The 109844-nt window shown below is 64.8% G+C and carries 118 protein-coding genes (1 of these 118 running past the window's edge); 54 read left to right on the plus strand and 64 right to left on the minus strand.

Going from position 1 to position 109844, the window contains the following annotated elements:
* Nucleotides 1-140: 140 nt before the first annotated feature.
* Together QSV46_RS29565 and QSV46_RS29570 are read right to left on the minus strand one after the other, a co-directional pair.
* On the minus strand, nt 141-449 hold the full coding sequence (locus QSV46_RS29565) for a hypothetical protein (protein WP_314959974.1): 309 nt from the start codon (nt 447-449) through the stop codon (nt 141-143).
* Nucleotides 450-708: 259 nt separating this feature from the next.
* Nucleotides 709-870, minus strand: a complete 162-nt coding sequence (locus QSV46_RS29570; RefSeq protein ID WP_314960307.1) for a hypothetical protein — start codon at nt 868-870, stop codon at nt 709-711.
* On the opposite strand from QSV46_RS29570, the gene QSV46_RS29575 reads away from it, so the two are divergent.
* Genes QSV46_RS29575 through QSV46_RS29590 form a run of 4 tightly spaced genes read left to right on the plus strand, consistent with a single transcriptional unit; the run spans nt 824 to nt 3721 of the window.
* The gene (locus QSV46_RS29575) at nt 824-1144 is read left to right on the plus strand and encodes a c-type cytochrome (protein ID WP_314960292.1); all 321 of its coding nucleotides are present in this window, start codon (nt 824-826) and stop codon (nt 1142-1144) included. The two genes, QSV46_RS29570 and QSV46_RS29575, sit on opposite strands and share 47 nt — an antisense overlap.
* Entirely contained in the window at nt 1145-1540 is a 396-nt protein-coding gene (locus tag QSV46_RS29580) for a VOC family protein (RefSeq protein ID WP_314959977.1), read from the plus strand.
* 34 nt (nt 1541-1574) lie between these two features.
* Entirely contained in the window at nt 1575-2123 is a 549-nt protein-coding gene (locus tag QSV46_RS29585; RefSeq protein ID WP_314959979.1) for a gluconate 2-dehydrogenase subunit 3 family protein, read from the plus strand.
* Nucleotides 2124-2152: 29 nt separating this feature from the next.
* Nucleotides 2153-3721, plus strand: coding sequence for a GMC family oxidoreductase (locus QSV46_RS29590; RefSeq protein WP_314959981.1), 1569 nt, complete (start codon nt 2153-2155; stop codon nt 3719-3721).
* Nucleotides 3722-3942: 221 nt separating this feature from the next.
* Here QSV46_RS29590 and QSV46_RS29595 read toward each other — a convergent pair whose 3' ends face one another.
* Entirely contained in the window at nt 3943-4260 is a 318-nt protein-coding gene (locus tag QSV46_RS29595; RefSeq protein WP_314959985.1) for a ribbon-helix-helix domain-containing protein, read from the minus strand.
* A 238-nt stretch (nt 4261-4498) separates the two neighbouring features.
* On the opposite strand from QSV46_RS29595, the gene mutL reads away from it, so the two are divergent.
* Nucleotides 4499-6301 (plus strand): DNA mismatch repair endonuclease MutL, encoded by a 1803-nt coding sequence (gene mutL / locus QSV46_RS29600; protein ID WP_314959986.1) that lies wholly within the window; start codon nt 4499-4501, stop codon nt 6299-6301.
* A gap of 127 nt (nt 6302-6428) precedes the next feature.
* On the opposite strand, the gene rsmD is transcribed toward mutL, so the two are convergent.
* The gene (gene rsmD / locus QSV46_RS29605) at nt 6429-6983 is read right to left on the minus strand and encodes a 16S rRNA (guanine(966)-N(2))-methyltransferase RsmD (RefSeq protein ID WP_314959988.1); all 555 of its coding nucleotides are present in this window, start codon (nt 6981-6983) and stop codon (nt 6429-6431) included.
* Complete coding sequence (locus QSV46_RS29610) at nt 6984-9134, minus strand: pseudouridine synthase (protein WP_314959991.1); 2151 nt, start codon at nt 9132-9134, stop codon at nt 6984-6986.
* Nucleotides 9135-9252: 118 nt separating this feature from the next.
* Here QSV46_RS29610 and QSV46_RS29615 point away from each other — a divergent pair, with 118 nt between their 5' ends.
* Nucleotides 9253-9711, plus strand: coding sequence for a nucleoside deaminase (locus QSV46_RS29615; RefSeq protein ID WP_314959994.1), 459 nt, complete (start codon nt 9253-9255; stop codon nt 9709-9711).
* On the opposite strand, the gene QSV46_RS29620 is transcribed toward QSV46_RS29615, so the two are convergent.
* Entirely contained in the window at nt 9708-10613 is a 906-nt protein-coding gene (locus QSV46_RS29620; protein ID WP_314959996.1) for an alpha/beta hydrolase, read from the minus strand. The two genes, QSV46_RS29615 and QSV46_RS29620, sit on opposite strands and share 4 nt — an antisense overlap.
* Before the next feature lie 167 nt (nt 10614-10780).
* On the minus strand, nt 10781-12064 hold the full coding sequence (purD, locus tag QSV46_RS29625; RefSeq protein WP_314959998.1) for a phosphoribosylamine--glycine ligase: 1284 nt from the start codon (nt 12062-12064) through the stop codon (nt 10781-10783).
* Between the two features lie 235 nt (nt 12065-12299).
* Between purD and QSV46_RS29630 the strand changes: the two genes are divergently transcribed.
* The gene (locus tag QSV46_RS29630; protein ID WP_314960000.1) at nt 12300-12881 is read left to right on the plus strand and encodes a hypothetical protein; all 582 of its coding nucleotides are present in this window, start codon (nt 12300-12302) and stop codon (nt 12879-12881) included.
* A gap of 153 nt (nt 12882-13034) precedes the next feature.
* Nucleotides 13035-13973 carry a hypothetical protein gene (locus QSV46_RS29635; RefSeq protein WP_314960002.1) on the plus strand — a complete coding sequence of 313 codons (939 nt, stop codon included), beginning with the start codon at nt 13035-13037 and terminating at the stop codon, nt 13971-13973.
* A 141-nt stretch (nt 13974-14114) separates the two neighbouring features.
* Here QSV46_RS29635 and QSV46_RS29640 read toward each other — a convergent pair whose 3' ends face one another.
* Nucleotides 14115-14414: a transcriptional regulator gene (locus tag QSV46_RS29640; protein ID WP_314960005.1), complete on the minus strand. Its 300-nt coding sequence runs from the start codon at nt 14412-14414 to the stop codon at nt 14115-14117.
* Nucleotides 14415-14738: 324 nt separating this feature from the next.
* On the opposite strand from QSV46_RS29640, the gene xseA reads away from it, so the two are divergent.
* Entirely contained in the window at nt 14739-16358 is a 1620-nt protein-coding gene (xseA, locus tag QSV46_RS29645; RefSeq protein WP_314960294.1) for an exodeoxyribonuclease VII large subunit, read from the plus strand.
* A gap of 195 nt (nt 16359-16553) precedes the next feature.
* Here the strand turns inward: xseA and QSV46_RS29650 are convergent, their stop codons facing one another.
* Both QSV46_RS29650 and QSV46_RS29655 read right to left on the minus strand, forming a co-directional pair.
* The gene (locus QSV46_RS29650; protein WP_314960008.1) at nt 16554-16727 is read right to left on the minus strand and encodes a hypothetical protein; all 174 of its coding nucleotides are present in this window, start codon (nt 16725-16727) and stop codon (nt 16554-16556) included.
* 178 nt (nt 16728-16905) lie between these two features.
* Entirely contained in the window at nt 16906-17727 is an 822-nt protein-coding gene (locus QSV46_RS29655; protein WP_314960011.1) for a dienelactone hydrolase family protein, read from the minus strand.
* 176 nt (nt 17728-17903) lie between these two features.
* Between QSV46_RS29655 and QSV46_RS29660 the strand changes: the two genes are divergently transcribed.
* The gene (locus tag QSV46_RS29660; protein ID WP_314960012.1) at nt 17904-18128 is read left to right on the plus strand and encodes a DUF2093 domain-containing protein; all 225 of its coding nucleotides are present in this window, start codon (nt 17904-17906) and stop codon (nt 18126-18128) included.
* 19 nt (nt 18129-18147) lie between these two features.
* Here QSV46_RS29660 and QSV46_RS29665 read toward each other — a convergent pair whose 3' ends face one another.
* Complete coding sequence (locus QSV46_RS29665; RefSeq protein WP_314960013.1) at nt 18148-18450, minus strand: hypothetical protein; 303 nt, start codon at nt 18448-18450, stop codon at nt 18148-18150.
* A gap of 529 nt (nt 18451-18979) precedes the next feature.
* Between QSV46_RS29665 and QSV46_RS29670 the strand changes: the two genes are divergently transcribed.
* Nucleotides 18980-19177 carry a hypothetical protein gene (locus QSV46_RS29670; RefSeq protein ID WP_314960015.1) on the plus strand — a complete coding sequence of 66 codons (198 nt, stop codon included), beginning with the start codon at nt 18980-18982 and terminating at the stop codon, nt 19175-19177.
* A 230-nt stretch (nt 19178-19407) separates the two neighbouring features.
* Here the strand turns inward: QSV46_RS29670 and QSV46_RS29675 are convergent, their stop codons facing one another.
* The 7 genes from QSV46_RS29675 to QSV46_RS29705 all read right to left on the minus strand — a co-directional run bounded on the left by QSV46_RS29675 (nt 19408) and on the right by QSV46_RS29705 (nt 25595).
* The gene (locus tag QSV46_RS29675; protein WP_314960019.1) at nt 19408-19743 is read right to left on the minus strand and encodes a GYD domain-containing protein; all 336 of its coding nucleotides are present in this window, start codon (nt 19741-19743) and stop codon (nt 19408-19410) included.
* 323 nt (nt 19744-20066) lie between these two features.
* Nucleotides 20067-21083, minus strand: a complete 1017-nt coding sequence (gene lpxK / locus QSV46_RS29680; RefSeq protein ID WP_314960022.1) for a tetraacyldisaccharide 4'-kinase — start codon at nt 21081-21083, stop codon at nt 20067-20069.
* Complete coding sequence (locus QSV46_RS29685) at nt 21076-22422, minus strand: 3-deoxy-D-manno-octulosonic acid transferase (RefSeq protein ID WP_314960024.1); 1347 nt, start codon at nt 22420-22422, stop codon at nt 21076-21078. Before QSV46_RS29685 ends, lpxK begins: the two co-directional genes overlap by 8 nt.
* Complete coding sequence (locus QSV46_RS29690) at nt 22385-23098, minus strand: lysophospholipid acyltransferase family protein (protein WP_314960027.1); 714 nt, start codon at nt 23096-23098, stop codon at nt 22385-22387. The genes QSV46_RS29685 and QSV46_RS29690 overlap by 38 nt, the downstream gene beginning before the upstream one ends.
* Nucleotides 23095-23340, minus strand: coding sequence for a DUF4170 domain-containing protein (locus QSV46_RS29695; protein WP_314960028.1), 246 nt, complete (start codon nt 23338-23340; stop codon nt 23095-23097). The genes QSV46_RS29690 and QSV46_RS29695 overlap by 4 nt, the downstream gene beginning before the upstream one ends.
* Before the next feature lie 61 nt (nt 23341-23401).
* Nucleotides 23402-24217: a 3'(2'),5'-bisphosphate nucleotidase CysQ gene (locus QSV46_RS29700; RefSeq protein WP_314960031.1), complete on the minus strand. Its 816-nt coding sequence runs from the start codon at nt 24215-24217 to the stop codon at nt 23402-23404.
* Nucleotides 24204-25595: a TldD/PmbA family protein gene (locus QSV46_RS29705; RefSeq protein ID WP_314960033.1), complete on the minus strand. Its 1392-nt coding sequence runs from the start codon at nt 25593-25595 to the stop codon at nt 24204-24206. The genes QSV46_RS29700 and QSV46_RS29705 overlap by 14 nt, the downstream gene beginning before the upstream one ends.
* A gap of 276 nt (nt 25596-25871) precedes the next feature.
* Here QSV46_RS29705 and QSV46_RS29710 point away from each other — a divergent pair, with 276 nt between their 5' ends.
* Nucleotides 25872-26390, plus strand: a complete 519-nt coding sequence (locus tag QSV46_RS29710; RefSeq protein WP_314960036.1) for a DUF6101 family protein — start codon at nt 25872-25874, stop codon at nt 26388-26390.
* A gap of 8 nt (nt 26391-26398) precedes the next feature.
* Here the strand turns inward: QSV46_RS29710 and ubiA are convergent, their stop codons facing one another.
* Together ubiA and QSV46_RS29720 are read right to left on the minus strand one after the other, a co-directional pair.
* Nucleotides 26399-27331, minus strand: a complete 933-nt coding sequence (ubiA, locus tag QSV46_RS29715; protein WP_314960040.1) for a 4-hydroxybenzoate octaprenyltransferase — start codon at nt 27329-27331, stop codon at nt 26399-26401.
* On the minus strand, nt 27328-27987 hold the full coding sequence (locus QSV46_RS29720) for a hypothetical protein (protein ID WP_314960296.1): 660 nt from the start codon (nt 27985-27987) through the stop codon (nt 27328-27330). Before QSV46_RS29720 ends, ubiA begins: the two co-directional genes overlap by 4 nt.
* Before the next feature lie 211 nt (nt 27988-28198).
* Here QSV46_RS29720 and QSV46_RS29725 point away from each other — a divergent pair, with 211 nt between their 5' ends.
* From QSV46_RS29725 to QSV46_RS29750, 6 genes are all read left to right on the plus strand, one after another.
* Nucleotides 28199-28954: a 16S rRNA (uracil(1498)-N(3))-methyltransferase gene (locus tag QSV46_RS29725; protein WP_314960042.1), complete on the plus strand. Its 756-nt coding sequence runs from the start codon at nt 28199-28201 to the stop codon at nt 28952-28954.
* A 241-nt stretch (nt 28955-29195) separates the two neighbouring features.
* Entirely contained in the window at nt 29196-30347 is a 1152-nt protein-coding gene (locus tag QSV46_RS29730) for an ATP phosphoribosyltransferase regulatory subunit (RefSeq protein ID WP_314960044.1), read from the plus strand.
* Nucleotides 30348-30350: 3 nt separating this feature from the next.
* Complete coding sequence (hisG, locus tag QSV46_RS29735; RefSeq protein WP_314960046.1) at nt 30351-31328, plus strand: ATP phosphoribosyltransferase; 978 nt, start codon at nt 30351-30353, stop codon at nt 31326-31328.
* 87 nt (nt 31329-31415) lie between these two features.
* The gene (locus tag QSV46_RS29740; RefSeq protein ID WP_314960049.1) at nt 31416-32462 is read left to right on the plus strand and encodes a glycosyltransferase family 2 protein; all 1047 of its coding nucleotides are present in this window, start codon (nt 31416-31418) and stop codon (nt 32460-32462) included.
* On the plus strand, nt 32459-33304 hold the full coding sequence (locus QSV46_RS29745) for a ChbG/HpnK family deacetylase (RefSeq protein ID WP_314960052.1): 846 nt from the start codon (nt 32459-32461) through the stop codon (nt 33302-33304). Before QSV46_RS29740 ends, QSV46_RS29745 begins: the two co-directional genes overlap by 4 nt.
* 123 nt (nt 33305-33427) lie before the next feature.
* The gene (locus tag QSV46_RS29750; RefSeq protein ID WP_314960055.1) at nt 33428-34249 is read left to right on the plus strand and encodes a DUF2076 domain-containing protein; all 822 of its coding nucleotides are present in this window, start codon (nt 33428-33430) and stop codon (nt 34247-34249) included.
* A 75-nt stretch (nt 34250-34324) separates the two neighbouring features.
* On the opposite strand, the gene QSV46_RS29755 is transcribed toward QSV46_RS29750, so the two are convergent.
* A complete protein-coding gene (locus tag QSV46_RS29755) occupies nt 34325-34807 on the minus strand; it encodes a MaoC family dehydratase (RefSeq protein ID WP_314960297.1) in 483 nt (160 codons plus the stop codon).
* Entirely contained in the window at nt 34807-35253 is a 447-nt protein-coding gene (locus QSV46_RS29760) for a MaoC family dehydratase (protein ID WP_314960056.1), read from the minus strand. Before QSV46_RS29760 ends, QSV46_RS29755 begins: the two co-directional genes overlap by 1 nt.
* Before the next feature lie 157 nt (nt 35254-35410).
* Here QSV46_RS29760 and QSV46_RS29765 point away from each other — a divergent pair, with 157 nt between their 5' ends.
* Complete coding sequence (locus QSV46_RS29765) at nt 35411-35710, plus strand: DUF4282 domain-containing protein (RefSeq protein WP_314960059.1); 300 nt, start codon at nt 35411-35413, stop codon at nt 35708-35710.
* A 93-nt stretch (nt 35711-35803) separates the two neighbouring features.
* Here QSV46_RS29765 and ychF read toward each other — a convergent pair whose 3' ends face one another.
* The 4 genes from ychF to QSV46_RS29785 form a co-directional block, all read right to left on the minus strand.
* Nucleotides 35804-36901, minus strand: a complete 1098-nt coding sequence (ychF, locus tag QSV46_RS29770) for a redox-regulated ATPase YchF (RefSeq protein WP_314960060.1) — start codon at nt 36899-36901, stop codon at nt 35804-35806.
* A gap of 5 nt (nt 36902-36906) precedes the next feature.
* Nucleotides 36907-37512 carry an aminoacyl-tRNA hydrolase gene (pth, locus tag QSV46_RS29775; protein ID WP_314960062.1) on the minus strand — a complete coding sequence of 202 codons (606 nt, stop codon included), beginning with the start codon at nt 37510-37512 and terminating at the stop codon, nt 36907-36909.
* A gap of 60 nt (nt 37513-37572) precedes the next feature.
* A complete protein-coding gene (locus QSV46_RS29780; protein WP_314960063.1) occupies nt 37573-38304 on the minus strand; it encodes a 50S ribosomal protein L25/general stress protein Ctc in 732 nt (243 codons plus the stop codon).
* Between the two features lie 257 nt (nt 38305-38561).
* On the minus strand, nt 38562-38813 hold the full coding sequence (locus QSV46_RS29785) for an accessory factor UbiK family protein (RefSeq protein ID WP_247439557.1): 252 nt from the start codon (nt 38811-38813) through the stop codon (nt 38562-38564).
* A 155-nt stretch (nt 38814-38968) separates the two neighbouring features.
* Here QSV46_RS29785 and QSV46_RS29790 point away from each other — a divergent pair, with 155 nt between their 5' ends.
* From QSV46_RS29790 to QSV46_RS29825, 8 genes are all read left to right on the plus strand, one after another.
* On the plus strand, nt 38969-39700 hold the full coding sequence (locus QSV46_RS29790; protein ID WP_314960065.1) for a dienelactone hydrolase family protein: 732 nt from the start codon (nt 38969-38971) through the stop codon (nt 39698-39700).
* 13 nt (nt 39701-39713) lie between these two features.
* Nucleotides 39714-40559 carry a prolipoprotein diacylglyceryl transferase gene (lgt, locus tag QSV46_RS29795; RefSeq protein ID WP_314960067.1) on the plus strand — a complete coding sequence of 282 codons (846 nt, stop codon included), beginning with the start codon at nt 39714-39716 and terminating at the stop codon, nt 40557-40559.
* A gap of 21 nt (nt 40560-40580) precedes the next feature.
* Nucleotides 40581-41699: a class I SAM-dependent methyltransferase gene (locus QSV46_RS29800; protein WP_314960069.1), complete on the plus strand. Its 1119-nt coding sequence runs from the start codon at nt 40581-40583 to the stop codon at nt 41697-41699.
* Nucleotides 41696-42463: a peptidoglycan editing factor PgeF gene (gene pgeF / locus QSV46_RS29805; protein WP_314960072.1), complete on the plus strand. Its 768-nt coding sequence runs from the start codon at nt 41696-41698 to the stop codon at nt 42461-42463. The genes QSV46_RS29800 and pgeF overlap by 4 nt, the downstream gene beginning before the upstream one ends.
* Nucleotides 42464-42648: 185 nt before the next feature.
* A complete protein-coding gene (locus tag QSV46_RS29810) occupies nt 42649-43263 on the plus strand; it encodes a hypothetical protein (RefSeq protein ID WP_314960074.1) in 615 nt (204 codons plus the stop codon).
* A 194-nt stretch (nt 43264-43457) separates the two neighbouring features.
* The gene (locus QSV46_RS29815; RefSeq protein ID WP_314960076.1) at nt 43458-44411 is read left to right on the plus strand and encodes a ribose-phosphate pyrophosphokinase; all 954 of its coding nucleotides are present in this window, start codon (nt 43458-43460) and stop codon (nt 44409-44411) included.
* 205 nt (nt 44412-44616) lie between these two features.
* Nucleotides 44617-45645 (plus strand): putative zinc-binding metallopeptidase, encoded by a 1029-nt coding sequence (locus tag QSV46_RS29820; protein ID WP_314960078.1) that lies wholly within the window; start codon nt 44617-44619, stop codon nt 45643-45645.
* The gene (locus QSV46_RS29825; RefSeq protein WP_314960081.1) at nt 45642-46676 is read left to right on the plus strand and encodes an ATP-grasp domain-containing protein; all 1035 of its coding nucleotides are present in this window, start codon (nt 45642-45644) and stop codon (nt 46674-46676) included. The genes QSV46_RS29820 and QSV46_RS29825 overlap by 4 nt, the downstream gene beginning before the upstream one ends.
* A 4-nt stretch (nt 46677-46680) precedes the next feature.
* On the opposite strand, the gene QSV46_RS29830 is transcribed toward QSV46_RS29825, so the two are convergent.
* The 9 genes from QSV46_RS29830 to QSV46_RS29870 all read right to left on the minus strand — a co-directional run bounded on the left by QSV46_RS29830 (nt 46681) and on the right by QSV46_RS29870 (nt 54852).
* Nucleotides 46681-46836, minus strand: a complete 156-nt coding sequence (locus tag QSV46_RS29830) for a hypothetical protein (RefSeq protein WP_314960084.1) — start codon at nt 46834-46836, stop codon at nt 46681-46683.
* 84 nt (nt 46837-46920) lie between these two features.
* On the minus strand, nt 46921-47502 hold the full coding sequence (locus QSV46_RS29835; RefSeq protein WP_314960087.1) for a flavin reductase family protein: 582 nt from the start codon (nt 47500-47502) through the stop codon (nt 46921-46923).
* A gap of 32 nt (nt 47503-47534) precedes the next feature.
* The gene (locus QSV46_RS29840) at nt 47535-48374 is read right to left on the minus strand and encodes an ATP-binding cassette domain-containing protein (protein WP_314960089.1); all 840 of its coding nucleotides are present in this window, start codon (nt 48372-48374) and stop codon (nt 47535-47537) included.
* Between the two features lie 20 nt (nt 48375-48394).
* Complete coding sequence (gene ssuC, locus QSV46_RS29845) at nt 48395-49201, minus strand: aliphatic sulfonate ABC transporter permease SsuC (RefSeq protein ID WP_314960091.1); 807 nt, start codon at nt 49199-49201, stop codon at nt 48395-48397.
* Entirely contained in the window at nt 49198-50376 is a 1179-nt protein-coding gene (ssuD, locus tag QSV46_RS29850) for an FMNH2-dependent alkanesulfonate monooxygenase (RefSeq protein WP_314960093.1), read from the minus strand. The genes ssuC and ssuD overlap by 4 nt, the downstream gene beginning before the upstream one ends.
* Nucleotides 50373-51326, minus strand: coding sequence for a sulfonate ABC transporter substrate-binding protein (locus tag QSV46_RS29855; protein WP_314960094.1), 954 nt, complete (start codon nt 51324-51326; stop codon nt 50373-50375). The genes ssuD and QSV46_RS29855 overlap by 4 nt, the downstream gene beginning before the upstream one ends.
* A 38-nt stretch (nt 51327-51364) precedes the next feature.
* The gene (locus QSV46_RS29860; RefSeq protein ID WP_314960096.1) at nt 51365-52315 is read right to left on the minus strand and encodes a sulfonate ABC transporter substrate-binding protein; all 951 of its coding nucleotides are present in this window, start codon (nt 52313-52315) and stop codon (nt 51365-51367) included.
* A gap of 372 nt (nt 52316-52687) precedes the next feature.
* Entirely contained in the window at nt 52688-53854 is a 1167-nt protein-coding gene (locus tag QSV46_RS29865; RefSeq protein WP_314960099.1) for a cytochrome P450, read from the minus strand.
* Nucleotides 53855-53973: 119 nt separating this feature from the next.
* The gene (locus tag QSV46_RS29870) at nt 53974-54852 is read right to left on the minus strand and encodes a L,D-transpeptidase (RefSeq protein ID WP_314960299.1); all 879 of its coding nucleotides are present in this window, start codon (nt 54850-54852) and stop codon (nt 53974-53976) included.
* A 457-nt stretch (nt 54853-55309) separates the two neighbouring features.
* Between QSV46_RS29870 and QSV46_RS29875 the strand changes: the two genes are divergently transcribed.
* Together QSV46_RS29875 and QSV46_RS29880 are read left to right on the plus strand one after the other, a co-directional pair.
* The gene (locus tag QSV46_RS29875; RefSeq protein WP_314960102.1) at nt 55310-55822 is read left to right on the plus strand and encodes a DUF992 domain-containing protein; all 513 of its coding nucleotides are present in this window, start codon (nt 55310-55312) and stop codon (nt 55820-55822) included.
* A gap of 87 nt (nt 55823-55909) precedes the next feature.
* A complete protein-coding gene (locus QSV46_RS29880; protein ID WP_314960104.1) occupies nt 55910-56341 on the plus strand; it encodes a response regulator transcription factor in 432 nt (143 codons plus the stop codon).
* A gap of 16 nt (nt 56342-56357) precedes the next feature.
* Here the strand turns inward: QSV46_RS29880 and QSV46_RS29885 are convergent, their stop codons facing one another.
* The 4 genes from QSV46_RS29885 to QSV46_RS29900 all read right to left on the minus strand — a co-directional run bounded on the left by QSV46_RS29885 (nt 56358) and on the right by QSV46_RS29900 (nt 59447).
* Nucleotides 56358-57344 carry an ABC transporter substrate-binding protein gene (locus QSV46_RS29885; RefSeq protein WP_314960106.1) on the minus strand — a complete coding sequence of 329 codons (987 nt, stop codon included), beginning with the start codon at nt 57342-57344 and terminating at the stop codon, nt 56358-56360.
* A 157-nt stretch (nt 57345-57501) separates the two neighbouring features.
* Entirely contained in the window at nt 57502-58296 is a 795-nt protein-coding gene (locus QSV46_RS29890; RefSeq protein ID WP_314960108.1) for a helix-turn-helix transcriptional regulator, read from the minus strand.
* Nucleotides 58297-58402: 106 nt separating this feature from the next.
* Nucleotides 58403-58762, minus strand: coding sequence for a DUF2200 domain-containing protein (locus QSV46_RS29895; RefSeq protein ID WP_314960111.1), 360 nt, complete (start codon nt 58760-58762; stop codon nt 58403-58405).
* Between the two features lie 133 nt (nt 58763-58895).
* Nucleotides 58896-59447 (minus strand): nuclear transport factor 2 family protein, encoded by a 552-nt coding sequence (locus QSV46_RS29900; protein ID WP_314960114.1) that lies wholly within the window; start codon nt 59445-59447, stop codon nt 58896-58898.
* 77 nt (nt 59448-59524) lie between these two features.
* On the opposite strand from QSV46_RS29900, the gene QSV46_RS29905 reads away from it, so the two are divergent.
* Nucleotides 59525-60481 carry a LysR family transcriptional regulator gene (locus QSV46_RS29905; RefSeq protein WP_314960115.1) on the plus strand — a complete coding sequence of 319 codons (957 nt, stop codon included), beginning with the start codon at nt 59525-59527 and terminating at the stop codon, nt 60479-60481.
* A gap of 112 nt (nt 60482-60593) precedes the next feature.
* Here QSV46_RS29905 and QSV46_RS29910 read toward each other — a convergent pair whose 3' ends face one another.
* Together QSV46_RS29910 and QSV46_RS29915 are read right to left on the minus strand one after the other, a co-directional pair.
* Nucleotides 60594-61085: a septal ring lytic transglycosylase RlpA family protein gene (locus tag QSV46_RS29910; protein WP_314960116.1), complete on the minus strand. Its 492-nt coding sequence runs from the start codon at nt 61083-61085 to the stop codon at nt 60594-60596.
* A gap of 222 nt (nt 61086-61307) precedes the next feature.
* The gene (locus QSV46_RS29915; RefSeq protein ID WP_314960117.1) at nt 61308-62513 is read right to left on the minus strand and encodes an LLM class flavin-dependent oxidoreductase; all 1206 of its coding nucleotides are present in this window, start codon (nt 62511-62513) and stop codon (nt 61308-61310) included.
* Between the two features lie 171 nt (nt 62514-62684).
* Here QSV46_RS29915 and QSV46_RS29920 point away from each other — a divergent pair, with 171 nt between their 5' ends.
* Nucleotides 62685-63800: an ATP-dependent RecD-like DNA helicase gene (locus QSV46_RS29920; RefSeq protein WP_314960118.1), complete on the plus strand. Its 1116-nt coding sequence runs from the start codon at nt 62685-62687 to the stop codon at nt 63798-63800.
* Between the two features lie 211 nt (nt 63801-64011).
* Here QSV46_RS29920 and QSV46_RS29925 read toward each other — a convergent pair whose 3' ends face one another.
* A complete protein-coding gene (locus QSV46_RS29925) occupies nt 64012-65697 on the minus strand; it encodes a caspase family protein (RefSeq protein WP_314960121.1) in 1686 nt (561 codons plus the stop codon).
* 246 nt (nt 65698-65943) lie between these two features.
* Between QSV46_RS29925 and msrA the strand changes: the two genes are divergently transcribed.
* The 4 genes from msrA (at nt 65944) to QSV46_RS29945 (ending at nt 67877) form a co-directional block, all read left to right on the plus strand.
* Nucleotides 65944-66654: a peptide-methionine (S)-S-oxide reductase MsrA gene (gene msrA / locus QSV46_RS29930; protein WP_314960123.1), complete on the plus strand. Its 711-nt coding sequence runs from the start codon at nt 65944-65946 to the stop codon at nt 66652-66654.
* 24 nt (nt 66655-66678) lie between these two features.
* On the plus strand, nt 66679-67098 hold the full coding sequence (msrB, locus tag QSV46_RS29935) for a peptide-methionine (R)-S-oxide reductase MsrB (protein WP_314960125.1): 420 nt from the start codon (nt 66679-66681) through the stop codon (nt 67096-67098).
* Nucleotides 67099-67203: 105 nt separating this feature from the next.
* Nucleotides 67204-67368, plus strand: coding sequence for a DUF3309 family protein (locus QSV46_RS29940; RefSeq protein WP_314960128.1), 165 nt, complete (start codon nt 67204-67206; stop codon nt 67366-67368).
* 212 nt (nt 67369-67580) lie between these two features.
* Nucleotides 67581-67877: a hypothetical protein gene (locus QSV46_RS29945; protein WP_314960130.1), complete on the plus strand. Its 297-nt coding sequence runs from the start codon at nt 67581-67583 to the stop codon at nt 67875-67877.
* A 93-nt stretch (nt 67878-67970) separates the two neighbouring features.
* Here QSV46_RS29945 and QSV46_RS29950 read toward each other — a convergent pair whose 3' ends face one another.
* Together QSV46_RS29950 and QSV46_RS29955 are read right to left on the minus strand one after the other, a co-directional pair.
* Nucleotides 67971-68516: a DUF4112 domain-containing protein gene (locus QSV46_RS29950; RefSeq protein WP_314960132.1), complete on the minus strand. Its 546-nt coding sequence runs from the start codon at nt 68514-68516 to the stop codon at nt 67971-67973.
* A gap of 60 nt (nt 68517-68576) precedes the next feature.
* Complete coding sequence (locus QSV46_RS29955) at nt 68577-69008, minus strand: DUF5413 family protein (protein ID WP_314960135.1); 432 nt, start codon at nt 69006-69008, stop codon at nt 68577-68579.
* 143 nt (nt 69009-69151) lie between these two features.
* Here QSV46_RS29955 and QSV46_RS29960 point away from each other — a divergent pair, with 143 nt between their 5' ends.
* The 3 genes from QSV46_RS29960 to QSV46_RS29970 all read left to right on the plus strand — a co-directional run bounded on the left by QSV46_RS29960 (nt 69152) and on the right by QSV46_RS29970 (nt 70203).
* Nucleotides 69152-69394: a hypothetical protein gene (locus QSV46_RS29960; protein ID WP_271567900.1), complete on the plus strand. Its 243-nt coding sequence runs from the start codon at nt 69152-69154 to the stop codon at nt 69392-69394.
* Nucleotides 69395-69446: 52 nt separating this feature from the next.
* Nucleotides 69447-69677, plus strand: a complete 231-nt coding sequence (locus tag QSV46_RS29965; protein WP_314960139.1) for a hypothetical protein — start codon at nt 69447-69449, stop codon at nt 69675-69677.
* Nucleotides 69678-69933: 256 nt separating this feature from the next.
* Nucleotides 69934-70203, plus strand: coding sequence for a hypothetical protein (locus QSV46_RS29970; RefSeq protein WP_314960141.1), 270 nt, complete (start codon nt 69934-69936; stop codon nt 70201-70203).
* A gap of 125 nt (nt 70204-70328) precedes the next feature.
* On the opposite strand, the gene QSV46_RS29975 is transcribed toward QSV46_RS29970, so the two are convergent.
* Nucleotides 70329-71930, minus strand: a complete 1602-nt coding sequence (locus QSV46_RS29975; protein WP_314960143.1) for a hypothetical protein — start codon at nt 71928-71930, stop codon at nt 70329-70331.
* A gap of 37 nt (nt 71931-71967) precedes the next feature.
* Entirely contained in the window at nt 71968-73260 is a 1293-nt protein-coding gene (locus QSV46_RS29980; protein ID WP_314960144.1) for an adenylosuccinate synthase, read from the minus strand.
* Nucleotides 73261-73683: 423 nt separating this feature from the next.
* On the opposite strand from QSV46_RS29980, the gene QSV46_RS29985 reads away from it, so the two are divergent.
* Complete coding sequence (locus QSV46_RS29985) at nt 73684-74616, plus strand: DMT family transporter (RefSeq protein WP_314960145.1); 933 nt, start codon at nt 73684-73686, stop codon at nt 74614-74616.
* Here QSV46_RS29985 and QSV46_RS29990 read toward each other — a convergent pair.
* Nucleotides 74613-75002, minus strand: a complete 390-nt coding sequence (locus tag QSV46_RS29990; RefSeq protein WP_409997221.1) for a DUF1330 domain-containing protein — start codon at nt 75000-75002, stop codon at nt 74613-74615. The genes QSV46_RS29985 and QSV46_RS29990 overlap by 4 nt on opposite strands.
* Nucleotides 75003-75107: 105 nt before the next feature.
* Here QSV46_RS29990 and QSV46_RS29995 point away from each other — a divergent pair, with 105 nt between their 5' ends.
* The gene (locus QSV46_RS29995) at nt 75108-76043 is read left to right on the plus strand and encodes a DMT family transporter (RefSeq protein WP_314960148.1); all 936 of its coding nucleotides are present in this window, start codon (nt 75108-75110) and stop codon (nt 76041-76043) included.
* Nucleotides 76044-76273: 230 nt separating this feature from the next.
* Entirely contained in the window at nt 76274-77251 is a 978-nt protein-coding gene (locus QSV46_RS30000) for a tripartite tricarboxylate transporter substrate binding protein (protein ID WP_314960150.1), read from the plus strand.
* Between the two features lie 120 nt (nt 77252-77371).
* Here QSV46_RS30000 and QSV46_RS30005 read toward each other — a convergent pair whose 3' ends face one another.
* Nucleotides 77372-79057: a methyl-accepting chemotaxis protein gene (locus tag QSV46_RS30005; RefSeq protein ID WP_314960152.1), complete on the minus strand. Its 1686-nt coding sequence runs from the start codon at nt 79055-79057 to the stop codon at nt 77372-77374.
* 250 nt (nt 79058-79307) lie between these two features.
* Here QSV46_RS30005 and QSV46_RS30010 point away from each other — a divergent pair, with 250 nt between their 5' ends.
* The 5 genes from QSV46_RS30010 (at nt 79308) to QSV46_RS30030 (ending at nt 85593) form a co-directional block, all read left to right on the plus strand.
* Nucleotides 79308-80351: a C-terminal binding protein gene (locus QSV46_RS30010; RefSeq protein ID WP_314960154.1), complete on the plus strand. Its 1044-nt coding sequence runs from the start codon at nt 79308-79310 to the stop codon at nt 80349-80351.
* A gap of 98 nt (nt 80352-80449) precedes the next feature.
* On the plus strand, nt 80450-81793 hold the full coding sequence (locus tag QSV46_RS30015) for an ABC transporter substrate-binding protein (protein ID WP_314960156.1): 1344 nt from the start codon (nt 80450-80452) through the stop codon (nt 81791-81793).
* 133 nt (nt 81794-81926) lie between these two features.
* Nucleotides 81927-82883, plus strand: coding sequence for a sugar ABC transporter permease (locus QSV46_RS30020; protein ID WP_314960159.1), 957 nt, complete (start codon nt 81927-81929; stop codon nt 82881-82883).
* A complete protein-coding gene (locus QSV46_RS30025) occupies nt 82876-83772 on the plus strand; it encodes a carbohydrate ABC transporter permease (protein ID WP_409997220.1) in 897 nt (298 codons plus the stop codon). The genes QSV46_RS30020 and QSV46_RS30025 overlap by 8 nt, the downstream gene beginning before the upstream one ends.
* A 465-nt stretch (nt 83773-84237) precedes the next feature.
* Nucleotides 84238-85593 (plus strand): esterase-like activity of phytase family protein, encoded by a 1356-nt coding sequence (locus QSV46_RS30030; protein WP_314960161.1) that lies wholly within the window; start codon nt 84238-84240, stop codon nt 85591-85593.
* A gap of 132 nt (nt 85594-85725) precedes the next feature.
* Here QSV46_RS30030 and QSV46_RS30035 read toward each other — a convergent pair whose 3' ends face one another.
* The 6 genes from QSV46_RS30035 to QSV46_RS30060 form a co-directional block, all read right to left on the minus strand.
* On the minus strand, nt 85726-86556 hold the full coding sequence (locus QSV46_RS30035; protein WP_314960163.1) for an energy transducer TonB: 831 nt from the start codon (nt 86554-86556) through the stop codon (nt 85726-85728).
* Nucleotides 86556-87002: a TonB system transport protein ExbD gene (gene exbD / locus QSV46_RS30040; protein WP_314960165.1), complete on the minus strand. Its 447-nt coding sequence runs from the start codon at nt 87000-87002 to the stop codon at nt 86556-86558. Before exbD ends, QSV46_RS30035 begins: the two co-directional genes overlap by 1 nt.
* Before the next feature lie 3 nt (nt 87003-87005).
* On the minus strand, nt 87006-87782 hold the full coding sequence (gene exbB / locus QSV46_RS30045; RefSeq protein WP_314960166.1) for a tonB-system energizer ExbB: 777 nt from the start codon (nt 87780-87782) through the stop codon (nt 87006-87008).
* Between the two features lie 27 nt (nt 87783-87809).
* The gene (gene hutX / locus QSV46_RS30050; RefSeq protein WP_314960168.1) at nt 87810-88325 is read right to left on the minus strand and encodes a heme utilization cystosolic carrier protein HutX; all 516 of its coding nucleotides are present in this window, start codon (nt 88323-88325) and stop codon (nt 87810-87812) included.
* A gap of 29 nt (nt 88326-88354) precedes the next feature.
* Nucleotides 88355-88687, minus strand: a complete 333-nt coding sequence (locus tag QSV46_RS30055; protein WP_314960170.1) for an antibiotic biosynthesis monooxygenase — start codon at nt 88685-88687, stop codon at nt 88355-88357.
* Between the two features lie 136 nt (nt 88688-88823).
* Entirely contained in the window at nt 88824-91217 is a 2394-nt protein-coding gene (locus tag QSV46_RS30060; RefSeq protein WP_314960171.1) for a TonB-dependent hemoglobin/transferrin/lactoferrin family receptor, read from the minus strand.
* 246 nt (nt 91218-91463) lie between these two features.
* Here QSV46_RS30060 and QSV46_RS30065 point away from each other — a divergent pair, with 246 nt between their 5' ends.
* From QSV46_RS30065 to QSV46_RS30080, 4 genes are read left to right on the plus strand one after another with little or no spacing between them, the layout of a single operon-like run.
* A complete protein-coding gene (locus QSV46_RS30065) occupies nt 91464-91670 on the plus strand; it encodes a hemin uptake protein HemP (protein WP_314960303.1) in 207 nt (68 codons plus the stop codon).
* Nucleotides 91671-91676: 6 nt separating this feature from the next.
* Nucleotides 91677-92630: a hemin ABC transporter substrate-binding protein gene (locus QSV46_RS30070; protein WP_314960173.1), complete on the plus strand. Its 954-nt coding sequence runs from the start codon at nt 91677-91679 to the stop codon at nt 92628-92630.
* A complete protein-coding gene (locus tag QSV46_RS30075; protein ID WP_314960175.1) occupies nt 92627-93721 on the plus strand; it encodes an iron ABC transporter permease in 1095 nt (364 codons plus the stop codon). Before QSV46_RS30070 ends, QSV46_RS30075 begins: the two co-directional genes overlap by 4 nt.
* A complete protein-coding gene (locus QSV46_RS30080; RefSeq protein WP_314960176.1) occupies nt 93718-94527 on the plus strand; it encodes a heme ABC transporter ATP-binding protein in 810 nt (269 codons plus the stop codon). The genes QSV46_RS30075 and QSV46_RS30080 overlap by 4 nt, the downstream gene beginning before the upstream one ends.
* Here QSV46_RS30080 and QSV46_RS30085 read toward each other — a convergent pair.
* The 6 genes from QSV46_RS30085 to QSV46_RS30110 all read right to left on the minus strand — a co-directional run bounded on the left by QSV46_RS30085 (nt 94524) and on the right by QSV46_RS30110 (nt 100588).
* Nucleotides 94524-96200 (minus strand): mucoidy inhibitor MuiA family protein, encoded by a 1677-nt coding sequence (locus QSV46_RS30085; RefSeq protein WP_314960178.1) that lies wholly within the window; start codon nt 96198-96200, stop codon nt 94524-94526. The two genes, QSV46_RS30080 and QSV46_RS30085, sit on opposite strands and share 4 nt — an antisense overlap.
* 500 nt (nt 96201-96700) lie before the next feature.
* Complete coding sequence (locus tag QSV46_RS30090; protein ID WP_314960179.1) at nt 96701-97228, minus strand: Tautomerase enzyme; 528 nt, start codon at nt 97226-97228, stop codon at nt 96701-96703.
* A 131-nt stretch (nt 97229-97359) separates the two neighbouring features.
* Nucleotides 97360-98433, minus strand: coding sequence for a GlxA family transcriptional regulator (locus tag QSV46_RS30095; protein WP_314960181.1), 1074 nt, complete (start codon nt 98431-98433; stop codon nt 97360-97362).
* A gap of 63 nt (nt 98434-98496) precedes the next feature.
* A complete protein-coding gene (locus tag QSV46_RS30100; protein ID WP_314960183.1) occupies nt 98497-99132 on the minus strand; it encodes a GNAT family N-acetyltransferase in 636 nt (211 codons plus the stop codon).
* A 23-nt stretch (nt 99133-99155) separates the two neighbouring features.
* Complete coding sequence (locus tag QSV46_RS30105) at nt 99156-99806, minus strand: 3-oxoacid CoA-transferase subunit B (protein ID WP_314960186.1); 651 nt, start codon at nt 99804-99806, stop codon at nt 99156-99158.
* A 74-nt stretch (nt 99807-99880) separates the two neighbouring features.
* Nucleotides 99881-100588: a CoA transferase subunit A gene (locus tag QSV46_RS30110; RefSeq protein WP_314960188.1), complete on the minus strand. Its 708-nt coding sequence runs from the start codon at nt 100586-100588 to the stop codon at nt 99881-99883.
* A gap of 288 nt (nt 100589-100876) precedes the next feature.
* Between QSV46_RS30110 and QSV46_RS30115 the strand changes: the two genes are divergently transcribed.
* The 4 genes from QSV46_RS30115 to QSV46_RS30130 all read left to right on the plus strand — a co-directional run bounded on the left by QSV46_RS30115 (nt 100877) and on the right by QSV46_RS30130 (nt 106229).
* Nucleotides 100877-102805, plus strand: a complete 1929-nt coding sequence (locus tag QSV46_RS30115; protein ID WP_314960305.1) for an AsmA family protein — start codon at nt 100877-100879, stop codon at nt 102803-102805.
* A 240-nt stretch (nt 102806-103045) separates the two neighbouring features.
* Entirely contained in the window at nt 103046-104431 is a 1386-nt protein-coding gene (locus tag QSV46_RS30120; RefSeq protein WP_314960190.1) for an ABC transporter substrate-binding protein, read from the plus strand.
* 77 nt (nt 104432-104508) lie between these two features.
* Nucleotides 104509-105381 carry a sugar ABC transporter permease gene (locus QSV46_RS30125; RefSeq protein WP_314960192.1) on the plus strand — a complete coding sequence of 291 codons (873 nt, stop codon included), beginning with the start codon at nt 104509-104511 and terminating at the stop codon, nt 105379-105381.
* Nucleotides 105378-106229 carry a carbohydrate ABC transporter permease gene (locus QSV46_RS30130; RefSeq protein WP_018453833.1) on the plus strand — a complete coding sequence of 284 codons (852 nt, stop codon included), beginning with the start codon at nt 105378-105380 and terminating at the stop codon, nt 106227-106229. The genes QSV46_RS30125 and QSV46_RS30130 overlap by 4 nt, the downstream gene beginning before the upstream one ends.
* Before the next feature lie 101 nt (nt 106230-106330).
* Here the strand turns inward: QSV46_RS30130 and QSV46_RS30135 are convergent, their stop codons facing one another.
* The 4 genes from QSV46_RS30135 to QSV46_RS30150 all read right to left on the minus strand — a co-directional run.
* Entirely contained in the window at nt 106331-107143 is an 813-nt protein-coding gene (locus QSV46_RS30135; protein ID WP_314960197.1) for an ABC transporter permease, read from the minus strand.
* A gap of 5 nt (nt 107144-107148) precedes the next feature.
* Nucleotides 107149-108063, minus strand: a complete 915-nt coding sequence (locus QSV46_RS30140; protein WP_314960199.1) for an ABC transporter permease — start codon at nt 108061-108063, stop codon at nt 107149-107151.
* Nucleotides 108060-109232 carry an ABC transporter ATP-binding protein gene (locus tag QSV46_RS30145; protein ID WP_314960201.1) on the minus strand — a complete coding sequence of 391 codons (1173 nt, stop codon included), beginning with the start codon at nt 109230-109232 and terminating at the stop codon, nt 108060-108062. The genes QSV46_RS30140 and QSV46_RS30145 overlap by 4 nt, the downstream gene beginning before the upstream one ends.
* Before the next feature lie 75 nt (nt 109233-109307).
* Nucleotides 109308-109844: the 3' end of a glycerol-3-phosphate dehydrogenase gene (locus QSV46_RS30150; protein ID WP_314960203.1), read on the minus strand. 924 nt of this gene lie beyond the right edge of the window; the window shows 537 of its 1461 coding nt (coding positions 925-1461); the start codon falls outside the window, past its right edge; its stop codon occupies nt 109308-109310.

A 109844-nucleotide genomic window follows, 5' to 3' on the forward strand; every position in this document is an offset into this window, starting at 1 on the left:
GACGCTTTCACACCCGAGGAATGCGCCAACTATCTCAAAAATTCAGGCTATCGAACTTAATGCCATCACGCTTTAGCAAGCCGAGCGAAAAAAACTCCGGCCGCAGGGCGACCGGAGCGTTGCCATTTCACACGGCGAGACTAGTAACGCTTGGATGGGGCTGCGCCGCCCGTCGTGGGATCGTCGGCCGTTCCCTTCTGCACAGCGCTGCCCGTGGTGCCGACCGCGCCCCTGGTGCCTTTGGTCGATTTCATGCCGGTCTTCTCGCCCGTTGCGCCCGATTGAGCACTCATGTCCTCATCGCCGCTGCCCATCGTGCCGCCTTGCATGGGTTTGCCCTGCACCGTGCCACGCGTCTTGGCGTCGGGCGGTGCACCTTGCGCGAGTACGGGCGCGGCCACCAGAGCCGAGAGGGCGCATGCGATCATCGAGGTCTTCACCAACTTCATCCATTTCTCCTGGATTTTTTCGCGATGAATGGCCCGGCGGCTCCTGCGCCGCTCGCCTGCACCGGGCCATGTCATCGCGTAGAGAGTTCGAGCGGCGCGGTCGTCATGCAATCCGGATGGTGTGTTGATCGTTTAGGGATTTCGCGGCGGTTTCGCGAAATTGCGCTCCGCATATAAGGCAGCGCGGAACAACACACTCCACGCGCATCTTCGTTCTCAGCGAAACAGCCCGCTACTACCAATGCGTCTTCGACGCCGCCTAGAGTTTGCGCACACGAACGTTGATGTGGATGGGCGGGTTCTTGGCGATGCGCGCGATCGTGCCGGGATTGTGCACCGCGATGGTGTTGATGGCGCGGGTTGCCGACGCGCAAATGCCCTTGCCGTCGGCAAAGCCGCCGGACGGCGCAACGCTGTTCAAGCAGCAATGCGCCCTATGCCACACGACGAGTTCGTCGGAACCGATGCGGCAGGGGCCGCCGCTGGTGAGGATCGTTGGCCGGACTGCCGGCAAGATCGAAGGCTTTCACTATTCGGACGGCCTCGCGAAAGCTGATTTCACCTGGGACGAGACGAGGCTCGACGCGTGGCTGACCAATCCGCAAGCCGTCATTCCCGGCGTGGTCATGGCCTATCGGCAGGGAAAGCCGGAGACGCGCGCCGCCATCATCACCTACCTCAAGGAGCTGAACTGAATGGCCAAGCCCGTCCATTCCATGATCCGCGTGCTGGATGAGGCTCGCTCGCTCGACTTCTACAGGCGCGCCTTCGGCCTCGAAGTCGCCGACCATCTGAAGTTCGCCGACTTCGCCCTGATCTATCTGCGTCACCCGTCCTCACTTTTCGAGGTGGAGCTGACGGTGAATTTCGATCGCAAGGAGCCGTACGCGCTCGGCGACGGCTACGGCCATCTCGCCGTGGTGGTCGAGGATCTCGATACCGAGCATGCCCGCTTCGCGCGCGAGAAGCTCGCACCGGGACCGCTGCGCGACTTCAAGCACGACGGCCAAACGCTGGCGCGATTCTTCTTCGTCAGCGATCCCGATGGCTACAAGATCGAGGTGATCCAGCGGGGCGGACGTTTTAACTAAAATCAAAATTGCAAAAATCAAACGGAGGAATGCCATGAGAGAAGTCGATCGTCGAAGCAAGCACAGCCGCCGCGTCTTTCTCAAGGGCGCGGCCACCGCCGTGCCGGTCGCGGCCGTTGCGGCCAGCGTCGCTGCCAGCATCGAGGGCGCCTGGGCCGATGAGGCCAGCACGCTGTCGCCCGCGACGATGAAGACGCTGCTGAAGGTCGCGCGCGACATCTATCCCCACGACGTCCTCGGCGACAGCTACTACATCACCGCGATCAAGCCGTGGGATGGCAAGGCCGCCAAGGATCCCGCCGTCAAATCGCTGATCAGCGAGGGCATCACGCGGCTCGATCAGAATGCGCGGGATCGCCACAAGCTGGTTTATGCCGAAGTGCCCTGGGAAGCCGACCGCGTCGTGCTGCTGAAGGAAATCGAGCAGAGCGACTTCTTCCAGAAGGTGCGCGGCGACCTCATCGTCTCGCTCTACAACCAGAAAGAGGTCTGGCCGCGGTTCGGCTACGAGGGCTCCTCCGCCGAGCATGGAGGCTACATCAACCGCGGCTTCGCCGACATCGACTGGCTGCCGAAGGCTTAAGGGCCACCCAACGGTTCAGGAGAACGCATATGGCAAAATTCGATCTGAACGATTCCAGCGTTGTGGTGATCGTCGGCTCCGGCGCCGGCGGCGGCACGCTGGGCAACGAGCTCGCGCAGAAAGGCGTCAAGGTGGTCATCCTCGAAGCAGGTCCCCGCATCGAGAACCACGACTTCGTCAACGACGAGTGGGAGAGTTTTTCCCAGCTCGCCTGGACCGATGCGCGCACCACGTCGGGGACATGGCGCGTCGCCAAGGATTTTTCCGGCCTTCCCGCCTGGATCGTCAAGGCGGTCGGCGGCTCGACGACCCATTGGGCTGGCGCGTCACTGCGCTTCGACCAGCATGAGTTCAGGATCAAAAGCACCTACGGCAACATTCCGGGTGCCAACCTGCTGGACTGGCCGGTGACACTCGCCGAGATCGAGCCGTGGTACGCCAAGGCCGAGAACAAGATGGGTGTGACCCGCACCAACGGCATTCCCGGGCTTCCCGGCAACAATAATTTCAAGGTGCTCGAGGCCGGCGCGAAGAAGCTCGGCTACAAGACCGTGCACACCGGCAACATGGCGATCAACAGCCAGCCGCGCGACGGACGCGGCGCCTGCCAGCAGATCGGCTTCTGCTTCCAGGGCTGCAAATCCGGCGCGAAATGGTCGACGCTCTACACCGAGATCCCGAAGGGCGAGGCGACCGGCAATCTCGAAGTGCGGCCGAGCAGCATGGCGGTCAAGATCGAGCACGACGCCGGCGGCAAGGTCACCGGCGTCGTCTACGCCGACGAGAGCGGCGCGATGCAGCGCCAGAAGGCCCGCATCGTCGCGGTCGCCGGCAATTCGATCGAAAGCCCGCGGCTGCTGCTCAACAGCGCCTCGAGCATGTTCCCCGACGGTCTTGCGAATTCGTCGGGCCAGGTCGGCCGTAATTACATGCGCCACATGACCGGCAGCGTCTATGCCGTGTTCGAGAAGTCGGTGCACATGTATCGCGGCACCACGATGGCCGGCATCATTCGCGACGAAGCCGCCAACAACCCCAAGCGCGGCTTCGTCGGCGGCTACGAAATGGAGACGCTGTCGATCGGACTGCCGTTCATGGCGGCCTTTCTCAATCCCGGCGCCTGGGGCCGTCCGTTCACCGCGGCACTCGACGGCTATCCCAGGATGGCCGGCATGTGGCTGGTCGGCGAGGACATGCCGCAGGAGACCAACCGCATCACGCTCGACCCTGTCGTGAAAGACAAGTTCGGCCAGCCGGTCGCGAGCGTGCATTTCGACGATCATCCCAACGACCTCGCGATGCGCGCCCACGCCTACAAGCAGGGCGCCGCGGTCTACGACGCCGTCGGCGCCACCGTGACCTATCCGACGCCGCCCTATCCGAGCACGCACAATCTCGGCACCAACCGGATGAGCGAGAAGCCGCGGGACGGCGTGGTCAACAAGTTCGGCCAGAGCCACGACGTCAAGAACCTGTTCGTCTCCGACGGCAGCCAGTTCACCAGCGGCGCGGCCTGCAATCCGACCCTGACCATCGTCGCGCTCGCGATCCGCCAGGCGGACTACATGGCGGGGGCGATGCAGAAGAAGGAGATTTGATCTTACGTTGCTACGCGCTCGCCAGGACCACGTTGAAGGAAGGAGTGCGTATCCACGCTCAAGGTGTCGTCCCGGCGAACGCCGGGACCCATAACCACAGGGAGCAGTTTAACGAAGGCCAGTCGTTCGGTACTCGGATCACCTACGCTCGATAGATTCCGCGGTATGGGTCCCGGCGTTCGCCGGGACGACAATGCGGATGCAGGCTCGCCTCTACCCCCTTATTCGGCCGCGTCGAGAATGGGTGCAACCGTCGCCTTGAACTCCTGCACCGGCGCCACGCTCTTGGAGCGGTAGATCAGGCAGGAGCAGCGCAGCAGCGAGGCGAAATTGTTGACCTCGCCGTGATGGTCGAGCACCTCGCTGTAGAGCGTGGTCAGGAACTTGCCGACGCTCATGTTCTCCTTGGCCGCGATCTCCTCCAGCGTGTCCCAGAACGCCATCTCCAGCCGGATCGAGGTGCAGTGCCCGCCGATCCGCAACGAGCGGGTCTGGGATTCGTAGTCGCGTTGGGGCTGGTGCGCGAAGAGATGGCACATGGCGTCCTCCCGTCCTGTTGCCATTTTTTCACGATGCTACACCGCGCCCCGGCACCCCACAATCAGGACGGTGGCCAGAAGTCACGTCATCGGGCTCGCGCGATTTTCTCGAACGTCCAATGTCTTCAATGTGATAGGCATCCCTCTTCCCCAGCCGACCACGTTCCTGTTGCCCAACGCATGCTTTTGACGCAACACGGCCTAGAATAGCGCCGTCAGCGAATCCCGATCCGAGCCCATGCCCGTCCGCCAACTGCCAGAGCAAGTCGTCAACCGCATCGCCGCCGGTGAGGTGGTCGAGCGTCCGGCGAGCGTGGTCAAGGAACTCGTCGAGAATGCGATCGATGCGGGTGCCAGCCGGATCGACGTCTTCACCGATGGCGGCGGACGGCGGCGGATCGGCATCACCGACGACGGCGGCGGCATGACCGCAAAGGACCTCGCGCTCGCGGTCGAGCGCCATGCCACGTCCAAGCTCGACGACGAGGATCTGCTCCAGATCCGCACGCTCGGATTCCGCGGCGAGGCGCTGCCCTCGATCGGCTCCGTCGCGCGGCTGTCGATCACGACGCGGCATGCGAGCGAACCGCATGCCTGGGCGCTGTCAGTCGAGGGCGGCGAGAAGTCCGGGATCATGCCGGCGGCGCTGGCCCACGGCACGCGCGTTGAGGTCGGCGATCTCTTTTACGCGACCCCGGCGCGGCTGAAGTTTTTGAAGACCGACCGGACCGAGGCGGAGGCGATTCGCGAGGTGGTGCGGCGGCTCGCGATGGCGCGGCCCGACGTCGCGTTCACGCTCGCCGGCGAGGAGCGCGCGCCGGTGACCTGGGCTGCCGCGCTGCCCGGGACCGCAGGCCGGCTGACGCGGCTTGGGGATATCCTGGGCGCAGAGTTTCGCAGCCACGCCATCGAGGTCCATGCCGAACGCGAGGGCGTCGTCGTCGCCGGCTATGCCGCGGCACCCGCGCTGACCAAGGCCAATGCGCTCGGACAATATCTCTTCGTCAACGGCCGCCCGGTGCGCGACAAGCTGATCCTCGGCGCCGTGCGCGGGGCTTATGCCGACTATCTGCCGCGCGACCGTCACCCGGTGCTGGCGCTGTTCGTCACGCTCGATCCGCGCGAGGTCGATGCCAACGTCCATCCGGCCAAGACCGAGGTGCGCTTCCGCAACGCCGGCCTCGTCCGCGCTCTGATCGTGCACGGCTTGAAGGAGGCCCTCGCGCGCGAGGGCCGGCGCACCGCCGCCAACAGCGGCGAGAGCGCATTGTCCTCGTTCCGGCCGGCCTTCGCGCCGCGGCCGGCGAGCTGGGACTGGCGGGCTTCGCCATCCGCCCCGATGGCTTCCTTCGAAGGCTCGGCCGCGCCCGCCTTCGCCGAGCGCGCGCAGGCCGCGTTCGAGGTCGGCGCGCCAAGCGCGGACGTGCGGTTCGAGACGCAGCCCGTGGCCGACCTCGTCGATCGTCCGCTCGGAGCGGCGCGCACCCAGATCCACGAGACCTACATCGTCTCGCAGACCCGCGACGGCCTCATCATCGTCGACCAGCATGCCGCGCATGAGCGCATCGTCTATGAGCGGCTGAAGGCCTCGCTCGCCGAGAACGGCGTGCAGCGGCAGATCCTGCTGATCCCCGAGATCGTCGAGATGGACGAGGCCACGGTGGAACGCCTGCTGGAGCGCAGCGAGGAGCTGGCCTCCTTCGGCCTTGCCATCGAATCCTTCGGCCCCGGTGCGGTCGCGGTGCGCGAGACGCCCTCGCTGCTCGGCAAGACCAACGCAGGCGGTCTGCTGCGCGATCTTTCCGAGCATATGGCCGAATGGGACGAGGCGCTTCCTCTCGAGCGCCGCCTGATGCACGTCGCCGCGACCATGGCCTGCCACGGCTCGGTGCGCGCCGGCCGCAGGCTGCGGCCCGAGGAGATGAACGCGCTGCTCCGCGAGATGGAGGACACCCCGAACTCCGGCCAGTGCAATCACGGCCGGCCGACCTATGTCGAGCTGAAGCTGAGCGATGTGGAGAAGCTGTTCGGAAGACGGTGAACTTCGTAGGGTGGGCAAAGCGAAGCGTGCCCACCATCGCGATCGAGGCATTTAATGGTGGGCACGGCGCGCGAAGAGCGCACCTTTGCCCACCCTACGAAGCTTTGCCCACCCTACGGCAGCGAGACTACGGTCTCTTCAAGAACACGAACTCGGTGTCGTCATACGCGCGCCGCTCCAATTCCGCGTAGCCCTCAGGCGCGGCAAACTGCGCAGCCTTCGCCTCCTCCAACACCAGCAGCGCACCCGGCGTCAGCCAGCCCCCATCGCGCAGGCTCGCGAGCGCCTTTTCGGCGAGGCCCTTGCCATAGGGCGGATCGAGGAACACCAGAGAGAACGGCTCGACCGGATGCGCGGGACCGAGATCGGTGGCATCGCGGCGATAGACCTTAGTCACGCCGCCGAGGCCGAGCGTCTCGACGTTGCTACGCAGCAGCGCCCGTGCTTCCGCACCGTTGTCGACGAACAGCGTGAACTTCGCGCCGCGTGACGACGCCTCGATGCCGAGTGCACCGGTGCCGGCGAACAGGTCGAGCACGCGCGCGTCCAGAATCGGATCGTCATAGGCGTGCACGAGGATGTTGAACACTGCCTCGCGCAGCCGGTCCGCCGTGGGGCGGATATCGCGCGAGGACGGTGAGGCCAGATTGCGCCCCTTCAAGCGACCGCCGACGACGCGCAACTAGTCCTCCTTTGGCGTCAGGTCGCGCTTGCCGTGATAGCCGCGCTTGGGACGGCGCGGCGGGCCGTAGCCGCTCGCCTCGGCCTCATTGCGCTCGCGCGCTTCCTCGCTGCCGGTGCGCTGCACCAGCACGCGGCGGCCCTTGCGGTCAGCGATCACGTCACGCTTGCTGGCGGGCTTCTTCTCGCGCGGCGCGCCGTCGTCGTCGTCGCTCGACGATGATTTTTTCGGCACGTCGAACTGAGCGCCCGACTTCTCGATCACCTTGTCACCGAGCTGCTCGCGCAGCACGCGCGACTTGATCTCCTCGACCTGGCCTTCGGGGACCTCACCGAGCTGGAACGGTCCGTAGGAGACGCGGATCAACCGGTTTACCTCGAGCCCGAGATGGGCGCAGACGTTGCGCACCTCGCGGTTCTTGCCTTCGCGGATGGCGAATACCAGCCAGACATTGGCGCCCTGGTCGCGCTCCAGCGTGGCGTCGATCGGGCCGTATTTGACGCCCTCGATCTCGATGCCGTTCTTGAGTTCGTCGAGCTGGGCCTGGGTGACATCGCCATGGGCGCGAACGCGGTAGCGGCGCAGCCAGCCGGTGTCGGGCAGCTCGAGCGTGCGCGCGAGGCCGCCGTCATTGGTGAGCAGCAGCAGGCCCTCGGTGTTGAAGTCAAGCCGGCCGATCGAGATCAGGCGCGGCAGGCCTTCGGGCAGATTGTCGAACACGGTCGGACGCCCCTCGGGGTCGTCATGCGTGGTCATCAGGCCGCGCGGCTTGTGATAGAGGAACAGCCGGGTGCGCTCGCGCTCCGGCAACGGCTTGCCGTCGACCATGACGACGTCGTTCGGGGTGATGTCGAGCGCCGGTGAGTTGATCAGCCGGCCATTGACGGTGACGCGGCCCTGCGTGACCATCTCCTCGGCATCGCGGCGCGAGGCGAGGCCCGCGCGCGACAGCACCTTGGCGATACGCTCGCCGGCCTTCTTCGGCTTCGGCTCTTCGTCGCGCCGCGGCCGCCCCTCGAAGTCACGATCGCGGCTGCGATACGCGCCGCGGCCGCCGAACGCCGGACGCTTCTCAAAGATCCTGCTCTCATCCTCGTTTTCACGGCGCGGACGATCGCCGAAGCGGCTTTCGCTGCGCGGATGCTCGTGCCAGTCGGAGCGGCCCTCGGAGCGCTCGCGCGGCCGAGCGAATTTCGGCCGGTCGCCGCCGCGCTCGCCACGTTCGCCATCACGGCGGGGCCGGTCGAACTTGGGACGATCCTCGCGCGGACGGTCGAATTTCGGACGCTCGCGGAACGGACGATCGCCCGACGGACGATCGTCGCGCGGACGCGAGAAACGCGGACGGTCATCACCACCGCCTTCGCGCTTCTGCCAGGGCTTGTCTGCGCCGCGGTCGCGGCCGCCAAAATCCTTGCGCGGCCCGCGATCCGGTGCGCCCCGCGAAAACTTTCGCTCACCGTCGAACTTGCGTTCCGGACGCTCGCCGCGTGGCGCGCGATCACCGCGATCGAAATTCGGACGGTCTCCACGCGGCTTGAAGCTGCGCTCGCCACGGTCCTCACGCGGCCCGCGGTCCGGCGCGCCCCGCGAGAACTTCCGCTCGCCTTCGAACTTGCGTTCCGGGCGGTCGCCACGGGGTGCGTAGGGCTTCTTGTCGCCAAACTTTCTGTCACCGGTCCGGCCGGCGGGGCGGGACTCGTCACGATCCCGGCTGCGCGGCGGACGGTCGTCACGGCCATAGGACGGGCGATCACCGCGCGGCTTGAACGGCCGCTTCTCGCCATCGCGCGAGGAGCGATCGGAGAACGGACGGTCGCCACGCGGCTTGAAGCTGCGCTCGCCGCGGTCCTCGCCACGCGGCCGGTCGTCGCGATTGAACTTCGGGCGCTCGCTGAAATCGCGGCGCGGGGCATCGCCCTCCTCGCGGCGACGGAACGGACGGTCCCCGCGGTCGGCGCGAGGCGGACGGCTGTCGCGGTCGCCACGGGGCGGGCGGGCGTCGCTCCTGCCCTCGGGGCCGCGCTTGGCGAATTTCTTGTCGGGGCCACGCGGCTTGCCGGACCGGCCCTTGGCCGGTCCCTTGGACGGTCCTTTGGGGGGGCCTCGCCGGCCGCGGGAATCGTTGTCTTTGTCGCTGTCGCGAGGCATGAATAATCTCACTTAGGGGGTGGCCAAAAGCGGTGTGCGCGCTCGCTTCGAGCCGCATGCTCAGGCAAATCCGGTATTCACTCTTGCTGAAGGCGGAGCTACTAGCAGGTTTCTGGCGATGATACGAGGCTTGAAAGCCCCCTCTTTCATGGATCTGGCGCTCAAAACGGCCGAAAATGCCGGAAAGGCGGGCGAAGTTCCGATTGGATGCGTGGTGGTCCGCAATTACGAGGTCATTGCCACTGCGGCCAACCGGACGCTGACCGATTACGACCCCACGGCCCACGCCGAGATCGTTGCGCTGCGCGAGGCGGCCGCCAAGATCGGCAGCGAGCGCCTGGTCGACTGCGACCTTTACGTGACGCTGGAGCCCTGCACCATGTGTGCGGGCGCGATCTCCTTTGCAAGGGTCCGGCGGCTCTATTACGGCGCGGCCGACCCCAAGGGCGGCGCGGTCGAGTCCGGCGTGCGCTTCTTTGCCTCGCCGACCTGCCATCACGCGCCGGATGTCTATTCCGGGGTCGGCGAAAGCGAGGCGGCGCGGCTGCTCAAGGAGTTCTTTCGGGAGCGGCGCTAGGGCGCGAGGAAAAACTCCCGCAGCGCCTTGGCGGTGACATCCGGGTTTTCTTCGGTGAGGAAGTGTCCGGAGTCCACCGGCATCCCCTCCACGTTCGTGGCCCATTGCTTCCAGGTGTCGAGCGGCGTCGCGGCGGCCTGCGCGATGCCGGCATTGCCCCACAGCGCCAGCATGGGAATGGTGATCTTCTTGCCGGCCTCGAAATCGGCCTTGTCGAGGTCGTAGTCGAAATAGGCGCCGGCGCGGTAGTCCTCGCACATCGCGTGGACGCGGGCGGGATCGCGGAACGGGGCGAGGTAGTGTTCGAGCGCGCGCGGGTCGATCGCGTCCAGCGTCTTCGACCTGGTCTGGCTCGCCATCTTGAAGCGCAGGAAGAAGTCGCCGTTGCTCGAGATCAGCGTCTCCGGCAGCGGATAGGGCTGCGCGAGGAAGGTCCAGTGATAGATCTTCAGCGCGTAGGCGCGGTTCATCCGCTCCCAGTAATTATAGGTCGGCAGGATATCGAGCACGGCGAGCTTCGAGAGCCGGCCGGGATGGTCGAGCGCGAGGCGGTAGGAGACGCGGCCGCCGCGATCATGACCGGCGAGTGCGAAGTGGACATGGCCGAGGCGCTCCATCAGCTCGACCATGGCCTTGGCCATCGCGCGCTTGCTGTAGGGCATGTGCAGCGCATCGCTCTGCGGCATGTCGGACCAGCCATAGCCCGGCAGGTCGGCGATGATCAGCGTGAAGGCGTCGGCCAATTGCGGCGCCACGCGGTGCCACATCACGTTGGTCTCCGAGAAGCCATGCAGCAGCAGCAGCGGCGGGCCGTTGCCGCCGACGCGGGCGAAAATGCGGCCGAAGGAGGTGTTGATCCATTCGGAGGCGAAGCCGGGGTAGAGGTCGGCGAGATCGGACATCTTGTTGCATCCTTATCGGGTCAGTCTTATCGGTCAGTCTTGGAGCTGCTCCCAACAAAATGTTGAAAACAACCCCATGCACAGTAGCTAAGTTCAAGTCCTGATTGAATAATTCCAAAATGCCGACGGGCGGGCCGCCCGTTGCGCAGCAATCGGAAAAAAGCCTGTCAGCTCCTGGCCTTCTCGGCCTCCACCGCCTGCCAGCCGATGTCGCGGCGGCAAAACCCGTCCGGCCAGTTGATGCGGTCGACGGCCTGGTAGGCGCGGGCCTGCGCTTCGGTCACGGTCGCCCCCAGCGCGCAGACATTGAGCACGCGGCCGCCATTGGCGAGGATCGCGCCGTCCTTCGCAACCGTCCCGGCGTGAAAGATCTCGGCGGTCTCGACCTTGGCGGCGTCATCGAGCCCCTCGATGCGCGTGCCTTTCTGATAGTCGCCGGGATAGCCCTTCGCCGCCATCACCACGGTGAGCGCGGTTTCCGGATGCCAGCGCAGGTCGAAGTTCTTCAGCTGGCCGTCGCAGGCGGCGAGGAATGCCGGCACGATGTCGCTCATCATGCGCAGCATCAGCACCTGGCACTCGGGATCGCCGAAGCGAACGTTGAACTCGAACAGCTTTGGGCCCTGCGTCGTCAGCATGATGCCGGCGTAGAGAATGCCGCGGAACGGCGTGCCGCGCTGCTTCATGCCTGATACCGTCGGCAGGATGATCTTGGCCATGATCGCGTCGTGGACCGCAGGCGTCACCAGCGGCGTCGGCGAATAGGCGCCCATGCCGCCGGTGTTCGGGCCGACATCGTGGTCGAACACGCGCTTGTGGTCCTGCGCGGAGGCCAGCGGGATCGCGGTCTCGCCGTCGCACAGGGCGAAGAAGCTGATCTCGCGGCCCGGCAGAAACTCCTCGATCACGACCTCGGTGCCGGCCTCGCCAAAGGCGCCCTCGAACATCATGGCGATGGCGTCGTCAGCTTCGCGCACCGTCTTGGCGACGACGACGCCTTTGCCGGCGGCGAGGCCATCGGCCTTCACGACGATCGGCGCGCCCTGGCTGTGGACGTAATCGCTGGCATCCCTGGCGTTGGTGAAACGCTTGTAGGCGCCGGTCGGAATGCCGAATTCGGTGCAGAGCGCCTTGGTGAACCCCTTGGAGCTTTCGAGCTGGGCGGGGATCCTGTTCGGGCCGAACGCCTTGATGCCGGCAGCGGTGAGATCATCGACGATGCCGGCCGCCAGCGGCGTCTCCGGTCCGACCACCACGAGCTCCACCGCATTCTTTTTGCAGAAGTCGATCACGGCGGCATGGTCGGCAACATCGAGCGCCACGCACTCCGCCTCGCGCGCGATCCCGGCATTGCCGGGCGCGCACCAGAATTTGGTCACCAGGGGGGAGGCTGCGATCTTCCACGCCAGGGCATGTTCGCGGCCGCCGGAACCGAGCAGGAGAATGTGCATCGAGGGCTCAGAATGAGGGGTTTTGCTGGGGGCGGAGGTCGCATGAATCGGGGTGGGGCTCAAGGGGGAACGCCCTACCTTCCCCTCATTCCGGAACGCGACGAAGGCTCTGCTGGCCCTGTGAACAACCGGGACAAGCGTCCTGATCGTCGCATTGCTACTCTGCATTGTGCCATCGTAGGCTCCTCGATTCGCAGGCGGGTAAACAGATGGTGCCAGACGACAAGACGAAACATTGGGCCGACTGGCTGGCATTGGGAATCTCACTTCTCTCGCTAGCCATCTCAGCCTCTCGGCCTATCGCACTGTCTTTTTTCAGCGCGACGACATTCGGCTTATTGTGGGCAACGCGCTGAACGTGACACGGGATAAAAGCGATTTGCTGTTGGCGCAGGATCAGGAGTTCACGTTCATCAACTCCGGGAACCGCCAAGCAGTCGTAAGCGAAATCTACGGCGAGCTGGTGCTGGCCACCGATCCCAATTCGGGATGCGTTGGCCGGCTCGCAAAATCCATTATTATCAATCCGACCCAAATAGTATTGAAGCCGGGAGACATTCTTCCTCTGCGCGCTAAGCTGATTCAACATTATCCTTGGGAGAAGGATAAGGATGGCTTTCGATTCCGCCAGAGCAAAGAAGAGCAAGATTCGCGGTATCTCGTCTGCATACATTTGTACGTCACCACCCCGGACAGCTCATCGGCGAAGTGGGTGCAGCCGCTCTATTCGGCGCCGCCGAACGAACCGGCATCAGAATTATTCGGCAAGGACGAACCGCTTAGAGTGATCCAACGAACGAGTTGGGGCTTTGGGTAAGAGTCGGACCGGGCAGCAGCACTAATGCAGCGATCTCTTAAGGACCGGGTGAGGGAGTGGTGGTGGAGCATTCGGTACTCCCATCCTATTTCTCGCATACCGTGGTCAGCCATCCGGCGCATCGGTCAATCGAGACTGCTGGCGCTCACAATCGTGGTGCCATTTCTGGGCTCGTTATTGCTCTTTAACCAGTCGGTCGTTGACGTTCTGACGCTTTCGCCCGAACTGGTGCACCGTTGGTTTCACCTGAGTGCAAATGAGACCGCTGACGCCGCGCGGAAGCTGACTCTTTCGAGATTGTACTATGTGTACTTCGGCCTAACCCTGCTCGGTGTCGGGTCAGCCTTATTTGTTTTATTCTGCCCCCTCGAAATCAAGAACTACTCAGCCTCTATCGAATATCAGGCGGCCGAAGGCCCGCATGTCAGCAAACCCAGGATGACGCTCATCTTACCCTTCGTAGCGCTGCAATACAGCCAGTGGATGGGAGACGAGGTTTATCGCGATGACACCAGGGCATTTGTCCGAGCCATGGGTTTGCCCCGTGAGTTTGACGTGTTCTTCACAGCGGTCATTAGCGAGTTGTACTTGAAAGTGCGCGAAGATACGCTGGAAGAGATACGAGACAACCTAGAGGGCGACAACGGGCATCCCTACGAAGATGCCCGCCACAGGCCGGATCCATCAAAAATTGCGCACGTCATTCATTCCGGTGCCAGAATCCAATGGGGGTTTGTCGATAGTCTGGAGGAAGAGGCAACCAATTATTTTCGCAATGACGTACTGATGCTACACTACATGGCCCTCGATCACACCAAGCCATATTTAAGGCTCATCATTGCAGCGTTTTATGGGCTCGGGTTCGGGCTACTGCTCATTCCCACCGTTCAGACCTTTATCACGCTTGCATCGAACTTCGTTAAACGTTTTGCGGAGATCTATGATGTGCGCTCACAAATCGTACATAGAGGCAAGCATCGACTCAGCGGCAAAGAACAGTGGATGCTCAGCCAATTACGTTCCATTTGCAGGCGAGTTATCCAGAAGGAGGTCAGTCTGCTCGTCGCCAACAAGGTAGCGGGGGGAGTGTGATACAATGCTGGTAAACATTGCTGATTTCCCTCGTCAGCTATTTTCAATATTGTAGCCGTCGGATAGCGCAATCCGCCCCTGGGCACCATCCTCTTGAAGGTCGCTGATCCCTTACCCAACTGCACCAATCTTGCCGATGGCCTACCCCTGCTTCCCCACAATGATCTCCTGCAGTGTCGCCACATGCCGCGCAAACGCGCCGCGCCCTGATGCGGTGGCGGTGACCGTGGTTTGCGGCTTCTTGCCGACGAAGGCTTTCTCCACCGAAACATAACCCGCCTTCGCCAGCGTCTCGATATGCGCGCCGAGATTGCCGTCGGTCGCGCCGGTGAGCTTTTTCAGCCGCGAGAACTCCAGACCAGCTGAGACCGGCAGCGCGTTCAGGGCCGCCATGATCTTCAATCGCAACGGCTGGTGGATGATGTCGTCGAGCTCGGCCATGCGCTAGATCCGCCGCATCCAGAGGCCGCCGAGGATCAGGCCGTAGAGCTGCGATTGCTTGACGCGCTGGACGATGTCGCCGATGTCGGCCAACGCCGCCGACGCCTCCTTGCTGTCGAACATGACTATCCTGCCCCGCGCGTTGCGATGTCCTCGGCGATCGCCTGCGCGTTGGCGACGATGCCCATGTGGCCGATGCCGTCGATGATCATTGATAGACAACTCTATATTACAGAGTACTCTTCCGATCAATCCCCGGATTGGCGCCGGACGGCGAAAATCCTTAACGTCGGGTCTGACCCCAACATGCCGAATCGTTTGCCGATGCCGCCTGCGGAACCCCTGCTCAATACGCCCGAATTCACCGTCTCCGAGCTCTCCCAGTCCCTGAAGCGGACGGTGGAGGACACCTATGGCCATGTCCGGGTCCGCGGCGAGATCTCCGGATTTCGCGGCGCGCATTCCTCCGGGCACTGCTATTTCGCGCTCAAGGACGAGAGCGCCAAGATCGAGGCGGTGATCTGGAAGGGCGTGCACGGACGGATGCGCTTCAAGCCCCAGGAGGGGCTCGAGGTCATCGCCACCGGCAAGCTCACGACCTATCCGGGCTCCTCAAAGTACCAGATCGTGATCGAGGCCTTAGAGCCCGCCGGCATCGGCGCGCTGATGGCGCTGATGGAGGAGCGCAAGAAGAAGCTCGCCGCCGAAGGCCTGTTCGATGAAGCGCGCAAGCAGTTGCTGCCGTGGCTGCCGGAGGTGATCGGCGTCGTGACCTCGCCGACCGGCGCCGTGATCCGCGACATCCTCCATCGGCTGGAGGATCGCTTTCCCCGTCGCGTGCTGGTGTGGCCGGTCAAGGTGCAGGGCGACGGCTCGGCCGAGCAGGTCGCGGCCGCGATCCGCGGCTTCAATGCGCTGCCCGAGGGCGGCAAGATTCCGCGCCCCGACGTGCTGATCGTCGCGCGCGGCGGCGGCTCGCTGGAGGACCTCTGGTCGTTCAACGAGGAGATCGTGGTGCGGGCGGCCGCCGAGAGCATGATCCCGCTGATCTCCGCGGTGGGCCACGAGACCGACATCACGCTGATCGACTTCGTCGCCGACAAGCGCGCACCGACGCCGACGGCGGCGGCCGAGATGGCGGTGCCGGTCCGCAGCGATCTCTTTGTCGAGGTCGCCGATCTTGCACGGCGCACCCGCGCCTGCTGGCAGCGCGGTCACGAGCACCGCCGCAGCGAGCTGCGGGCTGCTGCGCGTGCGCTGCCTGCGGCCGGCGATCTGCTGGCGATCCCGCGGCAGCGGCTGGATACAGCGGGCGCGTCGCTGCCCCGCGGGCTCAAGGCCAACACCCATGCGCATTTCCGCAGGTTTACTGCCGCCAGCGCAAAACTGACGCTGCGGGTGCTGCACGGCCAGATCTCGCAGGCCGATCATCGCCTCACCGTGTGCGGCGAACGGCTCGGCCTGTCGGCACGCTCGCTGTTGCGGCGGCGGCGCGATCGTTTTGCCGGACTCGAGGTGCGCTTGCGCGCCTCAAAGCTCTCCAACGCGCAGGCACAACGCAACGCGATTCTCCGCCAGCGCGAGCGCACGCATCGACTTGCCGAGCGGGCGCAACGCGCGCTTGTCACGCTGCTGCAGCGGCTGGATGCCCGCGTCGAGAACAGCGGCAAGCTGCTCTCCGCCCTGTCCTATCGCGGCGTGCTTGCGCGCGGCTTTGCGCTGGTGCGGGACGAGGCGGGTCATCCGCTGCATGCGGCAGACAGCGTCGGGCCCGGCGCGCGCGTCGAGATCGAGTTCGCGGACGGACGTGTCGGCGCGACTGCGGATGCGGATCGGCCTGTGTCGGGGCCAAAGCGCGCAGCGGCGCAACCAAAGGCGGCCGCAGAGACAAAACCCGCGCCGAAGCGCGTGGGCAAGCCGGTGGATCAGGGCAGTTTGTTCTGAGGCGTGAGGGCGCCGCTCCACCCTCGCTGTCATTCCCCGCCTTGTGCGCAACCGCGCACTGGAGCGGGGAATCCAGTACGCCGCGGCTTCTCAATGAACGACTGACGTCTCGGCGTACTGGATCGCCCGGTCAAGCCGGGCGATGACAGCGGGTATGTGGGACGCGCGCGCCACGAACTCGCTGTCGCAGCCCGCCTACCGGCAGGACAGTCCCGCGTCGATGGTGGTCCAGAAGCCGCAATGCTCCGGCGCGATCATCGGCGCGCCGGCGTGGGCCTCGTACAGGAAGATCGCGACGGTGAAAACGATCAGTGCGGAGGAGAACAGGACGAAGCGGTTGCGCATGACGATGCGTTTAATCAACATCATGGTCGAATGATGGCGCCGCCACAGGCTGAAACCCGCTTGACGCACGATCCGTAGATTCCCGGTCGGCCATCATGCTTCGTGCAGGGCGGTGGTCGATGCGGGGCTGCCCGCCGTTGTTCCTCGGGCGGCCCCGCCTTCGCTCTATCGAGCTACGGCGCGGCGAGCCCGCTCATCCAGGCTATCGCGCCAGCCACTCCGCGACGTCCTTCTGTGACTCCGCGCGCGCGATCGCATCGGTGCCGAGATGGCCGTGCTCGGGCGCGGCGGCATCGGTGCTGCCGCTAGCTGCGTGCAGCGGCGTGTTGGCGCGGTCGAAATCGTGATAGGCGCCGGGATAGACCACGATGCGCGTGAGCGCGCTGCGGCCGCGCGCACCATCGACCATCTGGCGGCAGGCCGGCGGCGATGAGATGTCGTCGTTGGCACCGATCAGCACCAGGGTCGGCACCCGCGTGCTCCAGCCGAGACCGGCAGAGATCCGGCAATCCGGATAGAATGCGATCGCGGCACGGAAGTCGGGACCCGCTTCGCGCGCCGCGCTCTGCGGACGCACCGCCCAGAGCAGCGCGCTGGCACCATTCGCCCAGCCCATCAGGCTGACGCGGTCACGCGCCACCCAAGACTGCTTCATCAGCCAGGCGCGCGAGGCTGCGATGTCGGTGACGCGCTCGCGCCGTGCCTTGATATGGATCTCCTTGACGCGGCATTGCGGCCCGAGCTCGCGCGAACCGTAGCTGTCGGGCAGCAGCACGGCATTGCCGCTCCTGAGCAGCCGCTCGGCCCAGTCGCGATAACGCGGCAGCACGGGATCGGCATGGCCACTGAGCCCGCCGCAGCCATGCAGCGCGATCACGGTCGGAAACGGTCCCTCGCCCGGGGGCTTGTAAAGCTGCGCATGCAGCACACCGGACGCCAGCGGAATGTCGACCTGCTGCGGCGCCGGCGCGGCGTGCGCGGCCGACATCAGCAGCGTCAGGAACAGGGCGGTCAGAAGGCGCATCGGGCTCTGCCAAAGGATCCTTCTATCGAGCGGTATCATGCGAAAACGGCGGCAAAACATCACAAACCGGTGGGTTTACCGGGCGGACAAGCCACCCTATTTATGCTACATCCCGTCCAACACATCGTGCCCTCCAGGGTGTTCCAGGAAGCGGCCTTCCACGGAGACTTTCGACCGTGCTGAACAAGTTCGGCCCCTCGGGCCATGGCGAAGCGCAGGTGCAGTATCTCGACGGCGATTTCCGCGTGATCTCGCCGGGGACCTTCGTGCGCTGCGCGATCACCGACACGCGGATCCCGCTCGACGAATTGAAGTACTGGAGCGTGGACCTCCAGGAAGCCTACGCCACGCCTGTTGCCGTGCTGCAGCGGCACTTTCCGGGCGCGCTGAAGCAGTCGTGAGGCCACCGGCACGCGGCTATTATGGCTCCGGGCCATCGCTGCCCACGCAGCTCTTGATGAAACTCTTCCGCGCTTCGCCGACGATCTTCTGATCGATCGCCTGCTTCAGGCAATCGACCCGCGCCTGCGCCATGCAGAGCTGCATCTGGTCGCGCTTGTCCTGCCCCTTCAAATTTGCCGTCGTGGCAAGACAGGTGACGCGCTTGGCCGCAGGAACTGGCACCGTACCGGGAGCAGCGGGAACCGGCGGCGTTTGTGCGAGCACGGGCGCAACAATCAGACACACGAGGCTGGCGGCGACGGCGGCAGACGGCAATTTCATCGAACCCTCCCGATGGTTCGAAACCGATAGAAGTGTTGCGATGAATGTCGCGTGAATGGCGAACTGCGGCAGGGTGGGCGAAGCGCAAGCGTGCCCACCATGCTCATGTCCAACTTGGACAGATCTGATGGTGGGCACGCTTGCGCTTTGCCAACCCTACGAGATCATCAGCTGCTGAATCTTCGCTCGCGCCTGAAGTGCGCATCTCACGGCAAAATAATCTTTGTCGTGTCGATCCGCGTTGCATCGAACAGTGCTTGCACTCCGTGGTTAGTCATTTCGCGTTGTGGTTGGATTCTTTGTTGCGATCGGCGCCCTTAAGTTGTTTGACGAAGTCTTGGTGAAACAGAAGGCTGCTATATTGGATGTTAGGTAATTGGCCCTGTTCTTTTTATCGCACAGACAAAGACAGCCATTGAACTTTGGAATTGGCGCAGTCTGTGAACGGGCTCATATCGAAGAGCCATCTGGCGGGCTACGGTCACCTCAAAAATTTGCAATGAAATATCTGTAAATCGAGAGTCAAGCGATGGGGGTGATCATGCCCGCCATATTAGACCTGCTCTATCGTCAATATTGCCGCGCCCGCCTCGCTGAAATGCGGAAACAGCTCCTGATCGCAGCTAAGCGCTCTGAAGCTCTCGAAGCGGATCATCATCATCCTGCGGATCAGGGTGACGATGAGAGGGCGGAGACATACCGCAAGACTCGCCGCGCGCCGAATTGAAGCGGCCCGAGACCGGCGATCTCTCCCGCGTAGCAGTGACCAAGCAATTGGAACAGTTTGGGAGGCAGCAATGAATACGCCCGAGTATTATACCGTCATGGTGACCTGCGTCTCGTGCCTGACCATTATCGGATTGATGGCCGTTGGGGCGTGGTGAGCATGACTGACGGCTGACGCGAGCGTTGCCGCCGCATAATACGACTGCGGCGGCTTCGCTTCAGATGCGGATGTCAGCTTCCGGGCGGGGTATACGAAGAACGCAGCTTCGCCGCGTTCTGGCGGACCTGCTTGATCTCGTCCTGCGTGAACAGCCGAGTCAGTTTCACGTTTTGCAGGGTGCCCGCCGTGACGGTCAGACCGGAAATGGCGGGAGCCGCACTCGGATCAGGCACATCGAAAATCACCAAGACGCCTGGGCCGTCGGCCGCAACGCTGTACATCGAGAGCAGCTTTCCGCCGGCCGCTTCGATCAGTTTTCTAGCCGCCTCCTGGCGATCGGTCTTTGGGTTTTCCAAAATGGCGTTGAGGGCGCGTGGTGTGTATTGTCCGGTGAGGCAAAAATGCATGGCATGTTCTCCTCTGAGTTTTTGGCAATAACTCTCCCAGCCGTTCCGAACTGCTCGTCACGGCCGCTGCGTCTGCAATGATGAAGATACGTTGCCCGCCGTGGGCATAAACGCCGTCGATGATTTTCCGGAAGTTCGGCACGTCCCGGTGACGGCTCTCATGCAACGCTACATCAACTCCCGAACGTGCGGAAGAGGATTCGTCGGCCGCGACATGTCACCTCGGTTGCCACATATCGCAATCCGCGCATGAAATGCCTTTCGTCACAACATGGCGTCCACAACGAGAGTGCGAGCGCAATCCGATCGCCCGCCGTCCGAGATCATCGCCTGCCGAATCTTCGCTCGCGCGCCTTGTAGAGATGATCGCTGATCAATTGCCGGAGCTTTGCCGGATCATCGAACTCGAGCTGAACGGCGAACGGTACGATGCTGTCAGGCACATCGTCACGGCCGCGCAGGCGCGCAAGATCTTTTTCCGTCGTCACCAGTGTGAGCTGGTCGCGCGCAGCGTCGGCCACAAGCGCTGTGATCTCCTCGCGCGAGAACATGTGGTGATCGGCGAAGGCGCGCGTGCGCGCGACCTCGATGCCGCAGGCGCGCAACGTACGGAAGAAGCGCTCGGGGTCGCCGATGCCGGCGAAGGCGAAAACCCGCTTGCCGAGGAGTTGCGCGACCGAGGCCGCATCCGGCTTCAGCTGCGCGCGCAGCTCCGGCTTGTTGCGCTTGGCAAGCTCGGCCGCAACACTGTCTGCGGCACGACCGTTACCGATCATCACCAGCGCATCGGTGCGCGCGAGCTGCCCCTTGAGCGGCGCGCGCAGGGGGCCCGCCGGAAACACCTTGCCGTTGCCGAGACCGCGCTCGCTGTCGATCACGACCAGCGAGGTATCCTTGAGGAGACGCGGGTTCTGGAAACCGTCGTCCATCAGGATCACGGTGGCGCCTTGCGACTTCGCCAGCGCAACGCCCTCGAGTCGATCGCGCGCCACCGTAACAGGCACGTCACGCACCATCATCAGCGGCTCGTCGCCGATTTCGGCCGCAGTATGGCGCTCGCGGTCGACCATAACAGGACCCCTAAGGCTCCCGCCGTAGCCGCGGCTGAGCACCACGGGCGTCTCGCCGAGCTCGCGCAGGAGCTTGGTCAGCGCCAGCACGGTCGGCGTCTTGCCGGCGCCGCCGACGTGATAATTGCCGACGCAGATCACGGGGATGCCGGCGTCGAAGCCCTGGCGCAGCATGCGCCGTTCGGCGATCGCGCCATAGAGCAGGCCCAGCGGGCGTAATGCATGTGACTTGAAGGAGCGCGGCCGGTACCAGAAGGCCGGCTCACGCATTGGCCGCCCCCATCTCGATCGTCAGTTGCAACAGATACGGCTCGAGCGCGGTCATGGTGCGATTGAGCGCACCGCCGAGCTCCGCGACGACGCCGGCACCGGCGCGCTGCATCTTGTCGCGCACGGTGGGATCGGCCAGCAACTGGCCGAGCTGCTTGACCAGAATCTCCTGGGTGTCGGCCTGGCGGGCGCCGCCGCTCGCATCAAGCGCCTCGTAGACATCGGCGAAGTTGAAGACGTGCGGGCCGTGGACGATGGCGGCACCAAGCTTGATCGCCTCGATCGGATTCTGGCCACCATGGCGGATCAGCGATCCCCCCATGAACACGATTGGCGAGAGACGGTAGAACAGGCCGAGCTCGCCCATGGTGTCGGCGACATAGACGTCGGTGGTCGCCGTCGGCAGTTGCTCACGCGAGCGCAACGCCGGCTTCAGGCCCGACGCCGTGATCAGGCCTGCGATCGAGGAGCCGCGATCCGGATGCCGCGGCACGATCACGGTGAGGAGCTGCGGGAAAAATCCGACCAGGCTGCGATGCGCCGCGACCAGCATCTCGTCCTCGCCCGGATGGGTCGAGGCCGCGACGATGATCGGACGGCCGCGCGTCATCGCCATCAACCGCTCGAGCTTGGCGGGATCGGCCGGCGGCGCCGGCACGTCGAGCTTGAGATTGCCCGTGGTGACGACGTCGCGGCTACCGAGCACGGAGAAGCGCTCGGCATCGGTCTTCGACTGCGCCAGACAAATGTCGAAGCGCGACAGCAGCGCCGAGATGGTGCCGTGCATCCGCCGCCAGCGCGGGAAGGAGCGCGGCGACATCCGCCCGTTGATGAGCACCATCGGCACCCGCCGCGCCGCGCCCGCCAGGATCAAATTCGGCCACAGATCGGATTCGATGAACAGCGCCAGCGACGGCTTCCAGTGGTCGAGGAAGCGCGCGACATAGCGCGGGGAATCGTACGGCACGTATTGATGGATGACGTCGGGCGGAAAGCGTTTCGCCACGACGGCCGCGGACGTGACCGTGCCCGAGGTGAGCAGGATGCGCAGGTTGAGATCGCGCAGGCGCTCGATCAGCGCGGCCGCGGCCAGCACCTCGCCGACGCTGGCGCCGTGGATCCAGACCAGCGGGCCGTGCGGCCGTACGTCTTGCGACAGGCCGCGCCGCTCGCCGACGCGCGCGGGATCCTCCTTGCCCTGCTTCAGCCGCCGCTTGATCAGCGCAGGCGCCAGCGGCACCAGGCCGGATGCGAGCCGCCGGTACATCCGCAACGTCATTGGCAGCGCTCTGGGCAGCGAGTTAGCCATCTTGCGGTCCCGGACGGCCGAGTTGCGCATAGGCGCGGCGGGTCGCCTCGTTCAAGGTCTCTTCCAGCTCCAGCCGCAGCGTTTCCATCATGGCCGCGTCGGCATCCGGCGGAACGTGGATTTCCTTGATGCCGACCAGTGCGCCCCGCCCGAACGGCAGGTTGATGGTGGTGCGGTCCCAGTTCTTGAGCCGGATGAAGCGGCTGGTCGCCATCGCGAAAGGCATGATCGGCCGCCCCGATTCCCGTGCCAGCATGATGATGCCGAGCCCGGCCACGCGCGAGCGCTTGGGGACATCGGCGGTCAGCGCGACATTACAACCGTCCTGCAGCGTCCGCACCATTTCCTTGAAGGCTCCGACGCCGCCTTTGCGGTGGAAGGCGCCGCCATGGTCGCCGGAACCGCGGATGGTGCCGATGCCGAGCCGCTCGGCGGCAATCGCGTTGAACTCGCCGTCGCGGTGGCGCGAGATCAGGACCCTGGCCTTGTAGGAGTCCTTGTTCTTGATGAACGGGGTGAGGAAGTGCTGGCCGTGCCAGAAGGCGAAGATCGCGGGGATCTGCGGCTCGACGATGTCGTAGACGTCCGGCGGATCGAACGTGAATTTGTTGGTCCGCCAGACAAAGCGCAGATATTCGGCCGCCAGGACCCCGACGGCACGCTGAACGAAGCTGCTTCGCAGCGTATTGCGAAGCAGCTTTTTCAACGCGCCTTCGATTCTTGATTCGGGTCGAGCAGCCGATGGAGATGGACGATGAAATAGCGCATCTGCGCGTTGTCGACCGTGCTCTGCGCCTTGGCGCGCCAGGCGACGTGCGCGGATGCATAGTTCGGGTAGAGGCCGACGATCTCGACGTTGTCGAGGTTCTTGAAGGTGTTGTGCTCGAGGTCGAGCAGCTCGCCACCAATCACGAGATGAAGCAGTTGTTGCGGGGCACTATCTGGCATGGGTTCTCTTCCTTACGGGCTGCCCGGCAAAGCAGTGGTCGACAAGCACGACGAAAGCGCTTCAGGGCAAGGGACGATTTCGAAAATGCGCGACAATGCTCGCATGACGATCGCGACCCGCTGCCACCAGCACCCCGTGCGCCACTTCCCGGCGGTTATAGAGGATGGGATCTCCGGAGAGATAGGTCATCCTACCATCCGCTTCCTGCACGATCAAATCGGCCGCCGCAAGGTCCCAATCATGGCTGTTGCCCCCCGCAAAAGCCGCATCCAGCACGCCGTCGGCGACCCGGCACAGGCGCAACGCCAGCGAGCCGATTCGCGGATGCAGCTTGATGTCGCCGAGTGACGGCTTCAGCCGCTCGACCAGGGGCTTGGGCCCGGCAACGCGCGAGAAGTCGAGCTCGGATCCGGACGTCGCCCGCACGGCTTTGCCGTTGAGCGTCGTGCCCTGGCCGCGAATCGCGAAGAAGAACTCGTCGCTCGTGGGCGCAAACACCGCTGCCAGCACCGGCGAAGCATCCTCGACCAGCGCGACGCTGACGCACCATTCGTCATGGCCATTGAGATAGTTGCGGGTGCCGTCGATGGGATCAACCACCCAGGTCAGCCGCCGCGACAGCCGCGTCGCATCGTCGGCGCTCTCCTCCGACAGCCAGCCGTAATCCGGCGTCGCAGTGCGCAGGCGCGCTTCGAGCAAATCGTTGACGGCGATGTCGGCTTCCGATACCGGCGAGGATGCGCCTTTGGTCCACTTCTTCAGCTCGGTGCGGAACATCGACTGCGCGAGCGCGCCCGCTTCCCGCACTGTATCTCGCAGCAGAGCGGCGTCGCGCGTCAGGATGGTTTCGAGGGAGTGCGCGTCAGCGTCCGCCAAGCGTCAAACCCTCGATGCGCACCGTCGGCGCATTGATGCCGTAGCGGAACTCGAGATTGTTCGCGGGCTGCATCGACTTGAAGATCTCGAACAGATGGCCTGCGATCGTGACCTCGCTGACGGGATAGGTGAGCTCGCCGTTCTCGATCCAGAAACCGGAGGCGCCGCGGCTGTAGTCGCCGGTGACGCCGTTGACGCCCGAGCCGATCAGGTCGGTGACGTAGAAACCCTGCTTGATGTCGGCGATCAGCTCGGCCGGTGTCGGCGTGCCGGGTTCGAGATGCAGATTGTACGGTCCGGGCGAGGGCGAGGACGAGACGCCGCGATGGGCATGGCCGGTGGTCGTCATGCCGAGCTCGCGTGCGGTGGCGCAGTCGAGCAGCCAAGTCGTCAGCACGCCTTCTTCGACCAGCGCGATCCTCTTCACCGCGACGCCCTCGGCATCGAAGGTCTGCGAGCGCAGGCCGCGCTTGCGCAGGGGATCGTCGATGATGCGGATGTTCTTCGAAAACAGCTGCTGGCCGAGCTTGTCCTTGAGGAAGCTGGTCTTGCGCGCGATCGAGGCACCGTTGATGGCGCCGACGACATGGCCGACCAGCGAGCCCGCGACGCGCGGATCGAACACCACAGGCACCTTGCAGGTCTCGACCTTGCGCGGATTGGCGCGCGCCACGGTGCGCTCGCCGGCGGAACGGCCGACGATCTCCGGCGACAGCAGATCGGCACCATGCGGCGCCGAGGTGAAGTCGTAGTCGCGCTCCATGCCGGTGCCTTCGCCTGATATCGCGGTGGCCGAGATGCCCTGGCTGGAACGCAGATAAGAACCGTGGAAGCCGGTGCTGGTCACCAGCACCATGCCGCCCATGCCGGCGGAGGCCGAGGCGCCGCCGGACTTGGTCACGCCCTTCACGGCGAGAGCCGCGGCCTCGGCTTCGAGCGCGCGGCGCTCGAGCTCGCTCGTCGCGGGAATATTGGGATCGAGCAGATCGAGCTCGGGGAAGTCGCGCGCGAGCAGCGCTGGATCGGCGAGGCCGACATATTTATCGTCGGGCGCGACGCGCGCCATCGCGACCGCGCGTTCCGCAAGCTTGGTCACGGCATCGCCGCTGGCGTCGTTGGTCGAGACCACCGCCTGGCGCTGGCCAACCAGCACGCGCAGGCCGACATCGTCGCCCTCGGAGCGCTCGGATTCCTCGACACGGCCATCGCGCACCTCGACGCCCTGCGAGACGCCGCGCACCGCGACCGCATCGGCCGCATCCGCACCGGCGCGCCTGGCCGCCTCGACCAGCCGCTGCGCGAGATCGGAGAGCGCGGACTGATCGAACAGGTCGCGATTGGCTTTGGACGAAAGCGTCGAGCTTGGTGAAGGGTTCACAAACGAAATCCTGTTGCGGCGGGAGGTTTCGGGGCGGGACCGGCCCTGAACACCAGATGTGCCCATTTGATGCGGACTTCAAGCATTATCAGCCCGCGAAAAGCTCAGATTCGCTGTCTTAGCGCAACGTCTCGTCAATCATGCGCGCCAAGCTCTTGTCAATCATGACCGCCGGTGAGGTTGGATTAACCAGCCTTTTTAAGCGGTTTCGGAAACCGCTGCGCTAAGGTCCTCGCATCGACCGGGAACATAATCCTGGCGGGGAGAACTAAAGCCGTGAGGCGTCAAACAGCAACATGCGGGGCCAACCCCGCCGGGTCGAGCCGCGCTCTGCGGCTCGACCCTCTTTCCCTTCCGGTCCGCTTCGATGCGCATGATCCGCGCGCCGACGGATACACCAGGCAGATCGAGCTTCATCGCGAACGCGTCGTGCTGCGCCGTGCCGTCCGCGGCATGCGGATGGCGATCAACGTCCGCGTCAGCGACTTCACCGGCGTTGCGCTGCGCGGCAACGACGAGGCGCAGACCCTCGTGCTGGTGCATCGCGATCCCTCGCTCTCCGTTCCGCTGCTGGTCAGCGCCGACGGCGACGAGCTCACTGAAGCCTGGGCGATCTGGAGCGAGCTGTTCGCGCTTCCGCAGCTCGACGAGGGCGCCCGCAAGCCCGCGCCGCGCCGTCGCCGCGCCAATGCGATCCGCGCCCGGCGTCCGAAATTTCTGATGCGCCGGCGCACCGCCATGACACGCGAGTTGCCGCTTCATCAGGGTGAGCGCGAGATCATCGCGAGGAACTGAGCGGGCGGTTACGCTGCCCGCATCACCGCGTCCGCCAGCAATCCCGCAAACAGCAGCAAGCCGGCATCCCTATTCGAGTAGAACAAGCGCTTGCACAGGTCGGGATCCTCGATCCTCAAGCGCATAATCTGCCACGCCAGATGCGCGGCGAAGGCGGCAAGGCCGAGCCAGGCCGGCCAGCGCGCATCGCCTGACGCCAGTGCGACGCTGATCAGCATCACCGACAGCCCGTAGAACAAGATCAGCGCCTGGTGCGTGTGCGCACCGAACAGGCGCGCGGTCGACTTGATGCCGATCAGCGCGTCGTCCTCGGTGTCCTGATGCGCGTAGATCGTGTCATAGCCGATCACCCAGGAAATCGCGCCGGCATAGAGCACCAGCGCGGTCAATTCGATGCGGCCGAAGGTGACGGCAAATCCCATCAGGGCGCCCCAGGAGAAGGCGAGGCCCAGCACGATCTGCGGCCACCAGGTGATGCGCTTCATGAAGGGATAGATCGCAACGATCAGCAGCGAGGCGATGCCGGTCAGAACCGCGAAGCGGTTGAACTGGAGCAGCACGATGAGCCCGACCAGCGCCTGCGCGACCATGAAGGCCAGCGCCTGCCTGGTGGTCACCTGCCCCGAGGGCAGCGGCCGCGAGCGGGTGCGTTCGACCTTGTCGTCGAGATCGCGGTCGGTGATGTCGTTCCAGGTGCAGCCCGCCCCGCGCATCACGAAGGCGCCGATGAAGAACAGGACGATGACGAGCGGCAGGCGGCCGAGGTCGTGCGCCATGGCGGCGGCGAGCGCCGCCGACCACCAGCACGGCATCAACAGAAGCCAGGAACCAATCGGACGATCGAAGCGGGATAATCGCAAATAAGGCCGCGCCCATGCCGGCGCGAGCGTATCGACCCAGTTGCCGGTGGAATCGGCAACGCGGGCGGATGTGTCGCTCATCGGGTGAGGACGTTGCCGTTGAGCGTGTCGAAGGTGCTGCCGCCCTTCTTGCCGGCATTGGCCTCAGGCGCCGAGCCCGCCCCCAGCACCTCGCTCAGCGACGGGCCGGCCGGACGCCCCTGCTGCTGCTGCATCTGCTGCGCAACGTTGCAGACCTTCACCGTCATGGCCTCGGTGTTCTTGTGGCCGTCCTTCATCTGCGCGCCGACCTGCGGCGGGATTCCGCATTTGGCGGCGTTGGCCTCGATGTACTTGATCATCTTGACTTCAGCCTGGCTGAAGTTGCGGATCAGCTTGCAGGCCTCGTCCGGCGGCGCATGGCGATCGCTCGCGGCCTTGATCAGCTTGCCACGCTTCTCGGCTTCCTCGCGCAGGGGCATGAAGGCCTTCATGCAGTCCTCGCCGGGGCCGCCTTGCGTCGGTGGGGCTGCGCTGAAAGCGCCAGCGCCACCGACAGGCGCGGCGCCATTCACGGGGAAGGACGATTGCGGCGCCGCGCCGACGGACGCGGCCGGTGCCGAGCCGTTCACGGGCGGAAACGCGGAACTGGTTGGGGCCTGGCCGGGCAGCGGCGCGGGGAAGCCCTGTGCATGGGCGCCTGCGGCACCCATTGTGACCAGGACGGCAGTGATCGGAACCATCAAATGACGGATCATCAAGATAGTCTCTCCGGCAGGAGCTTACGGGGTTCGACGTCTTCCCAATTGAAGCGCAACCAGCGTGCTCGCGATTCTACGATTCCCGCCGGCGCTTAACAACCCGTCGAATAGGGCAAGAGCGCGGCGCGGGGACGCACCATTTCGGCAATATTTACTCCCGAAATGGCGGCTTTCGGTTAATAAGTGCGGCAAATCGGACCTTTGAACGATGCCCTCCCACGATTTCCGCGCCCCCCGCCTGTTCGTCGATGCCCCACTTGCCCAGGACGCCAGGGTCGAGCTCGACCGCGACCAGAGCAATTATCTCGGCAATGTGCTGCGGCTTGCCGCCGGGGCCGAGGTTTTGGCGTTCAACGGCCGCGACGGCGAATGGCAGGCCGCCATCGCAGGCCGCAAGCGGCCGGACGGTCTCGTCATCCTCCAGCAGGCCCGCCCCCAGGACCGGCTACCCGACCTCACCTACGTCTTCGCCCCACTCAAGCATGCCCGGCTCGACTACATGGTCCAGAAGGCCATCGAGATGGGCGCCGCCGCGCTTCAGCCGGTCCTGACCCGGTTCACCCAGGCCTCCCGAGTCAACACCGAGCGGATGCGCGCCAATGTGGTCGAGGCGGCCGAGCAATGCGGCATTTTGAGCATTGCCACCGTTGCCGAGCCGGTGCCGCTGGAGCGGTACCTTAGTCAACGCCCTGCGAGCCGCCTGCTCATCTTCTGCGATGAGGCGGCGGAGGTTCAAAACCCCGTTCAGAGCCTGCAAGACGCGCGCGAGGCAGAGCAAGGCATCGACGTGCTGATCGGCCCCGAAGGCGGCTTTGCGGACGAAGAGCGGGCCCTGCTGCTGCGGCAGCCAAAGATCCTGCGGTTGGCGTTGGGCCCGCGGATCATGCGGGCCGATACCGCCGCAGTGGCCGCGCTGGCGCTGGTGCAGGCGGTGCTGGGCGATTGGGGCGGCGGGACAACCTAGCTCCCGACGGCGATGGAACCGTAGGAAGTCGTCATGCCCGGGCTTGTCCCGGGCATCCACGTTCTTTGTGCCGGGAGCGAGGCGTGGATGGCCGGGACAAGCCCGGCCATGACGCTCGAACGGTGAATTGCCCGGCTGTTAAGCGATTGATCCTTTGGAGGTCGAAACCGCTTTCCGGCCATGCTAAGGGCTGCGCCAACTCCCTTCCCTGCCCGGTTCCGCCGGGCCGATGGACCCCGTCATGACCGCGACTGCCACCTCAAATGCTGCCGGCTCCGCCGCCTGGGCGGATACGCTGCTCTTGTCGTTCGCGCAGGCCGGCTATGTCAGGGCCGAGCCGGCGATCCTGCAACCGGCCGAGCCGTTCCTGGACCTCTCCGGCGAAGACATCCGCAAGAGCCTTTACCTCACGAGCGACCTGTCCGGCGAGGAGCTGTGCCTGCGCCCTGACCTGACGATTCCCGTCGCCCGCGACTACCTCGCCTCGAACCGCGCCGGCCAGCCAGCCGGGTTCAGCTATCTCGGTCCGGTGTTCCGCTACCGAAGCGGCCAGGCCAGCGAGTTTCTTCAGGCCGGCATCGAATCATTCGCCCGCCAGGACCGCGCCGCCGCTGACGCCGAGATGCTGGCGCTGGCGCTGGAGGCGACCGCCGCCTTCGGCGTCCGCGACGTCGAGATTCGCACCGGCGACGTGGCGCTGTTCAATGCGCTGCTCGACGCGCTCGATCTCTATCCGGTCTGGCGTCGCCGCCTGGTCAAGGATTTCAACCGCAAGATCAGCCTGGAAAAAGATCTGGAGAAGCTGGCGGCCGCGACCACCGCGACCCGCAGCGGATATGAGGGCGTGCTCGCCGCGCTCGCCGGCTCCGACCGCAAGGCGGCGCTCGCCTTCGTCACCGATCTGATGTCGATCGCCGGAACCACCAATGTCGGGGGCCGCACCACCGCGGAGATCGCCGACCGCTTCCTCGAGCAGTCGACACTGAAGGGCGGCGCGCTGCCGCGCGAGGCGATCGCCGTGCTCAAGCGCTTCCTGTCGATATCGGGCAATCCCGACGACGCCATCGCCGAGCTCCGCGCGCTCACCGCTGATGCGAAGCTCGACCTCACCACCGCGATCGACCAGTTCGAAAGCCGGGTCGGCTTCATGGCCGCGCGGGGCATCGACGTGAAGCAGACGCGCTTCTCGACCGCGTTCGGGCGCGGCCTCGACTACTACACCGGCTTCGAATTCGAGCTGCATCACCGGGGCAACGGCGCCGAGCCGCTGGTCGCCGGCGGCCGCTATGACGGGCTGATGACCCAGCTTGGATCGGCCGAGCCGATCCCCGCGGTCGGCTTCTCGGTCTGGGTGGACGCGCTGACCAAGATCGGCCGCAAGGTGGGAGCTTAAGTCATGGGCGCGCCGTTCGTTCTGGCCGTTCCCTCCAAGGGTCGCCTTCAGGAAAACACCGAGGCCTTCTTCGCCCGCGCCGGGCTCAAGCTGTCGAAAGCCGGCGGCGCCCGCGACTATCGCGGCACCATCGCGGGCCTCGACAATGTCGAGGTCGCCTATCTCTCGGCTAGCGAGATTGCTTCGCAACTGTCCCGCGGCTTGGCGCATCTCGGCGTCACCGGCGAGGATCTGGTGCGCGAGAACATCGCGGATGCCGACAAGCGCGTGTCCCTGATCGAAGGGCTCGGGTTCGGCTATGCCGACGTTGTCGTCGCGGTGCCGCAGGCGTGGATCGACGTTCGCACCATGGCCGACCTCGACGACGTCACCACCGGCTTCCGCGAGCAGCATCACATGCGGATGCGGGTCGCGACCAAGTTCATCAACCTCACCCGCGCCTTCTTCCAGAGCCAGGGCATCTCCGATTACCGCATCGTCGAAAGCACCGGTGCGACCGAAGGCGCGCCGGCGGCCGGCGCCGCCGAGCTGATCGTCGACATCACGACAACCGGCGCGACGCTCGCCGCCAACGGATTGCGGGTGCTCGACGACGGCGTGATCCTGCGCAGCCAGGCCAATCTGGTGGCGTCGAAAGACGCCGACTGGTCGCCGCAGGCGCGGGAGACCGCCCGCGTCATCCTGGATCACATCGCAGCGCGGGCGCGGGCCAACAAATACCGCGAGGTCCGCACTCGTTTCCGGCAATGCGACGCGGCCCTGCTCGAGCAGGCCCACAAGAGCTTCGGGGTCGAAACTCCATTTGGTGGGCCGACCTCGTCGGGCATGCTCACGCTGCACTGCCCGCCGGGCCAGCTCTATGCGCTGGCGAGCTTCCTGCGCGAGCACGGCGCCGAGACCGTCTCGGTGGTCTCGCTCGACTACGTGTTCGACCGGGAGAACCCGCTGTTCGCCAGGCTCGAGGCGTTCCTGGGGCGCTGAGCCTCAGGTCCGTTCAGCGTAGCGACAGCAAACGGCAGCTACCATATGCTGTTGAGATGACCTTGAACGCCTCTGGAACCTTGATCGATGACGCTGGGCTCTGACGTTTCCGGCATGACGACGACCGCGGCGAGCGCCGCCGCGAAGGGACTGTCGATTGTCGTTCCCCTCTACAACGAGGCGGCGGGCCTTGCTGCCCTGCATCAGCGCATCTGCGACCTCGCCAAGACCTTGCGGCAGCGCTATCGGCTTTCCTGCGAGGTCGTCTATGTCGACGACGGCAGCGCGGACGCGACGCTGTCGATCGCCCATTCGCTGCCGGCCGACACGGTCGACGTCCAGGTGGTGTCGCTGTCGCGCAATTTTGGCAAGGAGGCGGCGCTGATGGCCGGGCTCGACCACGCCCGGCTCGGCGCCGTCATGTTCATGGACGGCGACGGACAGCATCCGCCGGCCCTGATCGAGCGGCTGGTGCGGCACTGGATCGAGGACGGCTACGATGTCGTGTATACCGCCAAGGCCCATCGCGACAACGAGCCCTTCCTGCGGCGGCTCGCCGGGCGCGGTTTTTACGCGCTGATCAATTGGGGCGCGCGCCAGAAGATCCCTGAAGACGCCGGCGACTTCCGCCTGCTGTCGCCCCGCGCGGTCGCGGCACTCAGGCAGCTTCCGGAGCGCAACCGCTTCTTCAAGGGCCTGGCAAGCTGGATCGGCTTCCGCCAGATCCGCGTCGACTACGAGCCCGCGCCGCGCACCCATGGCGTGACCACGTTCAGCGCCGCGCGTCTGCTGGGTCTTTCGATCGAAGGGGTCACCTCGTTTTCGGTGGCGCCGCTGCGCTTTGCCAGCCTGCTCGGCGTCATCCTCGCCGGCGGCGCGTTCCTGTTCGGCCTCACGATCCTCTGGGAGGTCTTGACCACCGGCAAGCAGGTGCCCGGCTATCCCTCGCTCGTGATCGGCCTGATGACCATCGGCGGCGTGCAGCTCATCATGATCGGCATCGTCGGCGAGTATATCGGCAAGATCCTCTCCGAGCTGAAGGCGCGCCCGATCTACTTCGTCGCCGAGCACAGCGAAAAGCACTTCGACACCGACAAGGCCGACGATACGTCGAAGAGGACGGCGGCCGAATGAGCGCGGGGGCAACGCCGCGGCGGATCTGGCTCTGCGCCGACGATTACGGCATCAGCCCGGGCGTCAACCGCGCCATCCGCGACCTGATCGAACGGGGCCGTCTCAACGCGACCTCGGTGATGATGGTCGGCCCCGCGATCGAGCGCAGCGAGGTCGAGGCGCTCCAGACGGCGGCGAAAGCAAGCCCGCGCTGCGCGGTCGGATTGCACGTGACGCTGTCGGCGCCGTTCCGGCCGCTCACCATGCATTTCCGCCCGCTCGACGGCGACATGTTCTTAGCCTTTCCGAAGCTGCTACGCGCCGGGCTTTTGCGCCGGCTCGACCCCGAATTCGTTCGCCATGAGGTGAAGGCGCAGCTCGCCGCCTTCGCGGCAGCGTTCGGGCGCGCGCCTGACTTCGTCGACGGCCACCAGCATGTGCAGCTGTTTCCGCAGGTGCGCGACGGCTTTATCGACGCGATCAGCGAGGTCGCGCCGAATGCCTGGGTGCGCCAGGGCGGCCGCGACCTGCCGCTGGCGCAGCGGCTGGCTTCACCGAAGGCGCTCGTGCTCGACATCCTGAGCGCCCAATTCCGTAACCGCGCGAGCAGCGCCGGCCTCAGCTTCAATCCCGGCTTCGCCGGCGCCTATGATTTTACGCGGGCGGCCGATTTCGGCGAGCTGATGCGGCAATTCCTTGAAGGCCTCCCCGACGGCGGCCTGGTGATGTGCCACCCCGGCTTCGTCGATGACGTCCTCGCCGGGCTCGATCCGATGACCGACGTCCGCGAACGCGAGCATGCGTATCTGGCCGGCGACGCCTTCGCGCGCCTGCTGGCGGACAGCAACGTCACGCTGGGATGAAACCGGCCAAAGCGGCCGCGAGGCAGCTTGTCGCATACCGAAATTTAATCCGGACGGCACTGTTGGGGCCACAATGGAACCCTACATCTGCCTCGCGCTTGGTTTGCGCGAAGGAGATTGATCATGACGCCGCAGGAACGCCAGCTCGTCGACGACCTTTTTGACCGGCTTTCGAAGCTGGAGAATGCACCGCGCGATCCCGACGCGATCGCTGCGATCTCCGACGGCCTGCGCAAGGCGCCCGGCGCGATCTACGCGCTGGTGCAGACCACGCTGTTGCAGGACGAAGCGCTGAAGCGTGCCCATAACCGCATCCAGGAGCTGGAAGCGGCGCAGGCGCCCGAGCAGGCCCAGTCCGGCGGCTTCCTCGATACCATGCGTGACACGTTGTTCGGCGGAGGCCCGTCGCGCGGCTCGGTTCCGAACGTCCCGCCGCGTGAGCAGCGGCCGGTCTGGAACACCGGTCAGGCGGCGCAGCAGACGCAGCCCGGCTACGGCCAGCCCCCTTACGGGCAGGCTTATGGTCAAGGTCCGGGCCAAGGTCCGGGCTATGGCGCCCCGCCGGTCGGCGGTGGCGGCGGCTCGTTCCTCGGCACGGCGGCGGCAGCCGCGGCCGGCGTCGTCGGCGGCTCGCTGCTGCTCTCCAGCATCCGCGGCATGATGGGCGGATCGCACCAGCAGGCCTTCGGCGACACCAACGCCCTGGGCGACCGCAGCCCCTGGGCCGGCAGCGATCAATCCGGCGGCTCGCTCGCGCGCGATGCCGGCCTCAACGACATCGACTCGAAGGGGGATTCGCGCCAGGGTTTCGCGGACCAGGCTTCGAACGACCGCGACAACAACGATCAGAACTACGGCGACGACGATCGCGACAACGGCAATATGGACGTGGCCGACGACAGCGATTTCGGCGGCGACGACGATGGCGGCAGCGATTACGCGTAATCGCAGCAAAGACCCGTCAGCAACCTGAACGAACGGCCGCCTTACGGGCGGCCGTTTCCGTTGCGGCGGTATCCATCAAGCGACCTTCGCGCGCATCGGCACGAAGGCGCTGGCGGTGATGGCGTAGACGTCCTCGCCGCGCTGGTTGGTGCCGGTGGTGCGAGCCGTCAGAATGCCCCAGCCGGGACGCGAGGCGGAGGTGCGCTTGTCGATGACGACGTTGACGTAAGCAACGGTATCGCCGGCGAGCACCGGCCTGATCCAGCGCAGGTCGCGAAAGCCCGGCGACGGGCCCCACACCGCGACCTCCGCGCCGCGCTCCGCGGCTTCGCGCGCCAGGCGCTGGCCGTCGGCGACAAGCAGGCTCATGCAGGCCGAGCCAACATGCCAGCCGGATGCCGCGAGGCCTCCGAACAGCGAGTTCTTGCCCTCCTCCTCGTCGAGGTGGAAGCGCTGCGGATCGAATTTGGCGGCGAAGTTCTTGATGGACTCCGCGGTGAACGTATAGGTGCCGATCTCGCGGCGCTGGCCGATCTCGATGTCCTCGAAGAACCGCATCAGACCGCGCGCCGCTTGATCAGGATCGGCGAGGTCATCTCGCACAGCGCCTGTCCCGCCGCGTTGCGCGCGGTGCATTTGAACTTGACGATGCCGAGCTCCGGCCGGCTCTTCGAGGCGCGCGCCTCGATCACGTCAACGTCGAGCGTGAGATCGTCGCCGGGCCGCAAGGGCGCCAGCCAGCGCACCTCGTCGACACCGGGCGATCCCAGTGAAGCGGCGCGGGTGATGAAGCCGTCGGCCATCATCCGCATCATCAGCGAGCAGAGGTGCCAGCCGGAGCCGGACAGGCCGCGCAGCATGCTGTTGGCCGCGGCCTCCTCATCGAGATGCATCGGTTGCGGATCGAATTCGGCGGCAAACGCCAAAATCTCGTCGCGGGTGACATGACGCGGGCCGAACGTTCCGAACCGGCCGGGCGGGAAATCTTCGAAGGTCAGGGTCATCTCATGAAAGCTTTGTGGGAATGACAGATTGTGGCCGCAGTTTACGGCAATCTCAACCCGCCGGCCCGCATGGCTCGTGCTACATTCGACGAGTCGGGCCAGACCTGCTTCACGTCGGTTGACGAGGCCGGAAGCGCGATTTGCCCGGGGGAGAGCAATGTTTTCATTCAGCGACCTGTTTCAATGGGACCGCTTCATCACGCCGACAATCATCAAGACCTTCTACTGGCTGGTGATCGGCGTGATCTGCCTGTTCGGCCTCTCCGGCATCTTCGCAGGCCTGACCATGATGGCGATCAGCCCGTTCGGCGGTTTCCTGGTGGTGCTGGAATCCATCGCCGGCGTCGTCGTGGGCATCGTGTTCTCGCGCATCCTGGCGGAATTGATCCTGATCGTCTTCCGCATCAACGAGCATCTCGGCGCGATCCGGGATCAGGGCGGCGGCGGGTTGAAGTGAGCGCTTCCGTGTCCCGGACGCGGCGCGGCATGAAATGACGCGACGCAGAGCCGAAGAAGCGCTGCGCTGCGTCCGGGGCATGCAGCCGACGTCTTACGTATTGAACCGGAAATGCATCACGTCGCCGTCGGCGACGACGTAGTCCTTGCCTTCGAGACGGAGCTTGCCGGCATCGCGGGCGCCGGCTTCGCCGCCCAGCGCAACGTAGTCCTGATACGCGATCGTCTCGGCGCGGATGAAGCCTTTCTCGAAATCGGTGTGGATCACGCCAGCCGCGCCCGGCGCCTTGGTGCCGCGATAGATGGTCCAGGCACGCGCTTCCTTCGGGCCGACCGTGAAATAGGTGATAAGGTCGAGCAGCGTGTAGCCGGCGCGGATCAAGCGATCGAGGCCGGCCTCTTCGAGACCGAGCGTCTCCAGGAAGTCGGCGCGCTCGTCGCGCGAAATGGTGGCGATCTCGGATTCGATCTTGGCGGAGATGACGACGGCGACGGCGCCTTCCTTGGCGGCCTGGCCCTCAACGGCCTTGGAGAACGAATTGCCGGTGGCGGCCGAGCCTTCCTCGACGTTGCAGACATAGAGCACGGGCTTCGACGACAAGAGGCCGAGCATCCCAAAGGCGCGCTCCTCCTCGGCCTTGCGCTCGACGAGGCGCGCGGGCTTGCCTTCGCGCAGCAGCACCAGCGTGCGGTTGACCAGGTCGAGCTGCTCCTTGGCGTCCTTGTCGTTGCCCTTGGCCTTCTTGGTGAGGTTGTCGACACGCTTCTCGAGGCTGTCGAGATCGGCGAGCATCAGCTCGGTCTCGATGGTCTCGATGTCGGCGAGCGGGGCGATCTTGCCCTCGACATGGGTGATGTCGGAATCTTCAAAGCAGCGCACGACATGCGCGATGGCGTCGACCTCGCGGATGTTGGCGAGGAACTGGTTACCGAGCCCCTCGCCCTTGGAGGCGCCGCGCACCAGCCCTGCGATGTCCACGAAGGTCAGCCGGGTCGGAATGATCTGCCCCGATTTGGCGATCGCCGCGAGCTTGTCGAGCCGCGGATCCGGCACGGCGACCTCGCCGACATTCGGCTCGATGGTGCAGAACGGATAATTCGCGGCCTGCGCGGCGGCCGTCTCGGTCAGCGCATTGAACAAGGTCGACTTGCCGACATTGGGCAATCCGACGATCCCGCATTTAAATCCCACGAGTGTTATTCCTTGCCGTTGTCGTCCTTGGTCAAAAATCCCTTCGCCTGCATGGCGAGATGCACCCTGTTGGCGAAGGTCGCGTCGGTGCCTTTGGCAACAAGCGCCGCGTGCTCGGCAACCGCTTCGCACAACGTCGCCACCCATTCATTGTCGGCCTTGGCAAAGTCCGACAGCACGTGGCCGTGCACCAGCTCCTTGACGCCGGGATGACCGATGCCGAGCCTGACACGGCGGTAGTCGTTGCCGATATGGGCGGAGATCGAGCGCAGGCCGTTGTGGCCGGCGATGCCGCCGCCGATTTTCACCCGCACCTTGCCCGGCGGCAGTTCGAGCTCGTCATGGAACACGGTGACGTCGCCCGGCGCGATCTTGAAGAAACTCGCCGCGTCCTGAACGCTGCGGCCGGAATCGTTCATGTAGGTCGTGGGCTTGAGCAGGATCACGCGCTCGGGTCCGAGCGTGCCTTCCGAGGTCTCGCCCTGAAACCTGCGGCGCCATGGCGAGAAGCCATGACGCCGCGCGATCTCGTCGACGGCCATGAAGCCGATATTGTGCCGGTTACGTGCGTATTTCGCGCCGGGATTGCCGAGCCCAACAAAGAGTCGCATGACGCGGCGCGCCCCTCGCTCGGCGCGCGGGTCACAGGACCGCGCGCCGGCTTTGAGAGATTACTTCTTCTTGTCGCCGCCGGCGGGAGCCTTGGCAGCCGCTGCCGGAGCCTTCGCGCCAGCCGCCGGAGCAGCAGCGCCAGCCGCAGGAGCAGCACCAGCCGCCGGAGCCGCAGCAGCACCCGGAGCCGCGGCAGCCGCAGCAGCCTTTTGCTCTTCGGCGTAGCCCGAGGGCGGCACGATGGTGACGAGGGTCGCGTCCTCGGAGGTCAGCGCCTTGACGCCGACCGGCAGCTTGATGTCGGCAAGATGCAGGGAGTGGCCGATTTCGAGCGAGCCGACATCAGCCTCGATGAACTGCGGGATGTTCTCGACACCGCACTCGAGCTCGATCGCGTGGGCGACGATGTTGACGGCGCCGCCGCGCTTGACGCCGGGCGAACCTTCAGCCTTGACGACATGCAAGGGAACGCTGATGCGGATGGTGGCGCCTTCGCCGAGACGCATGAAGTCGACGTGGATCGGGAAGTCCTTGACCGGATCGAGGTGGTAGTCACGCGGGATCACGCGGTGCTTCTTGCCGTCGAGTTCGACGTCGACCAGCGTGGTCAGGAACCGGCCGGCGAGGATGCGCTGGCGCAGTTCACGATCTTCAACCGAGATCGTCAGCGGGGGCTGGTTGTTGCCGTAGATCACTCCGGGCACTCTGCCGGCGCGACGCTCAGCCCGGGCGGCCCCCTTGCCGCTCTTCGGACGTGCGGTCGCCTTCAATTCCTTGACGGTCGTCGCCATAACGTTAAGTCCTTGTTTTTGCAAAAGTTAATGGGCCGCAAGGCGGCCCATCGCGTTCGCCGCAGCAAGCCTCCAGGGGTGCGGGGGCCGCGGACGTGGCGGGCTTTTACCCGGAAGATGCGGAAATGACAAGGAGATTGGGCTGGCGGGCGGTGCCTGAACTGTCGTCATTCCGGGGCGGTCGCGACAGCGACCGGGCCCGGAATCTCGAGATTCCGGGTTCGATGCTGCGCATCGCCCCGGAATGACGGAAAAATCTATCCCCCGAGCTTGGTCTCCAGCGCCGCGATGCGCGCCTTCAGCGCCTCGTTCTCCTCGCGGGCGAGGCGGGCCATGTCCTTGACCGCTTCGAACTCCTCACGCTTGACGAGGTCCATGTCGCGCAGGAATTTTTCGGCCTGCGTGCGCATCACTGTGTCGAACTCGCGCTTGACACCCTGGGCGGCACCGGCGGCGTCGTTCATCAGGCGGCCGATCTCGTCGAAAAACCGGTTGTTGGTCTGGGTCATGTCGGCCTCCGATAAACTTTGCGCGAACTCGCAGGAGACAATGGCAATCCTTACGGAACGGTTCAAGAGCCGATCGGCGGTATCCTTGTCATGCCCCGGTTTCCTTGCAATCGTATTCAAAGGCCCTGCATAAGAAGAATCACAAGGCACTCGAGATGATCGACCAGCAGATCGCGATCCCGACCAGGGACGGCCACACCGCAACCTTCATCAGCCATCCCGAACGCGGCGGGCCGTTTCCGGTCATCCTGTTCTACATGGATGCGCCGGCGATCCGCGAAGAGCTGCGCGACATGGCGCGGCGCCTGGCGATATCGGGCTATTACGTGATGCTGCCGAACCTCTATTACCGCTCCGGCGTGATGGAGCTCGGCGCGCTGCCCGCCGATCCGAACGCGCCGGAGCGAAAGCGCATGTTCGCGCTGATGGGCTCGCTCACCATTCCCATGATCATGGACGACACGCGCGCCCTGCTCACCTATGCCGAGGGCCAGGCGGCCGCGAACACCAGAATCATCGGCACCGTCGGCTATTGCATGAGCGGCCGCTACGCCATCAACGCCGCCACGCATTTCCCCGATTACGTCAAGGCGGCCGCCTCGATCTACGGCGTGCAACTCGCAACGGATCAGGACGACAGCCCGCATCTGGCCGCAGGCAAGACCAAGGCCGAGCTCTATTTCGCCTGCGCCGAGACCGATGTCTACGCGCCGCCGGCGATCATCGAAAAGGTCAGGCAGGGCATGAGCGGCGCCAAGGCCGAAGTCGAGATCTATCCCGGCACGCATCACGGCTTTGCCTTCCCCAAGCGCCCGGTCTATGACCGCGACGCCGCCGAGCGGCATTGGGAGCGGCTGCTGGCGCTCTATCGCCGCAATCTCGTCTGACGTAGAAGGCGCGATGCCCTTTCTGCTCATCGACTTTCCCGCCTTCAAGCCGATCGCAATCGAGATCGGTCCGTTCGCGATCCGCTGGTACGCGCTGGCCTATATCGGCGGCATCGTGTTCGGCTGGCTCTATGCGCGCTCGCTGCTGAAGAAGGAGCGCCTGTGGGGCGGCCCCGCGCCGATGTCGCTGGTGCAGATCGACGACTTCATCCTGTGGGTCACGCTCGGCATCATCCTGGGCGGCCGCACCGGCTACGTGCTGTTCTACAATCTGCCCTTCTTCGTCGATCACCCCGCCGCGATCTTCAGATTGTGGGAGGGCGGCATGTCGTTTCATGGCGGCTTCCTCGGCTGCGTCGTCGCGGTGATGTGGTTCGCCTATCGCAGCCGCATCTCGATCCTGTCGCTCGGCGACATCACGACCGCGGTCGCGCCGGTCGGGCTACTGCTCGGCCGCATCGCCAATTTCGTCAACGGCGAGTTGTGGGGCCGCGCCACCGACGCGAGCCTGCCCTGGGCGATGATCTTCCCCAACGATCCCACCCAGCTGCCGCGCCATCCGAGCCAGCTCTACGAGGCCGGCATGGAGGGTATCCTGCTGTTTACCGTGCTCGCGATCATGATCCGGTTCGGCGCGCTGAAGCGGCCGGGCATGATCCTCGGCGCCTTCATCCTGATCTATGGCCTGACCCGCATCGCCGGCGAGCATTTCCGCGAACCCGACGCGCAACTCGGCTTCCTCTGGGGCGGATTAACCATGGGCATGCTGTTGTCGATCCCGATGCTTATTGTAGGCCTCATACTTATTGTATTGGCAGTCAGGCGCGGTGCGCCGAAGCCCGCAGGGGCTATTGGTTAATTCCTTTCGAGAAAATAGGCCGTGACCGAACAGTCGCTCCTCAACGAGATCAAGGCGCTGATCAAATCCTCGGGCCCCATGCCGGTCTGGCGGTACATGGAACTGTGCCTGATGCATCCGCGCTACGGCTATTACGTCTCGCGCGATCCGCTCGGGCGCGAGGGCGACTTCACCACCGCGCCCGAGGTCAGCCAGATGTTCGGCGAGCTGCTCGGATTGTGGACCGCCTCGGTGTGGAAGCAGATGGGCTCGCCGCCATTTCTGCGGCTGATCGAGCTCGGACCCGGCCGCGGCACCATGATGGCGGACGCGCTGCGCGCGCTGCGCGTGCTGCCGCCGCTCTACCAGGCGCTGCATATCCATCTGGTCGAGGTCAACCCGGTGCTGCGCGAGCGGCAGAGCGCGACACTCTCGGGCGTGCGCAACATCGCCTGGCACGACGGCATCGACGACGTGCCCGAGGGTCCCAGCATCATCCTCGCCAACGAATATTTCGACGTGCTGCCGATCCACCAGATGGTCAAGCGCGAGAACGGCTGGCACGAGCGGGTGATCGAGATCGATCCCAACGGCAAGCTGCAATTCGGCGCGGCCGCCGACCCGACGCCGCGCTTCGACGTGCTGCTGCCGCCTCTGGTGCGCGCCGCGCCGGTCGGCGCGGTGTTCGAATGGCGGCCGGATTCCGAGATCATGAAGCTCGCGACGCGCGTGCGCGATCAGGACGGCGCGGCGCTGATCATCGATTACGGCCACCTGCGCAGCGATGCCGGCGACACCTTCCAGGCGATCGCGCGCCACACCTTCACCGATCCCCTGAAGGCGCCGGGCCAGGCCGACGTCACCGCCCATGTCGACTTCCAGGCGCTGGCGCGCGCGGCCGAGGATGTCGGCGCCCGCGTGCACGGCCCGGTGACGCAGGGTGATTTCCTCAAGCGGGTCGGCATCGACACCCGTGCAGCCGCTCTGATGCAGAAGGCGACGCCGGAGGTGGCCACCGACATTTCGATCGCGCTCAAGCGGCTCACCGATACCGGTCGCAGCGGCATGGGCTCGATGTTCAAGGTGCTCGGCATCTCCGAGCCGCGGCTGACGGGACTTGCCGGCCTCAGCGATCTCGAACAGGCCGGAGACGCCTCATGACTCTCGCTTCGTCGCTGCTGTCGGCCGTGCCAGGCCTGCGCCACTCGTTCTTCACCCGCGAGGGCGGCGTTTCCAATGGCATCTATTCCGCGCTGAACGGCGGGCTCGGCTCCAATGACGATCAGACCCTCGTCGCGGAGAACCGCCGCCGCATGGCCGAGCATGTCGGCGTCGCACCGGAACGCTTTCTCAGCTTGCATCAGATCCATTCACCCGACGTACTCGTTGCCGAAATGCCGTGGCCGAGCGGACCCCGGCCGAAGGGCGATGCGCTGGTGACGAAGACGCCCGGCATCGCGCTCGGCGTCTCCACGGCCGATTGCGGCCCGGTGCTGTTCGTCGATCCCAACGCGCGCGTGATCGGCGGCGCGCATGCCGGCTGGAAGGGCGCGCTCACGGGCGTGCTGGAGTCCACGATTCTAGCGATGGAAAAGCTCGGCGCAGCGCGCAGCGGCATCATCGCTGCGATCGGCCCGCTGATCCGGCAAGAGAGCTACGAGGTCGGCAACGAGTTCGTGGCGCGCTTCATCGAGGCGGACGCCGACAACGCCATGTTCTTCATCCCGTCGGTGCGCGAGGGCCATGCGATGTTCGATCTCGCCGGCTTCATCCGGAGGCGGCTGGAGGCCGCCGGCATCCTGATGATCGACGATCTTGGTCTGGACACCTATGCCGACGAGCGCTTCTTCAGCTATCGCCGCTCGGTGCATCGCAAGGAGCCGGATTACGGCCGGCACGTTCACGCGATCGCGCTCGAAGCGTGAACACACAGGCAACATGCCGTCATTCCGGGGCTCGCGAAGCGAGAACCCGGAATCCATGGTACAGCAATTTATGCGGAGAAATGGATTCCGGGTTCGCGCAAAGTGGCCGGCCTTGGAATGACAGTGGGATGTGTCGCCCCCGCCCTAGACCTTAATCGATTTTAACGATATCGCTGCCCTCTATCATGAGGGACGCGTCATTCATCCTGGGCCGCGCGGGCTCGCGCGTGCTGGCGGTCTTGCTGCTGGCGGCGGCGGCCGTGCTCGGCGGCTGCGCCGGCGGCGGTGGCGCCGCCAACTCCTATGCGATGGCGCCGAGCGGTGGCAGCGGGGCGACAATCGCCTTTGAATCGATCGACGGGCCGCCGCCGCAAGTGTTCGACCGCATGGTCGGCGTGCTCGACAGCGAATCCAAGCTGCGCAGCCTGGTCGTGGTCTCCCGCGAGGGTACGGCTGCCTACCGCGTGCGCAGCTACCTCTCCGCCCAGGTCGTCCGCGGCAAGACCGTGATCGCCTGGGTCTGGGACGTCTACGATGCCAACCAGCAGCGGGCGATGCGCCTCTCCGGCGAGGAACCGACCTCGGCCAAAGGTGGCCGCGATGCGTGGGCGGCCGCCGACGATTTGGTGCTGCGGAAAATCGCTCAGGCCGGATTCAGCGGACTTTCCAACATGATCAACGGCACGCCGGAGAGCCCGAGCTCTGTTCCAGGCCTGCGCGGACCGGCGGTGGCGAGCGTGATCCCGGAGGCCCCGGCGACCGAGATGCCGGCGACCGCGCTCGGCTATGCCGAGCGATAACCCCCGCTAAACCACGGCCTCAAGTTGCGGCCAAACCGTTGGCCCGACTCGGGATTTCGGAGGGAAAACGTCCCATCCCGGGTTGCCATTGGAGCCTCCGGCCTGATATTTCCTCGCCCGTCATAACCGTGCTTCCAGTGGGTATTCGTAAGATGTTGAACGTCCTATCCAGCAAAGCGCGGAAGGAAGCGTCCATGTCGGCCAAAAACGGCTCTATCAAACTTGTCGCCGGCAACTCCAATCCGGCTCTCGCGCTGACCATCGCGCAGGGGCTCGATATGCCGCTGACCAAAGCGGTGGTCCGGCGCTTCGCCGACATGGAAATCTTCGTCGAGGTCCAGGAGAACATCCGCGGCTCGGACGCCTTCATCATTCAGTCGACCTCGTTTCCGGCGAACGACAATCTGATGGAGCTGCTGATCATCACCGACGCGCTGCGCCGCTCCTCGGCGCGCCGCATCACCGCAGTGATCCCCTATTTCGGCTATGCCAGGCAGGACCGCCGCTCCGGCTCGCGCACGCCGATCTCGGCTAAGCTCGTCGCAAATCTGATCACCCACGCTGGCGTCGACCGCGTCATGACGCTCGACCTGCATGCCGGCCAGATCCAGGGCTTCTTCGACATCCCGACCGACAATTTGTTCGCTGCCCCCCTGATGGTGCGCGACATCCGCGAACGTTTCGACCTCGGCAAGGTGATGGTGGTGTCGCCCGACGTCGGCGGCGTGGCCCGCGCCCGCGGCCTCGCCAAGCGCATCAACACCCCGCTCGCGATCGTCGACAAGCGCCGTGAACGCGCGGGCGAATCCGAGGTCATGAACGTGATCGGCGACGTCTCCGGCTACAGCTGCATCCTGGTCGACGACATCGTCGATTCCGGCGGCACGCTGGTGAACGCGGCCGACGCGCTGATCGCCAAGGGCGCCAAGGACGTCTACGCCTACATCACCCACGGCGTGCTCTCCGGCGGCGCGGCGGCCCGCATCACGAACTCGAAGCTGAAGGAGCTCGTGATCACCGACTCGATCCTGCCGACGGAGGCGGTGACCAAGGCGCCGAACATCCGCACGCTGCCGATCGGCAGCCTGATCTCGGACGCCATCGCGCGCACCGCGGCGGAAGAATCGGTGTCGAGCCTGTTCGACTGATCTTTCCGATCCGAAAGGTCTCGTAGGGTGGGCAAAGGCGCACTGCGCCGTGCCCACCTTTTCTTTTTGGATCGCGGACAATGGACGCGCTTGCGGCCGACAGCCCTGCACTCTGACGCACTGCAACACGTCCCGGCTCCCACGGGTTGTTGCCGGCGGCGACGCATGACATCATCCAGATATCGAGTCACCTCCTGGATGCCTGATGCCGCGCCGGAAATTCGCTTGGGAAAAGCTGTCGGACGAGGAACTGCTCCAGCAGCGCCTGAGTAGCCTGAAGGTTACGGTCGAAGGCACCTGGCTCGAAGACTGCGTTGCCACACTCTACGAAGAGCTCGAAGAGCGGGGCATCCGGCTGCGGCCGCACACGTGGATCTCAAGCGAATGGTTCAGTCCGGGAGATGTGCCCGGCATCGCGCTTCCCTTCTATCTCGCCCATCCTCGCCTGACGAAGCTCGAGAAGAAGATGATGTTCGACGTCGAGGGTGGAACCTGGCGTGAGTGCATGGCCATCCTCCGTCACGAAGCCGGCCATGCGCTGCAGCACGGCTACCAATTGCAGCGCCGCCGGCGCTGGCAGCAGCTGTTCGGTCCGTCGTCAAAGCACTATCCGCGTTACTACCGGCCCAACCCCGCGAGCCGCCGCTACGTCCAGCACCTCCGGCTGTGGTATGCGCAGAGCCACCCGGACGAGGATTTTGCCGAGACCTTTGCGGTGTGGCTGCGGCCGCGCTCGAACTGGCGGACGCGCTATGCTGGCTGGCCGGCGCTGAAGAAGCTCGAATATGTCGACGAGCTGATGGGCGAGATCGCGGGAAAACGACCGCTGATTACGACGCACGAGCGCGTCGATCCACTGAGCAAGCTCAGCCAGACGCTCGAAGACCATTACAAAAGGAAGCAGGCCTTCTACGCCTTCACGCCGCCCAAGACCTACGACCGCGACCTCTCCCGGCTTTTCTCCGCCGATCCAAGACATCATCGCTCCAAACCCGCTTCGAGCCTGATCAGGCGGCACCGGGCCCAGATCAGGCAACTAGTCGCGCGGTGGACGGGCGAGAACCAGCTCACGCTCGATGCCGTGCTTGACGACATGATCTCCCGTTGCCGCGAGCTCGATCTGCGCGCGGTCGGCCCCGAACAGAAGCTCGTTCTCGATTTCACCGTCCTCGTGACCGCCAAGACGATGCACGCGTTGTTCGGTCCGTCCCGGCGCAAATGGATCGCGCTATGAGACGTCAACGCATTCTGGTGCTGATGCATCCGGACTTCCTGCCGCCGGATTCAAGCGACGGATACACGCCGCAGGAAATCAACAACTGGAAGACGGAATACGACGTCGTCAGCACCCTGCGTGCAAGCAAACATGAGGTTCGCGTACTCGGCGCACAGGAAGAGATCAAACCGGTCCGCGAAGCGATCGAGCAATTCAAGCCGCACGTGGTTTTCACGCTGCTGGAGGAATTCCACAACAACGTCGCCTACGACCAGCACATCGCCAGCTATCTCGAATTGATGAAGGTGCCCTACACCGGATGTAACCCGCGCGGCCTGATCCTCGCGCGCGGCAAGGATTTGTCCAAGACGCTGGTGCACCACCGCCGCATCGCGGTGCCGGCCTTCGCCGTCTTCCCGATGCGACGCAAGGTCAAGCGGCCGAAGCATCTCGCGCTGCCGCTGATCGTCAAGGCCCTCAACATGGATGGATCTGCCGGTATTTCTCAGGCCTCCATCGTCGATACCGACGAAAAGCTCGCGGAGCGCGTCGCCTTTATCCACGATCGCAGCGAAACCGCCGCCATCGCCGAGCAGTTCATCGAGGGACGCGAGCTCTATGTCGGCGTGCTCGGCAACAATCGACTGCGCGTGCTGCCGGTCTGGGAATTGAAATTCGGCAGCATGGGCGGACGCAGCTCACGGCACATCGCTACTGAAAAGGCCAAGCACGACACCGACTACCAAGAGAAGGTCGGCATCGTCGACGGACCGGCGAAAGATCTCGCGCCGGAAGTCACCGCGCGCATTCAGCGTGCCGCCAAGCGCATCTATCGGGCGCTCGGCCTCGACGGCTACGCGCGCATCGATTTTCGCCTCGCCGCTGACGGTACGCCGTATTTCATCGAAGCCAACCCCAACCCCGAGATAGCGAAGAGCCAGGAGTTCGCGACGGCGGCTCTGCACGACGGGCTGAAGTACGGGGATCTGCTGCAGCGGATCCTGACGCTCGGGATCAGCCGGGCCAAGGCCGGCGTGTCTTTGGGGTGAAATCCTACGAATAACTCGGCGCGTCCGGCTTGCGGAAGATGTGGATGGGATCTCCCGGCACGATCGGCTGGCCGCTGAACATCGCATAGGCGTAGAGCGCGAGATAGGCGATCGCCAGCGCGCCCACGGCATAGAAGGCGAACATCGCGACACGCTTCATCGATCCGCTCCATTGCCGTCCCGGCGGGAGTGCCGGTGTGCTTCTAGAGCGATGACGGGGAAAAGGCCAGCCCGCGCGCGGCGGTCAACCCCCGCGCCGGCCGCGTGAGGGAAGGCTGACGTCTGCGAGCCTGGCTGCGTCTTCGTCCTGATCGACCGCCACATACTGGCCGTGCCAATAGGCCAGCGCCGCGTTGCGGGTTGAATTCCTGACGTTCCTGATGCGGCCGATGACGATGCCGTGCGAATGGCGCTCGACGATCTCCTCGACCTCGCAATCGACCGCGGACAATGCGCCGACCAGCAGCGGAACGCCCGACACCGCCGTCACCCACTGGCTGCCTGCAAAGCGATCGGCGCCCTTGAGGCCGCCCTTGCCGGCAAAGCGCTCGGCGATTTCGAGCTGATCGGCCGCCAGGATGTTGACGCCGAAGGCACCGTAGCGGCGGATCAGCGGGAAGGACGAGGCATTGCGGTTGATGCTGACCAGCAGCGTCGGCGGGTCCAGCGAGAACGAGCTCACCGAGGTGACCGTCATGCCGGTGATGTCCCTGCCCCGTCCGGCGGTGATGACGCTGACGCCGCCGGTGAGGTGGCGCATGGCGCCGCGGAAATCGGCGGACGAGACGGGGATTTCGGTCATGAGATCGCGGGGGACTACATTCATGGCATGCTCCCCGAGAAGGGGTTCCCTTGTATCTAGGTACGATCGTCCGCCGACAAAAGATGGCTCAGGATCGAGCCTTCGAGGCTCGCAAGCTCGGCCGAGCCGCGTTCGCGCGGCCGGGCCGCGTTAACCGTGACATCGTGGGCAATGCGGCCCTCGTCGATCACCAGCACCCGGTCCGCCAGCGCAACGGCTTCCGAGACGTCGTGGGTCACCAGGATCGCGGTAAAGCCCTGATCGCGCCAGACGCGCTCCAGCAGCCGTTGCATCGAGATGCGGGTCAGCGCGTCCAGCGCGCCGAGCGGCTCGTCGTAAGCGAGCACGCGGGGACGGGAGACCAGTGCGCGGGCAAGGGCCACGCGCTGCTTCTGGCCGCCAGACAGCACCGACGGCCACTGGTCGCGCTTGTCGGCGAGGCCGACCTCGCCTAGGGCCTTCTCGGCGCGAGCATGCGCATCGCCCGAGGCACGGTCGCGGCCGAGGCCGACCTCGACATTGGACAACACGCGCGCCCAGGGCAACAGCCGCGGCTCCTGGAACATCACGCGGATATCCTCGGGCTGGACCGCTGCATCGCCGAAGCTGATGCCGCCGGCATCAATCTTGTCGAGGCCGGCGATGAGGCGCAGCAGCGTGCTCTTGCCGCAGCCGCTCTTGCCGACGATCGCGACGAACTGGCCGGCGGGGATGTGCAGGTCGATGCCGCGCAGTACCTCGTTGTCGCCGAAGGACTTTCGCAGGCCGCGGATGCTGAGCGGCAAGCCGCTGGTCTGAACCGGACACTGCTCGCGCACGATTCGGGCGTGAGGCGCGAAATTGGCGCGGCTGGCGAGCTCGGTTTCGGGAGGGGAGGTACGAAGCGCTGTCTGCATGTGATTCCCAGTATTTCTGCTCAACGTTTCTGGAAGGCCGGGTGCCAGGCGAGCGTCAGACGCTCCAGCACGCGGGAGGCGCTGTCGGCAAGCTTGCCGAGCAGGGCATAGATCAGGATCGAGAGCACGACGACGTCGATCAGCATGAACTCGCGCGCCTGCATCGCCATGTAGCCGAGGCCCGAGGATGCCGCGATGGTCTCGGCGACGATCAGCGTCAGCCACATGATGCCGAGCGCGAAGCGGATGCCGACGAAGATCGAGGGCAGCGCGCCGGGGAAGATCACGCGGCGGAACAGCTCGCTGTCGGTCATGCCGTAGATGCGGCCCATCTCGATCAATTGCGGATCGACGGTGCGGATGCCGTGCAGCGTGTTGAGGTAGATCGGAAAGAACACACCGAGCGCCACCAGGAACAGCTTTGCGCTCTCGTCGATGCCGAACCACAGGATGACCAGCGGGATCAGCGCCAGATGCGGCACGTTGCGCACCATCTGCAGCGTGGTGTCGGTGAGCTTTGCCGAGAGCTGCGACAGCCCGTTGGCAAGCCCGAACGCGAAGCCGATGCTGCCGCCGATCAGGAAGCCGATCGAGGCACGCCAGAACGAGACCCAGATGTTGCGGAGGAGTTCGCCAGACAGCAGCAGCTTCCAGCCGGCGAGCACGACATCGCTCGGCGCCGGCAGCACCCGCGTCGGCACGAAGCCGGTGACGCTCGCGATCTGCCAGATCGCGATGATGGCGAGCGGCACGATCCACTGGATCAGGCCGTCGACCCGCGGCAGACGGAAGCTGCGCGGAAGTGAAACGCTGTCGATCAGGCTCATGATTCGGACACTCGCTGCTGCGGACGGTAGTCGCTGCCGACAGTCTCGCCGAAGGGACCGCCGTTGAAGTGCAGCCTGGTCACGTTGGAGGGCTGCTCCAGCGAGAGCAGCGGGAACACCAGCTCGGCGAAGCGATAGGCTTCCTCCAGATGCGGATAGCCCGACATGATGAAGGTATCGATCCCGATATCCTGGTACTCCTTGATGCGGGCCGCGACGGTCTGCGCATCGCCGACCAGCGCCGTGCCCGCACCGCCGCGCACGAGGCCGACGCCGGCCCACAGGTTCGGAGCGATCTCGAGCTTGTCGCGCCTGCCGCCATGAAGCTGCGCCATGCGCTGCTGGCCGACCGAGTCCATCCGGGCAAAGTTCTTCTGCGCCGTGGCAATGGTCTCGTCGCTGACATGCCTGATCAGCTCGTTCGCGGCACGCCAGGCCTCCTCGCTGGTTTCGCGGACGATGACATGCAGACGAATGCCGAAGGAGAGCTTGCGGCCGCGCGCGGCGGCGACGTCCCTCACCTTCGCGATTTTCTCGGCAACCAAAGCCGGCGGCTCACCCCAGGTGAGATATTTATCGACCGCGTCGACGGCGACGTCGATGCCGGCATCGGACGAGCCGCCGAAATACAGCGGCGGCCGCGGCGACTGGACGGGCTGAAACAGCAGCTTGCCGCCTTCGATGTGGATGTGCTTGCCTTCGACATTGACGGACTTGCCGGCGAGCAGGTCGCTATAGACGCTGAGGAACTCGCGGGTGACCTCGTAGCGCTCGTCATGGGGAAGGAAGATGCCGTCGCCCTTGTTCTCGACGGGATCGCCGCCGGTGACGACATTGACGAGCAGCCGGCCGTTGCTAATCCGGTCGAGCGTCGCCGTCATGCGCGCCGCCACGCTCGGCGATTGCAGGCCGGGGCGGACGGCCACGAGATAACGCAGCCGCTCGGTGAACGGCGCGACGCTGGAGGCGACGATCCAGGAATCCTCGCAAGATCGCCCCGTCGGCAGCAGCACGCCGTAATAGCCGAGCTGGTCGGCGGCCTGTGCGATCTGGCGCAGATAGTTGAAATTGACCTCACGGCCGCCGATGCCGGTGCCGAGATAGCGGCCGTCGCCGTGGGTCGGCAGGAACCAGAGGATGTTGGCGTTGCTTTGCTTGCTCATGACCTTGCTCATGTTCCTGGCCTCCGCGCCACGTCGGAAATCTTGATGGATTTCGGGATCAGGTTGAGCGCGAAGAACGCGTCGGCAACCTGCTGCTGATCGGCGATGACGGCATCGGTGATCGGCTTGATGCCGTAGGACTGCCGCTTCAGCGCCACCTCGACCACCGGGACGGACAATCCGATTGCCGGCGCCAGTTGCTCGGCCACCGCATGGATGTCGCCCTTGGCCCAATCGTCGACCGCGCCGAGCTCGGCGAGCACGGCGTCGACGATCTCAGGGTTGGCGTCGAGGAATTTCTTCGACGAGAAATAGAACTGGTAGTTGGCGACGATGCCGCTGCCGTCGGCGAGCGTGCGTGCGCCGGTGGCGGCTTCCGCCGCGGCCTGGAATGGATCCCAGATCACCCAGGCATCGACGGCGCCGCGCTCGAAGGCGGCGCGCGCATCGGCAGGTGCGAGGAACACGGGCTCAACTTCCGAGTATTTGACGCCCGCCTTCTCCAGCGCCTTGACCAGGAGATAGTGAACGTTGGAGCCCTTGTTGAGCGCGACCTTCCTGCCCTTGAGATCGGCGACCGATTTCAGCGCGCTGTCCTTCGGCACCAGGATCGCCTCGCCCTTCGGCGCCGGCGGCTCATAGGCGACATACTGGATCGGCGCACCGGCAGCCTGCGCGAAGATCGGCGGGGCTTCGCCGGTGTTGCCCAAATCGATCGCGCCGACATTGAGCGCTTCGAGCAGCGGCGGGCCGAACGGGAATTCGGTCCACACCACCTTGTAGCCGTTGGCGGCAAGCTTCGGCTCCAGCGTGCCCTTGCTCTTGAGCAGCACCAGCTTGCCGTATTTCTGGTAGCCGATGCGGACCACCTTGTCCTGACCGTAGGAGGTGCCGACGGCGGCGGCGACGATGCCGACCGACAACACGATGGCAGCGATCAGGCGGTGAATGATACGCCTCATGTTCAAACCTTTTGAAATGGGGAGATTGGTGGGCACGATCAGGCTGCCGGATTGCGCCAGACGATGTCCCGGATGACGATCGGCTTCGGGATCAGGCCGAGCTTGTAGAAGCGATCGGCAACGCCCTGCTGGGTCGTGACGATGTCGTCGGTGACGGGCCCGACCACGAACGATGAGCGGTTGGCCGCGATGGTCTGGATGTCAAGCGGAATGCCGGTCACCGCGGCGAGCGATTTCGCGACCTCGTCACGGTGTTGTTCGGCCCATTTGGCGGTCGCGGCGGTGACGTCGACGATCTGCTGCAGGACCGCGCCGTGGTTCTTCGCGAAATCGCGGTTGGCGATGTAGAACGAATTGGTCTTGGTGACCTCGCGCGCATTGATCAGGATGCGGCCGTTCTGTTTGGTCTCGCCGATCGCAAAATACGGATCCCAGATCGCCCAGGCCTCGATGCTGCCATTGGCAAACGCAGGGCCCGCATCCGGCGGGGTCAGATAGACCGGCGTGATGTCGGCATAGGTGAGGCCGGCTTTCTCCAGCGTCTGCACCACGATGTTGTGGGCGCTGGAGCCCTTGGTGAAGCCGACGCGCTTGCCCTTCAATTCAGCAATCGAGCGGATCGGCGAATCCTTCGGCACCAGGATGCCCTGGCCGTTGGTGATGGGCTGGCCGGCGGCATAGACGATCGCCGCTCCGGCCGCCTGCGCGAACACCGGCGGGGAATCGCCGACCGCGCCATAATCGACGCTGCCGACATTCATCGCCTCCATCATCGGCGGACCCGAGGAGAACTCGACCCATTTCACCTCGATGCCTAAGGGAGCGAAATGTTTTTCCAGGGCGGCCTGCTGACGCGTGATGACCAGCACGCCGTTCTTCTGGTAGCCGATGCGAATTTCCTTCACCGTGCCTTGCGCATTCGCGCGCGGCGCGAATGCAGCGGCGGCTGCGGTTCCAACGGACAGTTTCAAGAAGTCGCGACGCTGCATTCCACACTCCCGGCCGCGCACGGCCGTCATTCATTCGAGTCCGGTGAATGATGGTGCGGGTCAGCAGAGGTGTCGAGACGGCCGGAAAAATAGCGATGCCAGCACTGCGCGTGTGGCGAGGCGCGTGATTAATCTTTCAAGCGATCGCGCGAATGAAGACAGAATTTTTCCGCACGCGGATGTGAAGACCGCACGCATTCGGTCCCGGACTCTCAGGTCAAAACAAAAACCGCGAAAACAACCCCATGCACAGTAGCCCGGGTCATGCGAAAACAATGACTTACGTATTATCCGAAGTTCGTTTGACTCGTCGGGCAAAACAGGGGCAAGATGGCATCATGGCGGCGTTCGGCTCGACGAGCCTTTGGCGGGCTAACGCAGCCACCTCACCGGCAGGTTCTGCAGCCCCCGGAACGCCCAGCCGCCGATCCGCACCGGCTCGTCATCGGCGATCTCGATCCGCTCCGTCCGCGCGAACAATGTCGGCAGAGCGACGTCGGCGATCATGGAGCGCGAGGCCCAGGCGCCGGCGCAGAAATGCGGACCGGCGCCGAACGCGACGCTCTTGGTTACGTCACGCCGCACGTCGAACTGGTCGGCACGCTCAAAATGCTTCTCGTCGCGATTGGCCGAGCCGAACATCAGGAATACGCGTTCATCGGTTTCGAAGGCGACATCGCGGATGCTCCACGGCTTGGCGATCCGGCGCGGCGACATCCCGATCGGCGAGATCCAGCGCGCGTATTCCTCGAAGGCCTGCAGCCAGGTCACCTCGCCGCTGCGCACGACGTGGAGTTGCTCGGGATGAGTCAGCAGCGCCCATACCGTGCCGGCGATCGCCTTGCGCGGCTCGTTCTGGCCGCCTGATATCGCGAGCTTGACGTTGGCGCGCACGCTCTCCATCGGCATGCCCGAGGCGAGCAGCACGCCCAAAATGCTCTGGTCGGGATGCTTGCGCATCACCGGCAGAATGTCGTCGATCGCAGCATCGATGCCCGACGTCGCGGCGTGGCAGCGCGCCTCGACCGCGGGATCGCCGGCGTAATTGGCGATGCCCTCGATCATGCCTTGCGACCACGCGTCCATATCCTGGTATCGGATATTGGTCAGACCAGTGATCGACTTCAGGCACTCGCCGGAGAACGGCAGCGCGAAATCGCGCATGAAATCGATCCGCCCCGGCTCGAGTGTATCGAGAATGCGATCGGCATGGGCCTGGAACAGCGAGGTCCAGTGCGCCTTCACCGTCTTCGGCGACACCGTCGGAAACATCGCGCGGCGCTCGACCTGATGCGCCTCGCCGTCCTTGCGCATCATGTTGTGGCCCATCAGGCGGTTCATCAGGCCCGCAGGCTGATGCGAGGAGAACACGTCGATCTGCTTCTCGGAAATCGAGATGTCGTCGCGGCTCGTCAGCAGCGTCGAGCCGAGCTGCGGCACGAAGGCGATCGGCGCTTCTTTGCGCATTTTTGCGAGCATCGGATAGGGATCGGCCCAGAACGCTGTAGGGTCGATGTCGATGCGCGGCGCGGTGCTCAATGCGGTCTTCCCTGGATTTTGTGTAATTCAGGGCAGACTAGCGAACTCCGGTGCCGCCGTCTGTCCCTAGCGATGGGGACGGACGGAATTGGGACGCAGACCGGGGACGAAGGGCCGAGTTACTGGGCCTCGGCTATTCTCGGTCCAGATGACAACATCTGCGCGTTGGCCGCCAAGGGCCGCTTCGACGGCGATGCCGGGTCCGGCAATCGGAAGGCGGCGCCGGCCGGCGCTCCCGGGGACGGTCGACGTGCAGCATTTGCCGGAAGCACGATCACCTTCGCTCCGATCTTCACCCGCTCATAGAGGTCCACGACGTCGTCATTGGTCAGCCGGATACAGCCGGACGAGACCCGTTTCCCGATCGTATCGGGATTGTTGGTGCCGTGAATTCGATATTCGGTCTCGCCGAGATACATCGCGCGAGCGCCCAGCGGGTTGCCGGGACCGCCCGCCATGAACCGCGGCAGATAAGGCTGACGCGAGACCATCTCTACAGGCGGATGCCAATCCGGCCATTCTGCTTTACGGGCCACGGTCTGCTCACCGGACCATGTGAAACCTTCGCGGCCGACACCGATGCCGTAGCGCATCGCCTGCCTCTCGTTCAGGACGAAATAGAGAAATGTGTTTCCGGTATCGATGATCACGGTGCCGGGCGCCTGGCGGCTGGCGTAGTCGACCACCTGCCGAACAAATGCTCCGGGACCGTCAGCGGCTTTTGGCGGTTCGACCAGAGGTGCCGGGGCCGGAATCGGAGCCGGCGCCGGAACTGGCGCCGCTGCATGAACTGGAGTTGCCACATAAACCGGAGTTGACGACGCCTGGGCTTGGACCTGCGCCTGGGGCGCGGACGGCTTGCGGTTCGGCTGCACGCTGGCCGGTCGAGACAGCAAGCCGTACCCCACGACGGCGACGGCCACGGCCCCAATTGCAACTCTCGCGACCATCGGAATTGCGAGCGTCTCCGCCTTTCCGCGTTTGGCCCGCTTACTCATAGCTCTCTCCAGGTCACCACGACCAAGAGAGGTACCCGGCAAGATTTAAGAAACTTCGAAGCGATGTTGCTCGGACGGGAACAGTTAGCGATGGTTAACGCCGGATTCTTGTTCGGGCGGGGCGGACACGCTCCGCTCTTTCGCCAACGGCGGCTTTGGGTCGGAATGCGAAGAACTCAATCCGAGCAAATCTGGTCCGCCGTACCTCGCTGAGCGGACCTCAACGAGATGCACAGCTACTTCGCTGATGGGCCCAGAAACGGGACTTCACTCAGTCATCGGCCGGCACGGCGGGGCGAACCTGGGCTCCTTGGCGGTCCTGATAATTGATCTAGCGCCTTTATTCGTAGCTCTTCTGCGCTCAGCCCTTCTTTCGGCTTCGCACGTGCGAGGAGCAGGAACATCGCAATGCTGGTTCGCGTTGGAGACCACCAGAATACGTCGGTGGAGGCCGCCCATGAACGAAGCAATGCTGAACAGAACAACCGCATGCGCCGCCCTGGTGCTCGCCCTGACCATTGTTCCTGCTACGGCTCAGCAGGCTGGGCGAACGCAGGTCGGCACGCTCACCTGCAACATATCGCCGGGCGTTGGCATGATTGTCGCCGGACAGCGGCAACTGAGCTGCATTTATGCATCGGCGAGAGGCAGGGCGCGCGAGGCTTATGAAGGCTCCGTCAGTACGCTTGGGGTCGACATCGGCGCCACGTCCGGTGGCAAGCTGACTTGGGCCGTTTTTGCACCGACCACACTGCGCCGGGCGGCATTGGCGGGAACCTATGCGGGTGCGACCGCCGGTGGTACGGTCGGCGCCGGAGTGGGTGCCAACCTCCTGATCGGCGGCTCCGACCGCACGGTCGCTTTGCAGCCATTGTCCGTTCAGGGTCAGACAGGCGTGAACATTACAGCCGGCGTATCCAGCATGGAGTTGCGGCCGGCCACTGCGCCTGCGCGTCGCAAGGCCCAGTGATGACATCAGCGCCCGCAGACTTTCCGTGATCCAGATCAAGGGATTGGCCGACCCCTTGGGAGCCATATACGCCTAGGCGGGCTGGACATGGCTATGATGGCGCAGCGGACAGTTGTGGTCGTGCTTGACGACGATGCGAGCCTTCTGAAGAGCGTGGCGCGGCTGTTGGCGTGCCACGGCATTGAGAGCCGGACGTTCGCCTCGGCCGAGGCGTTGCTTGAGAGCGACAGCGTGCAGGCGGCAACCTGCTTGCTGCTTGACATTCACCTCGGGGGAATTTCGGGGATCGCGCTGCAACGCCGGCTTGCGGCATCAGGATCGAAGTGGCCGATCATCTTCATGACCGCGAGCGACGACGAGGCCACGCGCAATGAGGCGATGGACGCCGGATGCATCGCCTATTTACGCAAGCCGTTCGCACAGGATGACTTGCTGAATGCCATTTCGAAAGCTGTGGCTTCGTCGGCGCAGCCAGAAACAAGAACGTTCGGGGTCGCTACGTCCGTTTGGGGTCCATGAACAGACATCGCGCTGTTCATTCGATTAGATCGTCGGCCAACAACAGGACTTCGCGGGGGATTACCAGTCCCAGTTCTTTCGCGGCTTTCAGATTGAAGACGAACTCCAGCTTTGTCGGTTGCTCGACCGGTAGGTCGGCTGGGCTAGCCCCCTTGAGGATTTTGTCCAAATACATGGCGGCGTGTCGAAACAGATTTTGCTGGCTCGCCCCATAGGACATCAGCCCCCCATCCTCCACAAACTCCCTCGCGGCGTACATTGCCGGGAGTCGGTTTGTCGCCGCCAATTCCACGATGCGTTTGTGCTCGGCATATAACATCGGGCTAGGCAACAGAATGACAGCATCGGCGTGCTCTCGGGTGATTTTGAGAAAGGCGCCGTCGAGGTCGCCCGGACCAGCGGCTGGCACGAGTTGAAGCTGCAATCTTAACATCTGGGCCGCAGCCTCGGTCTCCTTCAACATGCCATCCATCGTACGTTTGCCGTATGCAGAAGGATGCCAGAGGGCAGCAACGCGCGAGAGTCCAGGAATGGCGCCGTTGAGCAGTTCGAAGCGTTTGGCAATCAGTTCTGGGCCAAGAAAAGTATTTCCTGTAATATTCCCGCCTGGTCGTGCGAGGCTGACGATCAATTCATCACCGACAGGATCGGCCATGCCGCCCACGACGATAGGGATTGTGCTGGTTGCTTGCTTGGCTGCGCGAGCCGGTGATGTACTCACCACGACAATAACGTCAGGCTTGAGCCGAACCAGATCAGCCGCCAATTGCTGGAATCGATCTGTATTCCAATCCCCGTAGCGACGCTCGATCGCTATGTTCACACCCTCGGCGTAGCCAAGCTCCCGCAGCCCTTCGTAAAATCCAACCGCCGCTGGGCCACCCGTCGAGCCGGGGTGCAATAAGCCGATAACGGGGAGCCTTCTCTTCTGCTGCGCGTCAGCGGCGAGCGGCCATGTTACCGCTGCGCCGCCGATAAGTGTGATGAACTCGCGCCTTTTCATCGCCAACCCCAAGGCTCAGGATTTGACATCTTAGCGGTTCAGACGGGCACGTTGATAGGGCTAAACCGGGATCGAAGGCGGCACTCTCGTCGGAAATGGCGAATGTCCCAGTTGGGTCAAGGTGAGAAGTCTGCGCGTTCAACCGGCAAGTCTGGCTTTACACCCAACTCCGGACATGGCCTTGCACCAGCAAGCCAAGCACGATCCCGAACAATTCGTTCTGCGAGGAGATGCCGAGCCGCTGATAGGCGCGCTTGCGGTAGGTCAGGGTCGAATGCAGGCTGATGCCGAGCGCTTGCGCGATCGCCTCGGAGCTGAAGCCGAGCAGGATGTGCCGGCAGACCTCCTGCTCGCGCGGCGTCAGTGCGGCAAGCGGCGCGCGCGCCGCGAACAACGCGGCGAGGTTCTGGTCGAGCGGGGCGGTCGCGGCCTGCTGGAAATGACGCGCGACGCTGGCGCCGATCGCCGGCGCAATGGCCTGCAGCCGCGCACGCTCGGCATCGCCAAAGCGGCCCTGGGCCGTGATGCGGTAGAAATTGACATAGAAGCAGGTGCCGCCAGTCCAGATCGCGGTGGCGCATTTGTCCACGATGCCGGAATCCTGGAAGAAGATCTTGCGGTAGCGCGCGCCATACATGCGGGGCGCGAACGACGGCAGCACGATCGGCGCGCGACCCTCGCTTTCGAATATCGCATCGCGGTTGGGATCGGACTCATGGAACTGACCGGCATAGGCGGCGCCGAGATCGCCGCCGATCGGAATGTTGCCGGCATCGAGCAGGCAGCTTGCCGCGCCGGCGCGGTTCAGCGCGAACACCATGCAATGGCCGACACCGGCCTGGCCGCGCAGCGTGTCGATCAGCACATTCGGAAAATCGGGGCGGCCGATGGCGAGCACCGCGGGCGTCACATCGCCTGCGGCCGGATTCGCGGACGTCCCGTGCGGGCGCATCGTCTTCTCCCTGTCGCCTTTTGCCGAAAGTTATCAGCAAAGGCGGCGCGGCGGAAGGCGGGTCTCGGGATGCGTTCCGACGTCGTCGAGCGCAAGAAGCGCCGGCTCAGGATTCGCCTTTGCGCAAGATCTTGTCCATGGCCTTTCCCTTGGCCAGTTCGTCGATCAGCTTGTCCAAATATCTGATCTCCCGCATCGTTGGTTCCTGGATCTGTTCCACGCGGACACCGCAAACCACGCCCGTGATCATGGCGCGCGACGGATTCATTTTGGGAGCCGTCGCAAAGAAGGTTTCAAAGTCCGTCCGCTTTTCCAGTTCAGCTTCGAGCTCCTTCTGGCCATAGCCGGTCAACCAGGAGATGACCTGATCGACCTCAGCCTTGGTGCGCCCCTTCTTCTCCGCTTTCGCAACGTAAAGCGGGTAGACGCTTGCGAAGCTCGTCGTATAGATCCGGTGTTTTGCCATGAGCGCTCCAGGGGATCGCTTGTTGCGGACGTGACGACCTGCGGCGATCGGGCGCCGGGCTGCGCCCAGGCACACAAACGCCGTCCATCACTACTTCCGGACCGAGCCCGACGGCAACACCCAGCCGTCACCATCAGTTCTCGCGCCCGTCCCGGGCCAGTGCCGCCGCCTGCTGCAGGGAAATGCGGTGGAGCAGCGGGTCGGCGTGACGATGCACCAGCTGCCATTCAGATCCATCCTTGCGGTAGACTTCGGTCACCCGGAGCGACCAGTCCTGGTCGGGCATGCCCCCGACCTCGGCGTGTTGCCGCTCGAGCATGACGAGAACGACGAGACTGTCCGATGCATGGGTCTGCACGACTTCGAGAGAGGTTTCGCCGTTCTTGAAGAAGCGGGACAGTTCCGCCAACCGCTCGGGGCTGGCATTGAACCCGCGGCTGGCGGGGCCGCCGAACGGCTGCATCAGGGTGAAGTCCGACGCGATGTGAACGTGACTGAGCCAGCCATCCATGTCGCCGCGCATGAACGCCGCATTTTTCGCAGCGGCACGCTGGACGAGTTGCGCAACCTCGTCGCCGGCGGTGGCATCTGGACAAAGCTGAGTGGACAGCGGTGCCGCAGCGACTGCCGCGATTGCCGCCCGCCGCGACAGCGTGGTTGGCACCTGGGTATCTTGCTCAGCCATCTGGCCCTCCTGGTGTGCAATGTGGCCCATCCATGAAGCTTACGCGTGCATGAATCCAGTGATATGATTTCACGATCATGCTGAAGCCAATTCAATTATCCAGGGTCGATCTCAACCTGCTCGTGCTCTTCCACGCCGTGCTGGAAGAAGGCCATGTGGCGCGTGCAGCCAGCCGCCTGAACCTGACGCCGTCCGCGGTCAGCCACGCGCTCGGGCGGCTCCGGCGTCTGTTCGATGACCCCTTGTTCCTGCGCACGCCGAAGGGTGTCGTGCCGACGGCGCGGGCGCTGGAGCTTGGCGAGCCCGTCGCGGACATCGTGGCGCGCGTCGGGTGCGTGATCGCGTCAGCGACGCCGTTCGATCCGGCGACGAGCAACCGTCGTTTCATCATCGGTGCGCCCGATGCGATCGTGGCGTCGGTGATGGTCCCGCTGTCGCGGCGGCTCAGGAAAGAGGCCCCTCACGTCGACATGGGCCTGATCCATCTCATGCCAGGGCACGCCAACTCGGAGGAGCAGCCCTGGAAGGAGAGTCTGCAGCAGCTGGAGAAGCGCGAGATCGACGTTGCGATCCTGCCTCTGCGCACGGTGCCGCCCCGCTTCGAGGCGCGGAGACTTTACAATGAGGATTTCGTGGTGGTGATGCGCAAGGGGCACGGGTTTGCCCGCGAACCGACGCTGTCGGCATTCTGCAAGGCTGAACATCTGCTGGTGTCGCTGGACGGCGATCCACGCGGCTTCGTCGAGCAGCTCCTGGCAAAGCGCGGGCTTCAGCGCCGGATTGTCCTGACCGTGCCGACGTTCATGATGGCCATGGTCCAGCTTGCAAGCTCCGACATGATTGCCGCATTGCCGCGCCGTCTGGTCGCGCAATACTCAGCTCGCTTCGCGCTCGAATTCGTCGAACTTCCCCTCAAGCGGAAGTCAGACGCGATCCAGGCGGTCGCGACAAAGGCGGCCATGATGGATGCCGGCGTCGCATGGTTGATGCATCTGGTCGTCGAAGAAGCCGGGACGGGACGACTTTCCAGCTGAGCTAACAGGCCGCTGGTCAAGAGATGACTGCAAAGCGCGCGAATTCGGGAGCAGCCCCGGAGGCAGCGCAACGCCTCGTCTGCGGTGCGCCGCCAGTTATGGAGCGTGATGCTCAGCCTACCGGCCCCGGGGTCCAATTGTCCCCTGAAAGCGGGCTGACTTTGACGTCATCGATGACTCCGAGCTCCAGGCTCGGATCGAAATGGCGCATCGTCCGCTCGTTGAAGTCGATGATGCGGCCGGGCCTGAGCGGCCCGACGTCGTTGATCTTGACGATGACCTTCTTGCCGACGGCCTCGACGAGGGCATATTTCGGCCTCGCACCAAATTGGACCCCACCGAATTTCCGGCGCAAACTCGTTTTGATGGCAGCCGTCCAGACAGAGGGATCATACCGCTCACCGGACGCTGTGCTCGGACCGCCCTCCTCCTTGCCGGGCTTGAACGGATTGTACATGGATGCAGCGCCAACGACCGCATTCCCGGAGGCGGCTTCAAGGACGGTGTCTGAGTGAACTCCACGCGATTCACTTCGAGCAGCAGTAACGGAGACGGCAAGCGCAATCAGGGCGCCGCAAAGTGCGGCGCTCGAGCGGAACGGCATTATAACTCCTGTGATTTTTTCGATCGCCGGTTCCCGACACCGCAAACAGAGCAAGCGAACGCGGAAGCGTTCATGAAGCTTGCGCCGGTGCTTTGCGGATTCGAGCCAACCCCTTGGCTATGGAACAGTTGTGCGAACCAGATCGGTTCCCACGCAGCGGTTTAAGTTGCCACCGTCTAAGACAGAGATTGCGTCAGCAACATGACTGATTGAACGAACGGTCTATTCCGCTGCCGCCTTCGCCGGTGCCACGTTGATCGCGAGCTTGCCGTAGCGATCCGTAAAAGCCTCGGTGTCGATCTCCTCCAGCTTGATCTCGCCGCTCATCACGCTCCTCTTCCAGGCTTCCTGCGCCGGATCGTTCTGGAATTCCGGCATCACCTCGCGGCCGAACAGATCGAGCGATTCGCAGATGTGCTCGTGGCTGTTCTTGCCGGCTTGATTGAGCAGGATCAACTGGTCGATATGCGAAGACTGGAAGCGCTTCAGCTTCCTGCGGATCGTCTCGGGAGAGCCGATCAGGCCGCCGCGCAGCGCGGCCTCCTGCGCCTCGGGGTTGTCGCGCTTCCAATTGTTGTACTCGTCCCACATGTTGACGGTGTAGGGCGCGGGGCGCTGGCGATTTTGCGCGGCGCCGTAGAAGCGCAGCGCGAACTGGAAGAAGGTGGCGCCGTCGGCCCGTGCGCGTGCCTCTTCATCGGTCTTCGCGCACATGAAAAACGACACCAGCGCCATGTTCGGGTTGATCTCGTAGTCGGCGAGTTTTGCGAGACGCTTAGTCATGGCGTTGTAATAGGCGTGCACCCAGGCATGGGCGGCATCGGCGCTGACGAACTGGAAGCCGAGCGCGCCAAAGCCATGGCGGCCGGCGCGCTCGATGGTCGGCAGCTGCGAGCAGGCCATCCACAGCGGCGGATGCGGCTTCTGCACCGGCTTGGGCACGACATTGCGCAGGGGGATGTCGAAGTACTTGCCGTGGTGCTCGCTGCCGGCGTCCTTGAACATCGGGAAGATCGCAGCTACGGCCTCCTCAAAGACCTCCTTCTTGGTCTCCATGTCGCGGCCGAACGGCGTCAGCTCGGTGATGGACGCGCTCTCGCCCATGCCGAATTCGCAGCGGCCGTTGGAGAGCAGGTCGAGCACCGCGACGCGCTCGGCGACGCGCGCCGGGTGGTTGGTGGTGAGCTGGAGGATGCCGTGGCCGAGCCGGATGTTCTTGGTGCGCTGGCTTGCGGCGGCGAGAAATGATTCCGGCGAGGGCGAGTGCGAATATTCCTCGAGGAAGTGATGCTCGACGACCCAGGCGTGGTCGTAGCCGAGCCTGTCGGCAAGTTCCAGCTGCGAGAGCGCGTTCTGGTAGAGCTTGAGCTCGTCGCCGGCCACCCAGGGCCTTGGCAGTTGCAGCTCATAGAAGATGCCGAACTTCATGACGCCTCTCCCGCATTATTCTTGGTTGCGCTCATCTTAATGAGCGGGACGGCGCTGTCTACGAAGCATCAATTCCGCCACATGGGAGAACGGCTTGATCGCGCGGGCCGAATCGTTAGTTTGCCTGCGGCGACTCATATAACTCTGCCGCCTGGACCCTTCCGGACAGACATGGCCACCTTCACCCCGCATCAGGACGCCGCGCTGAAAGCCGTTGGCGACTGGCTGAAAGCAAAACCCGGACGAAACGGCACGCCGCCGGTGTTCCGCCTGTTCGGCTATGCCGGCACCGGCAAGACCACGCTGGCGCGGCACATCGCCGAGGGCGTCGACGGCGAGGTGAAATTCGCCGCCTTCACCGGCAAGGCGGCCCTGGTCATGCGCAACAAGGGGTGCGACGAGGCTTCCACCATCCATTCGCTGATCTACCGCGCCCGCGAATCCGGCGAGGAGCAGCCGAGCTTCGAATTGTGGGACGACGCGCCGGCGTCGAAGGCCAAGCTGATCGTGATCGACGAATGCTCGATGGTCGATGCGGAATTGGGCCGCGACCTGATGTCGTTCGACTGCCCGCTGCTGGTGCTGGGCGATCCCGCGCAGCTGCCGCCGATCCAGGGCGGCGGCTTCTTCACCAACACCGAGCCCGACGCGATGCTCACCGAGGTGCACCGCCAGGCGCAGGACGACCCGATCGTGCGGATGTCCATGGACGTCCGCGAAGGCCGCGAGCTCGATATCGGCCGCTACGGCGAGAGCGAGGTCGTGTCGCGCAAGGAGCTCGATCCCGATCGCGTCATGGGCGCCGACCAGGTCCTGGTCGGCCGCAACAACACGCGGCGCGCGTACAATATGCGGGTGCGGCAGCGCCAGAACATCGAGGACGTCTTTCCGGTCGCCGGCGACAAGCTGGTCTGCCTGCGCAACAACCGCAAGAAGGGCCTGTTCAACGGCGGCCTGTGGCGCGTGAAATCACGCAACACCGCGCGCTCGAAATCGCGCATCCTCAGCATGCGGCTGTCGCCGGACGAGGATCTTGGTCACAAGGTCACGAAAGTTTCGGTTCGCGCCGATTGCTTCGAGGGCGGTGTCGAGCAGATCGCCTGGGAGCAGCGCAAGCCCTATGACGAGTTCGACTACGGCTATGTGCTGACGGTGCACAAGTCGCAGGGCTCGCAATGGGACGACGTCGTGCTGTTCGACGAGAGTTTTGCGTTTCAGGACAGTCGCGCAAGATGGCTGTACACGGGCATCACGCGCGCGGCGAAAAGGTTGAGTATCGTCGTTTGAGCGTCGATGCTTTGGCGACGCCATCGCCTCAACCACCACTCGTCGTCCCGGACAAGCGAAGCGCAGATCCGGGACCCATACCCAAAGGAAGATGTTTTGCGAAGGCTCGGAGTGGGAGCTTTGCCCTACACTCCTCGCTGTGGGTATGGGTCCCCGCCTTCGCGGGGACGACACCGGTTATGAGGGGGCGCAATCGGCCCCCCACGCAACCTCACTTCCCCGCGACAAAATAAAAATCCTCGCGTCCCGGCGGTGAGCCGTAGGTGAACGGCTGCTGCTCGCGTTTTGTGGCGGACCAGACGTCGTCGCGGACGATGTCGAACAGTTTTCGGATCTCGACTTTCGGCACCTTGATCTCGCGGGCAAGCGCGGTGGCAAAGGGGCTGTCGGCGCCGCCGTCGCCGTCCATCGCGGTCTCGCCGTGCTTGGCGGCGTAGACCACCATGAAGCCGGCACCGGGCTCGATGTTGGAAAAGCCCTTGTCGACCAGCTTGAGCGACAGCGTGCGCTGCATGGTCGGCGCAAACGGATTGTCGCGGCACGCATCCAGAATGACCAGGCGCACCTTTCGCGCGGCGCCGACGGCGGCGATCACCTGCTCGAGCGCAACCGCCTGGGTCTCGGCGTCCTTGTCGGCGGCAAGCTTGGCATCGACGGGAACGAGATAGTTCACGCCGCCGATCTCGAAACCATGCCCGGCGTAGTAGACCACCGCCCAATCCGCCTTCTCCGCCTCGGCGGCAAATGTCTGCAACGCCTCGAAGAACTTGTCGCGGGCGAGGTCACTGGCGGAGATCACGGTCTGGAAACCGACATCGCGCAGCACGCCTGCAATCAGTTTCGCGTCGCGCGGCGGATTGGGCAAGGCTTGCACGTTCTTGTAGGCGCCGTTGCCGACCACGAGCGCGACGCGTCGCCCGGAGGGGCCGGCCGGCGCTTGCGGCGTCAGGGCGGCGAGCCGCTCCTGCGCGATGGCGCGGGCGCGCGCGACGTCGAACTCGTCGAACGGCGTCAGCGAATAGGCCGCCGCACGGTAGTCGGCGCGGGCCTGGGCGAGATCTTTCCGGCGCTCGTAGATCTGGCCGCGGCCGGAATGGGCGCGCACATTGTTCGGGTTGATCTGGATGGCCGTATTGTAGTCCTTCAGCGCGGCGTCGAGATCGCCCTTCAGCATGTAGACGTCGGCGCGGTTGTTGATCGCGTACACGTTTTTCGGCTGCCTCTCGATCAGGCCGTTGCAATCGGCAAAGGCTTGGTCGAACTTGCCCATCAGGCCCCAGGTGATGCAGCGATTGCTCGCGATCTGCGGCGCGGCCGGATCGATCTTCTCGGCCTCCGCGAAATCGGCGAGCGCGCCGCCATAATCCTTGGTCAGCGTGCGCACGCGGGCACGGTTGGTCCAGCCGAGCAGGAATTTGGGCGTGTATTTGATCGACAGGTTGAAATCGTCGAGCGCGCTTTGCGGCGCTCCCCTGCGGAGCTGGATGACGCCACGGTTGTTGTAGGGGACACCGTAGGTCGGCCGCTTCTGGAGCGCGAGGTTGTAGTCGGCCATCGCGAGATCGTCCTTGCCCGTGCGCTCATAGGCGAGGCCGCGCAGGTTGAGCGCAATGGCAAAGTCGGGATCGAGGTCGACGGCCATGGACAGGGTTTCGATCGCGTGAACGTAGTCGCGCTTGTTGATCAGCGTGTTGCCGCGCACGGAGAGCGCGATGGCCTTGTCCTTGCCGGTGAGCCGGTCGGCATTGAGCAGGTTGTCGCAGGCGGTCGCGCGAGCCAGCAACTCCGCCTGGCGGTCGCGACAGACGCCAAGGTCGTCTCCGGCCTGTGGCTCGGCCGCGGCCATCGCGGCGCCTGAGATGACGATGGCGAGGGTCAGGGAAACGACGCGCAGCATGTTGTCAGGTCAGCTCCAGCCACATTTTTATGCCGATCACCGGTCGCGCCGGTTCATCTAGCGCGGAGTTCCCGGCTTCGCCAAGCCCGAGCTTTCCGAGGCCATTTTTCACAGACTCGTGTCCGTCCGACCGTAACAATCACTGCCTGCGCCCGTATCTCGGATGACGCGAAAACGCGGCCGGTCGGGCTGGTCGCCCTGCCCCGGCCACTCTAGACTGTCAGTCCTTCCGAAAGAGGATCCGCCATGCGCCGACCCGCCATCCTGTCCCTGCTCGCCGCTGCCGCAACCACCGCTCTGGCGCTGGCCTTCGCCATGCCGTCCCGGGCCGCCGAGGACGCTGTCGTGATCCCCGCTCCCGCCGCGGACGTGGCGCCCGCCACGGGCATCCAGACCGCCGTGATCGCCGGCGGCTGCTTCTGGGGCGTGCAGGGCGTGTTCCAGCACACCGCCGGCGTCGTCAACGCGGTGTCCGGCTATGCCGGCGGCACCAAGGCGACCGCCGACTACCAGATGGTGTCGAGCGGCCGGACCGGCCACGCGGAGGCGGTCGAGATCAAGTACGACCCGAAGAAGATCTCCTACGGCAAGATCCTCCAGATCTACTTCTCGGTCGCGCACGACCCGACCCAGCTCAACCGCCAGGGTCCCGACACCGGCACGCAATATCGCTCGGCGATCTTCACCACCTCCGACGAGCAGAAGAAGGTGGCGGAGGCCTATATCGCCCAGCTCAACGGCGCCAAGGTGTTCAGCAAGCCGATCGTGACCAAGGTCGGCGCGCTCGAGGCGTTCTACCCGGCGGAAGCGTACCATCAGGATTACCTGACGCTGCACCCGAACCAGCCCTACATCGCCTATAACGACATTCCGAAGGTCGAGAACCTGAAGAAACTGTTCGCGGATAACTATATCGAGAAGCCGACGCTGGTCAGTGCCAGCAAGGCCACCAACTGACATCACCAAACGAACGGGAGACCCATGCCCGACACCAAAACGAAAACCACGGACGACAAGGTCATCAAGAGCGAGGAGCAGTGGCGCCGCGAATTGTCGCCGATGCAGTACGCCGTGCTGCGCGAGAAGGCGACCGAGCGTCCCTTCTCCGGCGAATATGAGCACGACCACCGCGCCGGCACTTATGTCTGCGCCGGCTGCGGCAATGTGCTGTTCGAGTCCGATGCCAAGTTCGATTCCGGCTGCGGCTGGCCGAGCTTCACCCAGCCCGCCGCCGAGAGCCATATCGACGAGGAGCACGATGCCAGCCACGGCATGATCCGCACCGAGGTGCTCTGCTCCAAGTGCAGCGGCCATCTCGGCCACGTCTTTCCCGACGGACCCGGGCCGACCGGCCTGCGCTACTGCATCAACTCGGCGGCCCTGAAGCTCGAGCCCAAATAACATTGCGGCGCCGGGTTCCGTCATGGAACCCGGCGCCGCAATGTGCTTTTCTCGTCTGGCAGTGCGGCCGATGCATATGGTCCGGCGGCCGCCAGGGAGGATGCCATGGCTCTTGGGACCGTCCTGATCATCCTGGTGATCATCTATTTGCTGGGCGGCGTGTCCGGACGGATCGGCGGCTACGGCTACGGCATGGGCCATTCCGGCATGGGGATTGGCGGCCGCGTACTGGTGGTGCTGATCGTCCTGCTGCTTCTTGGCAAGCTTTAAACCATTCAACGCATTGAAAGTACGTCGTTTTTCGCATCTGCGGGGCTGCCATGCACGGATTCATCATCTCCCATCGCGGGGGTCGCAATTTTGTCAAATCGGCTTATATTAGAGGGCGAAAATGATGTGCGGCGGGCCAACCCGATCGTGGCCCCCGCCTTCCCAAACCCCACGCGCTTAAAGCCCCAGACAAGATCACGAGGTCTTTGACCATGCGTCCACTGCGTCCGTTCAACTTCAACACCTCCGCCGAGCTCTTCCCCGCTGCGATCCGCAAGAAGAAGCGCGCAGGGTTCACCTATCGCCGGTTCGGCACCGCGGCCGAAGCCGTGCAGTTCGCGATGGAGCAGTTGCCGACGGATTCGCTGAACGGCGCCTATCTCCAGGTCGAGGAAGCGCGCTTCGACCAGAACGGCATCCGCTCGCTCTATGAGAGCGAGGCCTTCCCGCTACCGCGCCACCGCAAGCCCGAGCCGGCCGCCGCCGAGGCCGACGCCGACGCGGCGTAAGCTTTTTCGCCAAGCCTCCTTTACGTAAGCCTCCGAGGTGCGCAGAAAGCGCGATGGCCGAAAGGTCGTCGCGCTTTCTGCGTTTTCGCGAACTCAGATCCGCGGCTGCTTGTCGAGCCAGCGGCGGAGCAGGCGCACGTTGCGCATATTGGCGCGGAACATGACGTCGAAGGCGTCGCCCGCGAACGGCACGATGCCCACGACGCCGTCGAGCGCGACGTTGCCGAGCATGCGGGTGGTGAGATACCAGGGCGCGCCCAGCGCGCGCGCCTCGCGCACCAGCCACAGCGAGATCGCGGTGGTGATGATGTCGCCGACGACGGGGATCAGCCCGATCAGCCCGTCGATGCCGTAGCGGATGTTGGTTCCGGGCAGGACGAACGCGACGTCGAGCAGCTTTGCGATCGCCTCGATGCGCGCAATCCTCTGCTCCCGGGTCAGATTGCCGGCAAAGGGATTGTCCTTGCCGAACTCGAAGCGAAACTGCTGAAAGCCCTGATCCAGCGTTTCCGGGCGGATCTCGCGGCCGTCCTGATCGATGATCGGTCCGCGCGCCTCGGTGCGCGAAGAATTCGCGCGCGAGCCGCTTCCCGAACGGGATCGTCGCGGAGTAAGGATGTCGTCGTCGGACACGGTCATGGCCTCCTAAGAACGCACCAGCGCGGCGGAGGTTGCTGGCCGCGCCCGAACGCCGCGCCCTCAGCTCGTCGTCGCTGCGGCCGCCGGCGGCGGCTCCTCGACATATCTATGCACGAGCCAGGACGAAATCACGGCCGGCACGAACCCGACGAGGCCGTACAGGATGAACTGCACCGCGCCTGAATCCGGCCCGCGCGAGCTGTAGGTCAGCGAGGCCAGCACGAAGGCGAACAGGCCGACCAGCAGCATCCGCAGCACCGGGCCGATCCGCCTGATATGGATCAGGATGTCGTCGACCGCGCCGATCATCAGCGCCGGCAGGAAACCGAACAGATAGCTGTATTGCAGCGACTTGAAGAACACTGCGAACAGCTTGCCGACCTCACCGAGATTGGTCTGGGCCCAATAGCCGGACTGATAGGTCGTCGTCAGCAGCAGCAGGAATCCGCCGACGAACGGCCCGACCAGCGCAAACACCAGATAGCGTTTCATCAAACACCCTCACACGTCGTTCCGGTTATAGCAGCGCCGCGGGAACTTTGAACAGCGGGGGCCAGCTGCTCCACGAAGGAACAAGTGGCAAGGCGACGAGTTCAGACAGGACCTGAAATTCACCCCGTCGACTGGAGCCGCCTATGTCCCGTAAATTTCTTCTGGCGACGATCACGCTGGCAACCCTGGGCGGCCTCTCGAGCGCGCCCGCTCTCGCACAAGGCCACATGGGCACGCCGCAGGAGCAGAACGCCTGCTCGCGGGATGCCTCGCGGTTGTGCCGCAAGGATCTCGGCAACGACAGTGCGGTGCAGGGCTGCCTGCAAGCCAACCGCGCCAAGCTGTCGAAATCATGCAGCAAGGTGTTCGCGAGCCACGGCATGTGAGGATCGGAAGCACGCCTGGCAGACACTGCCCGGCAAAAGGGAGAGTGAAGCCATGTTGCGCGACGAGCAGCTCTCTATCCTCAGGGACATCAGCCAATCCGTTGCCTTCGCCGACGACCGGCAGGGCATGATGGGACAACTGATCGCCGACGGCTACGTGACGAAGGACGGCGATCTGTTCGAGCTCACGGCAAAAGGTGTCACCGCCGTCGAGGAACACGCCGCCGCGCTCGGCGACACCGAGGCCGAGCAGACGGATGCGGCGTTCTACCGTCTCGCTTGATGCGACACGTCGCTTTGGCGTGACGCGCGGGCAACATCTGCGAATTCCTTCGCGCCTCCCATTGCAGCGTCGTGACAATGGCGCATAATTCGCTCGGGCGGCGCAGCACTTTTCGATTCGCACATCACGAGAGATCGAGCGACCACATGCGGGACGAAGTTCCCGGCGTGAAGGCTGTGACATGCGGCAGATCAAGCCGCGTGCGGCGCCCCAAAACCAAGTGGTTCAATCCACGGAACTCGGGGACGCATTCCGCATGACACGCATCAAGACCATCGCTTCGCTCTTCGCTTTCGCAATGACCGCCGTCGCACTCCAGACATCGCCCGGCCTCGCCTTTTCGTCCGAGGCACAGCAGATGTGCTCGGGCGACGCGATGCGGCTGTGCTCCAGTGAAATCCCCGACATTCCGCGCATCACCGCCTGCATGGTGCGGAACAAGGCGCAGGTCAGCCCAGGCTGCCGCGCCGTGATGGCCCGCGAGCACGCCGCAGCATCGCGCAAGCGGGAGGCGGCGGCGCAGTAAGGAGCATCCACGACGTCATTCCGGGGCGCGCGAAGCGCGAGCCCGGAATCCATCGCGCAACGCGTGATGTAGGAAAATGGATTCCGGGCTCGCCTCTACGCGTCGCCCCGGAATGACAGAGTGCCCTAATCGCCCCACTGCGCGAAGGCGTCGTTGAAGGCGCGCTCGCCGGGGGCGCCCTTCTCGATGGCGATGATGGCGCGGCGCTGGTTGGCGTAGACCAGCGGCACGTCGAACCACGAGCGCTCCTTCAGGAGCTGGACGTTGCGGCTGCGATCGGCGTCGACGTTGGAGAGGCCGACCAGGAAGAAGCCGTCGGTGACCTTGACCGCGAGGCCGGCGAGCGGGGTGCCGCGCGCCTGCTCGTTCGACTTCATCAGGATGCCCGGCACGTTGGAGACGCTGCCGCCCGGAAAATCCGGCGGCAGGATGAAGGTCAATTCCGCCGTGTGGCTCGCCGGCAGCGAGGAGTCGGTATTGCGGCGGAACGACATCGTCATCTTGAACTTGCGGTCGGGGATCTCGATGTCGGCGCGCACGGCGACGTCGGCCTTCTGGTTGCCCGACGCCTTGATCGGCTCGAGCCGCCACACCACCGAGCCGACATATTGCTTGCCCTTCGGATCGGACGGATCCTCGTCATAGAGCACGACCTTCTGGGCCACCGGCGCGACCGGCTGGTCGCTGGCCGAAGGCTGGCCGACGCGATCCGGAATCTTCGGCTTGCTCTGCGGCTGCGATGGATCCTTCGGGGCTTCCACCACCTGGGTGGGCGAGGACTTGATCAGGCCGCTCGCGATCTGGACCAGCTGTTTGCCCCAGAGAATGCCGGCGCCGACCAAGATCAGCACGATGCCGACGGCGATCGCGCTCTTGAACGGGAAGACCGAGCCGGTGCGGGCGCGCTTCTTGGCTTCGGGCGCGATGCGCGGGCGCGGCGACGGCGGCGCGTAGCGCTCGGCCTCCTCGATCGACTCGTCGTAGGAATAGGGCGCGTCCTGCTCGCCGGCGCGATTTTCCAGGCTCGGCTCCAACCGGTCGAACTCCGGCGAGGGCGAGGGCACGTTGGCGTAAGTGCGGCGCGCGGCGCGGCTCGCCTGCGCGGCGGCACCGCCGAGATCGTTGACGTCGGCGGTGATGTCGCGAAAACCGCGCACGCCCGGTGCCGGCGGCAGAGGCGGCGGCGGACCGACGTCCGGCGGACGGCGACCGCCCTGGCGGTCACGTCCGGACGAGGCAGGCACCGGCGGCTCCGGCGGCGGAGCAGGCGGTCCCGGCTGGCGCGGGGCGTCGAAACGGGGAGCGCGCGGCGGACGCGGGGCGTCGCCCTGGTCATCGACGTTGAAGGACGGGCGGTCGGCGCGCGGCGGCGGCGGCGGCGGACGGGTGCGCGGAGCCGCCGGTTGAGAGGGGGGCGGACCACCCTCGGCGGCACGGCTGCTGGCCCGGCGGAAGGCATCGCCGCTGCCGGAGCTGCGGCCGCCGCCACCGGGGCGCGAGGCCTCGCGGGCCCGCTGGGCGGCCTCCGATTCGACCTTGCGGACGGCCTCTTCCAGCGACAGCCGTTCGCGGGTGATCTCGGATTCGGAAAGCGGCGGCTGAACGCTGCGGAGCTGCGCGATCAGCGCCGTGCGCGCCCGCTCATAGAGCGCGCGACGGCTTTCGCCGGGAGCGTTGGGATCCAGGGCGGCAATAGCGCGGGCGATCAGCGGATAGTAATCAGCCATTTCAACTCAACTATACGCACGTCCCGGTAAGAGATCGTTAAGCCTCAAACGGATTTTGTACCAGGATAGTATCCTCGCGTTCGGGGCTGGTGGAAAGCAATGCGACCGGGCACCCCACCAATTCCTCGATCCGGCGAACATATTTGATGGCCTGGGCCGGCAGCTGGGCCCAGGAGCGGGCGTTGGCGGTCGGCTCCTTCCAGCCCTCGATGGTCTCGTAAATCGGCTCGACCCGGGCCTGGGCGCCCTCGCCGGCCGGGAAGTGGTCGATCTCCTTGCCGTCGAGCTTGTAGCCGGTGCAGACCTCGATCGAATCGAAGCCGTCGAGGATATCGAGCTTGGTCAGCGCGAGGCCGTTGATGCCGCAGGTCCGGACCGCCTGGCGAACCAACACGGCGTCGAACCAGCCGCAGCGGCGCGGACGGCCGGTATTGGTGCCGAATTCCCGGCCGCGCTCGCCGATCTTGCGGCCGATCTCGTTGTCCTGCTCGGTCGGGAACGGGCCTTGGCCGACGCGGGTCGTGTAGGCCTTGCACAGGCCGAGCACATAGCCGACCGCGCCCGGCCCGACGCCTGTGCCGGTCGCAGCCTGCGCCGCCACCGTGTTGGACGAGGTGACGTAAGGATAGGTGCCGTGATCGACGTCGAGCAGCGCGCCTTGCGCGCCTTCGAACAGCATGCGCTTGCCTTCGCGCCGCTTGATGTCGAGCAGCCGCCACACCGTCTCGGCGTAGGGCAGCAGCTCCGGCGCCAGCGCGCTCAGTTCCTTCAAGATCTCCTTGCCGTCGAACTCCGGCAGGTTGAGGCCGCGGCGCAGCGCATTGTGATGCGCCAGCAGCCGGTCGATCTTGTGCGGGAGGGTGTCGAGATCGGCGAGGTCCATCAGGCGGATGGCGCGGCGGCCGACCTTGTCCTCATAGGCAGGTCCAATACCGCGGCGGGTGGTGCCGATCGCGGTTGCCGCATTGGCGGATTCGCGATGCGCGTCGAGCTCACGGTGCAGCGGCAGGATCAGGGTGACGTTCTCGGCAACCCGCAGATTATCCGGAGAGACCGCGACGCCCTGCGACCGCAGCTTGGTGACCTCGTCGAGGAAGGCCTGCGGATCGAACACCACGCCGTTGCCGATCACCGACAGTTTCTGGTCGCGCAGCACGCCCGAGGGCAGCAGCGCGAGCTTGTAGGTCTTGCCGTTGATGACCAGCGTGTGGCCGGCGTTATGACCGCCCTGGAAGCGAACGACAATGTCCGCCTGCTCCGACAACCAGTCGACGATCTTGCCCTTTCCTTCGTCGCCCCACTGGGCGCCGACGACGACAACATTGGCCATTCGCGGGTAATCCTTCGAAGATTTCTCTGTAAGCGGCATGACCCAAACGGAAAACCGGTACCCACTTTTCCGGGATCATGCCTGCGCCCAGCCCAATTCCCGGCCAACGGCCGTTCGCACGCGAGGCAGCTCAACCGGATAAAGGAAGCAGCCTCTCTAGGCAAGCAAGAACGGGACTTTTTGGTGACCCGGATGGCACTCCAACCCTTTGATATCCCCGGAAAATCCAGAAACCGTCGCAGCGAGCGCAATGGCTTCGACCAAAGCGTGAGAGGCTGCATCCGCCGCTGCATGGTCGCGATGCGTCCGCCCCCCGTTGATGCAACCTCGATTTCCGTGTCTTTGGACAGCGCCGGGCTATGAGCCGGCCCGGACCTCGCCGGGCCGGGGCTCGGCGCATGACGCGGGGCCACAGCAATCCCAATGTCCGCCACCGGCCAGACCACGAGCGCCGAATCGCCCGGCCAAAATTGGCTCGCCAACCAGCCCTATCTGCTGCTCAGCATCACCGCGCTGTGCTGGGCCGGCAATGCCATTGTCGGGCGTCTCGCCGCCGGCCACATCCCGCCGGTCACGCTGTCGTTCCTGCGCTGGAGCTTCGCCTTCCTGCTGGTGCTGCCGTTCGCCTGGAAGCATCTCGCCCGGGACTGGCCCGCCATCCGCAGCAAGCTCGGCCTGATGATCGTGCTGTCGGTCATCGGCATCGGCGCCTTCAACACGCTGCAATACTGGGCGCTGGAGCATACCCAGGCGCTCAACACGCTGCTGCTCCAGTCGGCAGCGCCGCTGATCGTGGCGTTGTGGTCACTGGCCATTCTCGGCGTCCGGCTCACGGTCGCGCAGACCTTCGGCGTGCTGCTGTCGATGTGCGGCGTGCTGACAATTCTCCTGCACGGCGACTTCACCACGCTGTCGAACATCGACTTCAACAAGGGCGACCTCATCTTCGTCGTCGCGCTGATCTTCTTCGCGCTGTATTCGGTGTTGACGCTGAAGCGGCCGCCGATGCACGGCCTGTCGTTCCTCGCCTTCACCTTCGGCGCCGGCGCCGCCTGCCTCATTCCGCTGGAGATCTGGGAATTGTCCGCGCGGCCCGTGATGAAGCTCGACGGGCCGAATTTGCTCACCTTGTTCTATGTCGCCGTATTCCCCTCGACGCTCGCCTATCTCTGCTTCAATCGTGGCGTCCGCCTGATCGGCGCCAACCGCGCCGCGCCGTTCTTCCACGTCGTGCCGGTGTTCGGCTCGATCATGGCGATGGCCTTCCTGGGCGAGCACCCGCAGGCCTTCCATTTCATCGGCTTCGCGCTGGTGCTCTCGGGCGTGTTCGTGGCGTCGAGGAAGCAGGCGAGTTAGGCAACCTTGAACTTGCTGTACGCCTCGCTCGTCGCGATGATGACGTGCTCGGCGCAGGCGTTGACGCGATGCGGGTCGGCCTCGCGCTCGTAGGCCTCCGACGTCATCATGTCGAGGAAGGCCGCGACCGACGGGTAATAGACCAGCGCGACGAAATCCCAATCGTTGCCGTCACGTGTACCAAGCGCGACCGCCTCGGCCTCGCCGGTCCACAGCAGCGTGCCGCCGCGCGCCTTGATCATCGGCACGGTGATCGCGCTGTAGCGCAAATAGGCGTCCCATCCTGACCCGTCGCCGTCGCGCGAGCGCATGTGGAAGCGCATCAGGTTCAGCATCACGACCGGCGCATGCCGGTCGATCTGCTCCAGGCCCTCGATGTTCAACATATTGACCGGCAATGACGCCTCCTCAGGTTATGCGTGCATTGTAGCATTGCGACCGCGTGGCTTGTGTCATCATGGCAATCCGGCACAAGCTTGCATCCAACGCCAATGACGATTGCATCGCCCGCGCCAAAGGCCGCGAATCCGGCCAGCTGGCTCAACAACCAGCCTTATCTGCTGCTGAGCCTGAGCTCGCTGTTCTGGGCCGGCAACATCGTGCTCGCGCGCCATGTCGGCGCGCATGTGCCGCCGCTGACGGTGACCACGATTCGCTGGTACGGCGTATTCCTGATCCTGTTGCCGTTCGCGTGGCCGCATCTCAAGCGCGACTGGCCGGGCATACGAAAAAGCCTGCCGCTGATGCTGTTCCTGTCGCTGGTCGGCTTCGCCTTCAACAACGCGATCTCCTATTGGGCGATGCAATACACGGAAGCGCTGAACGCGCTGCTGATCCAGTCGGCCGGGCCGTTGTTCGTGGCGCTTTGGTCGCTGGTGCTGTTCGGCGTGCGGCTGACGGCTGCGCAACTCGCCGGGATCGCGATCTCGCTGGCGGGCGTGCTGATCATCATCCTGCGCGGCGATCTCGCAGCGCTCGCGAGCATCGCGTTCAACAGGGGCGACATCATGTTCGCCTCCTCGCTGGTGGCGTTCGGGCTCTACTCCGCCTTCATCCCGCGCCGGCCGAAGATCCACCAGCTCTCCTTTCTCTCCTTCACCACCTGCTGCGGCGCGACGATGCTGCTGCCCGCGGCCATCTGGGAGGCCTGGAGTGGCCGGATCATGCAATTCGACCCGGTGACGCTGGCAACCCTCGGCTACATCCTGATCTTCCCCTCGACGCTCGCCTATCTCTTCTTCAACCGCGGCGTGGCGCTGATCGGCCCGAATCGGGCTGCGCCGTTCTTTCATCTGGTGCCGGTGTTCGGCTCGGCAATGGCGATCCTGCTGCTTGGCGAAAAGCTGCAGCCGTTCCACCTGATCGGCTATGCGCTGGTGCTGGCCGGCGTCGTGATCGCATCACGCCAAGGGTCTGCGGGAAAGTAATTCCGCGGCGCGGACGCGTGCGCGCTCGTGTCCCGGACGCGCTGCGGCAATGACGCTGCGCAGAGCCGGGACCCAGTGTACCGCAAGCATGGGCCCCGGCTCTGCGGCGCACCGCTGAAGAAGCGCTGCGCCGCGTCCGAGGCACGATACCTCGCGACAAACTCCCGTCTTCCGATTTCAATGCGGAGCAGCTAGGTTCCCCGCCAACCAAGAAGAGGGAACGACCAGACATGTTTTCAGCATTGATTCGAAACCTGCGCACAATCGGCGCGGCCGCGATCTGCCTCGCCGCCTCGACCGCCGCACAGGCCGATACCTGGCCGAGCCGCAACATCACGCTGGTGCTGCCGTTCGCGGCCGGCAGCGGCACCGACACGACGACGCGGCTGATCTCGCAGCATCTGTCGCAGGCGCTCGGCGTCGGCATCGTGATCGAGAACAAGGCCGGCGCCAACGGCATGATCGCCGCGACCTATGTCGCGCGCGCCGCCCCCGACGGCTACACGCTGCTGGTCACGACCAACACCACGCATTCGGCCAATCCCTATCTGCTCAAGAGCCTGACCTACGATCCCGTCAAGGACTTCACCCCGATCGCCCGCACCGGTGACCTGCCCTTCATGCTGGTGATTCACCCCGAAGTACCGGCCAAGACCGTCGGCGAGCTCGTCGCCTACGGCAAGGCCAATCCGGGCAAGCTGAGCTACGCTTCGGGCTCGTCCTCGGCGATCGTGTCGGGCGCGACCTTCGCGCACAATGCCGGGCTCGACCTGCTGCACGTGCCCTACAAGAGCTCGCCGCCGGCGCTCAACGACGTCATGGGCGGACGCGTCTCGATGATGTTCGTGGACATCCTGACCGGCCTGCCCCACGTCAACGGCAATGCGCTCCGCGCGCTCGCCGTCACCACCAAGGACCGCTCGCCGCTGGTGCCGAACCTGCCCTCGATGCAGGAGGCCGGCGTGCCTGACTTCGACATCTCTTCGTGGCAGGGCTATTTCGGCCCCGCCGGCATGCCGAAGGAAATCGTGACGCGGCTCAATGCCGAGATCCGGAAGATCGTCGAGAAGCCGGAGATCAAGGCCCAGCTCGGCACCCTCGGCATGGACGCCTTCTCCGGCACGCCGGAAGAGCTCGGCAAATTCGTGAACGAGCAGCTGGTGCTGTGGGAGAAGCTGATCACGAACGCGAAGATCGAGAAGCAGTAGGTCTCGAAGGGTGGGCAAAGCGTAGCGGGCCCACCATCCATCATCACGAGCCGCCAAAACAAAAGGTGGGCACGACGCTTGCCCGTCTTTGCCCACCCTACGAATTTCGTGCGTGCAGCCTTACGCCGCGCGGACCTTGGCGAGGAAGCCGTCGACGGCGCTGCGCAGCGCGCCGGACTGGCTGTCCAGCTCGCGGGCGTTGGTCAGCACGTCGGTGGCCGCATTGCCGGTCGCTTCCGCGGCCGAGGTGACGCTGCCGATATTGGCGTTGATCTCGCTCGAGCCGGCCGCGACTGACTGGATGTTGCGCGCGATTTCGCGGGTGGCTTCGCCCTGCTGCTCGATCGAGGCGGAGATGCCCGCCGTGATCTCGCTCATCTCGGCAATCGTCTGGGTGATGCCGCCGATCGCAGCGACCGCATCGCTGGTCGAGGTCTGCATCGCCGCGACCTGGGCCGAGATTTCCTCGGTCGCCTTGGCGGTCTGGTTGGCCAGCGCCTTGACCTCGGAGGCGACGACGGCGAAGCCGCGACCGGATTCGCCGGCGCGCGCAGCTTCAATGGTGGCGTTGAGGGCGAGCAGGTTGGTCTGCGCCGCGATCGAATGAATCAGCTTGACCACCTCGCCGATCTTCTCGGCGCCGGTGGAGAGTTCCTGCACCGTTGCGTTGGTGCGCTCGGCGTCGCTGACGGCGCGGCTTGCCACTTCCGTCGAGCGCGTCACCTGGCGGGAGATTTCGGCGACCGAGCTCGACAGCTCTTCGGCCGCGGCCGCGACCGTGCCGACATTGCCGGAGGCCTGCTGTGACGCCGCGCCGACAGTCGCAGCGCGCGAAGACGCGTCGCTGGCGGTTGCCGTCATCGACTGTGCCGTGGTCTGCATGCCGGCCGCGGCCGCGGAGACCGAGCGGACGATGCCGTTGACGCTGCGTTCGAAGTCGCTGGCGATGCCCTCCATCGCGCTGCGACGTTCCGCCGCGGCGCGCTCCTTGGCATCGGCCTCGGTCCTCTCGAGGTCGCGGATGCGGACCGCATTGTCCTTGAAGATCTGCACGGTCGAAGCCATCGCGCCGACCTCGTCGCCGCGGCCGACGCCGGGGATGTCACCCTCGAGCTTGCCGTCGGCGAGCTCCTTCATGCGCGTGCCGAGCAGCGCCAGCGGACGGCTGATGCTGCGGCCGATCATCCAGGCAACGCTGCCGGCCACGATGACGATGCCGAGCATGGCAAGGCCGAGCAGCCAGAACACCGGGCCCATCTTGGCGTCGATGTCGTCGAGATAGGCGCCGGTGCCGAGATACATGTCGAAGCCGGGAACGGCCACGGCATAGCCGATCTTGCGGATCGGCTTCTCCTGGCCGGGCTTCACATATTCATAATACAGCAGGATCGAACCGTTGGCCTTGACGCCGTCCATCAGCTCTGCCGACAGCTTGCGGCCGTTGGTCACGACGTCCATGCGGTTGCTGCCGATCTGCTTCGGGTCCGGCGCGAGCTGCGTGATGCCGTCATAGGACGTGCCGAACAGATAGCCCGCACCGTTGTCATACGTCATCGCGTTGCCGTAGCGACGGATGTCGGCCATCGCCGCATCCTTCGTCATCTCGCCGGCATCGACACGCTTCTTCAGAGCAGCTGCGTAGTTGCGACCGAGATCGACGATCGATTTGGCCTGCTCGATGCGCGCATTCACCATCTCGCGCTTCATCAGATAGCCGGCAAGAACCCCGGAGATGCAAAGACCGAACAAGGTGACGCCGACGAGAATGCCGAGCTTGGGGGCGATCTTCAGATTGCTCAATTTCACGGGATGGCTCCGGCAATGGGGATACGGGCACGCGACCAGATCGAAATAACTCGAATCAACTTTTAGTGGGGAGCCCTTAGCAACCTGTTACGGGACGCCCCGTAGAAAGCCCGGGGAAGCCGTCGAAGCCCTTGCATAAATCGCCGCGGCAACAACCATGAATTGTACGCATCAGCATCGATTTCGCGTAAAAGACGCAAAGGCCCGTGCGAACGCGGGTCACAACAAGAAACCAAATCGGGAGCAGGACATGCCGCAATACAGGGTGGTGACGCCGAAGGGCGCGAGCTTCACGGTCGCCGGCAGCGACTATTCGTACGAGCGCGAGGCGCTCGATCCGATCGATGCCGAGATCATCGAAGCGCCCGCCAACGAAGCCGAATTCATCGCCGCCGCGAAAAACGCCGACGCCATCTACGCCAAGGGCATCCCGATCACCAAGACCATCATCGACGCGCTGGAGAGCTGCAAGGTGATCACGCTCGGCTCGGTCGGGGTCGACAGCGTCGACGTGAAGGCCGCCACCGCCCGCGGCATTCCCGTCACCAACATCCCCGACACCTTCATCGAGGAGGTCGCCGATCACGCCATGATGCTGCTGCTGGCCGGTTTCCGTCGCCTGGTCGAGCAGGACAGGATGGTGCGCAGCGGCCGCTGGGCCGAGGGCCGGCCGGCGCTGCTGAAGGTCCCGCGGCTGATGGGCCAGACGCTCGGCTTCATCTCGTTCGGCCGCGTCGCGCGCGCAGTTGCGAAACGCGCCGCGCCGTTCGGCCTGCGCATGATGGCCTACGATCCCTTCATCCAGGAAACGCTGATGTACGATCACGGCGTGATCCCGGCGACGCTGAACGAGGTGCTGTCGCAGTCCGACTTCGTGTCGATGCACGCCCCCGCCCGGCCCGAGGTGCATCACATGCTGACCGAGAAGCACTTCCGGCAGATGAAGAAGGGCTCCGTCTTCATCAACACGGGCCGTGGTGCGACGGTCGACGAGGAAAGCCTGATCAAGGCGCTGCAAGAGGGCTGGATCGCCCACGCCGCCCTCGACGTGCTGGAGACGGAACCTCCGTCGCACAACAATCCCATCCTCGGCATGGAGAACGTGACCCTGACCGCCCATGTCGCCTCGGCCTCGGCACGGTTCGACGAGGCGCGCAAGCGCCGGGTGGGCTACGAATTGTCACTGGTGCTTCAGGGCATGTGGCCGGTAAGCTGCGTCAATCCGTCGGTGCTGCAAGACACCGCGCTCCGCCGCTGGCAGCCCGTCAGCATGGATCGCGGCCCGAACAGCTAGGCGACCGGCCGCAAACCGCGCCGGAAACCGGCAAGAGACTGAAACGACCCTTCACCGGCGATCAACGCCGGGAAGGGAGACATCACAGGGAGGAACTGATGAGGAACGACATCACACGTCGTGATGCCTTGGCGCTGGGCCTGTCCGCTGCGGCAATTGCCGCGACCGGTGCCCCGGCGAATGCGCAATCCACGATCAAGACCGCCGACGTCCCCGCACCCAAGCTGCCGATCGAAAAGGGCGCAACCCTGCGCATGCTGCGGCCGGTCCGCTTCGTCCAGGCCGACGAAGACGTGTTCCGCGCCAACGCGGCCAAGTTCACCAAGGAGATGGGCGTCGAGGTCAAGGTCGACTTTGTCGGCTGGGAAGATATCAACCAGCAGACCGCGGTCACCGCCAATTCCGGCGCCGGCCCCGACATCATCATCGGCTTCTCCGATGCACCGCACATCTATATCGACAAGCTGATCGAGCTCACCGACGTCGCCGACTATGTCGGCAAGCGCTATGGCGGCTGGCTGCCGCTGGCGCAGCGTTACGGCAAGAAGAACAAGAGCGACGCCTGGATCGGACTGCCGTTCGGCGCCACCGCAGGTCCCCTGATCTACCGCAAGTCGATCCTGCAATCGGTCGGCTTCGACAAGGTGCCGGAAGACCATGCCGGCATCCTCGACCTCTGTCAGAAGCTCCAAAAGGCCGGCAAGCCGGCCGGCTTCGCGCTCGGTAACGCCAAGGGCGACGGCAACGGCTTCGCGAATTGGGCGCTGTGGTCGCACAATGCGGCCCTGCTCGATGAAGAGGGCAATGTCGTCATCAACAGCAAGGAGACGATCGCCGCGCTGAACTGGGTCAAGCAGATCTACCCGACCTTCATCGCCGGCACGACGTCGTGGAATGACGTCAGCAACAACCGCGCCTATTCCTCGCAGGAAATCGCGCTGACCGCCAACGGCGTCTCGCTGTACTTCTCGCTGAAGAACGATCCGGCGACCAAGGCGATCGCCGAGGACAGCGAGCATCAGTTGCTGCCGAAGGGCATGGCCAAGGTCTCGCCGATGGCGGGCCTGACGCTGAACGCCATGCTGTTCAAGCACAGCCAGTACCCCAACGCCGCAAAGGCCTTCCTGCAATACATGCTGGAAAAGGACCAGTACGAGCCCTGGCTCAACGCCAATTCCGGCTACTGGTCGCAGCCGCTGGCCGCTTACGCCGAGGCCCCCGTGTGGTCGCAGGACCCCAAGGTGCAGCTGTTCAAGAATACGATGAACACCACCTATTACGACGGCTATGCGGGCCCGATCTCGACGGCGACCGGTGCCGTCAGCGCCGACTACGTGCTGATCCAGATGTTCGCGTCCGTTGCGACCGGCGCTGCCACGCCGGAAGCCGCGGCCGCAGAAGCCGAGCAGCGCTGCAAGCGGTATTTCCGCAGGCAGAAGTAAGACAAAGGCGCCGTCATTGCGAGCGAAGCGAAGCAATCCAGCGTCTGTCTCCGCAGTTGCAGTCTGGATTGCTTCGTCGCTTCGCTCCTCGCAATGACGGTGCGGTGACTTTCGCAGACAGGACGACAAACTGATGTCCGTGACCACACTTCCCCCTCTCGCACTGGCACAGCGGCAGCCGTCCTGGCTGGTACGGCTGTTCGACTACAAGCCGTTCCTGATCGTGATGTGCCTTGCGCCCGCGATCGGGCTGCTCGCGGTGTTCCTGACCTATCCGCTCGGCCTCGGCATCTGGCTCGCCTTCACCGACACCACGATCGGCCGCAAGGGCGTCTATGTCGGCCTCGAGAACTTCCAGTACCTGCTCACCGATCCCCTGTGGTGGAACGCGGTGTTCTACAGCGTCGTCTACACGGGGATCGCGACCTTCGGGAAGTTCGCGCTCGGCTTCTGGCTCGCGCTGCTGCTCAACAACCATTTTCCGTTCAAGAGCCTGCTGCGTGCGATCATCCTGCTGCCATGGATCGTGCCGACGGTGCTCTCGGCGCTGGCGTTCTGGTGGATCTACGACCCGCAGTTCTCGATCATCTCCTACCTCCTGGTCGACGTGCTGCATTGGCGCTCGAGCAATGTCGATTTCCTCGGCTCGGCCTGGCCGGCGCGGTTCTCGCTGATCGCCGCCAACATCTGGCGCGGCATTCCCTTCGTCGCGATCTCGCTGCTGGCGGGCCTGCAAACCATCTCGCCTTCGCTCTACGAGGCCGCGATGCTCGACGGCGCCAGCGCCTGGCAGCGCTTCCGCTACATCACCTTCCCGATGATGCTGCCGATCCTCGCCATCGTCATGACCTTTTCCATCATCTTCACCTTCACCGACTTCCAGCTCGTCTACGCCATCACCCGCGGCGGCCCCGGCAACTCGACGCATTTGCTGGCAACGCTCGCCTTCCAGCGCGGCATTGCCGGCGGCGAGCTCGGCGAAGGCGCCGCGATCGCGGTGTCGATGATCCCGTTCCTGGTGTTCGCGACGCTGTTCTCCTATTTCGGCCTGGCGCGCCGCAAATGGCAGCAGGGAGAGAGCAATGACTGACACGGTCGTGCAAGCCACTGCCGACGCGAAGGCGGCGCCCGACACCATGGCCTGGGATTCCGGGCTGCGGCGGCTGATGATGATCTATTTGCCGCTCGGCTGCTTCGTGCTGATCCTGCTGTTTCCGTTCTACTGGATGGCGATCACGTCATTCAAGCCGAACGCGGAACTGATGAATTTCAAACAGCACAACCCGTTCTGGATTTCCTCGCCGACGCTCGCTCACATCAAGCACCTGCTGTTCGATACGGCCTACCCGCGCTGGCTGTGGACCACGATGCTCGTCGCGGTCGGCTCGACCACGCTGTCGCTGATCGCGAGCACGCTGGCGGCCTACGCGATCGAACGCCTGCGCTTCCGCGGCAGTCCCTATGTCGGCCTCGGCATCTACATGGCCTATCTGGTGCCGCCGTCGATCCTGTTCATCCCGCTCGCCACCGTGATCGTGCAGTTCGGCCTGTTCGACTCACCGCTTGCCCTGATCCTGGTCTACCCGACCTTCCTGGTGCCGTTCTGCACCTGGCTGCTGATCGGCTATTTCAAGTCGATCCCCTACGAGCTGGAGGAATGCGCGCTGGTCGACGGCGCCACGCGCCTCCAGATCCTGCGCCGCATCACGCTGCCGCTCGCCGTGCCCGGCCTGATCTCAGCCGGCATCTTCTCCTTCACGCTGTCCTGGAACGAGTTCATCTACGCGCTCGCCTTCATCCAGAGCGGCGCCAACAAGACGGTGCCGGTCGCGATCCTGACCGAGCTCGTCACCGGCGACGTCTATCAGTGGGGCGCGCTGATGGCGGGATCGCTGCTCGGCTCGCTGCCGGTTGCGATCTTCTACTCGCTGTTCGTGGATTACTACGTGTCGTCGCTGACCGGGGCGGTAAAGGAGTAAGCCAGAGCGGGTATACGAGACGATCGACGGTGCTGCGCGAAGCGCGCCCGGATCGCGTTGTCCGACGTCTTTACACCCGACGATCGCCTGCATAAGCTCCAGAGCATTGTTTTCTGATTTTCTGGAGTATTCGAAATGAAGACATTGGCGTTGATCGTCGTCGCTGTACTATTGCTCATCCCTGCCGCATCAAGCGTGCAGGCTCAGACCGCAAGCTCGACTGCAAGTTCGACTGCAGCCAAAAAGAGCAGCAAGCAACCGCAGGCACAAACACCGGCCAGTCGTCTGCCCCGGTGCAGCCGCGCAATGCAGATGTCCGGTAAACCGTGCTACGGCGGATAACGCGCAGCCGCAGGTGAGCCAAGCCCGGGCATCGCGCCGAGCTTTGCCTGCGGCCTTTGGCCCGGCTTCACAAAACTGCAATACGCGGTCCGCATAAGACGGCTCCGTCAACAGGAGACGCCCATGCGCGCGACTTTTCCCAGCACCGTCGCAACGATCATTCTCACCGCGAGCGCCGCGCTCGCGCAGAGCGAAGGCGAATTCCCGGCCAAGCTCGCCGGCCACGTGGTAATGCCGGCCGAAACCTTCATCGACGCACCGGCGGACGCCCCCACCGATCTCAAGACATCCGGCAAGTACACCACCGGCAAGCGCGTCGATGCGCTCGGCACCGTGATGGGAAAGTCCTATGAGCGCCCGACCGGCGTGTCGCTTCCGTTCAAGGGCCAGCCGCTGCAGGGCCATTCCGGCATCAAGACCATGCCCGATGGCAGCTTCTGGGTCGTCACCGACAACGGCATGGGCGCGCGCGCCAACTCGCCGGATTCGATGCTGTACCTCAACCGCTACAAGATGGATTGGGCCGGCGGCAAGATCGAACGCCTGGAAACCATCTTCCTGCATGATCCCGACAGGAAGGTGCCGTTCCGGATCGTGCATGAGGATACCCAGAAGCGCTACCTCACCGGCTCGGACTTCGACACCGAAGGTTTCCAGATCATCGGCGACACCTTCTGGATCGGCGACGAGTTCGGCCCCTACATCCTGAAGGCCGACAAATCAGGCAAGATCCTCGGCGTGTTCGAGACCGTTGCCGACGGCAAGCCGGTGCGCTCGCCGGACAATTGGGCCGTGGCGACACCGGGCGCGCCGGGCGCGACCTACACCAACGTCAACCTGCGCCGCTCCAAGGGCTATGAGGGTTTTGCCTCGTCGAAGGACGGCAAATTCCTCTACGGCCTGCTCGAAGGCCCGCTGTGGGATGCCGACAAGAAGGACTGGGAGAAGGTCGATGGCAAGGAAGCTTCCCGCATCCTCGAATTCGACGTCGCCGCGAAGAAGTTCACCGGCCGCTACTGGCAGTACGTGTTCGAGCAGAACGGCAATGCCATCGGCGACTTCAACATGATCGACCAGGCCTCCGGCCTCATCATCGAGCGCGACAATGGCGAAGGCACGGCTGACAAGGCCTGCCCACAAGGCACCCGCGGCGAGAGCTGCTTTCCTGACATTGCCAAGTTCAAGCGCGTCTACAAGATCGAGCTCACCGACGCCAATGTCGGCAAGCCCGTGCGCAAGATCGGCTATATCGACCTGATGAAGATCAAGGACCCCGACAAGAAGGCGAAGAAGCCGCTCAATGACGGCGTCTACACCTTCCCGTTCTTCACCATCGAGAACGTCGACCGCGTCGACGAGACCCACATCATCGTCGGCAACGACAACAATCTGCCGTTCTCGTCCAGCCGCGATCCCAACAAGGCCGATGACGACGAGTTCATGCTGCTCGAAGTCGCCGATTTCCTGAAGGCGAAATAGGGCGAAGCTCTCTCAACACGGTCATCGCCCGGCTCGACCGGGCGATCCAGTACGCCGAGACGCTTGTAATTGAACAGCGCGGCCTCGGCGTACTGGATGCCCCGGTCAAGCCGGGGCATGACGGCGGATGGCTTATCGCACCGTAAACTCCACCGGGATCGTGAAGCTCATCGCGCCGTTCTTGATGTCGTCGGGGATCGGCGGAAACGGCGAGGCCCGGCGGACCATCGACATGGCCTGGGCATCGAAGGCGGCAACGCCGGACGAGCCGCCAAGACGGCTCGATGTCACCTGCCCGCTGCGGCTGACGGTGAAGCTCAGCCTTGCAACGCCGCGCGCGCCGTTGCCGCCGGATGGATAGGAGTGGAAGCGCATCAGATGTGCGCGGACCCGCTGGTTATACGACGCGATCGTTGAAGCGACCGACCCGGCATTCACGGCGGATGCGAGCGGGGCCTGGCGCTCCGCACGCGGCGGCGCGCTGGTGCGCGGCGCCGGCGGCGCATCCGACGGCTTCCTTGCATCGGGGCGAACCACCCTGGGCTTTACCGGCACCGGCTTCTCCGCCGGCACGATCTTCGGCGGCTCGCGCTTCGGCGGAACCGGCTCGAGCTTCTGCTCCGGCGGCGCAACCACATCCGGCTTTTCCTGCGGCGGCGTCGGCGGAAGCATCTCCTCGACGACCTGCTGCTGCACCGGCCCGGGCGGCGACGCATCCGCCTGCTCCATCACCGGTCCGGGCGCGACATCGAGCGGCGTCGACTGCGGCGCGGAGGTCACCGGGGCCATGTCGATCATGATCGCGGGCAGGCTGACACCCTGCTCCGGCTGCGACCTGAGCCAATTCATCGCCACCAGCGCGGCCGCGATATGCAACGCCACGATCACCGCCGCCGATACGCCCCAGCGCGCGGCTTCGTGCTCCCGAAGCGGCTCGTGCAGGGCAAAGGCGTTCGCGGCCATCAGCTGCGTCCGTCGAGGCCGACCAGGGCGACCTTGAGGTAGCCGGCGTTGCGCAAGGTGTTCATCACCTCCATCAGATCGCCGTAGCTCACGGCCTTGTCGGCGCGCAGGTAAATGCGCTCGTCCTTGCGGCCCTTGGTGACGGCATCGAGCACAGCGGCGAGACCGTCGCGTGCCATCGTGTCCTCGCCGACGGCAATGGTGAGATCCGGCTTCACCGTCACGAAGGTCGGCTTGTCCGGCCGCGGCTGCGGCTCGGCCGCGGTCGCCGGCAGCTCGACACCGATATCGACAGTGGCGAGCGGCGCTGCCACCATGAAGATGATCAGCAGCACCAGCATCACGTCGATGAACGGCGTGACGTTGATCTCATGGGTGACGTCGAGATCGTCAGAGCCGCCGCGCTTGAGCGGCGATCCCGAACGTGCTCCGAGTTTGGCGGCCATGGCCTACTCCGCCGCCCGCGCGAGACGGAATTCCCTGTGGTCGCGCTGGCGGCTCACCAGCAACATCAGCTGTGCCGAGGCGTCGCCGAGCAGCGCACGGTAATTGGCGATGCCGCGAACGAGATGGTTGTAGATCACCACCGCCGGGATCGCGGCGACGAGGCCGAGCGCGGTGGCGAGCAGCGCCTCCGCGATGCCGGGCGCGACCACGGCAAGGCTCGTGGTGTGGCTCTCGGAGATGCCGATGAAGGCGTTCATGATGCCCCAGACGGTGCCGAACAGGCCGACGAACGGAGCGGTGGCTCCGATGGTCGCGAGCACGCCGGTGCCGCGCGCGATCTGCCGCGACATCGCCGCCTCGACCCGCTCCAGCCGCAGCGCCACGCGCTCCTGAAGACCGTCGTCGAGTACGCCGCCGGACAGCTCGGCCTCCTTGGCGCAGGACTGGATGAGCTGGGCGACGGCATCATGTGCGTCGCCCGCCCGCTCTGCCGCCTCGGCCAGCCTGATGTTGCCCTCGAGCGCGCGCGTCCGCTGCGAGGCAAGCGCGCCCTTGCGGCGCAGTTCGATGCTCTTGGCGAGCCACACCGTCCACGTCACCAGCGAGGCGACAGCGAGTCCCACCATCACGGTCTTCACGACGATGTCGGCGCCGAGGAACATGCCCCAGGGCGACAGATTGCGCGGCAACAGCGCCTCGTCGATCGCGAAGGCCGGCGCCGGCGCGAGCGCCAGCGCGATTGTCATGATCGCATGCCGAAGCCCAACATTGCCCTGCATCCTGATCTCCCGACAGATAGAAGGAAGTTACGCCGCGGGTGCAGCCGCGATCCAGTCCGCGAGCTGCCGGAACCGCACGAGCTGGTCCGCGCGCAGCGCCCGGGTCTCGTCGCGGCCGACGAACACCTTGAACATGATGCCGCCGTCGACATTGACGAAGGCGACGAAGGCCGAGGCTTTGCCCATGAAGGGGCGCTCGACGAAGGCGACCGCCGCGCAACGCTCGTGGCGAAGATGGCCGTGCAGCCCCTTCGGCTGCATCAGGTTGAAATAGCCGCGGCCGATCTCGCCTGCCGGCACCGCGCCGGTGAACTCGAAGATCGCATCATCGGTGTGGACGATCAGCGTGACCTCACCCCAGGCCGCGATGTCCTGCATGGCGGCGGCGAAGTGCTCGCCGCCGCCGATGCGTACCATCGACGGCGGCAGCGCCTCGATCACCGCACGCGGCGTGATCTTGCGCTCCCGCGCGACGTCCTCGACCACCGCGCCGGGATTGTCGGTCATATACGTCTTGAGATCGGCAAGTTCGGTGCTCAGCATGTCCGGCTCCTCATCTGCGCCGCCGCGATCTAAGCGGCCGCGGCCTTGCGTTCGCTCTGGATCACCTCAAACCCCTCGAACTTGGGATGACCGAGATAGAGGCTCTCGCCGGTCGGATTGTCGGCGCGGGCATGGGCGCGGCGAAACTGGTCCGAGCGGGTCCAGGCTTCGAACGCCGCCTTGTCAACCCAGGTGGTGTGCGAGGAATAAAGCGTGTGATCCTCGGCCTCAGGGCCCTTCAACAGATGAAACTCGACGAAGCCCGGCATGGTGCCGAGATAGGATTCGCGCGTGGCCCAGACGGTCTCGAACGCGGTCTCCGCGCCCTTCTTCACCTGGAAACGATTCATGGCGATGAACATAAGATTCTCCTGTGGGTCATGTGAATCGGCAAGCGCCGATCGGATCGTTTCAAAACGCACCGAAGCCACGCCGCAACATCGGCGTGGCTCTGGAGGTCGATACGGCGCGCCTCGCGCAGGTTCGCCGCTCTACTCGTCAGGTGCCGCCAAAGTGGTACTTGAGGCCTCCCTTGATCACGAGCCCGGCGCCGGCGCTGGCCCATTTCACGTCGTTTTGCGTGTCGCCGGTACTGCCAACCGGAATGGCATAGGGGCGATAGTACCGGTTGAAAAGATTTTCGACCGAGAAGTTCAGCGTGAGATCCGGCGTCGGGAGATACTGAACATACAGATTTACCAGATCGTACGACGTCGCCGGGGTATAGGTCCGCGGGATATCGTAGTTGGCGATGGCCGACGTCCACATCATCGAGAGGATCAGCGTCCGGTCAAGCAGGCGCACGCCCGCTGTCGTGGTGATCTTCTGCGGTGGAACGCTGTAAAGGCCAAACCCGGTCTGCAGGTTCTTGCCATTCTGATAAGTCCCGGAGAGGCCGAAGAACCAGAGGTTCGCATCGTACATCGCTTCGGCTTCGAAACCCTGAATACGGGCCGAGGCGACGTTCTGGTATTGCAGGAACGGCAGCACGGTGATGCTGGGCGCCGGCGGCGGGCCGGTGGGAACCACCAGCGGATTGCCGTAGGCGACCTGATCAATGAAGTCTGTGATGTCGTTGCGGAATACGTTGATCTTGCCGCGAAGCGTGTCCCCCGGCGTGAACAGATCGTTCTTCTTGATGTTGAATCCGATCTCCTTGTTCTTGCCGACCTCGGGCCGCAAATTGGGATTCGGCACGAAGCAGAAGGTCGAATCCGCGCCAGGTCCCGGCGTGCCCGACGGACAGCGGAAGAAGGAGTCGTTGACCGTGGCACCCGAATGCGGACCGCTGACCAGCGTCTCGGTGATCGTCGGCGCCCGATAGCCTTCGGCGTAGCTGACATAGGGGGTCACGAGCGCCGTGGGAACAAGCGCGACCGTGATCTTCGGCGACAGGCGATCACCGCCGGACGACGAGGTTGCCGACGAAAGCTGATAATTGTCGTAGCGCAGCGCGCCGATCACTTCGAGCATCGAGGTGTAGTCGGTCTTCCACTGCACGAAGCCGCCGGACACCGTGCGCTGACCGCCAGGCGTCGTGACTTCCGATGTGCCGGTCGTGTCTCGGGACGACACCTTGTCCTGGAAAGCGTCCAATCCGTAGGTCACCGCGTGACGCCAGTTTCCGGTCTCGAACCGCGTCGTGTTGTGCACGTCGACGCCGATCGTATCGAGCAGATATCCGCGATTGCTGCCGATACAGCCGGACACGGCATTGCCGGGCACGCCACCGCAATAGACCGACGGCGTCGTGCTGGTATGCCCGGTCTTGACCTGATCGTTCTCGGTCCGGTTCCAGTAGACCTTGGCATCCCAATCGAACCACTGGTCGTCCGGCTGCGAGTATTTCCAGCCAAGCGTCGTCGTGTAGTTCTTCACGTTGGACGCGTAGATCGACGTGCCGTTCAGATTGTTGGTGCCGTTCGCGTTGGTCGAGTTTGGATCGCCGGCGCGCCGCGGCGGCTGGCCCACACTGTAGATATCTTGCTGGAAGATCGTTCCGAGCTTGACCTCGTGGCCGTCCGCGGGCCGTACCGTCAGCTTGGCGATACCGCTCGTGAGCCGGTTGCCGGTGTTGGCGACCTCGAAGCCGGTGCCGTCCTTGTAGTTCTCCTGCGTGGAGTAAGTGCCGCCCGCGAACACATCGACATTCGGGTTGACACGAACGCCGCCGAAGGCCGAGCCGAGTGCACGTCCGTAGTTGCTGCCAAGGATGGTCTTGACGTCCACGCCCCAGCGTTCGCCCGCGCGTACGACATCCTCGATGTCCTTGGTGCGGAACGACGCCACGCCCCCGATGGCACCGGAGCCGTAAATATTGGCGGTCGGGCCGCGCACGATGTCGATGCCGCTGATCAGCTCGGGGTTGAGAAAGAACGAGCCGTTGGCGAAGTGTCCCGTGCGCTGATAGTTCTGCCGCGCTCCGTCGACGACGACGGCGACGCGACCGAAATCCTGAAGGCCGCGGATGTTGATCGAAGTCGACGGCTCGTCGCCACGGTTCTGAACCCAGACGCCGGGCACATTGTAGATGAGGTCGCCGACCGTACTGGCCTGGCGACTCTCGATCTGCCCTGACGTCACGACACTGACCGGCGCGAGCGCATCGACCGCACGCTCTTCGGTCTTGGAGGCTGCGGCCGTGATGGTGTCGAGCGACTGAACAGGCGCGGCACCCGCCTGGGCGCGAGCGTTCATCGCCTCAGCCGTTGCCTGCTGCGCGACTTGCGGCTTGGCCTGCTTGCGCTTGGCCTGTTTCGGCCGTTCCGACGACGCGTTTTCGGCCTGCGGCGATGCGGTCTGCGCCAGACTGCTCTCCGTCACCAATGCCGCAATTGAAACGACCGACGCGCCCAAAATCAAGGCGCGCGAATACCTAGCCCCGTCAGCCATAACCCCAATCCAATCATGTGTCTTGTCTGGCTGGCGTGCGCCGCATGAGGCGAGCGACTGGCTGGCTATCTGTGGTGCAGGCTCCCCGGCCCGCAGCGTCTTAGTTGGTTACGTGGCAACACTGCGACGGTCAATGACATCACGTTGCAGTTTATATCGATTGTAAATTGCAGCCGTTGGAATGCGCCTGATGCCGCTTATACAAGCAAGCAGCATCTGAAATTTCGAAAGCGCATCACACCTCCCATGTCAGCAAACTCCGGAGACAGCGGCAGCGATGCGGCAGGGCCGACACAAAGCCCTTCTGCAACAACGCGAACTCTCACCATGCGGGGGAGCCGGATCGACAGCCGCGAGCTCTTTGCGGCGGAGCGCGAGATCATCATCGCCCATGGCGAGGACAGCTATCGCCTCCGCCTGACCTCGCAGAACAAGTTGATCCTGACCAAGTAGCCTGCAATGACAATTTGTCGCACCCTCGCAAATCTCCTGCTCGCCGGCACGATTGCACTAGCGTCCACCGCGCACGCCGCCGGCATCACGGTGCATGATGCGCGCGATCGCGATGTCACTGTTGCCGACTTCGCGCGGACGGTCTCGATCGGCGGCGCCATCACGGAGATCCTCTATGCGCTGGGGCTCGAGAGCCGGCTGGTCGGCGTCGACACCACCAGCCTTTATCCGCCGGCGGCGCTGCACGACAAACGCAATGTCGGCTACATGCGCCAGATCTCGGCCGAGGGCGTGCTCGGCCTCAACCCGACACTGATCCTGGCGATCCAGGGTTCGGGCCCGCGCGAGACCATGGACCTGCTGGAGACCGCGAAGGTGCCGCTGGTGCTGGTGCCCGAGACCTTCTCCGAGGACGGTCTGATCGAGAAGATCAAGCTGGTCGGCCATGCCATGGGCGTCGACGCGCGCGCCGAATGCCTGAGCGCCGCGGTCGGCACCGACCTCAAGCAGCTCCGCGCCCTGCGCGCCAAGGTGACGAAGCCGGTGCGCGTGATGTTCGTGATGTCGCTTCTGAACGGGCGGGCGATGGTCGCCGGCCACAAGACCGCGGCCGACGAGATCATCCAGCTTGCGGGCGCCACCAATGCCGTCGACGATTACGACGGCTACAAGATCATCGGCGACGAGGCGATCGTAGCGGCAAAACCCGAATTCGTGCTGTCGATCGAGCGCGGCAAGGAGACGCTGCAGGCCGACGCGGTCTACGCTCATCCCGGCTTTGCCCTGACGCCCGTCGCCGCCAACAAGAGCTTCATCACCATGGACGGACTCTACCTGCTCGGCTTCGGCCCGCGCACCGCGGCGGCAGCGCGCGATCTGTCGGTCAAACTCTATCCGGCACTGGCCGATCAGAGCGGTGCGTTCACGTCGGCTCTTTCGGCCGCGAACTGCCGGCAATGAGCGTGGCGGCCGGGGCGGGCGCGCGGAGCCCGCGACGAGCGGGCGCAGGACGGCGGTCCGCACCGTTCGCGATTCCCCTTCTGCTCGCGATGCTGGTCGTCACCGCCATCGTTGCGCTGACGGTCGGCGCGGCCGGCATTCCCCTTTCCCGCTTGCCTGCCGCGCTCGGCTTTGCCGGCAACGCGGCCGCCGACGCCATGACCGCGCGCGACCAGCTCGTGCTGTGGTCGATCCGCATTCCCCGGATCGCGGCGACGGCGATGGTCGGCGGGCTGCTCGCCGCGGCCGGCGCCATCATGCAGGGCCTGTTTCGCAATCCGCTCGCCGATCCCGCGCTGGTCGGCGTCTCCAGCGGCGGCGCGCTCGCGGCCGCAAGCGCGATCGTCTTTACCGACTCGCGCTTCGGCGAGACGCTGCGCTTCCTCCAGACCGAGCTGCTGCCGATCGCGGCCTTCGCCGGATCGCTGGTCACGACCGCCATCCTCTACGGCATCTCCAGCCGCGCCGGGCGAACCTCGATCGCGATTTTCCTGCTCGCCGGCGTCGCCATCACCGCCATCACCAATGCCGGCATCGGGCTTCTGGTGTTCATCGCCGACGACCGCCAGCTCCGCGACATCACGTTCTGGATGCTCGGCTCGATGAGCGGCGCAACCTGGACCAAGGCTGCCGTGCTCACGCCGATCCTCGTCATTGGGCTCGCCACCTGCGCGTACATCGCACGCGGCCTCGATCTGCTGGTGCTTGGCGAGGCCGACGCCTTTCACGGCGGTGTCGATGTCGAACGTCTCAAGCGGATGGCGATCGTCATGGTTTCCGCCATGACCGGCGTCGCGGTCTCGATCAGCGGCGTCATCGGCTTCGTCGGCATCGTCGTGCCGCATCTGCTCCGCCTCGTCATCGGACCGGCGCACCGCCTGCTGCTGCCGGCCTCGGTGCTGCTCGGCGCGATCCTGATGGTCGGCGCCGACACGCTGGCACGCACCATCGTGGCGCCCGCGGAAATGCCGATCGGCATCCTGACCGCGGCGGTCGGCGCACCCGTCTTCCTCGGCATCCTGCTGCGCCAGCGCGGGCTCGCCTCGCCATGAGCGCAGTGATCGAGGCACAAGGCTTAAGCAAGCGCGCCGGCCGCGCGACGCTGCTCCAAGGCGTCGGCCTGACCGTTGCAGCCGGCGAGATGGTCGCCATCATCGGCCCGAACGGCGCCGGCAAATCGACGCTGCTGCGGCTGCTCTCCGGCGATCTCCGCCCGAGCGACGGCGAGGTGCACCTGAAGCAGCGCGACATTCGCAGCTACACGCCGCGCGAGCTCGCCGCGCGACGCGCGATGCTGTCCCAGCACATCAACGTCACCTTCCCCTTCACGGTCGAGGAGATCGTGCTGATGGGCGCGGGCGAGCGCAGCGCACGCGCGGCCGGGCCGCTCGTCGACGCCGCGCTGGACGAGGTCGGCCTTGCACATTTCCGCGAACGGCAATTGCCGACGCTGTCGGGCGGCGAGCAGCAGCGCACCCATTTCGCCCGCGTGCTGGTGCAGCTCGCCTGCGGCGAGGCCGAGCATGGGCCGGGGCTCCTGCTGCTGGACGAGCCGACATCGAGCCTCGATCTGCGCCATCAGATCGACCTCGTCGAAGCCGCGCGCCGCCGCGCGGCGGGCGGCACGGCCGTCATTGCGATCCTGCACGACCTCAATCTCGCGATCCGTTTCGCCGACCGGCTCGTGGTGCTGAACGGCGGCAGGCTCGCCGCCGACGGTCCGCGTGCCAAGATCGTCACGCGCGAGATCATCCGCGACATTTTCGAGATCGACGCCGTCGTCCACCAGGGTGACGACGGCGTACCTTACGTGCTGCCGCAATCGATGCGGGCGGCGCCGCCCGTGGCGGGAATTTAGCCCGCCGGCACGATCACCATGCTCTTGTCCTTTGGCCAGCGGACGCGCCAGGCGAAGTTGATGTCCTTGGTTTCGCCGGGCTTGGCGTCGAACGACCATTCCAGCACGCCGCGCTTGTCGCGGATGTTGCTTGCGGTCGGCGGCGTGGTCGCGGGAAGCATCTCGACGAGGATGTCCTCGTTCTCGCTGACCGGCAGCTGATCCTCGATCGCGATCTTGATCGGGAAGTCATGGCCGTTGCGGATTGCGGTCTTGAACGATCGCTCGTCGGTCTTCGACGTCGTCACGAGCAAGCCGGCCGAACCCTCGTTGCGCTTGAGCACGGCGCGTTCGATTCTGATCTTGTCGTCGGCGCCGAAGCCGAGCCGAACGATGTCGTCCTTGGCCGAGGCCGAGAGCTTGCCGCGACCAACAAAAACACCGTCACGATAGATCGCAACCTTGCCCGGCAGCAGTGCCGTGTCGTCAGTCTGCTTGAAGCTGGCTTCGAGGAAGGCGGTCGGGTCCATCACGGGCGCCGCGCGGACCATGAGGTCGGCGGGCACGGTCATCGCAGCGATCTTCAGGCTCTTGGCGCCCTCGGCGGCGCCGAGGCTGACGCGGCCGGGTATTTTGAACGTGGCCTGGAAGTCGCCGATCTCGGCAACCGCCTGCTGCTCGTCGGCGCGCTCGCGCGGCTCGGGTGACTCCGCAATCTTGCCCATCGCGGGCGACTGTGCCTGACGCGTCATTGGCGCAGGCCGCGCCAGATCGGAGGCCGCGCCGAGTGCCATTGGCCTCTGCGGTTGCGGATATTGCGCCACCAGCGAACCCAGCTCCGGAGCACTGCCGCCGCGGCTGATACGGACCGTGGAGACGCCGAGCGTCACATTCGACCAGTCCTCGCCGGTCGACTGCGTGACCTCGGCGCGGCGGACCAGCTCCAGCTGCGGCTTGCGGTCCTTGGCACCGGTGTCGAGACGGGCGTCGTAGAGCGGCAGCCAGCGCGCATTGCGCACATTGTAAGTGACCCGCAACGTCGCCTTGGTCGCGGCTGGCGCGGCAATGTCCATGCGAACCTCGAGCTTGCTCGGCGGCTTGGCCTTGCGCTCCACTTCGAGCTGAGCGATCTGGCGATCGATCTCACGCAGCTTGCGCGTGGCGTCACGGACAGCGGAATCGGCGCTCGCAATTTCCTCGCCGACTGCCGCGAAGGCCGCGCGCCACTCCGCGATCGGCCGCGCCTCGCCCTTCTCGCCGATGCCTACGGGAGAGGCTTCCGCAAAGTGTTCCGCAAACTTGCGCCGCGCATTGGCCGAGTCGATTGCGCCTTGCAGGTCGGCGCGCTGGTCGTTCAGGGCCTCGATCCGCTTGTCCAGCTCGGGCAAATTGACCGGCGCCGCGCGCGGCGTTCGCGCATCGATGGTGCCGATGATAAGTTTTGCACCCGCTTCGCCCTCGACCCGGATGGAAGACGAATCGAGACCGAGCGGGAAGTCCTTGGCGACCAGCGTCGAGTCGCCGGACGGCAGGTCGATCGCGATGATGCGGGTCACGGTGGCGCCATCGGGGTAAACCGTGACGCTGTCGATGGCCGAATTGGCGTCCAGATCGGCGGCCCATGACGGCAACGCGAATGCCGCGGTCACCAGGACCAGGCTCGTCGTTGCCAAATATCTTGCGGTGATGCGCATAAGAGTCCCTCCTGCCGGTATCGCCACGCCGCCAGCCGGACGCGCGCGATCAAAATGCCTCGCCATCGTGGTGAGACGCGGCAGGGAAGGAACCGGTTCGATTGGGGTTTCCGTGGGGCGACGCCGCGGCGGCACCATGGCCGCGGAACGCGTGATCGTCCCGCCCCGGAAGCCTCAACCCTGGGCGAAGATGCGGCGGAGCAGATCGGTCACGCGGCGAGCGCGACCTGAGCCGAGCCTGCCGGAGCCGGCACGCCCATGATGGCCAGTGCGGGCCGGCGGCTGCCCGCGAGCAGCGGCCCGAACGCGATCGTTCCAGCAGCCGCTCGCGCGTGGTGCGGCCGCCGGCCCAGCGCGTCGATTTCCGTCCCGTCGCTGCCGCGCCCACAACCGGCATCAGCTATGCCATAGCTGTTCTGGCGATCACCGCTGCCGTCCTTGCCGTGCTATCGCTCGCGCTCTGGGGCGCGGTGGGGTGGGCGGCGAGGTCCTGATGGTGCTCAATCGGCGGCCTGTCCGTTCCGCGTCGCGTCGAGCAAGCCTTCCAGCAGCGCCACCGCCCTGCTCCTGCGGCTGCGGGCAAGGCGCTGCTCACCGACCTTGCGTTCGTGCTCCCCGGCGATGAAGGCGTGGATGTCTGCCGTCCGCCGAATGCCGCCGCGGCTCCCCCATGTGCCGTCTTCGACCTCGGTTGGAAACACCCAGACGCGCGACGCCACATCGTCGAGGCTGCCCCCTTCCGCACGAACAACGGCGGCGGTGACGTCCTTCACCAGCGCTTTGCGCGACGCATCCGTATACTGCCCCTCGGGAACAGAGGGCACGATCCGGTAGCGCGGCTTCTCCGAACGCGCGCCCGCGACAAAGACCGCAGCCGGCCGATGCAGGAAGACGACCGTGACACCTTGCGCTACCGGGCTTGCTGGATCGAAGCCCTCATGTGCGATCAAGATATCGCCGAGCTCCTTCACCAGTCGAGCTTCTGCCTCGGGCTTCAGGGCCCCTTCCGGAATTGTCAGATCGATCATTGGCATGGTTGAGCCTTCCTTCCGTTCATCTCACCGCGCCCGTCAGCGGCGGCGCGTGAACAGTTCTAGGTCTCGATGCCCGATCGGCGGCAGTGGCAGTATCGCCATTATTGGAGGAATTTCGGACACACCTAGGCGGCGATAGCGGTAGGCTGCCGATAATGACGCGAAAACCGCCGCTGGTATTCACGTGGCGAGAGTCCGGTTTCGCGCTTGAACAGGCGGCGGAACGTCGAAAGATCGCCGTATCCGACGCGTTGGCTGACAGCGTCCATCGTCAGCTGCTTGGTTTCCAGGAGCCGCTTGGCGACATCGATCCGAAGGCCCTGCAGATAATGCAGCGGCGCCTTGCCGATGGCTTGCTTGAAACGGCGGTTGAGAGTGCGCTCGCTGACAGCCAAGCGACGCGCGAGTTCGCCGAGGCTGAAACCGCGCTGAAGTGACTTTTCCATCCAGCGCTGGGCGCGCAACACTAGCAGATCGGCGTGCGGCTCCTCCTGCATGCCTGCATAGGAGGACTGCGCGACCCGGTTCCCGTCGATCAGCATCAGCTTGCCGGTTTCGTCGGCGACCTCCGCGCTCACAAGCTTCTGGACGATCCGCAGCGCCAGATTGAGGGCGCTCGTCACCGCGCCGCTGCAAATGATGCCGTCCTGCTCCGTGATGATGTCGTTGATCCGGAGGTCGACATCGGGATAGCGCCGCTCGAACGTCTTGTCTTTCGCCCAATGCGTCGTAGCCACGCAGCCGTCGAGCAGGCCCGCCTCGGCCAGCAGAAAGCTTCCGGTGCAATAGGACGCGAGTAGTACGCCGCGCTGATGCTGGCGGCGCAAGGCGGCAATCAGCGGCGTCACCACTTCCTTCTTTTCCAGGAAACGCTCGACGTCCGGGACAAACGGGCCTGGCACGATGACGGCGTCTGCGGACGCGCGCGCGCTGATCGGCCCATCCACATTGATGATCTGGCCCGAGGCCGTACGAATGCCTCGGCCATCGAGCGATTCGATGCGCCATCGCAATGGCGTCGACTTCCCCGACTTCCGACGATCGGCAGCAATCCAGTTCGCCGCAGTGAAAACGTCGGCTACGCCCGCGACGCTTGACGCGAGAATCCCTTCATAGACCCAGATTCTGATCAGAGGCATCGCGATGTCCGATTTTGCCTTCGACGAGGCAATACTGCCACCGGCGCCCGGCAGCGGCAAGCCGTCCGCGGTTCGGCCGCCCAGGCGAGAGATGTCGGAGAATGCTAAAACAAGTCTTATCGGCTAGATCGCCCGCGCGAACATGCGAAAGCCGGGCGCGCCGATGATCGCCTCGAAGGCCGGATCGCTCCTTTCTTCCGCAAAGACAAAACCCGCCTTGGCGTAGGCGCGTTCGGCGGGCTCGTTGCCGATCAGGAACGATATCGTCGCCCGTCTAAATCCGGCCGCCCGCCCCTTCTCCAGCGCGTGGGCAATCAGCCCCTGCACAAGTCCACGACCGCGATAGGCGGGATCGGTCGCGACATGCTCGATCATCCAGTCGCCCTCACCGCCCTGAACCCAGCACGCCCGCGTATAGGCGCCGCGTTGGCGGATGGCCCCCAGCTCTGCCGCGGCGAGTCCAGCCGCGGCTGCGACTTCCTCGATCGCGTGCCAGGCCGCAGGTCCCGTACCGGCCGCCGGCAGCGCGCACAGCGCTGCGGCAGGCTTGCCAGCGATTTCGGCGACCAGGAACTGCGAGACGTGCCACATCGACATTGCGCGAGCGACCGCGATGCGCGCGATGAAATCGCTGCACTGCGGTTCAGGCCAGCCGAGTGCGACGTCGAACCAGCCGCGCGGCCGGTAGCCGCGCTGCGACGACAAGATGGTTTGTGCGATGAAATCGGCGTCTTCGGGACGCGCAGACCGTATCGTCATGCGCGCCCCCTTTCGCGGCGACCTTACGTGTTCGTCAGCGCGACGCGGAATTCCGCTTCGGTCTTGGCCTTGACCTCGTCGAGCGAGACGCCGTCGGCGAGCTCGATCAGGGCCATGCCGCCATCACCGTGCTTGTCGATGGTGAAGACGGCAAGATCAGTGACGACCATGTCGACCACGCGCTCGCCGGTCAGCGGCAGGTTGCACTTCTTCAGCAGCTTCGAGCCGTCCTTGGCCGAATGCTCCATCACCACGACGACGCGCTTGACGCCGGCGACGAGGTCCATCGCGCCGCCCATGCCCTTGACCATCTTGCCGGGGATCATCCAGTTGGCGAGATCGCCGTTCTGGGCGACCTGCATGGCGCCGAGGATCGACAGATCCATGTGGCCGCCGCGGATCATGCCGAAGGAATCGGCGCTCGAGAAATACGAGGTCGTCGGCAGCTCGCTCACGGTCTGCTTGCCGGCGTTGATGAGGTCGGCGTCTTCCTCGCCCTCAAACGGGAACGGGCCCATGCCGAGCATGCCGTTCTCGCTCTGGAGGCTGACGTCGACGCCGTCGGGAATGTAGTTCGAGACCAGCGTCGGGATGCCGATGCCGAGATTGACGTAGTAGCCGTCACGCAGTTCCTTCGCGGCGCGCGCAGCCATCTGTTCACGGGTCCAGGCCATCTTATTCTCCTGAAGTCTTATGTTTGCGCATGATCTTGCCGGAAAACCGGTGTCCACTTTTCCGGATCATGCGCTCAAGCGGCGGTGCGCGGGCGGGTGTTGCGGAATTCGATGCGCTTCTTGGCCGCGCCGACCTCGACGATGCGCTTCACGAAAATGCCGGGCGTGTGGATGTGGTCGGGATTGAGTTCACCGGCCGGAACCAGATGCTCGACCTCGGCGACTGTGATCTTGGCGGCGGTCGCCATCATCGGGTTGAAATTGCGCGCGGTCTTGCGGTAGATCAGGTTGCCGGCGGTGTCGCCCTTCCAGGCGTGCACGATGGCGAGGTCGGCAAACAGGCCGCGCTCCATCAGATACTTCTCGCCGTCGAATTCCTTCACTTCCTTGCCTTCGGCGATCAGCGTGCCGACGCCGGTCTTGGTGTAAAAGGCCGGGATGCCGGCGCCGCCGGCGCGAATGCGCTCGGCCAGCGTGCCCTGCGGATTGAATTCGAGTTCCAGCTCGCCGGCGAGGAATTGCTGGGCGAACAGCTTGTTCTCGCCGACATAGGACGAGATCATCTTCTTGATCTGGCGGGTTTCGAGCAGACGGCTGAGGCCGATGCCGTCGACGCCGGCATTGTTGGAGACCACCGTCAGGCCCTTGACACCGGACTCGCGGATCGCGTCCGACAGCTCCTCGGCGATGCCGCAGAGGCCGAAGCCGCCCGACATGATCATCATGTTGTCCTTGAGAACGCCCTCAAGCGCCGACTTGGCGTCGGGATAGACCTTGTTCATGCAAATAACCTTCGAGTGAACCTTCGGCTTGCAGGCGTCGCGCCTTATTGGCGGCGATTATTAGGCGAAATCGTCCAAAGCCGTCAATGATACGGGGTTCTCCGTTCCGCGGGTCAGTGCTAGAAGCTGCCCACGCCGTGGGCAGAACCGTCCGCGGCCTTGAAAGCGACAAGAAAACCCATCAAGTTGCGGCACTTAACATAACAGGACTTGGGCGTGGGGCGCGCAGGTTTCCCGGCCCGCCCTTCCGGGTCCAACGACCAACCCGATCAGGACATGCCATTGACCATGGCCCAAGGAATGAAGCGGCTCGGGACGCCGATCGCGGCGCTGCTCGGCGTCGTGCTGATCGCCCTGATCGCGACCTCCTGGCTCATCAACCGCGACGCGCTGCGCAAGGCGGTGGAAGCGCAGATCCGTGTCGTCACCGGGCTCGAGCTCAGTGTCGCAGGCAGCATCGACATCTCGATACTGCCGGCGAGCTACATCTCCTTCCACGACGTCGGCCTGAAGGGCGGCGGCACCAGCGATCCCGCGCTCCATGTCGAGGTGCTCACCGCCAATCTGCGGCTGCTGCCGTTGCTGCTGCAACGGTTCGAGATCGCCGACCTGACGCTGCTCCGGCCGCGCATCCATGTCAGCCTGAAGCCGGATGGCGAAAGCAACTGGACGCCTTTCATCCAGACCATTGCCCGCACCATGAAGCCCGGCGCGGACAACCAGGTCTCGTTCTCCGAGATCAGGATCCAGGACGGCGTGCTCAACTACGAGGACGCCGCCACCCATGCCACCGAGAAGTTCGAGGACATCGACCTGTCGCTGGCCTGGCCCTCGATCTCGCGCTCCTTTGCCGCGACCGGGCAGTTCGACTGGCGCGGCGAGCGCGTCGACGGCTCGATCAGCTTCGCCGATTTCGTCGCCGCTCTCTCCGGCGACCGCTCGGGGTTGAAGGCGCGGATCGCCAGCGCACCGCTCAAGCTCGCCTTCGACGGCAGCGTCGCCAACCGCACCAGCCCGATGATGGAGGGCACGCTCACCATCGACAGCCCGTCGCTGCGCAACGCGCTGCGCTGGACCGGCCAGCCGCAGCCCGGCAGCGGCGGCTTTGGCCGCTTCGCGCTGAAGGCGCGCGCCAACGTCGTGGGCCCCTCGATCGCGCTGACCAACGTCAATGTCGAACTCGACGGCAACAGCGCCGAGGGCGTGATGACCTACGCCAACAACGGCCGGCAGACGCTGCAGGCGACGCTCGCCGCCGACGTGCTCGATTTCACACCTTATATCTCGACCTTCCGCCTGCTCGCCAGCGGCGCACGCGACTGGAACAGGCAGCTGTTCGATCTCAACGGGTTGTCGAGCACCGACCTCGACATGCGCCTGTCGGCAGCCAAGCTGACGGTCGGACCGACCAAGCTCGGCCGCACCGCGATCGGCGCCAATTTGCGCAACGGCACGCTGGCGCTGTCGGTCGGCGAAGCCCAGATCTATGGCGGCATCGCCAAGGGCTCGTTCGGGATCGCCCGTTCCGACACCGTCGCCGACATCAAGGCGCAATTCCAGTTCACCGACGTCGATCTGCAAGCCTGTGCCACCGAGCTGTTCGGCATCAACAAGCTCTCGGGACGCGGCAACATCAACGTCTCCCTCCTCGCCTCCGGCTCGAGCCCGTTCGGCCTCGTGCAGTCGCTCGACGGCAGCGCCACCGTGACCGGACAGAACGGTGCGATCTCGGGCTTCAATGCCGAGCAGCTCCTGAAGCGGCTGGAGCGGCGGCCGCTGTCGGGCGGCGGCAACTTCCGCAACGGCACGACCCCTTACGACAAGCTCACCATCGCGGTGAAATTCTCCGACGGGGTCGCCACCGCCGAGGACGTCCGCGTCGAGGGGCCGGCGGCGAAGATCACGCTGACCGGCACCGCCTCGGTGCCGACACGCGAATACGACATGAAGGGCGTGGCCAGCCTCAACACCGCATCCGGCTTCGAATTGCCGTTCGTGGTGCAGGGTCCGTGGGACGATCCCCTGATCTTCCCCGATCCGGAAAGCCTGATCCGCCGCTCGCCCGCCTCCGCGCCGCTGCTCGACATGTTGAAGGACCGCAAGGGGGGCGACGCCGTGCGCTCCGCGATCGAGCGCATCACCGGCAGCGGAAAGCGACCCGCGCCGGCGGAATCGCCGACGGCGGAGAATGCCAAAGAGAACGCCAAATCCAACTGACGTGACCTCTGACTTGAGTGAACTTCAACCGAGGGTGGCGCCGCTCCGACGCTGGCCGATCTGGCGCGGATTGATCCGGCCGAATTGATGCGGCGATTGCATCGATGCACCAGTCAAGCATCTCCTCCGGCCCGGCACCCCCACGACCTAGGTCCGACAAGATGCGTTGATTGCGCTACCACCATGCGCTAGTGTTTTATACGACCGGTTAAAAACACCGGCCGTTTGAGGGAGAAAAACGTGAAATCCAAGGTTATTGGCGCAGTATCACTGGCGGTCGCTGCGGTTGGGCTGTTTGCGGCCACTGCACCCGCCTTTGCGCAGCAGAAGACGATTACGGTCTGGTGGGGCAAGGGCTTCTACCGCTCCGAAGACGACGCGCTGATCGAGACGATCAAGAAATTCGAAGCAAAGACCGGCATCAAGGTCGAATTGTCGCAGTACGCGATCCAGGACATGATTCCGAAGACGGTCGCCGCACTCGATTCAGGCACTGTGCCCGATGTTGCCTATGCCGACACCTACGACGTGCAGGTGCAGGGCAAGTGGGCCTACGAAGGCAAGCTCGAGGACCTCTCCGACATCATGGAGCCGATCAAGGATCGGTTCGTGCAGAACACGCTGGATGCGTCGATCCTCTATAACGACGTCACCAAGAAGAAGGCCTATTACGGCTTCCCGCTGAAGCAGCAGAGCATGCATGTCCAGATCTGGAACGACATGCTGGAGAAGGCCGGCTTCAAGCAGAGCGACATCCCGACCGACTGGGAAGGCTACTGGACGTTCTGGTGCGACAAGGTGCAGCCGGGAATCCGCAAGGCGACCGGCCAGCGCATCTATGCCGTGGGCCAGCCGATGGGCGTGGAATCCACCGACGCCTTCCAGTCGTTCTACACCTTCATGGATGCCTATCACGTCAAGCTGGTCGACGACGACGGCAAGCTCACGGTCGACGATCCCAAGGTCCGCGAGAACCTGATCAAGGCGATGAAGGATTACACCGACACCTACATCAAGGGCTGCACCCCGCCGTCCTCGACGACCTGGAAGGATCCGGACAACAACGTCGCGTTCCACAACAAGACCATCGTGATGACCCACAATTTCACGATCTCGATCGCGGCGAAGTGGTTCGAGGATTCGGGCAACCAGACGCTCACGCCCGAGCAGCGCGAAGCCGGCAAGAAGGCCTATGGCGAGGACATCATCACCGCGTCCTTCCCGAAGGCTCCGGACGGTTCGACGATCCGCTACCGCTCGGACGTCAAGACCGGGCTGGTCTTCTCAGTGGCCAAGAACAAGGCCGAGGCCAAGCAGTTCATCAGCTTCCTGCTCCAGGAAGAGAACGTCCGCCCCTATATCGAGGGTGCGCTCGGCCGCTGGTTCCCGGTGACCAAGGAAAGCCAGGAGAGCCCGTTCTGGCAGGCCGACCGGCATCGCAAGGCGGTCTACGCGCAGTTCAAGGGCGGCACCGCCGCGTTCGACTTCACCAAGAACTGGAAGTTCACCATCCTGAACAACGAGAACGTCTGGGCCAAGGCGATGAACCGCGTGGTCAGCGAGAAGGTGCCGGTGGACAAGGCGGTCGACGAGCTGATCGCCCGCATCAAGGCGGTCGCGGGCTGATCCCCGGACTTAAATAAGGTATATGCTAATACCGGTCGCGGCTCTCCGCGACCGGTTGCTTTCGGTGGGTATGCGATATGGCGATCACACTTTCCGGCTCAGACACAATTCCGGCCCCTCCCCTGTCGGCGCGCCTGACCACGCAGCAGGTCTGGGGCATCTTGCTGCTTGCGCCCTATCTGCTCGTCTTCCTGGCCTTCGTCGTCTATCCCGTCGGCTATGGCCTGTGGCTGGCGCGCAATCCGGCGAACTATGTCGCGCTGTACAACGACCCGATCTTCGCGCGCGCCGCGGTCAACACGCTGATCTTCCTGGTCATCGGCATCAACGTGAAGATGCTGATCGCGCTGTTCCTGTCCGGCTTCTTCGCCCAGCAGCGTCCCTGGATCAAATGGCTGTCGGTGATCTTCATCCTGCCCTGGGCGGTGCCGTCGATCCCGACCATCCTGTCGGTCCGCTTCATGCTCAATCCCGAATGGGGCATGGTCAACCATTTCATCTTTTCCCTCACCGGAGATGACGGCCCGAACTGGCTGAACGATCCGACGGTCGCGCTGACCATGGCGATCGCAGTTCATATCTGGAAGTCGCTGCCGTTCTGGACGCTGATCCTGCTGACCGGGCGGCTCGCGATCCCGCAGGATCTGTATGAGGCGTCCGAGGTCGACGGCGCCAATCCCTGGCAGAAATTCCGTTTCATCACCTGGCCGTCGATGCAGATGCTCTACGTCACCTGCACGCTGCTCTCGATGATCTGGACGCTCGGCGACTTCAACAGCGTCTATCTGCTCACTGGCGGCGGGCCGGCCGACCTCACGCATGTGCTGTCGACGCTCGGCATCCGCTATCTCCGGCTCGACCAGCTCTCGCTTGCGATGGCCTCCATCGTCTGCGCGATACCGTTCGTGCTGCCGCTGATATACTTCATGATGAAACGGTTGTCGCGATGAAGCTTCCCACCCTCCGCGAAGTTGGCACCGAAGCCAAGCTCCTGCTGATCGGCATCCCGGTCTTCATCTGGACCATGATTCCGATCTACCACATGTTCCTGTTCGCGATCTCGCCGAAGGAGGACGCGTTTTCGGGCAAGCTGTGGCCGGATCATCCGACGCTGCACAACTTCCACATCGTGTTCTACCAGGAGCACTATTTCCTGCGCGACTTCTGGATCCAGTTCTGGAACTCGACTGTGATCGCGCTGGCCGCAGGCGCGCTGACCTTGTTCGTCGCGACCGCCGCCGCATTCTCGATCTCGCGGCTTAAGGCGCCGGGCGGCCGCTGGGTGATGAATCTCGCGCTGTTCACCTACTTCATCCCGGCGGCGTTCCTCGCCGTGCCGATGTACCGCACCATGGGCAATTACGGCCTGCTCAACAATCACTGGTCGCTGATCTTGGCCATGGTGACGATCGCCTCGCCTTACGCGATATGGGTGCTGAAGCAGGCGTCCGACAAGCTGCCGGTCGAGCTCGACGAGGCCGCCGTGATGGATGGCGCGACAACGCTGCAGCTGTTCCGCCTGGTCTATGTGCCGCTGATGATGCCCTCGCTGGTCGCGATCGGCACCTATGCCGTGCTGCTGGCCTGGAACGAATATCTCTACGCGTTCCTGCTCTTGTCCAAGGACACCGACATCACGCTGCCTGTCGCGCTCGGCAACTTCCTTGCCGCCGACGACTCGCCGTGGGAGCTGTTGATGACCACCGGCTTCATCTACGCACTGCCGCCGGCCGCAGTCTATTACGCCTTCAAGCGCTACATGGTGGGCGGGCTCACGGCGGGAGCGGTGAAGTCCTAGCCTTTCCTCCGTCATTGCGAGCGTAGCGAAGCAATCCAGACGACCTCTGCAGAGGCAGACTGGATTGCTTCGTCGCAAGAGCTCCTCGCAATGACCCGAGCCTACAACGGCGCCGCGCTCTCGCCCTGCGAACTCGACAACTTCGAAGCCAGCGAGGCGATCACGATGACCACCGCGATCAGGGCGATCACCAGCGTGCAGATCGCGTTGATCTCGGGCTTCACGCCAAGCCGCACCTCCGAGTAGATCCGGATCGGCAGCGTTGCCGAGCCCGGACCGGTAGTGAAGCTCGCGATCACGAGATCATCGAGCGACAGGGTGAAGCCGAGCATCCAGCCCGCGACGATCGCGGGCGCAATCAGCGGCAGCGTCACGGCGAGGAACGCGCGAAACGGATTGCAGCCGAGGTCCATCGCCGCCTCCTCCAGCGAGCGATCGAGCGAGCCGAGGCGGGACTGCACGACGACAGCGACGAAACACATCGTCAGCGTGGTATGCGCGATCGTCAACGTCCAGAAGCCGCGCTCGGCATTCAGCGCGACGAACAACAGCAGCAGCGACAGACCGGTGATCACCTCCGGCATGACCAGCGGCGCATAGAGCATGCCGGAGAACAGGGTGCGGCCGCGGAAGCGCTCGCCGCGCGACAGCGCGACGGCCGCGAGCGTGCCGAGCAGCGTGGCGATGGTCGCGGAGGAGACCGCGACCCGCAGGCTCATCCAGGCCGCCTCGATCATGGCGCGGTCGTTGAAGAACTCGTGATACCAGCGCAGCGACCAGCCGCCCCACACCGTCACCAGCCGCGAGGCGTTGAAGGAATAGATGACGAGGATGAGGATCGGCAGATAGAGGAAGGCCAGCCCCAGCGCGAGCGAGGCGACGTTGAAGCGGGACAGGCGGGAGAGCTTGCGCATCGGCTTCACCGCGCCCGTTCCAGCTGCCGCTTCTGAAGCCGTTCGTACAGCAGCAGCGGCACCAGCAGCACCACCAGCAGCACGATGGCCGCGGCGGAGGCTACCGGCCAGTCCTTGTTGGTGAAGAATTCGAGCCACAGGGTCTGGCCGATCATCAGCGAATTGGAGCCGGCCAGAAGATCAGGGATGACGAACTCGCCGACGATGGGGATGAAGCACAGCAGCACCCCGGCACCGACACCCGGCAACGACAGCGGAAATGTCACGAGCCAGAACACTTGCCACGGCGGCGCGCCGAGATCGCCGGCCGCCTCCTCCAGCACCGGCTCCATCTTGGCAAGCGTGGCGTAGAGCGGCAGGATCATGAACGGCAGATAGGAATAGACGATGCCGATATACATCGCGCCGTCGGTGGAGAGCCACACCACGGGCTGGCTGACCAGATGCAGCGCCAGCAGGATCTGGTTGAGCAGACCATCGTGCTGGAGAATGTTGATCCAGGCGTAGATCCGGATCAGGAACGAGGTCCAGAACGGCACGATCACCAGCACCATCGCCACCGCCTGCCACCGCTTCGGCAGCCGCGCCATGCCATAGGCGATGGGATAGCCGATCACGAGCAACAAAGCGGTCGCGGTGACGGCGACGGTGAGGCTGCGCACATAGGCGAACACGTAGATGTCGTCGGAAGCGAGGAGCCTGAAATTATCCAGCGACAGCGCGGCGAACGCTGCATTGAGTGCCTCCCATCCCGCCGTCGGGTCGAACACCGGTTCGTAAGGCGGCTGCGCGATCGCGGTCTGCGACAGGCTGATCTTCAGCACGAAGCCGAACGGCACCAGGAAGAACAGCACCATCCAGACATAGGGCGCGACCGCGGCGAAGCGCGCCGGCCGCGCGAAGATGCGGCGCCCGCTCATGACGGCAGCACCACGCAGTCGTCCGGCGAGAACCAGGCGACGACATGCTGGTTCAGGCTGAAGGCATCGACGTCGAGGCGCGCGCTGTTGGCGACGGATGCCTGCACCACGCCGCCGGTATCGAGCTTTACCTTGTAGGTGGTGGTGCCGCCGAGATAACAGATGTCGGCGATGACGCCGTCGAGGCGGTTGATCGCGGTTTCACGACCCGCCTCGCCCACGGGACCGCGGCGCGACAGTTTGACCTTCTCGGGACGGATCGCGACCGAGAATTTTCCGGTGCCGACCGGCTCGCGCGGCTCGGCCACCACCAGCGCACCCGCATCCCGCGTGCCAACGACCAGACGATGACCGTCGCGCGATTTGGACTCGCCGTCGAACAGATTGATGTCGCCGACGAACTCCGCGATCCAGCGCGAGCGCGGCGCCTCGTAGAGCTCGCGGGGGCCCGCGACCTGGGCGAGCTTGCCGGCTCTCATCACGCCGATCCGGCTTGCCATCGTCATCGCCTCCTCCTGGTCGTGGGTGACGATGATGAAGGTCATGCCGAGCCGGCGCTGGAGCTCCATCAGTTCGCCCTGCGTGCTCTCGCGGAGCTTCTTGTCCAGCGCTGCGAGCGGCTCGTCGAGCAGCAGCAGCTGCGGCCGGCGTGCCAATGCCCGGGCCAGCGCCACGCGCTGGCGCTGGCCGCCGGAGAGCTGGTCGGGCTTGCGCTTCTCCAGCCCTTCGAGCTTGACCAGCGCGACCATCCCCGCCACGCGCGCGTCGATGTCGGCGCGCGCCATGCCGGCGCGCTTCAGGCCGAAGGCGATGTTGTCGCGCACGGAGAGATGCGGAAACAGCGCGTAGTTCTGGAACATCATGTTGATCGGACGCTCATGCGGCAGCGCCTGTGCGATGTCCTTGCCGCCAAGCAGGATGCGGCCCTCGTCCGGCGCCTCGAAGCCGGCGAGCATGCGCAGCAGCGTTGTCTTGCCGCAACCGCTGGGCCCGAGCAGCGCAAAGAACTCGCCGGCCTTGATGTCGAGCGACACGCCGTCCACGGCCCGGAACGTCCCGAACGTCTTGGCGACGCCCTCGATGCGCAGCAACGGCTGCCCCGCCGCAGCATGCGCATCTCCGCGGGCCACCCGTGCCGCGGCGTCTGTCCTGGGCAACTCGTCCGTCATGATCCCTGCCAACCCCGATTCCGCGGTACGCTAGCGATCGATCGTCCCTAGCTCAACCGCTTCGGACCAGATGGTTCACATCACATTCGCCATGAAAGCGGCCAGCGCATCGCGGTCTGCCGCAGGCATGGTCAGGCCGAGCTTGGAGCGACGCCACAGGATATCCTCCGGGAAGCGCGCCCATTCATTGGCCATGAGATAGCGCACTTCTGCGCCGGTCAGCTCGGGACCGAAGGCCGGGCCTAGCTCTTCACGGTTCTTCGCCTCGCCCAGCACGGCGGGCAAGCGCGAGCCATAGGCCCCAACCAGCCGCTGGGCTTCCGGCTCCGAGAGAAAGCGCCAGCGATCGCGCGCGAGCTCGACTTCGGTGTCGAAACGATCCCAGGCGAAATCGCCACCGGGCAGCGCCGCGCCGGCTGTCCAGCGCGGCGACATCGGATAGAACGGCGTCAGCCGCGTCACCGCCCGCTCCGCGCGCAGCCGCGAGGTGGTGACGTCGCCGCCGAACATCGTGATCAGCGGCGCCTTGCGCCGGCGTGCATGGAACAGTGTCGTCCCGTCGCGCCGCCGTGCGGTTGCCGGCGCCAAATTGACGCCGGAGACCGCGCGCAC

The organism is Bradyrhizobium cosmicum (genome assembly GCF_032290525.1).
In the GTDB taxonomy this organism is placed as follows: domain Bacteria; phylum Pseudomonadota; class Alphaproteobacteria; order Rhizobiales; family Xanthobacteraceae; genus Bradyrhizobium; species Bradyrhizobium cosmicum_A.

What these genes read in the sequence shown, in the direction of transcription:
- QSV46_RS29565 (WP_314959974.1), bottom strand. Translation starts at nt 449, where the DNA reads ATGAAGTTGGTGAAGACCTCGATGATCGCATGCGCCCTCTCGGCTCTG.
- QSV46_RS29575 (WP_314960292.1), top strand. Translation starts at nt 824, where the DNA reads ATGCCCTTGCCGTCGGCAAAGCCGCCGGACGGCGCAACGCTGTTCAAG.
- QSV46_RS29580 (WP_314959977.1), top strand. Translation starts at nt 1,145, where the DNA reads ATGGCCAAGCCCGTCCATTCCATGATCCGCGTGCTGGATGAGGCTCGC.
- QSV46_RS29585 (WP_314959979.1), top strand. Translation starts at nt 1,575, where the DNA reads ATGAGAGAAGTCGATCGTCGAAGCAAGCACAGCCGCCGCGTCTTTCTC.
- QSV46_RS29590 (WP_314959981.1), top strand. Translation starts at nt 2,153, where the DNA reads ATGGCAAAATTCGATCTGAACGATTCCAGCGTTGTGGTGATCGTCGGC.
- QSV46_RS29595 (WP_314959985.1), bottom strand. Translation starts at nt 4,260, where the DNA reads ATGTGCCATCTCTTCGCGCACCAGCCCCAACGCGACTACGAATCCCAG.
- mutL (WP_314959986.1), top strand. Translation starts at nt 4,499, where the DNA reads ATGCCCGTCCGCCAACTGCCAGAGCAAGTCGTCAACCGCATCGCCGCC.
- QSV46_RS29610 (WP_314959991.1), bottom strand. Translation starts at nt 9,134, where the DNA reads ATGCCTCGCGACAGCGACAAAGACAACGATTCCCGCGGCCGGCGAGGC.
- QSV46_RS29615 (WP_314959994.1), top strand. Translation starts at nt 9,253, where the DNA reads ATGATACGAGGCTTGAAAGCCCCCTCTTTCATGGATCTGGCGCTCAAA.
- QSV46_RS29620 (WP_314959996.1), bottom strand. Translation starts at nt 10,613, where the DNA reads ATGTCCGATCTCGCCGACCTCTACCCCGGCTTCGCCTCCGAATGGATC.
- purD (WP_314959998.1), bottom strand. Translation starts at nt 12,064, where the DNA reads ATGCACATTCTCCTGCTCGGTTCCGGCGGCCGCGAACATGCCCTGGCG.
- QSV46_RS29640 (WP_314960005.1), bottom strand. Translation starts at nt 14,414, where the DNA reads ATGGCCGAGCTCGACGACATCATCCACCAGCCGTTGCGATTGAAGATC.
- xseA (WP_314960294.1), top strand. Translation starts at nt 14,739, where the DNA reads ATGCCGCCTGCGGAACCCCTGCTCAATACGCCCGAATTCACCGTCTCC.
- QSV46_RS29650 (WP_314960008.1), bottom strand. Translation starts at nt 16,727, where the DNA reads ATGATGTTGATTAAACGCATCGTCATGCGCAACCGCTTCGTCCTGTTC.
- QSV46_RS29655 (WP_314960011.1), bottom strand. Translation starts at nt 17,727, where the DNA reads ATGCGCCTTCTGACCGCCCTGTTCCTGACGCTGCTGATGTCGGCCGCG.
- QSV46_RS29665 (WP_314960013.1), bottom strand. Translation starts at nt 18,450, where the DNA reads ATGAAATTGCCGTCTGCCGCCGTCGCCGCCAGCCTCGTGTGTCTGATT.
- QSV46_RS29670 (WP_314960015.1), top strand. Translation starts at nt 18,980, where the DNA reads ATGGGGGTGATCATGCCCGCCATATTAGACCTGCTCTATCGTCAATAT.
- QSV46_RS29675 (WP_314960019.1), bottom strand. Translation starts at nt 19,743, where the DNA reads ATGCATTTTTGCCTCACCGGACAATACACACCACGCGCCCTCAACGCC.
- lpxK (WP_314960022.1), bottom strand. Translation starts at nt 21,083, where the DNA reads ATGCGTGAGCCGGCCTTCTGGTACCGGCCGCGCTCCTTCAAGTCACAT.
- QSV46_RS29685 (WP_314960024.1), bottom strand. Translation starts at nt 22,422, where the DNA reads ATGCGCAACTCGGCCGTCCGGGACCGCAAGATGGCTAACTCGCTGCCC.
- QSV46_RS29695 (WP_314960028.1), bottom strand. Translation starts at nt 23,340, where the DNA reads ATGCCAGATAGTGCCCCGCAACAACTGCTTCATCTCGTGATTGGTGGC.
- ubiA (WP_314960040.1), bottom strand. Translation starts at nt 27,331, where the DNA reads ATGAGCGACACATCCGCCCGCGTTGCCGATTCCACCGGCAACTGGGTC.
- QSV46_RS29720 (WP_314960296.1), bottom strand. Translation starts at nt 27,987, where the DNA reads ATGATCCGTCATTTGATGGTTCCGATCACTGCCGTCCTGGTCACAATG.
- QSV46_RS29725 (WP_314960042.1), top strand. Translation starts at nt 28,199, where the DNA reads ATGCCCTCCCACGATTTCCGCGCCCCCCGCCTGTTCGTCGATGCCCCA.
- QSV46_RS29730 (WP_314960044.1), top strand. Translation starts at nt 29,196, where the DNA reads ATGACCGCGACTGCCACCTCAAATGCTGCCGGCTCCGCCGCCTGGGCG.
- hisG (WP_314960046.1), top strand. Translation starts at nt 30,351, where the DNA reads ATGGGCGCGCCGTTCGTTCTGGCCGTTCCCTCCAAGGGTCGCCTTCAG.
- QSV46_RS29740 (WP_314960049.1), top strand. Translation starts at nt 31,416, where the DNA reads ATGACGCTGGGCTCTGACGTTTCCGGCATGACGACGACCGCGGCGAGC.
- QSV46_RS29745 (WP_314960052.1), top strand. Translation starts at nt 32,459, where the DNA reads ATGAGCGCGGGGGCAACGCCGCGGCGGATCTGGCTCTGCGCCGACGAT.
- QSV46_RS29750 (WP_314960055.1), top strand. Translation starts at nt 33,428, where the DNA reads ATGACGCCGCAGGAACGCCAGCTCGTCGACGACCTTTTTGACCGGCTT.
- QSV46_RS29755 (WP_314960297.1), bottom strand. Translation starts at nt 34,807, where the DNA reads ATGCGGTTCTTCGAGGACATCGAGATCGGCCAGCGCCGCGAGATCGGC.
- QSV46_RS29760 (WP_314960056.1), bottom strand. Translation starts at nt 35,253, where the DNA reads ATGACCCTGACCTTCGAAGATTTCCCGCCCGGCCGGTTCGGAACGTTC.
- QSV46_RS29765 (WP_314960059.1), top strand. Translation starts at nt 35,411, where the DNA reads ATGTTTTCATTCAGCGACCTGTTTCAATGGGACCGCTTCATCACGCCG.
- pth (WP_314960062.1), bottom strand. Translation starts at nt 37,512, where the DNA reads ATGCGACTCTTTGTTGGGCTCGGCAATCCCGGCGCGAAATACGCACGT.
- QSV46_RS29780 (WP_314960063.1), bottom strand. Translation starts at nt 38,304, where the DNA reads ATGGCGACGACCGTCAAGGAATTGAAGGCGACCGCACGTCCGAAGAGC.
- QSV46_RS29785 (WP_247439557.1), bottom strand. Translation starts at nt 38,813, where the DNA reads ATGACCCAGACCAACAACCGGTTTTTCGACGAGATCGGCCGCCTGATG.
- QSV46_RS29790 (WP_314960065.1), top strand. Translation starts at nt 38,969, where the DNA reads ATGATCGACCAGCAGATCGCGATCCCGACCAGGGACGGCCACACCGCA.
- lgt (WP_314960067.1), top strand. Translation starts at nt 39,714, where the DNA reads ATGCCCTTTCTGCTCATCGACTTTCCCGCCTTCAAGCCGATCGCAATC.
- pgeF (WP_314960072.1), top strand. Translation starts at nt 41,696, where the DNA reads ATGACTCTCGCTTCGTCGCTGCTGTCGGCCGTGCCAGGCCTGCGCCAC.
- QSV46_RS29810 (WP_314960074.1), top strand. Translation starts at nt 42,649, where the DNA reads ATGAGGGACGCGTCATTCATCCTGGGCCGCGCGGGCTCGCGCGTGCTG.
- QSV46_RS29815 (WP_314960076.1), top strand. Translation starts at nt 43,458, where the DNA reads ATGTCGGCCAAAAACGGCTCTATCAAACTTGTCGCCGGCAACTCCAAT.
- QSV46_RS29820 (WP_314960078.1), top strand. Translation starts at nt 44,617, where the DNA reads ATGCCGCGCCGGAAATTCGCTTGGGAAAAGCTGTCGGACGAGGAACTG.
- QSV46_RS29825 (WP_314960081.1), top strand. Translation starts at nt 45,642, where the DNA reads ATGAGACGTCAACGCATTCTGGTGCTGATGCATCCGGACTTCCTGCCG.
- QSV46_RS29830 (WP_314960084.1), bottom strand. Translation starts at nt 46,836, where the DNA reads ATGAAGCGTGTCGCGATGTTCGCCTTCTATGCCGTGGGCGCGCTGGCG.
- QSV46_RS29835 (WP_314960087.1), bottom strand. Translation starts at nt 47,502, where the DNA reads ATGAATGTAGTCCCCCGCGATCTCATGACCGAAATCCCCGTCTCGTCC.
- QSV46_RS29840 (WP_314960089.1), bottom strand. Translation starts at nt 48,374, where the DNA reads ATGCAGACAGCGCTTCGTACCTCCCCTCCCGAAACCGAGCTCGCCAGC.
- ssuC (WP_314960091.1), bottom strand. Translation starts at nt 49,201, where the DNA reads ATGAGCCTGATCGACAGCGTTTCACTTCCGCGCAGCTTCCGTCTGCCG.
- ssuD (WP_314960093.1), bottom strand. Translation starts at nt 50,376, where the DNA reads ATGAGCAAGGTCATGAGCAAGCAAAGCAACGCCAACATCCTCTGGTTC.
- QSV46_RS29855 (WP_314960094.1), bottom strand. Translation starts at nt 51,326, where the DNA reads ATGAGGCGTATCATTCACCGCCTGATCGCTGCCATCGTGTTGTCGGTC.
- QSV46_RS29860 (WP_314960096.1), bottom strand. Translation starts at nt 52,315, where the DNA reads ATGCAGCGTCGCGACTTCTTGAAACTGTCCGTTGGAACCGCAGCCGCC.
- QSV46_RS29870 (WP_314960299.1), bottom strand. Translation starts at nt 54,852, where the DNA reads ATGAGTAAGCGGGCCAAACGCGGAAAGGCGGAGACGCTCGCAATTCCG.
- QSV46_RS29875 (WP_314960102.1), top strand. Translation starts at nt 55,310, where the DNA reads ATGAACGAAGCAATGCTGAACAGAACAACCGCATGCGCCGCCCTGGTG.
- QSV46_RS29880 (WP_314960104.1), top strand. Translation starts at nt 55,910, where the DNA reads ATGGCTATGATGGCGCAGCGGACAGTTGTGGTCGTGCTTGACGACGAT.
- QSV46_RS29885 (WP_314960106.1), bottom strand. Translation starts at nt 57,344, where the DNA reads ATGAAAAGGCGCGAGTTCATCACACTTATCGGCGGCGCAGCGGTAACA.
- QSV46_RS29890 (WP_314960108.1), bottom strand. Translation starts at nt 58,296, where the DNA reads ATGCGCCCGCACGGGACGTCCGCGAATCCGGCCGCAGGCGATGTGACG.
- QSV46_RS29895 (WP_314960111.1), bottom strand. Translation starts at nt 58,762, where the DNA reads ATGGCAAAACACCGGATCTATACGACGAGCTTCGCAAGCGTCTACCCG.
- QSV46_RS29900 (WP_314960114.1), bottom strand. Translation starts at nt 59,447, where the DNA reads ATGGCTGAGCAAGATACCCAGGTGCCAACCACGCTGTCGCGGCGGGCG.
- QSV46_RS29905 (WP_314960115.1), top strand. Translation starts at nt 59,525, where the DNA reads ATGCTGAAGCCAATTCAATTATCCAGGGTCGATCTCAACCTGCTCGTG.
- QSV46_RS29910 (WP_314960116.1), bottom strand. Translation starts at nt 61,085, where the DNA reads ATGCCGTTCCGCTCGAGCGCCGCACTTTGCGGCGCCCTGATTGCGCTT.
- QSV46_RS29915 (WP_314960117.1), bottom strand. Translation starts at nt 62,513, where the DNA reads ATGAAGTTCGGCATCTTCTATGAGCTGCAACTGCCAAGGCCCTGGGTG.
- QSV46_RS29920 (WP_314960118.1), top strand. Translation starts at nt 62,685, where the DNA reads ATGGCCACCTTCACCCCGCATCAGGACGCCGCGCTGAAAGCCGTTGGC.
- QSV46_RS29925 (WP_314960121.1), bottom strand. Translation starts at nt 65,697, where the DNA reads ATGCTGCGCGTCGTTTCCCTGACCCTCGCCATCGTCATCTCAGGCGCC.
- msrA (WP_314960123.1), top strand. Translation starts at nt 65,944, where the DNA reads ATGCGCCGACCCGCCATCCTGTCCCTGCTCGCCGCTGCCGCAACCACC.
- msrB (WP_314960125.1), top strand. Translation starts at nt 66,679, where the DNA reads ATGCCCGACACCAAAACGAAAACCACGGACGACAAGGTCATCAAGAGC.
- QSV46_RS29940 (WP_314960128.1), top strand. Translation starts at nt 67,204, where the DNA reads ATGGCTCTTGGGACCGTCCTGATCATCCTGGTGATCATCTATTTGCTG.
- QSV46_RS29945 (WP_314960130.1), top strand. Translation starts at nt 67,581, where the DNA reads ATGCGTCCACTGCGTCCGTTCAACTTCAACACCTCCGCCGAGCTCTTC.
- QSV46_RS29950 (WP_314960132.1), bottom strand. Translation starts at nt 68,516, where the DNA reads ATGACCGTGTCCGACGACGACATCCTTACTCCGCGACGATCCCGTTCG.
- QSV46_RS29955 (WP_314960135.1), bottom strand. Translation starts at nt 69,008, where the DNA reads ATGAAACGCTATCTGGTGTTTGCGCTGGTCGGGCCGTTCGTCGGCGGA.
- QSV46_RS29960 (WP_271567900.1), top strand. Translation starts at nt 69,152, where the DNA reads ATGTCCCGTAAATTTCTTCTGGCGACGATCACGCTGGCAACCCTGGGC.
- QSV46_RS29965 (WP_314960139.1), top strand. Translation starts at nt 69,447, where the DNA reads ATGTTGCGCGACGAGCAGCTCTCTATCCTCAGGGACATCAGCCAATCC.
- QSV46_RS29970 (WP_314960141.1), top strand. Translation starts at nt 69,934, where the DNA reads ATGACACGCATCAAGACCATCGCTTCGCTCTTCGCTTTCGCAATGACC.
- QSV46_RS29975 (WP_314960143.1), bottom strand. Translation starts at nt 71,930, where the DNA reads ATGGCTGATTACTATCCGCTGATCGCCCGCGCTATTGCCGCCCTGGAT.
- QSV46_RS29980 (WP_314960144.1), bottom strand. Translation starts at nt 73,260, where the DNA reads ATGGCCAATGTTGTCGTCGTCGGCGCCCAGTGGGGCGACGAAGGAAAG.
- QSV46_RS29985 (WP_314960145.1), top strand. Translation starts at nt 73,684, where the DNA reads ATGTCCGCCACCGGCCAGACCACGAGCGCCGAATCGCCCGGCCAAAAT.
- QSV46_RS29990 (WP_409997221.1), bottom strand. Translation starts at nt 75,002, where the DNA reads ATGTTGAACATCGAGGGCCTGGAGCAGATCGACCGGCATGCGCCGGTC.
- QSV46_RS29995 (WP_314960148.1), top strand. Translation starts at nt 75,108, where the DNA reads ATGACGATTGCATCGCCCGCGCCAAAGGCCGCGAATCCGGCCAGCTGG.
- QSV46_RS30000 (WP_314960150.1), top strand. Translation starts at nt 76,274, where the DNA reads ATGTTTTCAGCATTGATTCGAAACCTGCGCACAATCGGCGCGGCCGCG.
- QSV46_RS30010 (WP_314960154.1), top strand. Translation starts at nt 79,308, where the DNA reads ATGCCGCAATACAGGGTGGTGACGCCGAAGGGCGCGAGCTTCACGGTC.
- QSV46_RS30015 (WP_314960156.1), top strand. Translation starts at nt 80,450, where the DNA reads ATGAGGAACGACATCACACGTCGTGATGCCTTGGCGCTGGGCCTGTCC.
- QSV46_RS30020 (WP_314960159.1), top strand. Translation starts at nt 81,927, where the DNA reads ATGTCCGTGACCACACTTCCCCCTCTCGCACTGGCACAGCGGCAGCCG.
- QSV46_RS30025 (WP_409997220.1), top strand. Translation starts at nt 82,876, where the DNA reads ATGACTGACACGGTCGTGCAAGCCACTGCCGACGCGAAGGCGGCGCCC.
- QSV46_RS30030 (WP_314960161.1), top strand. Translation starts at nt 84,238, where the DNA reads ATGCGCGCGACTTTTCCCAGCACCGTCGCAACGATCATTCTCACCGCG.
- QSV46_RS30035 (WP_314960163.1), bottom strand. Translation starts at nt 86,556, where the DNA reads ATGGCCGCGAACGCCTTTGCCCTGCACGAGCCGCTTCGGGAGCACGAA.
- exbD (WP_314960165.1), bottom strand. Translation starts at nt 87,002, where the DNA reads ATGGCCGCCAAACTCGGAGCACGTTCGGGATCGCCGCTCAAGCGCGGC.
- exbB (WP_314960166.1), bottom strand. Translation starts at nt 87,782, where the DNA reads ATGCAGGGCAATGTTGGGCTTCGGCATGCGATCATGACAATCGCGCTG.
- hutX (WP_314960168.1), bottom strand. Translation starts at nt 88,325, where the DNA reads ATGCTGAGCACCGAACTTGCCGATCTCAAGACGTATATGACCGACAAT.
- QSV46_RS30055 (WP_314960170.1), bottom strand. Translation starts at nt 88,687, where the DNA reads ATGTTCATCGCCATGAATCGTTTCCAGGTGAAGAAGGGCGCGGAGACC.
- QSV46_RS30060 (WP_314960171.1), bottom strand. Translation starts at nt 91,217, where the DNA reads ATGGCTGACGGGGCTAGGTATTCGCGCGCCTTGATTTTGGGCGCGTCG.
- QSV46_RS30065 (WP_314960303.1), top strand. Translation starts at nt 91,464, where the DNA reads ATGTCAGCAAACTCCGGAGACAGCGGCAGCGATGCGGCAGGGCCGACA.
- QSV46_RS30070 (WP_314960173.1), top strand. Translation starts at nt 91,677, where the DNA reads ATGACAATTTGTCGCACCCTCGCAAATCTCCTGCTCGCCGGCACGATT.
- QSV46_RS30075 (WP_314960175.1), top strand. Translation starts at nt 92,627, where the DNA reads ATGAGCGTGGCGGCCGGGGCGGGCGCGCGGAGCCCGCGACGAGCGGGC.
- QSV46_RS30080 (WP_314960176.1), top strand. Translation starts at nt 93,718, where the DNA reads ATGAGCGCAGTGATCGAGGCACAAGGCTTAAGCAAGCGCGCCGGCCGC.
- QSV46_RS30085 (WP_314960178.1), bottom strand. Translation starts at nt 96,200, where the DNA reads ATGCGCATCACCGCAAGATATTTGGCAACGACGAGCCTGGTCCTGGTG.
- QSV46_RS30090 (WP_314960179.1), bottom strand. Translation starts at nt 97,228, where the DNA reads ATGATCGATCTGACAATTCCGGAAGGGGCCCTGAAGCCCGAGGCAGAA.
- QSV46_RS30100 (WP_314960183.1), bottom strand. Translation starts at nt 99,132, where the DNA reads ATGACGATACGGTCTGCGCGTCCCGAAGACGCCGATTTCATCGCACAA.
- QSV46_RS30105 (WP_314960186.1), bottom strand. Translation starts at nt 99,806, where the DNA reads ATGGCCTGGACCCGTGAACAGATGGCTGCGCGCGCCGCGAAGGAACTG.
- QSV46_RS30110 (WP_314960188.1), bottom strand. Translation starts at nt 100,588, where the DNA reads ATGAACAAGGTCTATCCCGACGCCAAGTCGGCGCTTGAGGGCGTTCTC.
- QSV46_RS30115 (WP_314960305.1), top strand. Translation starts at nt 100,877, where the DNA reads ATGGCCCAAGGAATGAAGCGGCTCGGGACGCCGATCGCGGCGCTGCTC.
- QSV46_RS30125 (WP_314960192.1), top strand. Translation starts at nt 104,509, where the DNA reads ATGGCGATCACACTTTCCGGCTCAGACACAATTCCGGCCCCTCCCCTG.
- QSV46_RS30130 (WP_018453833.1), top strand. Translation starts at nt 105,378, where the DNA reads ATGAAGCTTCCCACCCTCCGCGAAGTTGGCACCGAAGCCAAGCTCCTG.
- QSV46_RS30135 (WP_314960197.1), bottom strand. Translation starts at nt 107,143, where the DNA reads ATGCGCAAGCTCTCCCGCCTGTCCCGCTTCAACGTCGCCTCGCTCGCG.
- QSV46_RS30140 (WP_314960199.1), bottom strand. Translation starts at nt 108,063, where the DNA reads ATGAGCGGGCGCCGCATCTTCGCGCGGCCGGCGCGCTTCGCCGCGGTC.
- QSV46_RS30145 (WP_314960201.1), bottom strand. Translation starts at nt 109,232, where the DNA reads ATGACGGACGAGTTGCCCAGGACAGACGCCGCGGCACGGGTGGCCCGC.